General features: G+C 34.1%; 77 protein-coding genes, 2 tRNA genes and 3 pseudogenes. 37 read left to right on the top strand and 45 right to left on the bottom strand.

From position 1 onward, the window contains the following. Positions 1–368 precede the first annotated feature (368 nt). From rplM to tsf, 4 genes are all read left to right on the top strand, one after another. Positions 369–824, top strand: a complete 456-nt coding sequence (rplM, locus tag GMC_RS0116845) for a 50S ribosomal protein L13 (protein ID WP_010523258.1) — start codon at positions 369–371, stop codon at positions 822–824. Beyond that, complete coding sequence (gene rpsI, locus GMC_RS0116840) at positions 824–1,210, top strand: 30S ribosomal protein S9 (RefSeq protein ID WP_010177124.1); 387 nt, start codon at positions 824–826, stop codon at positions 1,208–1,210. Before rplM ends, rpsI begins: the two co-directional genes overlap by 1 nt. Positions 1,211–1,377: 167 nt before the next feature. Next, positions 1,378–2,160 (top strand): 30S ribosomal protein S2, encoded by a 783-nt coding sequence (gene rpsB, locus GMC_RS0116835; protein ID WP_010523257.1) that lies wholly within the window; start codon positions 1,378–1,380, stop codon positions 2,158–2,160. Between the two features lie 156 nt (positions 2,161–2,316). Continuing rightward, positions 2,317–3,285, top strand: coding sequence for a translation elongation factor Ts (tsf, locus tag GMC_RS0116830; protein WP_010523256.1), 969 nt, complete (start codon positions 2,317–2,319; stop codon positions 3,283–3,285). 411 nt (positions 3,286–3,696) lie between these two features. Here tsf and GMC_RS0116825 read toward each other — a convergent pair whose 3' ends face one another. The 5 genes from GMC_RS0116825 to GMC_RS0116805 all read right to left on the bottom strand — a co-directional run bounded on the left by GMC_RS0116825 (position 3,697) and on the right by GMC_RS0116805 (position 12,268). Beyond that, positions 3,697–5,895 (bottom strand): Ig-like domain-containing protein, encoded by a 2,199-nt coding sequence (locus GMC_RS0116825; RefSeq protein ID WP_010523255.1) that lies wholly within the window; start codon positions 5,893–5,895, stop codon positions 3,697–3,699. Between the two features lie 49 nt (positions 5,896–5,944). Then, positions 5,945–7,366, bottom strand: a complete 1,422-nt coding sequence (locus GMC_RS0116820; RefSeq protein ID WP_010523254.1) for a DUF1501 domain-containing protein — start codon at positions 7,364–7,366, stop codon at positions 5,945–5,947. 5 nt (positions 7,367–7,371) lie between these two features. After that, positions 7,372–9,162 carry a DUF1800 domain-containing protein gene (locus GMC_RS20215; RefSeq protein ID WP_010523253.1) on the bottom strand — a complete coding sequence of 597 codons (1,791 nt, stop codon included), beginning with the start codon at positions 9,160–9,162 and terminating at the stop codon, positions 7,372–7,374. 232 nt (positions 9,163–9,394) lie between these two features. Further along, positions 9,395–10,756, bottom strand: a complete 1,362-nt coding sequence (locus tag GMC_RS0116810; protein ID WP_010523252.1) for a beta-agarase — start codon at positions 10,754–10,756, stop codon at positions 9,395–9,397. A gap of 129 nt (positions 10,757–10,885) precedes the next feature. After that, positions 10,886–12,268 carry a family 16 glycosylhydrolase gene (locus tag GMC_RS0116805; protein WP_010523251.1) on the bottom strand — a complete coding sequence of 461 codons (1,383 nt, stop codon included), beginning with the start codon at positions 12,266–12,268 and terminating at the stop codon, positions 10,886–10,888. Positions 12,269–12,598: 330 nt separating this feature from the next. Here GMC_RS0116805 and pyrH point away from each other — a divergent pair, with 330 nt between their 5' ends. The 6 genes and pseudogenes from pyrH to rpoN all read left to right on the top strand — a co-directional run bounded on the left by pyrH (position 12,599) and on the right by rpoN (position 20,207). Then, positions 12,599–13,306, top strand: a complete 708-nt coding sequence (gene pyrH / locus GMC_RS0116800; RefSeq protein WP_010523250.1) for a UMP kinase — start codon at positions 12,599–12,601, stop codon at positions 13,304–13,306. Between the two features lie 78 nt (positions 13,307–13,384). Beyond that, positions 13,385–13,948 (top strand): ribosome recycling factor, encoded by a 564-nt coding sequence (frr, locus tag GMC_RS0116795; RefSeq protein WP_010523249.1) that lies wholly within the window; start codon positions 13,385–13,387, stop codon positions 13,946–13,948. Between the two features lie 80 nt (positions 13,949–14,028). Beyond that, positions 14,029–16,374 (top strand): annotated as a pseudogene (locus tag GMC_RS23265) (efflux RND transporter permease subunit). Between the two features lie 254 nt (positions 16,375–16,628). Continuing rightward, positions 16,629–18,071 (top strand): asparagine--tRNA ligase, encoded by a 1,443-nt coding sequence (gene asnS, locus GMC_RS0116785; protein ID WP_010523248.1) that lies wholly within the window; start codon positions 16,629–16,631, stop codon positions 18,069–18,071. A gap of 25 nt (positions 18,072–18,096) precedes the next feature. After that, complete coding sequence (locus tag GMC_RS20205) at positions 18,097–18,582, top strand: LOG family protein (protein ID WP_010523247.1); 486 nt, start codon at positions 18,097–18,099, stop codon at positions 18,580–18,582. Positions 18,583–18,746: 164 nt separating this feature from the next. After that, positions 18,747–20,207 (top strand): RNA polymerase factor sigma-54, encoded by a 1,461-nt coding sequence (gene rpoN, locus GMC_RS0116775; RefSeq protein WP_010523246.1) that lies wholly within the window; start codon positions 18,747–18,749, stop codon positions 20,205–20,207. A 352-nt stretch (positions 20,208–20,559) separates the two neighbouring features. Here rpoN and infB read toward each other — a convergent pair whose 3' ends face one another. From infB to rimP, 3 genes are read right to left on the bottom strand one after another with little or no spacing between them, the layout of a single operon-like run. Then, the gene (gene infB / locus GMC_RS0116770; protein ID WP_010523245.1) at positions 20,560–23,403 is read right to left on the bottom strand and encodes a translation initiation factor IF-2; all 2,844 of its coding nucleotides are present in this window, start codon (positions 23,401–23,403) and stop codon (positions 20,560–20,562) included. Positions 23,404–23,460: 57 nt separating this feature from the next. Beyond that, positions 23,461–24,693, bottom strand: coding sequence for a transcription termination factor NusA (nusA, locus tag GMC_RS0116765; RefSeq protein WP_010523244.1), 1,233 nt, complete (start codon positions 24,691–24,693; stop codon positions 23,461–23,463). 8 nt (positions 24,694–24,701) lie between these two features. After that, positions 24,702–25,166: a ribosome assembly cofactor RimP gene (gene rimP, locus GMC_RS0116760; RefSeq protein ID WP_010523243.1), complete on the bottom strand. Its 465-nt coding sequence runs from the start codon at positions 25,164–25,166 to the stop codon at positions 24,702–24,704. Positions 25,167–25,325: 159 nt separating this feature from the next. Between rimP and GMC_RS0116755 the strand changes: the two genes are divergently transcribed. Further along, positions 25,326–26,159, top strand: a complete 834-nt coding sequence (locus GMC_RS0116755) for a universal stress protein (RefSeq protein WP_010523242.1) — start codon at positions 25,326–25,328, stop codon at positions 26,157–26,159. 97 nt (positions 26,160–26,256) lie between these two features. On the opposite strand, the gene GMC_RS0116750 is transcribed toward GMC_RS0116755, so the two are convergent. Both GMC_RS0116750 and GMC_RS0116745 read right to left on the bottom strand, forming a co-directional pair. Beyond that, positions 26,257–26,329, bottom strand: a tRNA-Gln gene (locus GMC_RS0116750). Positions 26,330–26,481: 152 nt separating this feature from the next. After that, positions 26,482–27,228 (bottom strand): CDP-alcohol phosphatidyltransferase family protein, encoded by a 747-nt coding sequence (locus tag GMC_RS0116745; RefSeq protein WP_010523241.1) that lies wholly within the window; start codon positions 27,226–27,228, stop codon positions 26,482–26,484. Positions 27,229–27,335: 107 nt separating this feature from the next. On the opposite strand from GMC_RS0116745, the gene GMC_RS0116740 reads away from it, so the two are divergent. The 12 genes from GMC_RS0116740 to GMC_RS0116685 all read left to right on the top strand — a co-directional run bounded on the left by GMC_RS0116740 (position 27,336) and on the right by GMC_RS0116685 (position 42,618). After that, positions 27,336–28,436, top strand: coding sequence for a putative type IX sorting system protein PorV2 (locus tag GMC_RS0116740; RefSeq protein ID WP_010523240.1), 1,101 nt, complete (start codon positions 27,336–27,338; stop codon positions 28,434–28,436). 140 nt (positions 28,437–28,576) lie between these two features. Then, the gene (locus GMC_RS0116735; RefSeq protein WP_029489865.1) at positions 28,577–30,457 is read left to right on the top strand and encodes an ABC-F family ATP-binding cassette domain-containing protein; all 1,881 of its coding nucleotides are present in this window, start codon (positions 28,577–28,579) and stop codon (positions 30,455–30,457) included. A 60-nt stretch (positions 30,458–30,517) separates the two neighbouring features. Then, positions 30,518–31,012 (top strand): hypothetical protein, encoded by a 495-nt coding sequence (locus GMC_RS0116730; RefSeq protein ID WP_157998180.1) that lies wholly within the window; start codon positions 30,518–30,520, stop codon positions 31,010–31,012. A 66-nt stretch (positions 31,013–31,078) separates the two neighbouring features. Next, positions 31,079–31,636: a cob(I)yrinic acid a,c-diamide adenosyltransferase gene (locus GMC_RS0116725; RefSeq protein ID WP_010523237.1), complete on the top strand. Its 558-nt coding sequence runs from the start codon at positions 31,079–31,081 to the stop codon at positions 31,634–31,636. Positions 31,637–31,746: 110 nt separating this feature from the next. Further along, complete coding sequence (locus tag GMC_RS0116720) at positions 31,747–31,968, top strand: DUF2795 domain-containing protein (RefSeq protein ID WP_010177336.1); 222 nt, start codon at positions 31,747–31,749, stop codon at positions 31,966–31,968. Between the two features lie 169 nt (positions 31,969–32,137). After that, a complete protein-coding gene (secA, locus tag GMC_RS0116715) occupies positions 32,138–35,500 on the top strand; it encodes a preprotein translocase subunit SecA (RefSeq protein ID WP_010523236.1) in 3,363 nt (1,120 codons plus the stop codon). 408 nt (positions 35,501–35,908) lie between these two features. Then, positions 35,909–37,684: a T9SS type A sorting domain-containing protein gene (locus tag GMC_RS0116710; RefSeq protein ID WP_010523235.1), complete on the top strand. Its 1,776-nt coding sequence runs from the start codon at positions 35,909–35,911 to the stop codon at positions 37,682–37,684. Between the two features lie 297 nt (positions 37,685–37,981). Further along, positions 37,982–38,422 carry a hypothetical protein gene (locus GMC_RS0116705; RefSeq protein WP_010523234.1) on the top strand — a complete coding sequence of 147 codons (441 nt, stop codon included), beginning with the start codon at positions 37,982–37,984 and terminating at the stop codon, positions 38,420–38,422. A 449-nt stretch (positions 38,423–38,871) separates the two neighbouring features. Then, positions 38,872–39,585, top strand: a complete 714-nt coding sequence (locus GMC_RS0116700; RefSeq protein WP_010523233.1) for a glycosyltransferase — start codon at positions 38,872–38,874, stop codon at positions 39,583–39,585. After that, the gene (locus tag GMC_RS0116695) at positions 39,582–40,199 is read left to right on the top strand and encodes a lipid-A-disaccharide synthase N-terminal domain-containing protein (RefSeq protein WP_010523232.1); all 618 of its coding nucleotides are present in this window, start codon (positions 39,582–39,584) and stop codon (positions 40,197–40,199) included. The genes GMC_RS0116700 and GMC_RS0116695 overlap by 4 nt, the downstream gene beginning before the upstream one ends. Continuing rightward, positions 40,196–41,824 (top strand): ArnT family glycosyltransferase, encoded by a 1,629-nt coding sequence (locus tag GMC_RS0116690; RefSeq protein ID WP_010523231.1) that lies wholly within the window; start codon positions 40,196–40,198, stop codon positions 41,822–41,824. The genes GMC_RS0116695 and GMC_RS0116690 overlap by 4 nt, the downstream gene beginning before the upstream one ends. A 245-nt stretch (positions 41,825–42,069) precedes the next feature. Then, a complete protein-coding gene (locus GMC_RS0116685) occupies positions 42,070–42,618 on the top strand; it encodes a mechanosensitive ion channel domain-containing protein (RefSeq protein WP_010523230.1) in 549 nt (182 codons plus the stop codon). A 174-nt stretch (positions 42,619–42,792) separates the two neighbouring features. Here the strand turns inward: GMC_RS0116685 and GMC_RS0116680 are convergent, their stop codons facing one another. From GMC_RS0116680 to GMC_RS0116620, 11 genes and pseudogenes are all read right to left on the bottom strand, one after another. Continuing rightward, a complete protein-coding gene (locus GMC_RS0116680; protein ID WP_010523229.1) occupies positions 42,793–43,206 on the bottom strand; it encodes a DUF6691 family protein in 414 nt (137 codons plus the stop codon). Between the two features lies 1 nt (position 43,207). Beyond that, positions 43,208–43,762 (bottom strand): YeeE/YedE family protein, encoded by a 555-nt coding sequence (locus tag GMC_RS0116675; RefSeq protein WP_010523228.1) that lies wholly within the window; start codon positions 43,760–43,762, stop codon positions 43,208–43,210. Between the two features lie 202 nt (positions 43,763–43,964). Continuing rightward, complete coding sequence (locus GMC_RS0116670) at positions 43,965–44,174, bottom strand: YgaP family membrane protein (RefSeq protein ID WP_029489862.1); 210 nt, start codon at positions 44,172–44,174, stop codon at positions 43,965–43,967. A 300-nt stretch (positions 44,175–44,474) separates the two neighbouring features. Next, positions 44,475–45,107, bottom strand: a complete 633-nt coding sequence (locus GMC_RS0116665) for a Crp/Fnr family transcriptional regulator (RefSeq protein WP_010523226.1) — start codon at positions 45,105–45,107, stop codon at positions 44,475–44,477. An 81-nt stretch (positions 45,108–45,188) separates the two neighbouring features. Further along, entirely contained in the window at positions 45,189–46,598 is a 1,410-nt protein-coding gene (locus GMC_RS0116655) for an MBL fold metallo-hydrolase (protein WP_010523225.1), read from the bottom strand. A gap of 2 nt (positions 46,599–46,600) precedes the next feature. Then, on the bottom strand, positions 46,601–48,322 hold the full coding sequence (locus GMC_RS0116650; RefSeq protein WP_010523224.1) for a SulP family inorganic anion transporter: 1,722 nt from the start codon (positions 48,320–48,322) through the stop codon (positions 46,601–46,603). A gap of 69 nt (positions 48,323–48,391) precedes the next feature. Further along, a pseudogene (locus GMC_RS20200) lies at positions 48,392–49,025 on the bottom strand (Crp/Fnr family transcriptional regulator). After that, positions 49,025–49,405, bottom strand: a complete 381-nt coding sequence (locus tag GMC_RS0116640) for a DUF983 domain-containing protein (protein WP_010523221.1) — start codon at positions 49,403–49,405, stop codon at positions 49,025–49,027. Before GMC_RS0116640 ends, GMC_RS20200 begins: the two are co-directional and overlap by 1 nt. Positions 49,406–49,875: 470 nt before the next feature. Then, positions 49,876–50,526 (bottom strand): arsenate-mycothiol transferase ArsC, encoded by a 651-nt coding sequence (locus GMC_RS0116630; RefSeq protein ID WP_010523220.1) that lies wholly within the window; start codon positions 50,524–50,526, stop codon positions 49,876–49,878. Positions 50,527–50,545: 19 nt separating this feature from the next. After that, a complete protein-coding gene (locus GMC_RS0116625) occupies positions 50,546–51,019 on the bottom strand; it encodes a DUF6428 family protein (protein WP_010523219.1) in 474 nt (157 codons plus the stop codon). 48 nt (positions 51,020–51,067) lie between these two features. Beyond that, entirely contained in the window at positions 51,068–51,400 is a 333-nt protein-coding gene (locus GMC_RS0116620) for an ArsR/SmtB family transcription factor (RefSeq protein WP_010523218.1), read from the bottom strand. 112 nt (positions 51,401–51,512) lie between these two features. Here GMC_RS0116620 and GMC_RS0116615 point away from each other — a divergent pair, with 112 nt between their 5' ends. Further along, positions 51,513–51,776 (top strand): hypothetical protein, encoded by a 264-nt coding sequence (locus GMC_RS0116615; protein WP_010523217.1) that lies wholly within the window; start codon positions 51,513–51,515, stop codon positions 51,774–51,776. 186 nt (positions 51,777–51,962) lie between these two features. Here GMC_RS0116615 and GMC_RS0116610 read toward each other — a convergent pair. The 15 genes and pseudogenes from GMC_RS0116610 to mraZ form a co-directional block, all read right to left on the bottom strand. Continuing rightward, a tRNA-Arg gene (locus tag GMC_RS0116610) sits at positions 51,963–52,039 on the bottom strand. A gap of 141 nt (positions 52,040–52,180) precedes the next feature. Next, the gene (locus tag GMC_RS0116605) at positions 52,181–52,633 is read right to left on the bottom strand and encodes a GatB/YqeY domain-containing protein (protein WP_010523216.1); all 453 of its coding nucleotides are present in this window, start codon (positions 52,631–52,633) and stop codon (positions 52,181–52,183) included. Positions 52,634–52,732: 99 nt separating this feature from the next. Beyond that, positions 52,733–54,700, bottom strand: coding sequence for a cell division protein FtsZ (gene ftsZ, locus GMC_RS0116600; protein WP_010523215.1), 1,968 nt, complete (start codon positions 54,698–54,700; stop codon positions 52,733–52,735). Between the two features lie 114 nt (positions 54,701–54,814). Continuing rightward, positions 54,815–56,176, bottom strand: coding sequence for a cell division protein FtsA (gene ftsA / locus GMC_RS0116595; protein ID WP_010523214.1), 1,362 nt, complete (start codon positions 56,174–56,176; stop codon positions 54,815–54,817). 2 nt (positions 56,177–56,178) lie between these two features. Further along, on the bottom strand, positions 56,179–56,895 hold the full coding sequence (locus GMC_RS0116590) for a cell division protein FtsQ/DivIB (RefSeq protein WP_010523213.1): 717 nt from the start codon (positions 56,893–56,895) through the stop codon (positions 56,179–56,181). Beyond that, on the bottom strand, positions 56,892–58,235 hold the full coding sequence (murC, locus tag GMC_RS0116585) for a UDP-N-acetylmuramate--L-alanine ligase (RefSeq protein ID WP_010523212.1): 1,344 nt from the start codon (positions 58,233–58,235) through the stop codon (positions 56,892–56,894). The genes GMC_RS0116590 and murC overlap by 4 nt, the downstream gene beginning before the upstream one ends. Further along, entirely contained in the window at positions 58,236–59,327 is a 1,092-nt protein-coding gene (murG, locus tag GMC_RS0116580; RefSeq protein ID WP_010523211.1) for an undecaprenyldiphospho-muramoylpentapeptide beta-N-acetylglucosaminyltransferase, read from the bottom strand. It lies immediately after the preceding gene. Continuing rightward, a complete protein-coding gene (locus GMC_RS0116575; RefSeq protein ID WP_010523210.1) occupies positions 59,324–60,520 on the bottom strand; it encodes an FtsW/RodA/SpoVE family cell cycle protein in 1,197 nt (398 codons plus the stop codon). The genes murG and GMC_RS0116575 overlap by 4 nt, the downstream gene beginning before the upstream one ends. A 3-nt stretch (positions 60,521–60,523) precedes the next feature. Beyond that, the gene (gene murD / locus GMC_RS0116570) at positions 60,524–61,879 is read right to left on the bottom strand and encodes a UDP-N-acetylmuramoyl-L-alanine--D-glutamate ligase (RefSeq protein ID WP_010523209.1); all 1,356 of its coding nucleotides are present in this window, start codon (positions 61,877–61,879) and stop codon (positions 60,524–60,526) included. A gap of 12 nt (positions 61,880–61,891) precedes the next feature. Next, positions 61,892–63,122, bottom strand: a pseudogene (gene mraY / locus GMC_RS20195) (phospho-N-acetylmuramoyl-pentapeptide-transferase). Next, positions 63,122–64,582, bottom strand: coding sequence for a UDP-N-acetylmuramoyl-L-alanyl-D-glutamate--2,6-diaminopimelate ligase (locus GMC_RS0116560; protein WP_010523206.1), 1,461 nt, complete (start codon positions 64,580–64,582; stop codon positions 63,122–63,124). Before GMC_RS0116560 ends, mraY begins: the two are co-directional and overlap by 1 nt. Beyond that, positions 64,579–66,570 carry a PASTA domain-containing penicillin-binding protein gene (locus GMC_RS0116555; protein ID WP_010523205.1) on the bottom strand — a complete coding sequence of 664 codons (1,992 nt, stop codon included), beginning with the start codon at positions 66,568–66,570 and terminating at the stop codon, positions 64,579–64,581. The genes GMC_RS0116560 and GMC_RS0116555 overlap by 4 nt, the downstream gene beginning before the upstream one ends. A gap of 9 nt (positions 66,571–66,579) precedes the next feature. Continuing rightward, a complete protein-coding gene (locus GMC_RS0116550; protein ID WP_010523204.1) occupies positions 66,580–66,891 on the bottom strand; it encodes an FtsL-like putative cell division protein in 312 nt (103 codons plus the stop codon). Then, positions 66,891–67,799, bottom strand: a complete 909-nt coding sequence (rsmH, locus tag GMC_RS0116545; protein WP_010523203.1) for a 16S rRNA (cytosine(1402)-N(4))-methyltransferase RsmH — start codon at positions 67,797–67,799, stop codon at positions 66,891–66,893. The genes GMC_RS0116550 and rsmH overlap by 1 nt, the downstream gene beginning before the upstream one ends. Beyond that, entirely contained in the window at positions 67,792–68,256 is a 465-nt protein-coding gene (mraZ, locus tag GMC_RS0116540) for a division/cell wall cluster transcriptional repressor MraZ (RefSeq protein ID WP_010523202.1), read from the bottom strand. Before mraZ ends, rsmH begins: the two co-directional genes overlap by 8 nt. A gap of 268 nt (positions 68,257–68,524) precedes the next feature. On the opposite strand from mraZ, the gene GMC_RS0116535 reads away from it, so the two are divergent. From GMC_RS0116535 to GMC_RS0116510, 6 genes are all read left to right on the top strand, one after another. Next, positions 68,525–69,289, top strand: coding sequence for an alpha/beta fold hydrolase (locus tag GMC_RS0116535; RefSeq protein ID WP_010523201.1), 765 nt, complete (start codon positions 68,525–68,527; stop codon positions 69,287–69,289). Between the two features lie 11 nt (positions 69,290–69,300). Continuing rightward, positions 69,301–69,918 carry a ribosome biogenesis GTP-binding protein YihA/YsxC gene (gene yihA / locus GMC_RS0116530; protein WP_010523200.1) on the top strand — a complete coding sequence of 206 codons (618 nt, stop codon included), beginning with the start codon at positions 69,301–69,303 and terminating at the stop codon, positions 69,916–69,918. Between the two features lie 299 nt (positions 69,919–70,217). Beyond that, complete coding sequence (locus GMC_RS0116525) at positions 70,218–70,664, top strand: GNAT family N-acetyltransferase (RefSeq protein WP_029489860.1); 447 nt, start codon at positions 70,218–70,220, stop codon at positions 70,662–70,664. 497 nt (positions 70,665–71,161) lie between these two features. Further along, entirely contained in the window at positions 71,162–71,956 is a 795-nt protein-coding gene (locus tag GMC_RS0116520) for a type IV pili methyl-accepting chemotaxis transducer N-terminal domain-containing protein (protein WP_094766317.1), read from the top strand. 48 nt (positions 71,957–72,004) lie between these two features. Continuing rightward, complete coding sequence (locus tag GMC_RS0116515; protein ID WP_010523197.1) at positions 72,005–72,817, top strand: type IV pili methyl-accepting chemotaxis transducer N-terminal domain-containing protein; 813 nt, start codon at positions 72,005–72,007, stop codon at positions 72,815–72,817. Positions 72,818–73,233: 416 nt separating this feature from the next. After that, complete coding sequence (locus GMC_RS0116510; protein ID WP_010523196.1) at positions 73,234–74,295, top strand: mechanosensitive ion channel family protein; 1,062 nt, start codon at positions 73,234–73,236, stop codon at positions 74,293–74,295. A 383-nt stretch (positions 74,296–74,678) separates the two neighbouring features. On the opposite strand, the gene nqrF is transcribed toward GMC_RS0116510, so the two are convergent. The 6 genes from nqrF to GMC_RS0116480 are packed head-to-tail and all read right to left on the bottom strand — an operon-like array spanning position 74,679 to position 80,758. Continuing rightward, the gene (gene nqrF, locus GMC_RS0116505) at positions 74,679–75,986 is read right to left on the bottom strand and encodes an NADH:ubiquinone reductase (Na(+)-transporting) subunit F (protein WP_010523195.1); all 1,308 of its coding nucleotides are present in this window, start codon (positions 75,984–75,986) and stop codon (positions 74,679–74,681) included. A gap of 4 nt (positions 75,987–75,990) precedes the next feature. Continuing rightward, positions 75,991–76,704: an NADH:ubiquinone reductase (Na(+)-transporting) subunit E gene (nqrE, locus tag GMC_RS0116500; RefSeq protein ID WP_010523194.1), complete on the bottom strand. Its 714-nt coding sequence runs from the start codon at positions 76,702–76,704 to the stop codon at positions 75,991–75,993. A gap of 24 nt (positions 76,705–76,728) precedes the next feature. Continuing rightward, on the bottom strand, positions 76,729–77,409 hold the full coding sequence (locus tag GMC_RS0116495; protein WP_010523193.1) for an NADH:ubiquinone reductase (Na(+)-transporting) subunit D: 681 nt from the start codon (positions 77,407–77,409) through the stop codon (positions 76,729–76,731). Positions 77,410–77,411: 2 nt separating this feature from the next. Beyond that, positions 77,412–78,179 carry an NADH:ubiquinone reductase (Na(+)-transporting) subunit C gene (gene nqrC, locus GMC_RS0116490; RefSeq protein ID WP_010523192.1) on the bottom strand — a complete coding sequence of 256 codons (768 nt, stop codon included), beginning with the start codon at positions 78,177–78,179 and terminating at the stop codon, positions 77,412–77,414. 3 nt (positions 78,180–78,182) lie between these two features. Then, a complete protein-coding gene (locus GMC_RS0116485; protein WP_010523191.1) occupies positions 78,183–79,397 on the bottom strand; it encodes an NADH:ubiquinone reductase (Na(+)-transporting) subunit B in 1,215 nt (404 codons plus the stop codon). A gap of 11 nt (positions 79,398–79,408) precedes the next feature. Then, positions 79,409–80,758 carry a Na(+)-translocating NADH-quinone reductase subunit A gene (locus GMC_RS0116480; RefSeq protein WP_010523190.1) on the bottom strand — a complete coding sequence of 450 codons (1,350 nt, stop codon included), beginning with the start codon at positions 80,756–80,758 and terminating at the stop codon, positions 79,409–79,411. 221 nt (positions 80,759–80,979) lie between these two features. On the opposite strand from GMC_RS0116480, the gene GMC_RS0116475 reads away from it, so the two are divergent. From GMC_RS0116475 to GMC_RS0116465, 3 genes are all read left to right on the top strand, one after another. Beyond that, the gene (locus GMC_RS0116475) at positions 80,980–82,230 is read left to right on the top strand and encodes a type IX secretion system plug protein (RefSeq protein ID WP_010523189.1); all 1,251 of its coding nucleotides are present in this window, start codon (positions 80,980–80,982) and stop codon (positions 82,228–82,230) included. Between the two features lie 105 nt (positions 82,231–82,335). Continuing rightward, positions 82,336–82,722, top strand: a complete 387-nt coding sequence (apaG, locus tag GMC_RS0116470) for a Co2+/Mg2+ efflux facilitator ApaG/CorD (RefSeq protein ID WP_010523188.1) — start codon at positions 82,336–82,338, stop codon at positions 82,720–82,722. 563 nt (positions 82,723–83,285) lie between these two features. Further along, a complete protein-coding gene (locus GMC_RS0116465) occupies positions 83,286–85,424 on the top strand; it encodes a prolyl oligopeptidase family serine peptidase (protein ID WP_010523187.1) in 2,139 nt (712 codons plus the stop codon). A gap of 69 nt (positions 85,425–85,493) precedes the next feature. Here GMC_RS0116465 and GMC_RS0116460 read toward each other — a convergent pair whose 3' ends face one another. The 3 genes from GMC_RS0116460 to rsmG are packed head-to-tail and all read right to left on the bottom strand — an operon-like array spanning position 85,494 to position 87,888. Continuing rightward, positions 85,494–86,480: a DUF6695 family protein gene (locus GMC_RS0116460; RefSeq protein ID WP_010523186.1), complete on the bottom strand. Its 987-nt coding sequence runs from the start codon at positions 86,478–86,480 to the stop codon at positions 85,494–85,496. Between the two features lie 5 nt (positions 86,481–86,485). After that, positions 86,486–87,205, bottom strand: coding sequence for an NRDE family protein (locus GMC_RS0116455; protein ID WP_010523185.1), 720 nt, complete (start codon positions 87,203–87,205; stop codon positions 86,486–86,488). Between the two features lie 53 nt (positions 87,206–87,258). Next, the gene (gene rsmG / locus GMC_RS0116450; protein ID WP_010523184.1) at positions 87,259–87,888 is read right to left on the bottom strand and encodes a 16S rRNA (guanine(527)-N(7))-methyltransferase RsmG; all 630 of its coding nucleotides are present in this window, start codon (positions 87,886–87,888) and stop codon (positions 87,259–87,261) included. Between the two features lie 150 nt (positions 87,889–88,038). Between rsmG and GMC_RS0116445 the strand changes: the two genes are divergently transcribed. The 4 genes from GMC_RS0116445 (at position 88,039) to GMC_RS0116430 (ending at position 94,841) form a co-directional block, all read left to right on the top strand. Further along, positions 88,039–89,139 (top strand): fatty acid desaturase family protein, encoded by a 1,101-nt coding sequence (locus tag GMC_RS0116445; RefSeq protein WP_010523183.1) that lies wholly within the window; start codon positions 88,039–88,041, stop codon positions 89,137–89,139. An 18-nt stretch (positions 89,140–89,157) separates the two neighbouring features. After that, positions 89,158–90,348, top strand: a complete 1,191-nt coding sequence (locus tag GMC_RS0116440; protein ID WP_010523182.1) for a pyridoxal phosphate-dependent aminotransferase — start codon at positions 89,158–89,160, stop codon at positions 90,346–90,348. A 187-nt stretch (positions 90,349–90,535) separates the two neighbouring features. Further along, the gene (locus GMC_RS0116435; RefSeq protein WP_010523181.1) at positions 90,536–93,934 is read left to right on the top strand and encodes a TonB-dependent receptor; all 3,399 of its coding nucleotides are present in this window, start codon (positions 90,536–90,538) and stop codon (positions 93,932–93,934) included. An 82-nt stretch (positions 93,935–94,016) separates the two neighbouring features. Beyond that, positions 94,017–94,841, top strand: a complete 825-nt coding sequence (locus GMC_RS0116430) for a S1/P1 nuclease (RefSeq protein WP_040472598.1) — start codon at positions 94,017–94,019, stop codon at positions 94,839–94,841.

Genomic DNA, 94,841 nt, shown 5'->3' with positions numbered 1-94,841 from the left:
TAGTAATAAAAAAGATATATATGTATCCCTAACCAAGGATTATCACTTAAAACAATTATCAAACAAAACCTCTTGTCTGAAAATTTGATATTAGAAACAAAACATCAAAATTATTTAATGTTGACTAATTTAGTTTGAATTAAAAAAGTTATACTCGCTTTTGTTATTTTTACTAATCGTAGAATTCAATCAAAAAATGATTTTAATCAAAGTATAAACCCATTTATTTAATAGTTTATCAAATGATCACAAATAATAATTAACCAAAATACAAAACTAGCTTTGCTATCTGAAAATATAGTTATACATTTGCACCCCTGTTTTATACAGGAAAATGGAATGTTTAATAATCAGTAAAATTAATTAGTGTGGACACATTAAGTTACAAAACAGTATCTGCCAACAAAGCAACCGCTAACAAAACGTGGTTATTGGTAGACGCTGAAGGACAAACTTTAGGTCGCCTGTCTTCAAAAGTAGCTAAGCTATTAAGAGGAAAACACAAGCCTTGTTTTACACCGCATGCTGACTGTGGAGATAACGTAATAGTTATTAATGCAGAAAAAATTCAGCTTACGGGTAACAAATGGAGTGAGAAATCTTACATCCGTCACACAGGGTATCCAGGTGGACAAAGAAGCTTAACGGCTCAAGAATTATTCGGCAAAGGACCTGAACGCCTTGTTGAAAAAGCAGTAAAAGGAATGTTACCTAAAAACAAATTAGGTGCTGAACTTTTCAGAAATTTAAAAGTGGTTAACGGTGCTAGTCATAAATATGAAGCGCAACAGCCTAAAACTATTAACTTAAACGAATTTAAGTAATGGAAGTTATTCACAAAATTGGTCGTAGAAAGACCTCTGTTGCCCGCGTATATTTATCTGAAGGATCAGGTAAAGTAACCGTAAATAAGAAAGATTTAAGTGATTACTTAACTACAGCAACACTACAGTACAAAGTAAAACAGCCTTTCATTTTAACTGAAAATGAAGATAAATACGATGTAAAAGTAAATGTATACGGTGGTGGTATCACTGGACAAGCTGAAGCGATCCGTTTGGCAATTTCAAGAGCGTTATGCGAAATTGATGCTGAACACAGATTAGTGCTTAAACCAGAAGGTTTATTAACTAGAGATCCTCGTATGGTTGAACGTAAAAAATTCGGTCAAAAGAAAGCTCGAAAAAAATTCCAATTCTCGAAACGTTAAACACTTGGTGTTTTTACTATTTCGATTGGAAGTATTAAAAAATTTAAAAACATGTTGTCGTTACTTGTTACACTCTTTCAAGAGAAAACAAGATTTGGTTTAGCATCTAAACATCAAAAATTTGGTGTTGCTAATTTAAAGTAAACGGAACGTAAACTATTACAAAAATGGCAAACAACATTGAAGTAAAAGAATTACTAGACGCAGGTGTTCATTTTGGACATTTGACTAGAAGATGGGATCCAAACATGGCACCATATATTTATATGGAGCGCAATGGGATTCACATTATAAATTTATACAAAACAGCCGCAAAAATTGACGAAGCTTCTGAAGCTTTAAAAAAAATTGCTGCTTCAGGTAGAAAAATCCTTTTTGTTGCTACAAAAAAGCAAGCAAAAGAAATAGTAGCTGAAAAAGCTGCCAAAGCTAACCAGCCGTACATTACTGAAAGATGGCCTGGTGGAATGCTTACTAACTTTGTTACTATCCGTAAAGCTATTAAAAAAATGGCTACTATTGATAGAATGAAGAAGGATGGCACATTTAACACACTTTCTAAAAAAGAACGCTTACAAGTTGACCGTTTACGTGCTAAGTTGGAAAAAAACTTAGGATCAATTGTTGATATGACACGTTTACCAGGTGCGCTTTTTATTGTTGACATAACAAGAGAGCACATTGCGGTAAAAGAAGCTCAAAAATTAAACATTCCAATTTTTGCAATGGTAGATACCAACTCTGACCCACGTCAGGTTGATTATATTATTCCTGCAAATGATGATGCTTCTAAATCTATTGACAAAGTAATGGGATACGTAAGTGATGCCATTATTGAAGGTTTGAGTGAGCGTAAAGCTGCTAAAGAAAATAAAGCTGCCGATGCAAAAGCTGCTGCTCCAGCACCCGCTGCTGAAGCACCATCAACAGAAGAAGCAAAAGCTGAATAATTCAGTCCAAAGACTGTTTTTACAAAATTGAAACTTTCATGTTTCAGGTTAACTTTAGGTTAACATTACTAAAATAAGTCGTTTAGAAGGTTTCGTCGAATTCACTAAACGACTTATTTGTTTAAATTTAAACTCATAATTTAAAATACAATAGTTATGTCTAAAATAAGTGCTGCTGATGTAGGTAAGTTAAGAAAAACTACCGGAGCAGGTATGATGGATTGTAAAAAAGCCTTAGTTGAAGCTGAAGGCGATTTTGATAAAGCAATTGACATTTTACGTAAAAAAGGGCAAAAAATCGCTGAAAAAAGAGCGGATAGAGATTCTAGCGAAGGAGCAGTGGTTTCTAAAATTAACGCTGAATCGACAAGAGGCGTTGTACTTTCTTTGAACTGCGAAACTGATTTCGTTGCAAAAAATGACACTTACGTAACTATGGCTAATAAAATGGCTGACGTTGCCTTAGCCCATGACACAAAAGAATCTTTTTTGGCTGCAGAATATGACACAGGTATAACAGTTCAGGAAAAACTAATTGAACAGACAGGTGTTATTGGTGAAAAAATTGAAATAGGTGGTTACGAAATATTAGAAGCTCCTTTTGTTGGATCATACATCCATGGAAATAAAATTGGTGCTTTAGTAGGTTTGTCCACTCCTATTGAAGGAGCTGCCGAATTAGCTAAAAGTATATCAATGCAAGTAGCATCTATGGGTGCAACTACTTTATCTTACAAAGATTTTGACCCTGAATACGTTGCCTCTGAAACTGAAGCTCGTATTGCTGCTATTGAAAAAGATAATATTGAACTAGGTCGTTTAGGGAAAACTCTTAAAAATGTACCTTTATTTATCTCTCGCTCTCAATTAAATGATGAAATTTTAGCTAAAGCTGAAGAAACTATTAAAGAGGAATTGAAAGCAGAAGGTAAGCCGGAAAAAATATGGGATCGTATTTTACCTGGTAAATTAGAGCGTTTTATTTCAGATAACACGACTTTAGATCACGAAAAATGTCTTTTAGATCAACGTTTTATTATGGATGAATCTAAAAATGTTGCTGAATATGTTTCTACAAAAGGAGATGTTGAAGTAGTAAGTTTTAAAAGAATATCTTTAGTATAGTCAATTTTAAATTGATTTTATTGACATAAAAAATCCACTCAACCTGAGTGGATTTTTTTATATCTGTCTGTCAGACTTCCAATTGAGATTATACCTTTTCTGGAGTTAAATTTCTCATTTAAAATAGTTCTTCTTTTTTCGCTTTACACCTTAAAACAAAACTCCACTGTAGCTAAGGCTACATTTTAAGATTTCTTTCTTTCAAAAATAAAAAAACTTAATTTTTATTTGATTAATTTAAAATCAGAACTGGTATTTTACAATATTCAGCCAAAAATTTAGCTTATAATATGGTTTTTATTTCTAGCATTCTCCACGTTAAAAAAACATACTAACTTTATTGTTTTGCCCCTTGGCCAACAACAAAATAGAAATTAATTTATCCGTACTGAATTCATGCCAGTAAACGTATTATTTCTTAACAAATTTCTTTACAATAACATTATTATTTATTGTTGTTGCTATTAAAATATATAATCCCGACTCCATTTGAGCGACATTGATTGCTTTTTGCATTTCCTCTTCTTTATCAAGCAATAGCATTAATCTGCCATCAATATTATATATCGAAATTTGATTCACACTTACTTCATTTATTTTTAGTAATGAAAAAGAATCACCAACGGGATTTGGATCTATAGCCAAATCGATGACTGGTATACGAGTAATTGCTTCCTCTTTTTCATTAACTGTTATTGAAATTGACTTTTCTGTTACTACCTCGTTTACATCTGTAGCTACAATTTTTAAAACGTATGTGCCCGACTCTAAATTATCCAGCAACGGATCAATCCCTTCTTCCGCTCCCCACTCAAAAGGTGTTGCAGTTAATTGACGTATTAATTGATCATTCAAATACAAATCAACACTGGATAGTCCATCAACATCAGTTACTTCAGTAGCTACTTGTAAATTGGTTTCAAAATCAAAAGTATCCCCATCCGTTAAATTCAAAAAAGTTATTGTAGTTACCTCATCTTCCACAGGCACTTCTTCTTCCACTGGTTCTTCTTCAACCGGATCCTCCACTATAGGGGTTTCAGCAATTTTCACCACAATAGAAATAGACTTTTCACTAGTGTACCCTAAGGCATCAAGGCTAACTACTTTTAACTCATAATTACCAGCTTGCATATTTTGAAGTGGAAGATCATTACGATCCGCACCTCCCCATAGGTATGGAAAATCATCTTTACCAAGTAACACATCATTTAAAAATAATGAAACGCTTTCAAGCCCATTATCATCTTGCACAGTTACCCCAACTTCCAAGCTTACTCCAAAATCAAATTCTTGTCCATCAGTTATGGTATCAAACACAATATTAGTTTCACTATCAACTATTACTGGCTCATTTACCACAATTGTTATAGCTTCCTCTGCAATATTTCCTCTGTTGTCAGTGGCCACTATTTTTAAGGTATATGATCCAGCTAGCATGTTATTTAGTAAAGGCGCTTCATTTTCAGAAGTTCCCCATTGATAAGGAAATTCATCTACACCTAACAAAAAGTCATTCAAAAACAATTCCGCCGTAGCAATTCCATCTGTATCTAAAATAGTTGCATCAACCTGAATATCGACTCCTTCATCAAACTCATCACCATCTGTTAAATTGGTGAAATTAATAACCGTTGTATTCGTAATATTACAATCGTCATTTTCGGGCGCGCCTGCATCAATCCAAGCTTGAATTACCGCCATTTCAAAATCATCAATTGCGCCACCCACGCGTTCATTCATGCTAAGGCCTTGTATAGTTTCGCCACAGCCATCATAATTTGAAGTATTTATAATATTAGCAAGTGTTTTACCTGATAATATTTGATTCCCACATTTATTACCCCCTGATAAAAAACCTTGATACGTTTTTAAGTTTAAGCCACCAGCACCAGTTTCATTATGACATCCAGTACAATTATTTGTGGCTAAAATTTCACCAACTTGATCCCAACCACCAGTATCGCAATCATCATCATTATTTGAGACATAACCACTTGGTGCAGCTTCACAAACTTGAACGAATGTATTTTTATTACCCTTTCCATCGCCATCAGCATCAAGATAGAAAGTCAATTTTCCTGGACCATCACATACATCACATTCATCGACAACACCCTCGCAGGCATCCAAATCAACATTAAACTTAATTTCTGCAATAGAAACACAGTCCCCTCCATGGTTACTTTTTATTGTAAATAACACCTTTTTTACAAAGCCAAATTTCGTTAAATCAGGGCCTTCAAACCCTTCGTATTCTGATGACTCATCAGCTTTAGGCCATTCAAAAGGATCTTCATTTACTTGCTTCCATATAGTACCGTCCTTAGAAATATCAATAAAAACTTCTTTTGCCCCTTGAGTACTTTCGCCGTTTCTATTTGCATTCCAAATATGGATGTTTTCTATCCCAATAGGTTCTTCAAATTCATAAAGTATCCAATAAGAATCTTCTCGATCAGGATTAGGATTAGTTGTCATTCTGCAGGATTTCCAACTTTCCTTCCAGTAATTACCGCCATCATTACAGTCTTGGGCGTTAAGCGCATTTGAAGCACCTAAGAAACATCCCCAAATCAGTAATAATGAATATATTATTTTTCTTCTCATCAATTATTTTTTTAATATTGAGTGTCGATTTCGACTGTACTGTAAATGATCAGGATAAAAAGCCAAGTGGTGATCCACCAGATCTATAGTCCCAGAAATTTCCAATATTTGGCAAAATGTATTCCAAGTCAGAAGAAGAAGCCCCAAACCAAAGTGCTAATTCAGCAAAATACTCATCAGCAGATGTCGTTGGAATTAACCTTCCTCCACCCGTATCTAAAGGATTACCAACATATAATTCCGGATATTGTCCAAAAATATTTTTCCCTTTAACACTGCCACCAACTACTAATGAGTTTCCACCCCAAGCGTGATCAGTACCATCTCCGTTAGGCACCAATTTTCGTCCAAAATCTGACATTGTATATAGAGTCACACCGTTTGCAACGCCAATTTCTTCCAACGCTTTATAAAAAGCGCCTACAGCTTCATCGACATCTCCCATTTTTGATCCATGACTTTCTAAATTATCAGCATGACTATCAAATCCTCTTTCTGACACAAAAAAAGTTTGATTACGAACACTTAAAATATCCCTAGCTGCAATAGTCCTTGCCACCATTTGTAAATTTCGTCCCAATCTACTATCTGGAAATTCAGTGGTTATTGTTGTTCCTTTTACCAATGCCGCATCAAATTCAAAAGAATTATTTTTGGATCCTGACACCACGTCTGAATAAGCTTGCTTTAAAATATTTTGGTGTTTTACCTCCAAAATATCGTCCAAAGAAGCTCTTTTTAATTTTTCGTAAAAATTATCATTAGTTGCCCCTTTTATAAGTGTACTTCCGTTTTGAGTATTTTTAATAGCATAGGATTGCACCCTATTTCCCCTTTGAAAAGTATTTGTACCGCTTAAAGAAATACTCATGGACAAATTTTGATTACTGTTGTTTTGTTGCAACACATCAGCCATTCTTCCGCCCCAACCTACACTTTGATTAATCTCTCTTGGCAATGATGTTTGCCAACGATCTGCCTGATGCGAATGCGAAAATAAGCCAATAGGCAACTTTATTTTTCTTTTAAAATTATCAAGATCAGTTGGTTCTTGCAACACCCCGCAATTGGCTACAAAAGCCGCATTTCCATTTTCAAAAAGGCGTTGGATATTTTTTAATTGAGGATGTAGTCCAAACTTTTTACCATCAGTATTATTAGGGTTAATACCCAATAAATCAGCTTTTGGTATAGCCATATTTGTTCTAGCATCTTGATACTCCTTGTAAGGATCGTTATCCGTAGGCACTAGCATATTAAAACTATCGTTACCTCCAGCCAAATATACACAAACCAGCGCCTTGTAATCCATCATACTTGTTTTAGCAAATAATGATCTATTTGCTGCTGCTGCAGAACCCATTAGACCTAAGTTAGTAACTCCTGATAATAATGTTGTAGCACCCAAATGAGCACAACCTAAACCTAGGCTTTCGATAAAAGTTCTTCTCGAATGTTTTTTTTGTGTCATAAATGTTATAATTGAATCATATAATCAGGAGATATCATAATGTAATAAATGCAGTCATGCACCGCATCTACATCTGAATACCTGCTAATGTTGGTTTCGTTTTCTGTAATAGTTGTTTTTATTATTTCTCTCAGTTCTGGTGTTAGTTGCCCTCGGCACAATAATATATCTAAACGATCCAAAAGCTCATCAATACCAGAAGAATTATAAAGAGCTATTTCCTCCGAAAAATCAAGTATTGGCTTATCGCGATTATTTGGTTTTATAAATTTAGCTGCTCCTGTATAATTATTAAACGGCCTAACCTTTAAGGCATGCTCTATAGTATTAATATACGTTATTGAAGTAACGGTATTTAAAATTTGAAATTCAGGCGAAACTAAATTTTTAGGTCCTACACTCATTTCTTCAGCATAATCAAATTGAAAGAAGTTAAAGACAGATGGAGAGTCATTAAATCCTTGTAAAAAAGCTCCAGAATATTCTCTTCCATCATCTAAATAAAATTTCCCTGATGGTGTACTTACTTTAAAAGCTTTAAAAAGTGATATAAATCGCTCAAGTGGTTGTACTAATTTCCCATTGGTTGGTGTGTTAATGTAAGCACACTCTCTTGCTTCAGGATCTAATAATACTGCTTTTGTAACTGCTTCCAAATCGCCTCGTACTCCTTTTCCATTATTATTAAACACACGTGCTACTCTGGCGACATAAGGTTTTGACGGATTTGATTTAACAAGATGCTGAATTAATCTAATAGCTATAAAAGGACCTACATTTGGATGATTGAATAAAAAGTCAAGTGCTTGGTTAATATCTTGCATTCCTGTTTGCCCTGCTGGAATTGTTTTTCCTATAAACTTTTTTTCACCCTCAGAATGAAACTCATCAAACATTTTCATTGGGGCTGCCCAGTTTCTAAAAGGGAAACTTATATTAAAATTATCATTATTAGCTCCTGACAATTTCTTTGAACATGACAACCCTGTAAATACCTTTGCTAGCTCTGCCACATCATCAATATCATATGTAGGAATTGGCTTCCCCACACCATCTAATTTTGGCGTTCCATCAATATTCAATTCATTCACCCCAATGGTAAAAAGTTGCATAATCTCCCTTGCATAATTTTCATCAGGTAATGCGCCGGTTCTAGGATTAAATTTTCTATTTGTAAAATGACTCAAATAAGTACCCATAGCCATGCTCATGGTTACATTAAAAAGCATATCTCTGAAATTACCAAAAGCACCTTCATACAATAGATCATAGTACACCGCTTTGCTCCGGGTTCTGTTAAAAGAATTTTGCATAACATTCACCACAAATATTTGACTCCATGCAAAAGCCATACGCTGCCTTAACAAGTCGTTTTGTTTGAATGTCATTTCGTAAAATGTAAAATCAGTTATATTTCCAAAAAAACGCTTATCCTCTTGCAATTCATCAACGTCATTAGCGATATCGACATAGCGTTCCGACATGGTGATGTATGGAATTTTAATTTGATCGTCAATCCATTCTTCTGGTGTTTTTTCTTGCACAGCCAAAACATCTTCATAAACAATACCAAGTGATGCTTGTGCCAAAAACCGAGCTGATTCTTTTAATGTTAGCTTATCCAAAATACCTGACACGGTATTTTCAGCATCATTTTCAGGAGATGCTTCGTCATTTCCTGAGCTTGAAATAATGATCCCTTTGTTGTGACCTGCGCCATAAAAATCGTCATATAATTGAGCGAATCCCGTAAGTCCTGTAAATAAGGTTATTAAAAATGTAATAAACAATCTCATTGCTGAATTCTATAAAATTATGCTTTAAATAACATGTGAAAACACCTTAAAATTGCGAAATAACTGTTAAATATTGTTAAAAAGAGTATAATCCCACATTTGGATATCACATTTATCAAAATAGCGGTTGAATCGATTGATTTACCAGAAAAACGACACAAAAAAACCGCCTACAAAATAGACGGTTATTATTGATTTATAATTATTTATATTAATAATTTATACTGTTAATTTATTTTTCAATTAGTTCAAAATCATCAACTATTACACCTGAATTGTTTATCCCTTTTACAATAACGTAAATGAATTCTTTTTTCCCGCTATGAAACTTTAGTTTACTATAGGTCATTTCTCCGTTTGAAACCACTTTTTTCCCTATTGGATAGTTATAAATTTCAACCATAACACCAGCGCCATTTTCTCCTCCAATTTTCCAACTTAACTCATAAGTTTTACTTGGTGTCACACTAATTTTTTGTATTACCGTGGCTTCATTTTCTAATTTTAATGCGTAGACATCTCCTTCATTTTCTTCAATATTTGCACTAATAGTAGCACCTTTGGTCCAGTACCAATTCGTTAATGTGGGATCGTTAAACGAACCATTTTTAAGTAAGCCCGAATCTTCTTGTGCTGCAATAGGCCTATACGTTCTTACGTAGTCCACCAAATAATCTCTGGATGAATCTGCCAATTCACGATCAGTTGCAACATTACCTGCATTTGATCTCCAATCATGATCCTCTAAATCAATTATCATGTATGAATCACGATCCATACCTAAGCCTTCTGGGTCATTTATCCCTTCTTTACGCAACTCATGAACGATTTTCCCATCGTAATAAAAATCAATCGTAAAAGGATCTTTCCAATATGCTCCAAATCGGTGCCAATCTTCGCGCCACGGTTTTTCATTAGGAAGCGTATGGTGGTGTTGTTTATTCAAATCCTCAATAATCGCGTTTCCTTCTTCCTCGCGTACAAATACATGGTAATTTGTTGATGGTCTAGCGGCAAACCATCTATGATCGTCTCGATCACTACCATAAATTTCTAATACATCAATTTCCCTTTTATCATCGGGACTTAGAAACCAAAAATTAGATGAAAGTACATGATTAGCCACTTTAGCTCTAACCTCAGAATAAATAGGATATTTTATTTGTTTTTTGGAAGTAATTACACCACAATTTACTTTATTGGTTCCTGACTTTCGGGAAGCCATTACCTTTAAATTTCCATTTTTTACATTCGTATTTTTTGCCTCCCAGTAGGTTAATCCAGGACCTGTCCATGCATTAAAGTAAGTATCTTTCCATTTTTTTTTAAATTGCGCCCCCTTACCTGAATAATTAAATTCATCCGAATGCGTGGGCACAACTTCCCAATCCAAAGTCACTGGAGGATTCCCTACCGAGTTGGGCAATACGCAATTTCCATTTTTATAGGCCCCTGTTATAGGCGACGCAGCTCCACTTCGGGTTGTTTCATAGGTTTTTCCAATATCTTTACCCTTGGACTTGTTGACCTGCGCCAACACGCAACTTGTTAATAAAGACAAACATCCAAAAATTGATAATACTTTTTTATTCATAATTTATATGTTTAAACCACTCTATACGAATTACGAATAGAGCCCATAACTCACTTTACATTGCTGAATAATTACCTTTAACTCCATTCAAAAATTACTTTAATTTTCAAAAATTTACTAAAAGAATAATTATTTGATTTTTTTTAGTTTAAATGAATCAATTAAAATATTTGTTTTACTTATATTTTCAGCTGTAACGTAAATTACTTTATTATTCTCAGAATTAAACGAAAGGGTTTCATACGTCCACCCTTCGTTAGATTCTACCTTTTCTTCATCAATAGTATAAACCCCAACTAAAGCTTTTCCTCCTGCTCCTTTTACCTTGTATGAAAGTTTATATAATGTATTTTTTTCAACTTCAACTTCTTGAATAATTTTAGCCCCTGTGCCAGCTAAATTGACTGAAAAAACTTCACCTCCATTATCATTCAAATCAGCACTTATTTTCACTTTTTTATTCCAATACCATTGGTTTAAATCGGGTTCATCAAAAGAACCATTTTGAATCAAACCGCCTTGTGATCTAAAACTACGAGTTGGTCTGTAAGTTCTAACATAATCTACTAAATATTTATTTTTAGCAGGATTGCTTAACTCCTCATCCGTTGGAAAAAAACCTTGATTTGATCGCCAATCATGGTCTTCGAGATCTATAATCAAAAATGAATCTCTATCCATTCCTAAACCCTCAGGGTCATTTACTTTTTCCTTTCTCAATTTTCGTACCACTTTTCCATCATAATAAAAATCGACGGTAAAAGGATCTATCCAATGAGCTCCAAAACGATGCCAACCTTCGCGATAAGGCTCATCATTTGGTAACGTATGATGGTTTTGATCATTCAAATCTTCAAGAATATGATTTCCATTATCTCTTACAAAAACATGATAATTAGTCGAAGGTCGAGCGGCAAACCATTTATGATCCTCTCTATCACTACCATAAATCTCTAATACATCAATTTCTCTTTTATCATCAGGACTTAAAAACCAAAAATTAGAAGACAATACTTGATTCGCAACTTTAGCTTTTACTTCTGAATAAATAGGGTATTTAATTTGCTTTTTAGAAGAAATTACTCCGCAATACACTTTATCTGTATCTGTTTTTCTTGAAGCCTTTAGCTCCAAATTACCTCCTATAACATTCGTATTTTGAGGATTCCATTCTGTTAAACCAGGACCCAACCATTCATTAAAATAAGTATCATTCCATTTTTTATAAAACTCAGCATTCTTACCCGTGTAATTAAACTCATCAGTCAAATCATCTATTACCTCCCATGTTCCTTTAAAAGGCGGCACCCCTAAATATGAAGTGATCTTAAAACCTCCTTTAGTAAAATCATTAGTAATTGGAGAGCCTCCAACAATTAATAAACTTACACTTGCTTTTGTTTTACTTTCTGTTTTTTTCTTTTTTCCATCTTCAGTATTGGCATAACTAAAGTTGAAAACAAAAAAAGATCCCCAAATTGCTAATACACTTTTCTTTACAAATGATCTCATTAAACTCTTTTTTGTCTTTTTTATAGAAAATTAAACTTAAAATTTCATTTTATCAAAACTGTCTCCCTATTAAGGTAAAACTTTTGCACTTAACAAAAATACATTTTTGTGTAGGCCAATTTAATGTATCCGACTTATCAATGATATACCTTAAATAAAGAAGCAAATATAATATTTAACAAAGCACTAAATAAACACAAAACACAAAAAAACACTCTAACGATATTGGACCCAAAAAGGCTTTCCAAAAAATTAAAAATTAGACCCAAAAATTCACCCATATCAAATAGAGAATATGTTTATATTTGTACAACCTTTCTAAAATACAGCATGAAATATAAAAGAATACTACTAAAACTTTCGGGTGAAGCGCTAATGGGAAATTTACAATACGGTATTGATCCCGCCCGATTGGCAGAATACGCTAAACAAGTCAAAGAAATTACTGATAAAGGTGTTCAAGTTGCCATAGTAATTGGTGGTGGTAATATTTTTAGAGGTGTTGCTGGTGCTAGCAAAGGCATGGATCGCGTACAAGGTGATCATATGGGAATGCTTGCTACCGTTATTAATGGGCTTGCTTTACAAGGTGCTTTGGAAGACGAAGGCGTTGATACCCGTCTACAATCAGCTATTGAAATAAATGAAGTAGCCGAACCTTTTATAAGACGAAGAGCCATGCGTCACCTTGAAAAAGGACGTGTAGTAATTTTTGGTGGAGGCACAGGTAATCCTTACTTTACAACAGATTCAGCTGCCGTTTTACGCGCTATTGAAATTAAAGCTGATGTCATACTAAAAGGCACCCGTGTAGATGGTATTTATACCGCTGATCCTGAAAAAGATAAATCAGCTACCAAATATGATACTATTAGTTTTGAAGAGGTGCTAAAAAAAGGACTGAAAGTAATGGATACCACTGCTTTTACTTTAAGTCAGGAAAATGAATTGCCAATTATTGTATTTGACATGAATACAAAAGGAAATTTATTAAAATTAATTTCTGGAGAAAATGTTGGAACTACAGTAAACGTATAATCGTAAAAACAAATGACATTTGTGATTTGACTTATTCAACTCAATCACAAATAAAACATATAATAATCTGATTGTAAAATGACTGAAGAAATAAATTTTATATTAGACAGTACCAAAGAATCCATGGGCAATGCATTAAAGCATTTGGAAAAACAGTTTTCAAATATTAGAGCCGGAAAGGCATCCCCTGCCATGCTAGGTAGTGTAACTGTAGATTATTACGGATCGCAAACCCCTTTATCACAAGTAGGAAACGTAAATACGCCTGATGCGCGAACTATCACCATTCAGCCTTATGAAAAATCAATGATTCAAGAAATTGAAAAAGGAATCATGATGGCTAATTTGGGATTTAACCCCATGAATAATGGCGAAAGTGTTATCATTAGCGTTCCTCCCCTTACGGAAGAAAGAAGGCGCGAATTAGTAAAGCAAGCAAAAGCGGAAGCGGAAGATGCTAAAGTCGGCGTTCGAAATGATCGAAAAAGTGCGAACAACGAAATAAAAAAATTGGAAAAAGACGGCCTCTCCGAAGATGTTGCTAAAAATGCTGAAGTAGATGTTCAGGAGCTTACTAATAGTCATATCAGTAAAATTGACGATTTACTTTCCTTAAAGGAAAAAGAAATAATGACGGTTTAATTCCCCGTAATCATTATCAAAAAAGCAACGGACTAATCCGTTGCTTTTTTATATTATTTTAAATACCCCAAAAAAATTAAATGAGTGCTTTAAAAAAAAACATAAATTATTTTTGGAATGGTCTTGCTAAAGCCATTTTAAATAACCGAATTATTGTGGCACTCATCATTATTTTTGCCACTATTGGATTAATAAGTCAATGGGGAAATATTCAATTTTCGTTTACCGAAACAAATTTATTACCCGATGACCATCCAGTAAATATTGAATACAATAAATTCTTTGAAAAATTTGGCGAAGAAGGTGTGGTTATTGTAATGGCAGTGAAAGATTCCACCATTTTTGAAAAAAATAAATTCAATAGCTGGGTAAAACTTAACGAAAAACTACAAACGTATGATGAAGTTGATTTTGTTGTTTCCTTTTCGGAAATTAAAGAACTTACAAAAACGGAAGATCCCAAATCATTTACATTAACGCCCGTTTCAAATACTAAGGTTTTTACCGAAGCCGACATTGCCAAATACAGACAAAAACTTTTTAATGAGCTGCCTTTTTACGAAGGTTTAATTTACAGCAGCTCAAAAAAAAACCATACAATCTGCGCTATACATCAAACAAGATATTGTAAATACCAGAACACGAAGAGATTTTATACTAAAAAAACTTAATCCTGTATTAGAGCAATTTGAAAAAGATAATAATATTGATTTGAAAATTTCTGGTATGCCCTACATACGTACCATGAATTCTCAGAATATTTTTGAAGAAATGAAGCTATTCTTGGGAGCCGCATTACTAGTCACCTCCCTACTCTTCTTTTTCTTTTTTAGATCCGCAAGAGCCACTTTAATTTCCGTTATTACTGTAGTTATTGGTGTAATTTGGGCTTTTGGTTTTATTGGGCTATTTCACTTTCAAATTACCGTGTTAACCGCTATTATTCCTCCTTTAGTCATTGTCATTGGAATTCCAAATTGTATTTTTTAATTAATAAATACCAACAAGAAATTAAAAAAGAGGTCAATAAAAACGAAGCTTTAATTCAAATGATTAGTAAAGTGGGCTATGCCACTTTAATGACTAATGTTACTACAGCCGCTGGTTTTGCTACATTCATATTAACCTCTAGCGAGTTACTGGTTCAATTTGGAATGGTATCCTCTATTTGCATATTGGGGCTATTCATTTTATGCATTTTAGTAATTCCATTATTATATAGTATTATGTCGTTGCCAAATGACCGCCATTTAAAACACTTGGAAAAACGCTGGGTAGATGGTTTTGTCAATTGGATGGTAAACATTGTCACTTACAAAAGAAAGTATGTCTATCTCACTACACTCGTCATACTCATATTAAGCATTGTGGGCATGAATAAAATCAAAGTTTCAGGCAGTTTGTTGGAGGAAATGTCTCAAGAGCTTCAATTTTTTCATGATATCAAATTTTTTGAAAATGAATTTGATGGAATTATGCCACTAGAAATTCTTATCAACACAAAAAAACCTAAGGGCGTACTTAAATTAAGTACACTAAAACGTATTGAAAAACTAAATACTGAAATTGAAAAATTCCCAGAATTATCACCTACTAAATCCGTTGTTAATATTGTAAAATTTGCAAAACAAGCTTTTTACAACGGCGACCCCAAGTTTTACTCTTTACCGACAAGGCAAGAACGAAATTTTATGCTCCCCTACGCTAAATCGCTTGAAGAAAACAAGAGTATGCTTTCCTCCTATGTTGATTCAACTGGTCAATATGCGCGTGTTTCTACTTACATGAAGGACGTAGGCACCGAAAAGATGGAAGAAATTGAAGCTACCTTGCACCCTGTAATTGAAAAAATTTTCCCAAAGGATCATTACAACGTATCTTTTACTGGCAGGGCACTCATTTTTCAAAAAGGAACTGGTTATTTGGTAAATAATTTAGTACAATCGCTTTTAATAGCTATTGTACTAATTATTTTAATTATGGGCTACATGTTTGGATCCGTTCGTATGATTTTAATCTCACTTATCCCAAACTTATTACCATTACTCATTACGGGTGGACTTATGGGTTATTTTGGAGTACCCATAAAACCGTCAACTATATTAGTTTTTAGTATTGCATTTGGTATTTCAGTGGACGATACGATTCACTTTTTAGCCAAATACCGACAGGAATTACTCACTTCAAACCGAAATGCAACTGCAGCTACCTTTTCCGCCATACGCGAAACTGGCGTAAGTATGTTTTACACCTCTACCGTTTTATTTTTCGGCTTTGCCGTATTTTTAATTTCGAGTTTTGGTGGCACAAAGGCTTTAGGCGGACTCATTTCAGCTACCTTACTATTTGCAATGCTTTGTAATTTAGTATTATTACCAGCATTACTTTTGGGTTTAAATAGCAAAAAAACTAATACTAAAATTTAACATGACATTGTATTTTTTTTAGCGATTAATTATAAGCTTTAAATAGCAACTTGTAACTAAGTTTACGCAACTAATAATGCCATACGATAACTAAAAAAAATTAGGCATTATATTATAAATATTGCACACCTATACTTATATAATTCATTATTTACTTAAGGTTACCTCAGGTAATCTATGTATTTTTATTTAAATATTCCAATTGGTAATTCAAATTTGGAAATACTCTTTTTTAGATTACTAGCAAATTAATTATGAAGCATTTAAAAATAACAGCTGTTTTAAAAGAAGAAAAACTTTTGCAAGAAATATGCGTAAACGGATGGGTTCGTTCATTCAGAAATAATCGCTTTATTGCTCTTAATGATGGTTCAACACTAAATAATTTACAATGTGTTATTGAAGATAACACAATTGATACTGAAATTAGCAACCGAATTCACACTGGCGCATCACTAACAATAAAAGGAGTACTTAAAGAGAGTGAAGGCAGAGGGCAACGTGTTGAATTAATTGCCACCACTATAGATATTGAAGGTGACGCCAACCCCGAAGAGGTAAAAACAACCATACTATCTCCTAAAAAACATAGTCTGGAACTTTTACGGGAACAAGCGCATTTACGCATTCGTACCAATACTTTTGGTGCCATTATGCGTGTACGATCCAAACTTTCATTTGCGGTACATCAATATTTTCAGGAACGTGACTTTTTTTACGTACACACTCCAATAATTACATCTAGTGATGCTGAGGGTGCTGGAGAAACTTTTAAAGTAACCCATTTAAATTTGGACGATTTGCCTGTTGGCGAAGATGGAGCTACAGATTACAAAAAGGATTTTTTTGGCAAAGAAACCAACCTTACGGTTTCCGGTCAGTTAGAAGGGGAAACCTACGCTATGGGACTTGGTAATATTTACACATTTGGACCTACGTTTAGAGCCGAAAATTCAAATACTTCCAGGCATTTGGCTGAATTTTGGATGATTGAACCCGAAATGGCATTCTGTAATTTAGATCAAAATATGGATGTTGCCGAAGAATTCATAAAGTATGTAATTAAATACGTGTTGGACAACTGCGGTGATGATTTAGCTTTTCTGGAAAAACGTTTACTGGATGAAGAAAAACAAAAACCTTTGGAACAACGAAGTGAAATGCCCCTTCGCGAAAAGCTTAAATTTATTTTAAACAATAATTTTAAACGAGTAAGTTATAGTGAGGCTATAGAAATACTTAAAGATTCCAAACCAAATAAAAAGAAAAAGTTCAAGTTCCCTGTAAATGAATGGGGGGTTGATTTACAAAGTGAACATGAACGCTATTTGGTTGAAAAACACTTTAAATGCCCAGTCATCTTATTTAATTATCCTGCAAAAATTAAAGCGTTTTATATGCGTTTGAATGAAGATGGGAATACCGTAAGAGCTATGGATATTCTTTTCCCAGGCATTGGTGAAATTGTTGGCGGTTCGCAGCGAGAAGAACGCCTAGATGTTTTGAAAGAAAAAATGGATGAACTGGGTGTAAGTCAAGAAGAGTTGTACTGGTATTTAGATACCCGACGCTATGGTAGCTGTACCCACAGTGGTTTTGGGTTAGGGTTTGAACGTTTGGTTCTTTTTGTAACTGGAATGACTAATGTACGTGATGTAATTCCTTATCCGAGAACACCAATGAATGCAGAATTTTAATTTAGCACTTATCCTATTGAAGTAAATGAAAAAAATCGCTGTTTTTTGTGGCTCAAGTGAAGGCTCAGACACTATTTTTATGGAGCAAGCTAGTTTGCTGGGTCAAACTTTAGCATTAAAAGGAATTGGTCTAGTTTACGGAGGTGCAAATATTGGCCTTATGGGTGCAGTTGCCGATGGAGCATTATCTCAAAAAGGTAACGTAACTGGAGTACTACCCTATTTTCTAAAATCAAAAGAAATTGCTCACCAACACCTTAATCAGCTTATTTTAGTTGATAACATGCACGAAAGAAAAGCCAAAATGGCTACCTTGTCCGATGGTATAATTACGTTGCCTGGTGGTTTTGGAACTATGGAAGAATTATTTGAAATGCTCACTTGGGCGTCTCTTGGTCTTCATAACAAACCGATTGGTATATTAAACAGTAATGACTTTTACGACTCATTGATTAGTTTAATGAATACTATGGTTGACAAAAAGTTTTTAAAAGCCGAAATAATATCATAATTAGTAATTCAGTGGATGAGTTACTTCACAATATGCAGAAATTAAATAGTATTTATTCATAAATTTAAAACTAATTATTAAAAAAGCAAGGTCGCTATTTTTTATAAGTAAATAAAAAATTATCTTTAAAACATATATAAATTATTAGTAAGAAATCAATTTAAATGTTAAAGCAACAGTTCAATTTAAAATTATCACAAAAGCTTTCGCCACAACAAATTCAGTTAATGAAACTGATACAATTACCCACACAAGCTTTTGAACAACGCTTAAAACAAGAAATTGAAGAGAATCCAGCACTAGACACTGGTAAAGAAAAAACTGAAAATCCTGACGATGAATTTTCAAATGAAAATCAAGAGGAGGAATATGCTAATGATGATACCAATGATATTGAAATTAATATCGACGAGTATTTAAGTGATGATGAAATTCCGAATTACCGTTTACAAGCCAATAATTATAGCGCTGATGATGATGACAAATCTGTACCGTATGCAAGTGGCACCTCGTTTAATCAGCATTTAAAGTCACAACTAAATACGTACCGCTTAAGCGAAAATGACTATCAAATTGCCGTATTTTTAATTGGCAGTATAGATGAAAGTGGCTATATCCGTCGTTCATTAGATGATATTGCTGATGATTTAGCATTTACGCAAAACATCTACACCGATAAAACTCAGGTTGAAAAAGTATTAATGCTAGTCCACCAACTAGATCCTGCAGGAGTGGGTGCCCGAAATTTACAGGAGTGTTTACACATTCAGTTGCAGCGTAAAGGGTTGAATCCAACTATGGTTTTAGCGCAGCGGATTATTGAACATTCTTTTGAGCATTTTACCAAAAAACATTATAAAAAGTTACTTTCAAAATACAGCGTTTCCGAAGAACAACTTAAGGATGCTATTGAAGAAATTGAGCATCTAAACCCCAAACCAGGCGGTAGTTTTGCTGGGAACACCAGAATTGTGGAGCATGTAGTACCTGATTTCACCATTCGAATTGTTGAAGGTGAATTAGAACTTAGTTTAAACGGAAGAAATGCTCCTGAACTTCATGTTTCTGGTGCGTATAATGATATGCTTCGTGGGTATAAGGAAACTAAAAAGAAAACAAAATCACAAAAAGATGCTGTTCAGTTTATAAAGCAAAAGTTAGATGCCGCAAAATGGTTTATTGAAGCAGTAAAACAGCGTCAACAAACACTTATGATTACCATGAGTGCCATTATGCACTATCAAAAAGATTATTTTTTATCTGGCGATGAACGTCATTTGAAACCTATGATTTTAAAAGATATTGCCGATGAAATTGAAATGGATGTCAGTACTATTTCGCGCGTTGCAAACAGTAAATATGTTGACACACCTTATGGCACAAAATTGATTAAAGAATTCTTTTCTGAGTCCATGACTAACGATCAAGGAGAAGAAGTTTCCACAAGAGAAATCAAAAAAATTCTAGAAATTACAATAGAAAACGAAGACAAAAGAAAACCTTTAACAGACGAAAAATTAGCCGCGATTTTGAAAGAAAAAGGGTATCCTATTGCACGAAGAACCGTTGCCAAATACCGAGAACAGTTGGACATGCCAGTGGCCCGTTTAAGAAAAAAGATATAGTTTTCAAACACCTAGCTTTTTGTTGTTTTATTGTAGCGGCTATTGATTAAAGTAACTAGTTTTGTTGGTACTATTTTACTAAGCCTATAATGAATACTATTACTTATATGGATTCACCGAATTAAAACGCGCCTTCAGAAATTCTACATCAGCATAAAAAGAACCGTAACACATGTTATGCTTATTTTTTCTGATTTGTATAATTCCTAAACCCATCATTTTTCTTTAAAGTAAATTCAAACAGGAAATGATATAATTAAAGAAGCTTCTTCCTTGTGCTAATAAAAAAAAGCCGAAACTATGAATATATAGTTTCGGCTTTTTTGCTATTTAATATAAAGTAAGTAATTTACTACTTCAACTTCTTTTTTACTGCTACCTCTTGGAAGGCTTCGATAATATCACCTTCTTTAATATCATTATAGTTTTTAATTTGCATACCACAATCATATCCTTTTGCAACTTCTTTAACATCATCTTTAAAACGTTTCAAAGCAGCCAACTCTCCAGTGTAGATCACTACACTTTCTCGTATTAAGCGGATTTGATTATTTCTAAAGATTTTACCTGTAAGCACCATACAACCAGCAATAGTTCCAATTTTTGAAATCTTAAATGTCTGGCGGATTTCTGCAGTTCCCGTAATTTCTTCCTTCATTTCTGGCGAAAGCATTCCTTCCATAGCATCTTTCAAGTCATTGATTGCATCATAAATGATTGAGTACATTCTGATATCAATTTCTTCCTTATCTGCTACCATCCTGGCATTACCAGCAGGCCTCACATTAAATCCAATAATAATGGCATCAGATGCTGAAGCTAGTAATACATCACTTTCCGTAATTGCTCCAACCGCTTTATGTATGATATTTACATGAATTTCATCAGTAGATAATTTTTGGAACGAATCAGTTAATGCCTCAACAGATCCATCAACATCACCTTTAAGAATAATATTAAGCTCCTTAAAGTCCCCTAATGCTATACGACGTCCGATTTCATCTAGTGTAATATGACGTTGTGTACGTACAGATTGTTCACGGTGTAATTGCGCTCTTTTGGATGCTATATCTTTTGCTTCTCTTTCATCATCCATTACATTAAACTTGTCACCTGCTTGCGGTGCACCATCTAATCCTAACACAGATACTGGGGTTGAAGGACCTGCTTGCTCTACACGATTGCCGCGTTCATCCTGCATTGCCTTAACTTTACCGCTATTTTTACCTGCCAGGATATAATCTCCAACTTTTAACGTTCCCGACTGTACTAATACTGTAGATACATATCCGCGTCCTTTATCCAAAAAGGCCTCTACAACGGTACCCGTAGCTGTCCTATCAGGATTAGCTTTCAACTCTAATAATTCAGCTTCAAGTAATACTTTTTCTAACAATTCATTAACACCTAAACCTGTTTTAGCTGAAATATCATGAGACTGTATTTTACCTCCCCATTCTTCAACCAATAAATTCATGGCTGCTAGCTTTGTTTTAATATTATCTGGATTTGCAGTTTCCTTATCTACCTTATTAATTGCAAAAATAATTGGAACACCAGCCGCTTGTGCGTGGCTAATCGCTTCCTTGGTTTGTGGCATGATATCATCATCCGCCGCAATCACAATAATTGCAATATCCGTAACTTGCGCTCCACGTGCACGCATTGCCGTAAAGGCTTCGTGACCAGGAGTATCTAAAAAGGCTATTTTTTGACCACTTTCTAATTGCACGCCATAGGCTCCAATGTGTTGGGTAATACCTCCACTTTCACCTGCAATTACATTTTCCTTTCGGATGTAATCCAAAAGCGATGTTTTACCGTGATCCACATGTCCCATCACTGTAACTATTGGCGCTCTTTCCGTTAAATCTTCAGGTGCATCTACAACCTCTTCAATTGCTTGCTCAATATCAGCTGTTACAAAGTCAACTGTATATCCAAATTCATCCGCAACAATAGTTAAAGTTTCTGCATCTAAACGCTGATTCATCGTAACCATCATACCAAGGGACATACAGGCCGAAATAATTTGAGTAACACTCACATCCATCATGGTAGCCACCTCACTTGCAGTAACAAACTCAGTAACCTTAATTACTTTACTTTCAGCTGCTTGAGCCGCCTGATCTTCTTCAGTTTTTTGACGGTGTTGGTCACGCTTATCTCTACGATATTTGGCACCTTTACCTTTACCTGATTTCCCCTGAAGTTTTTCAAGAGTTTCACGCACTTGTTTTTGCACTTCTTCCTCGGTAGGCTCTGCTTTTACAATTGGAGCACGTTTCCCTCGGGGTTGAAATTTACCTCTGTTATTTCCTCGGTTTCCACCGCCACCTTGGTTTTGGTTTGGACCTTTACTTATCCGTTTACGTTTACGCTTGTTAGCATCATTTGATGCATTTTTATCATCCTTCTTCTTTTCAGGCTTTTTAAATTGAGATAAATCAATTTTTTGACCAGTAAAGTTAGGCCCATCAAGTTTTTTATACTGTGTTTTTACCTTTTCTGACGGAGCATCACCCACCTCAGCGTGCTTAGGTGCTTTTGCTGCTGGTGGAGTTTGTTTAGCAACAGGCGCTGCTTTTGCTTTAACCTCATCAATTTTATTTACCTTTGGCTTTGATGACTTTTCATTAGCTATTGGTGCCTGTCCTGTTATTTTTATCCCTTGTTTTTTAGGTCGATTCGAAACAACCTCAGGAGTATCTGGTGCTTTTTTTGCAGGCTCTTTTGGAGGAGTAGCTGGCACCTCTTCTTTTTTTACAACAGGAGCTGCCTCTTCTTTTGGCGCAACAGGTTCGGGCTTTGAACTTGTGTTTGCTGGCACTTCCTGTTTCGGCTTATTTAACTCAATTTTACCTACTTGCTTAGGTCCATCAAGTTTCGCTTTAGCTTTAACAACCTCGTTGGATTGCGCTTTTTTACGCCTTTCCTCCTGCTCCGTTTCAATTTGAATACGGATTGCCTCTTTTTCCTTACGCTTTTCCTCTCCCTTTTCCTTAGAGGCCACCTTTTTTGATTTATCCCCCTGAAATTCATCAGTAAGTAACTGATAAATTTCCGCAGAAATTTTGGTAGTAGGTCGCGCTTCAATTTCGTGACCTTTTGTACTTAAAAAGTCCACAGCCCTGTCTAACGAAATATTAAATTCGCGCAAAACCTTGTTTAATCTCATGTTGTTAACTCCAGCCATAAATGCCTATTCTATTCTGTATCTAATGTACTACTATTATAAGGTATTTTTTGTTATTTAATCGTCAAATTCCGACTTTAAAATACGCATTACCTCATTTACGGTTTCTTCTTCTAAATCTGTTCTTTTTACAAGATCAGCCACATCCTGTTCCAGAACACTTTTAGCAGTATCCAAACCTATTTTTGAAAATTCTTCAATAATCCATGCATCTATTTCATCTGAGAATTCAGTTAATTCTACATCTTCTTCAACACCTTCTCTAAACACATCTATTTCATAACCCGTAAGCATTCCTGCCAAACGGATATTATGCCCTCCACGTCCTATTGCTCTGGACACCTCTTCGGGCTTAAGCATTACCTCAGCTCGTTTTCCTTCTTCGTTAATTTTAACTGAAGTCACTTTTGCCGGACTCAATGCTCTTGTGATATACAACTGTACGTTATTTGTATAGTTAATCACATCAATATTTTCGTTTCCTAATTCCCGAACAATGCCATGAATACGTGACCCTTTGACACCAACACACGCCCCAACGGGATCAATACGATCATCGTAAGTATCTACGGCTACTTTTGCTTTTTCGCCTGGCGCACGCACTACGTTTTTAATAGTTATCAATCCATCAAAAACTTCTGGTATTTCCGATTCAAATAATTTTTCTAAAAATGCAGGTGCCGTTCTTGACATGATAATTGATGGCTTGTTTCCTTTAAGCTCTACTTTTTCAATTACTCCCCTTACATTTTCACCTTTGCGGAAAAAATCCGATGGTATTTGTTTTTCTTTGGGTAAAATTACTTCATTCCCATCATCATCTAATAAGATTACCGCTCTATGACGAATATGATGAACTTCCGCCGTATACATTTCGCCTTCCAACTCTTTAAATTGCTTGTAAAGATTGGTATTATCATGTTCATGAATTTTAGCAATCAAATTTTGACGTAACGCCAAAATTGAACGACGTCCTAAATCCAACAGCTTCACCTCTTCGGAAACATCCTCACCTACTTCAAAGTCTGGTTCAATTTTACGTGCTTCAGAAATTGAAATCTCCTGATTTTCATCTTCAACCTCTCCATCATCAACTACAATACGGTTACGCCAAATTTCCAAATCACCTTTATCTGGGTTTACAATGATATCAAAATTATCGTCGGACCCATATTTCTTCTTAAGGGCGCTTCTAAAAGTTTCCTCCAGAATTGACATTAACGTTACTCGGTCGATAGACTTATCGTCCTTAAACTCCGAAAACGAGTCTATTAGCGCAATGTTTTCCATACTCAGTATTAATTAAATTTTATGACTACATGTGCTTTTTTCACTTCTCCGAAAGGAATAACCTGCGTTTTTTGAACTGTTACTTTACCTTTACCTACTGGTTTTGGCTCTCTGGCTTTCCATTGAAGTGTAAAATCATCTGCTGTTGTAGCTATAAGTTCACCTTCTATTTCTTCTTTTTCTGTTGTCACTTTTAAAGTTCTACCCACATTTTTAGCGTATTGCCTTATATGAACCAAACCTTCTGTAACTCCTGCTGACATCACTTGAAGAGAAAAATCTTCTTCATCACGATCTAAATTATGTTCAATAGCTCTGCTTACATCAATACAATCTTCAACATTAATTCCATTATCCCCATCAAGTATTACCTGAATAATATTAGCTCCAGTAATTTGAAAACTAATTAGAAACAATTCTGGTTTATCAGCTAAAGCGTCGTCTAGCAAGCTCTTTACTTTTTGTTTGAACATTTTTTAGTATAAAAAGAGGGGACTTTCCGTCCCCTCACCCTTGTTATTTCATTTTCAACAGTGCAAATATAGCTAATTATATTCAATAAATAAAAAGCTTGAAAATTTGATTAATTTTTCTTAAATTGTTGAATACATTTAATTAAAAATCAAACAGTTATGAAAAATATTTTAGTACCCACTGATTTTTCACCAAATGCACATAATGCATTATCTGTTGCTGCGCAACTTGCCAGAAAAAACGATAGCACTATTCATTTACTTCATTTACTGGAACTTCCTTCACATATTGACGATCCCATTGTAGGCTCCAATGGCAACTTCCCCGAGGCTATTTTATTTATGAAAAGCATTCACTCTAAATTTAAGCAACTTATTGACTCACCATTACTTAAAGGCCTTAAAACCCATGAAGATGTCAATACCCAACCCATCCCTCAGGGAATTTTAAAAAGTTGTAATAATAACGAAATCGATTTCATTATTGTTGGCTCACATGGCAAAGAAGCTTTTTCTGATTTATTTGTAGGCTCAAATACTGAAAAAATTGTGAGAACATCAAGCACTCCTGTTTTGGTGGTCAAAGAACCTACTGACATTAGTACCGTAAAAAATATTGTATTTGCCTGCAATTTTAAAAATGAAGAAATACCCACTCTTAATGCATTACATAATTTTGCAGAAGAAATAAATGCTCAAATACATTTATTATACGTAAACACTCCCAGAAATTTTAAAACCACACATGCTATTGAAGAAGAAATGAAAGCCTTTTTAACCAAGTCTACATTTAAAAAAGACAGTTTGCATATTTATAACGACACTTCTGTAGAAAGAGGCGTACTAAATTTTAGTAATGACATTAAAGCTGATTTAATTTGTGTTGATGTACACGAACGTAAAGGGCTATCTCATTTTATTAATGGTAGCATTAGCGAGGATTTGATAAATCACACTCAAATTCCAATTCTTACTTACAAACTAAAAGCGTAAATAACACATGATTTAAAACTTACTCTAAAAAGTAGCACAAACAACCTCATTAAACACAAACTAAAAAGGAGCTTTCAATTATTTGAAAGCTCCTTTGTTGGTCTACTAGGGCTCGAACCTAGACTCTTCTGTACCAAAAACAGACGTGTTGCCAGTTACACCATAGACCAGTGTTTTTAACACGGGTGCAAATATAAAACTTATTTACCTTTTAGCAAATTTTGAGATCAAAAAAATTGTGTTTTTTTTATTTTTTTTCTGTTAGATTTTGATAATAGCTCAGCTTAAATGATAATCACACTTAATATCAACGCAATAGATGTTATTTACCAACAGCGTCTTCAGTTTTAAAAACGAGTGATAATAGGATATACATTAGAATAGTCAATGTTATTCCAAGGTATCTAAAAATAATAATCAGTAACACTGATGACAATAATAATAAATAACGCACCCAATTTTCTTTAAAAGTATATGTTTTAAACTTCAACGCAAAAAGCCTCACTTCTGCGTTAAGCAAATAACAACTTAGCAGTGTAACAGCAAATAATATCCATATATTTCCTAGTAAAGTTTGCACTACTGGAATAGATTGATACACATTGATTAAACTGATACTAATAATTAGTAAAGTATTAGCTGGTGTTGGCAAGCCAATAAAAGAACTTGTTTGTCGCGAATCAATATTGAAATTAGCTAATCGATAGCAAGAAGCTAAGGTGATTAAAAAACCTAAAAAAGGCACCCACTCAATAACATTCCAACCAATTGTTTCTATAGGAAAGGAATCATTTATTTCTTTAGATTGTAACATTAACTGAAACATAAACATACCAGGCACCACGCCACTAGTCACCATGTCTGCCAATGAATCTAACTGCAAACCCAACGCACTGTTTGCATTAAATAAACGTGCAAAAAAACCATCAAAAAAATCAAAAAAAATACCCAACGCAGTAAATAAGGCCGCTAATGGCAATCTATTTACACAAGCAAAGTACACCGCAAGGCAACCTGAAAATAAATTTAATAAGGTGATGATATTAGGAATCTGTTTTTTTAACGACATATAATTGAAGGGTATTTACCAGCGTATTACATTTCTAATACAATAAGGAATTGTAAATAAAGTTTAATATATTACAAAAATGTAACATCTTTGCAAAAAATCAGCTTTTGAGAAACATATTTTTTTTAATATTATTAATTGGTATGTTATTACCGGTTAAATCTCAAACTCGTAAATATTCTAACGAGTTTTTAAATATTGGTGTTGATGCTGCAGCATTTGGGAAATCAAATGCAGTTATAGCCTCAACAAATGATGTTAATTCTGGATATTGGAATCCTGCGGGACTTATACATATTAAAGACAAACAACTATCTTTAATGCACGCCTCTTACTTTGCTAATATTGCCAATTATGATTATGCAGCTTTTGCTACCCCAATTGATGACAAAAGTACTTTGGCTTTATCAATTATTCGATTTGGGGTTGATGACATTTTGGATACCAGAGCTTTAATTACCGCTGGTGGCGAAATTACACCTTTTGAAAATTTACCAAGATTTTCTACTGCTGACTACGCCTTTACGCTTTCGTACGCACGTAAACCTTTTAACAAAAATTTCAGTTATGGCGTTAATGCAAAAGTTATTCGCAGGGTGATCGGCGATTTTGCTACCGCTTGGGGATTTGGACTTGATGCTGGATTACAACTTATCAGTAAAAATAAGAAGTGGACATGGGGTATCATGATTCGTGATCTGACTACCACATACAATTCATGGCAAATTGAAGATGGTATTTTTGATAATGATTTAGGGGATGACCCTCAGGATAGTGGCTCAGTAAACGCTCTTAACCAACAAGAAGCTCCTGAAACTACCGAAATTACGTTACCAAGCGTACGTATTGGACTAAATAAAAACTTTACTATTACCAAAGACGTTTCGCTAGATTTTGAGGCAGATGGTAATTTTCGCTTCGCACAAACAAATGACGTAATTAGCAATAACTCCTTTAGCATCGCTCCTGCTTTTGGTTTTGAAGCCAATTTTAAAAAACTCATCTTTTTACGTGGAGGCGTTGGAAATTTTCAAAAAGTAAAACAGTTTGATAATACCAACGAATTAGGATTTCAACCTAATTTTGGGGTTGGTTTTCATTATAAAGGAGTTTCAGTAGACTATGCGCTTACAGATATTGGTGATCAAAGTGCTTCGCTTTATTCAAATGTGTTTTCTTTAAGAATTGATTGGAACCTTTTTAGGTAATTGGTTGATGGTTTGGATTTTTTTGGATTCTCCAAAAAAATCTTTAATTAAAATTTACTGTTCCTAATTTAAAATCGCACTATTAATAATTCCTAGTTTAACAATTAACGCTTAGTTTTACCAAAAAATTAGAGATTTTGATAAATTTTGTTTCTGTTGAAAATGTTTCCAAGGCATTTGGAGCGCGTGTACTGTTTGAAAATATTTCGTTTGGAATCAATGAAGGTCAAAAAATAGGCTTTGTTGCAAAAAATGGTACTGGAAAAACTTCTTTGCTGAATATTATTACCAAAAGTGACCCTTCGGATACTGGTCAAGTAGTATATCGTAAAGGTATTAAAGTGGCCTTTTTACCTCAAGAACCTAATTTGGATCCACTTTTAACCATTGAAGAAACTATTTTCACTGGAGATAACGACAGCCTAAAAGCTATTGAACAGTACGAAAAAGCCATGCTCTATCCTGAAGATGCTGAAGCTTTTCAAGCCGCTTTTGACCGAATGGATCAAGCACAGGCCTGGGATTTTGAAACACAATACAAACAAATACTTTCTAAACTTAAGTTAGAAAATTTATCCCTAAAAGTACAATCACTCTCTGGGGGACAACGCAAACGTTTGGCTCTTGCCAACGTATTATTAAGTAAGCCTGAATTGGTTTTTTTAGATGAGCCCACCAACCATTTGGATTTGGAAATGATTGAATGGCTGGAAGAGTACTTTGCTAAAGAAAAAATTACGCTTTTTATGATTACACATGATCGTTACTTTTTAGAAAATGTGTGTAATGAAATTGTTGAACTAGATCAAGGTAAATTGTATAGCTATAAAGGGAATTATGCTTATTATTTAGAAAAAAAGGAACAACGTTTGACTGCTGAGGCTACCGAACTCAGCAAAGCCAAACACTTATATAAAAAAGAATTGGATTGGATGCGACGCCAACCTAAAGCACGTACCACCAAATCCAAATCGCGAATTGATGATTTTTTTGAAATTAAGAAAAAGGCACACCAACGCCGAGCAGACCATCAAGTAACTCTTGAGATCAATATGGAGCGCTTAGGTAGTAAAATTATTGAATTTCATAAAGTTTCCAAAAGTTACGATGACCTGGTGATTACTGACAAGTTTGATTACGTATTTCAACGCGGTGAGCGTATTGGTATTATTGGAAAAAATGGTACTGGAAAATCCTCTTTTTTAAATTTACTTACAGGTACCGAGCTTCCGGACAGTGGAAAAGTGATTACTGGAGAAACTATTAAAATTGGCTATTACACCCAAAAAGGGATAAAAGTAAAAGAAGGGCAAAAGGTAATTGATGTTATTCGAGAATTTGGCGATTACATTCCCCTAAAAAAAGGAAGACAAATTTCCGCTGGACAATTATTGGAACAATTTCTGTTTGACAGAAAAAAACAACATGATTTTGTTGAAAAATTAAGCGGTGGAGAACGCAAACGCCTGTACCTATGTACCGTTTTAATCCAAAACCCTAACTTTTTAATACTGGATGAACCAACTAACGATTTGGATATTGTTACGCTAAATGTGCTGGAAAGTTTTCTTTTAGATTTCCCTGGTTGCTTGGCTGTAGTTTCTCACGATCGTTATTTTATGGATAAAATTGTCGACCACCTCTTTGTTTTTGAAGGAAAGGGGATCATTCAAGATTTCCCTGGCAACTATTCAGATTATCGTGCTTATGAAAGTAGCCCCAAAACTAAAAAGGAGCCTATTAAGGATGATACTCCCCTGAATAAGCAAGATAAAAATTCTTGGAAAAAAGAGCAAAAAAACACTTCATTATCATTTAATGAACAAAAAGAATACAATAAAATTGAACGTGAACTAAAAAAATTGGAACTACAAAAAAAAGAAATAGAACAACAGTTTGCCATCGAAAATTTTGAAGGCGAAGCATTAGTTGAAAAATCCAAAGAGCTAGGAAAAATAACCGATACTATTGAAGAAAAAGAAATGCGATGGATGGAATTGGCTGAAAAAATGGAAGAATAACGTTGTTGATTGATAATTTACAAAATGAGTGTTTTCTTTAAAAAGTCGTATTGGTCATTTTTGCTTAAATCAACAAATGCCCATGGAGTACACTCTCCCTTTGTTTATGACCTGGTAACCCGCTGTTTTTATAAAAAAAGAAGTAAAAAAAACTATCCAACAAATTTAATTAACAAGCTACCAAAAACGCTTCGCGCCAAGCATATTTACCTCCTTTATGATTTTATTGACTATTTTTCTCCCAATCAAATAACTACCAACTGCAAAGCCCCTCACCCATTATTATCAATTACTACTATTTTAAAAAAAGATCAAAACACTCAAGCTAATTCAGCAGATTTAATTTATATTTTTCAAACCAAAAATAAAATTGACCCCATCAAAAATTTAATGCCTAATGATGTTTTAATTGTAGAAGCTCCTTATAAAACACCTGCTATATGGGATATGATAAAAAAAGAAAACTTTGCGCAAGTAATTGTTGACACTTATTATTTTGGTTTTATTTTTAACAGAAAACAACAAGCCAAAGAAGAATTTTACATACGTTTGTGATATACTTAATAACTTCCAAAAAAGAGTAAAATACTTTAAAACATACAATTAGCTTAAAATATAATAATGAAAATATATACAAAAACAGGTGACGAAGGGTTTACTAGCTTATACGGAGGCAAACGAGTACCTAAAAACAATGATAGTATAGACGCTTATGGCACCATTGATGAATTGAATTCATTTATTGGATTACTTAGGGATCAGGACATCGCCGATATATACAAAAAATTTCTGACGCAAATTCAGATAGAGTTATTTTGCATTGGTTCCATTTTAGCCACGCCCAGCAAAAACGAAAAAAAGAACTTAAATGTTCAAAAAATAACCGCTGATGAAATTGAAGTTTTAGAGCATGAAATTGATCGTATGGATGCCACGTTAGAATCAATGACACATTTCATTTTACCCGGAGGACATCCAACCGTGTCATATTGTCACGTAGCAAGAGCTATTTGCAGGCGTGCAGAGCGTTTAGCGTATACGCTACATCATTTTGAACCGTTAGATAAAGAAGTTTTAATGTATTTAAACAGGCTTTCGGACTATCTTTTTGTACTGGCACGAAAGTTGACAAAAGAACTAGTAGTTGAGGAAATCAAATGGATTCCTAAAAAAAAATGAGAAGCTATATTGCTCAACAACAAGTTCTTATAAATTTTTAATTAAAAAAATAAGTTTTTACTTGCATTTGTTTCTTAAAAATTTATTTTTGCAAAAAAAATCACAGACACATGTATTGGACACTAGAACTAGCATCTTATTTAAGCGATGCTCCTTGGCCAGCAACTAAAGATGAGCTAATTGATTACGCCATTAGAACGGGAGCACCACTGGAAGTTGTAGAAAATCTACAGGCAATTGAAGATGAGGGTGATTCATACGATTCCATTGAAGAAATTTGGTCGGACTATCCAACTGATGAAGACTATCTCTGGAATGAGGATGAATACTAGTCTTTATCTTAAATAAAACAACATAAAAAGTCTCGATTGAGGCTTTTTTTTTGCGTAAATTACGCCATAAAAACAATATCAGTTTTCAACTTACGTTGGGACTAATCAAACTTATACTTTAATATCAATTTCAAAATATTTTAGGTAAGTTTCTTTTAATAAAATAAACATGGGAATTTTAGATTCTGTACTTAAAGTATTTGTCGGTGACAAATCAAAAAAGGACGTTAAGGCTATTCAGCCAATTGTAGATAAAATAAAAAAAGCTGAAGCTTCACTAACATCCATTACCAATGATGAACTTAGAGCAAAAACAGCTACTTTTAAAAAGATCATTACTGACGCAAAAGCCGATATCGTTGCCCAAATTGATGAATTAAAAGTCAAAGCCGATACCACTGCTGATATTGATGTAAGGGAAGATATTTACACTGAAATAGACTCGCTTGAAACCAAAGCTTTAGAAATTACCGATAAAACGCTTAACGAAATTTTACCTGATGCCTTTGCCGTTGTTAAGGAAACTGCGCGTCGTTTTACCGAAAATGAAAGTATTGCCGTAACAGCCTCAGCATACGACCGTGAATTATCTGCCACTAAAGAATATGTTACTTTAACTGATACTACTGCAAACTGGGCAACTAACTGGAACGCTGCTGGTACAGAAGTAACTTGGAACATGATTCATTATGATGTTCAATTAATTGGTGGAGTAGCATTACACAATGGAAATATTGCTGAAATGCAAACTGGTGAAGGTAAAACTCTTGTAGCCACCTTACCCGTTTACTTGAATGCGCTTACTGGTAATGGTGTACATTTGGTCACCGTAAATGATTACTTAGCGCGTCGAGATAGCGAGTGGATGGCTCCCTTATTTCAATTTCACGGATTGACTATTGATTGTATTGATAATCACAGACCAAATTCAGAAGCCCGAAGAAATGCTTACAATTCAGATATAGTTTACGGCACCAATAACGAGTTTGGTTTTGATTATTTAAGGGATAACATGTCTCATGCGCCTGAAGATTTGGTGCAACGCAAACACAATTATGCCATTGTGGATGAGGTAGATTCCGTTCTTATTGATGATGCGCGTACTCCATTAATTATATCGGGTCCTGTTCCAAAAGGCGATGTCCATGAATACGAAATGCTTAAACCACGTATCGCAAACGTGGTAAACATCCAGCAAAAGTTTTTAACGGGTGTATTGGCCGAAGCTAAAAAGCTGATTAAAGAAGGAAACACTAAAGATGGTGGCTTTAAATTACTGCAAGCCTACCGTGGTATTCCCAAAAACAAAGCATTAATTAAATATTTAAGTGAAGAAGGTGTAAAGCAATTACTTCAGAAAACCGAAAATCAATACATGCAGGATAATAATAGGGATATGCACCTTATTGATGCTGATTTGTATTACGTTATTGAAGAAAAAAACAACCAAATTGACCTTACCGATAAAGGCGTCACCCATATTTCAAAAGAAGAAGATGCTAACTTTTTTATTTTACCAGAAATTGCTGTTGAAATTTCAAAAATTGAAGAGCTAGGCTTAAACGCAGAAGAAGAAGCTGCTAAAAAAGAAGAACTTTTCCGCGATTACAGCGTTAAAAGTGAACGCATTCATACTATAACACAATTATTAAAAGCATACTCACTTTTTGAAAAAGATGTTGAGTACGTTGTTATGGACAACAAGGTTAAAATTGTGGACGAGCAAACGGGTCGTATTATGGACGGTCGCCGTTTTTCTGATGGATTACACCAAGCGCTTGAAGCTAAAGAAAATGTAAAAATTGAAGATGCCACGCAAACTTTAGCTACCGTAACGCTTCAAAATTATTTCCGTATGTACCACAAATTATCTGGTATGACGGGTACAGCAGTTACCGAAGCTGGGGAATTTTGGGAAATTTACAAATTGGATGTTATTGAAATTCCAACTAACAGGCCAATTGCTAGAGATGATAAACAAGATTTAATTTATAAAACGAAACGCGAAAAGTACAACGCCGTAATTGAAGATGTTGTAAAAATAGCTCAAGCAGGCCGACCAGTACTTATTGGTACTACTTCCGTAGAAATTTCGGAATTATTAAGTCGAATGCTTACCATGAGTAAAGTACAGCACAATGTATTGAATGCTAAATTACACCAAAAAGAAGCTGACATTGTTGCTGAAGCTGGTAAAGCTGGTATTGTAACCATTGCCACAAACATGGCGGGTCGTGGTACGGATATTAAGTTATCAAAAGAAGTTTTAGCCGCTGGTGGTTTGGCTATTATTGGTACAGAGCGTCATGATTCCAGACGTGTAGACCGACAATTGCGTGGTCGTGCTGGGCGTCAAGGAGACGTGGGTAGCTCCCAATTTTACGTTTCATTGGAAGATAATTTAATGCGTTTATTTGGTTCGGAAAGAATTGCCAAATTGATGGACAAAATGAATATTGAAGAAGGCGAAGTTTTACAAGCCAAAATGCTTTCTAATTCCATTGAACGTGCCCAGAAAAAAGTAGAGGAAAATAACTTTGGTACGCGTAAACACTTATTAGAGTATGATGATGTAATGAATGCGCAACGTGAAGTAGTTTATAAACGCAGGCGCCATGCTCTTTATGGTGAACGTTTAAAAGTGGATATTGCTAACATGCTTTATGAACTTTCCGAAACCGTAGCACAAGGTAATAGTATGTCGCAAGACTTTAAAAACTTTGAATTTGAATTGATTCGTTATTTTGCCATGCCTAGCCCTGTTACTGAGCAAGAGTTTGTTTCGCTTAACGCAGAAAAACTAACTGGAAAGGTATATCAAGCGGCATTAAAGCATTACGAAAGTAAAATGGAGCATACTTCTTCCGAAGTTTACCGAGTGATTAAACAGATTTACGAAGACCCTAATAATCAGTTTGAACGTATTGGCGTTCCTTTTTCTGACGGAAAAAAATCTTTAAACGTTGGTACCAATTTACAAAAGGCTTACGATAGCGAAGGCAAACAAATTATAGCTGACTTCGAAAAAAACATCACGCTAGCACTAATTGACGATGCCTGGAAAACGCATTTACGTAAAATGGACGAACTAAAGCAAAGTGTACGTTTGGCTGTACATGAGCAAAAAGATCCTTTATTGATTTATAAATTTGAAGCTTTTGAATTGTTTAAAGGAATGCTTCAGGGGTTAAACAAAGATGTGATTTCTTTCTTATTTAAAGCGGAATTACCTTCGGCCAATCCTGATCAAGTTCAGGCAGCGGAACAGCGCCAGCAGCAGGAAATGCATACGGAAAAAGAAGAAATTCAAAACCTTGAAGAACGTACCAATCAAAATAGAGCCATTGCCAATGCACGGCATCAACAGCAACAAGCCACCCCAGTTGAAACGGTAGTGAGAGAGGAACCAAAAATTGGACGTAATGATAAAATTATGATTAAAAATCCAATGACTGGCGAAACTAAAACATTAAAATTTAAACAAGCCATTCCATTATTGGAAAAAGGATGGACAGTGGTACAAAAAGCTTAAATTAAAATCTTGATTAATATCTTTCGTAGGTATACCTAAACAAGAAAAACAAGTTTTGATCTTTTAACTCACTGAGTTAATTGAATTAACAAAACAAAATTTTTTCGCTTAAAGGTTGAAATTACTTAAATGTAATTTCAACCTTTTTTTTATACTTTTTATCTTACTTTTTTTTAATCGCTTTTAGATTACAGAATGAAAATCAAATAATTGAAGAAACAGGTGTATTTAATTAATTATCCACTTTATACAAAATATTCAAAATTTAATATAAATTTTGAATATTTTGATAAAAATTATACTACTAAATTCACAAATGTTAAAATTTTGAATAAATTCCTACGAAAATGTTTTTTATATATATTTGTAATATTATTAGTATAACAATTCATTAAAAACGCTCACATTATGAAATTAAAATCACTATTATTCGCTCTCGCGATAAGTATCACCTCTACAATATTTTCTCAAAGAAATGATAGAGGATTAAATTTTGGTAACACACCTTTACCAAGTAATCTTAGGGGGTTTGCCTCATGGGATTTAATCACTGGCCTTTCAGATGATTTTAACCACAATAATAAAAACAGTGCAAAATTCAGAGACGTTTGGGCACAAAGCTATTTACCTGACCCAGGATTCAGAGGACCAGGATCAACCGTTTGGCAAGGAGGTAATTTAGTAGAAGTAAGAAACGGTAGAATGGAAGTTAGAGCACGCCCAGGTTCAGGAGGTTTGGTAAATTGCGGTATTGTAAGTTCAAAAAGAACAATACGGTATCCTGTTTATATGGAAGCACGTATAAAAGTTTCAAATATTCGAAATTCTTCAAACTTTTGGATGCTCAACAAGTGTGATAATGAAGAAATTGATGTATTAGAATGTTACGGTGGTGATCCAGATGAATTTTACTCCAAACAAATGTCTACCAACTTCCATTTATGGCACCGTAGAGGTGGACAATCTCATGGAGGCGCACAAACTACTACGAATTGTGGTGGTCGGGATTTGACTGACTTTACCTATCAAACATTTTTCCGCACCAGTAACAATGATTTTTGGAGAAACCAATTTCATACCTTTGGAGTATATTGGGCAAGCCCAACACAATTGGAATTTTATATAGATGGTGTACCTAGATTTGATGGTCAGCATTTTGTTTCTGGACGTGTAGCTAGTGGATTAAACGGTAGTTTTGCAAATGCTCGAATGCAATGTCCAAATGCTGCTGTTTTAAATTGTACTACTGAGGCACTATTAAGAAATGTACAAGGACAAAGCGGAGGTGGAGTTCCTTATCCAAACAGAGAATTTAATGATCCTACTCATATTATAATTGACACAGAGGCACATGCTGGTCGACCTGTTGAATCAGTTGGAAACTTGAACAATAACAATAAAAACGTTATGTTAGTTGACTGGGTTAGAGTATACAGACCAACTATTGGTGGTGGAGGTCCAACACCACCTCCACCACCACCAAACAATGGAGGTGGTAACGCTGGAGATGGAGCTCCAATAGGTAGTATTATTTCGTTAAGAAAAACTGGAGGTGATCGTAAATTTGTGTCCGCAGTAACTGAACTATCTAACGATTTGTATGCTAATCAAAATCGCGTTTTTGGTAATCGTCAAAAATTTAGAGTTGACAGACACCGCTCAGGAGTAGTAGCTTTATATTCATTATCGGCTCGTAAATATGTGCAATCAAATAGAAACAATCAAAATGTAATATTAAGAGCAAGAGGGAATAGCGACCGAAATTGGGAACGTTTTGAATGGAGGAATGTTGGTAATAACAGAGTTGCCTTCAGAAGCGTTCAGGCTAACAGATGGGTGCAAGCGGCTTGGAATCGAGATAATGCTCCTTTATTCCCTAAGGGTGCAGCTCCAAGAGGATGGGAAACATTTGAATGGAGAAGAGAAAGCGGAGCTAAAGTTTTAGATGATGCCTTAACTTCAGAAACAATAGCATATCCAAACCCCATACTTGGAGGTAACGACGTTATTATTGAAGGAATAAATCAAGGTGATACTATTATTTTGAGAAATAGTTCAGGAGCTGAAATTTCAACTACTACAGCGTCAGGAACTACTGAAAATATTAGTACTAATAATTTGGCTAGTGGAATTTATTTCATTCAAATTAATAACACCAAAACTTTAAAATTAATTGTAGATTAACGTCTGGAAATTTTAAATCTTAGTTTTAAAAAAAATCGCTTAGAAAGTTTTTTCTAAGCGATTTTTTTGTTTTATGAAAAATTGTTTAAGAGCAACTACATAGGATTAAAACCATCTGGGTAGTAGTTTTTTCATTTTTAACGTGATACGTTTTCCAAACAAAAACATACCATTCCGTTGCTCAAACAAAAAAGTTTTTTGCTCTAAAAGATTTATAGAGTATCAAAAACTTTATTTTAACAAGTATTTATAAATTTTTTATTGATTTAATAATAGATTTAAACAAAAATTACACAAATGGATGAGCTCACCACAGTTATAGTTACCTTAAAGCAATTATATATTGAAAATAGGCGTCAATTAAAATTTTATGAAATGTTGGGAGATCATTGTCAGCACATGAATCTTAAAACAATAATAAAAACAAATAGTGATCAAAAGTTAGACAATATAGAAGCTATTATTCATATGTTGAACGGATTCACTAAAACCAATTATAAAAATTTAGACGATTCTATTCATGTATCAATGGAATACACCAATAAGTTAAATTCAACTAATTTTTATTCTATCTTATTAATAATGATTGAACATGAACAAAATCTTATTAATGATTATTTATATGCTATTTCAATTTTAAATGACAAAGGAACGGTGTACAAAAGTTTACTGAATCAGTTGGAATCTATAAATAAAAATGTATACACTCTTCAAAACTTAATGATGCACAAACAGTAAGGTTTGCGATATTTTTTATCTGCTAATCCAAAATATTCAGAATGATTGCTTTAAACATTGTCAAGCATCAATACTTCAATTTCTGACAATAGTAAATAGTAACAGAAAACTTTGCTCTAATTTTAAATTATGTGCTTATAATATTAACTAATCTTTTTATTTGAGCATTTAAATATATTAGATTTTTATTCTATCGAATCAAAATTGAAAATAAATGGTATTTTTTGAATTAGCCTTATGCTTAATGCAGGCAACATAACCACAAGCGTTAATACTAATTTTTTTGAGTAGTTTTAGAAATAACAACAATTAAAAACTACCGACAAAATAGTCATTTGCATTTAATTAATTAAATTCGCAAAAATGTAGTTTAAGCGAATTTGGATTGTTTACAAAGTTTATATTCCAAAGGCATTTTTAGCTAAAAATTAAAATTAGACACCATTTACATGACCAAAGCATTAACTATTGTTATACCAGTGTATAATGAACAAGATAATTTAGTTCGGGTACACAAGGAATTACAGACTTACATTAATGTAGCAAAAGTACCTACGCAAGTACTTTTTGTAAATGATGGCTCAAAAGACAAAAGCCAACAGATGATAGAAGAAATTTGTGCTTCGTTTTCAAATTTCAATTATATTTTTTTTGATAAAAATTATGGATTAAGCGCAGCGTTAAAAGCTGGCTTTGATCATGTGCAAACCACATTAACAGGCTACATTGATGCCGATTTGCAAACAGACCCAAAAGAATTTGATTTGCTTTTGGAATATATTGACGCTAATGATCTTGTTACGGGGGTAAGAGCAGCCCGAAAGGATTCTATAGTAAAAAACACATCGTCAAAAATTGCAAACGGGATCCGTCGTGCCTTTACAAACGACGGTATGGACGACACGGGATGCCCCCTAAAAATTATAAAAACAGACTATGCAAAACGAATTCCTATGTTTAAGGGATTGCATCGTTTTTTACCTGCCATGATTTTGTTACAAAACGGAAAAGTAAAGCAAGTACCTGTGAGTCATTTTGAACGTATTGCAGGTACAGCAAATTTTGGAGTTTGGAACAGACTTTTAGGTCCCTTAATGGATTGCTTTGCTTATTTGTGGATGAAAAAAAAGTATATTAATTATACTGTGGCAAAAAAAGGATGAGTAACCAGCTAATAATACTCATAGGCTTTGTTGCGCAGCTTTTATTTTCTGGCCGCTCAGTGTTGCAATGGATTCTTTCCGAAAGGCATAAAAAAGTACTCACTCCCATTTTGTTTTGGAAGCTGAGTTTAATTGCCTCCTTTTTACTATTTATCTATGGATATTTACGCGATGATTTTGCCATTATGCTAGGTCAGTCTATTACCTATTTTATATACATACGCAATATTCAGCTACAAAAGCAGTGGCATTTAATTCCCAAAGTAATACAGTGGTTTCTTTATGCGTTTCCTGCAATCATTTTATTTATTGGTTACAACAATTCTGTTTATGACCGAGAATCTTTGTTTCAAAACGAAGACATTCCATTATGGCTGTTGTTGTTAGGAGTAATTGCACAAATAATATTTTCATTACGCTTTGTATACCAATGGTTTTATTCCGAAAGGAGAAAAAAATCCTCACTACCTATGGGTTTTTGGCTACTGAGTCTTTCTGGGTCACTATTGATTTTAATATATGGAATTTTTCGGAAAGATGTAGTACTACTCTTTGGTCATTCATTGGGAACAGTAATGTACGCTCGTAATATGTTAATTTTAAAAAAACAATGAAAATAGAGATAGAAAAATATCCATATCTTACAATAATACTATTTTGGTTAGGAATTTTTTGTATGCATTTGGGTGCGCTTGATCCTAACATTATGGAAGCACGAAATTTTGTAACTGCTAGAGAAATGCTCACTGATGGCAATTGGCTACTGACCACAATGGACGGGTTGCCTAGGTACGAAAAACCACCATTACCCACATGGATTGTTGCTTTTTTTGGGAAAATTTTTGGACTTGAAAATATTATATGGTTGCGCCTTCCTTCGGCATTAATTACTTTGATTGCAATGATTGTTTGTTTTGAATTTTCAAAAAAACTGACAAAACGCAAGACTTATTCATTAATTACCACACTTGTATTTGGTACATCATTTATGATAATTTTTGCAGGTCGTAATGGGACTTGGGATATTTTTGCACACAGTTTTATTCTTATAGCTGTATATTACTTGTTTCAGTTTTTCGAATCAAGCAATCAGTATTATAAATCAGCGTTAATGGCTGGCTTATTTATTGGTTTATCATTTATGAGTAAAGGACCCGTTTCACATTATTCTTTACTCCTCCCCTTTTTAATAGCCTACGGAATAGTATATAAATATAAAAATTTCGGTAAAAAATGGATGCCTTTAATTGCCATACTCCTATTGGGAGTTGTATTATCATCATGGTGGGCATATTACATTTATACTTACGACACTACGGATGCTACACGTATTGCTGAAAAAGAATCTGGCCGATGGGTTGGGTACGAAGTAAAACCTATTTACTATTACTGGAGCTTCTTTATGCAGTCCGGAGTATGGACAATTCTTGCCTTTGTATCGTTAATTTATCCCTATTTAAAAACCCGAGTATTCGATAAAAAAGTGTATAAACTAGTATTTTTATGGACCGTTGCTTCAGTAGTATTGCTGTCATTAATTCCTACTAAAAAATCTCGTTATCTATTACCAGTTTTGTTTCCATTGGCATTTACAGCAGGGTTTTACATCGAATATCTTTATCGCGCGTTTAATTCTAAAATTTCAAAGTGGGAAAAATTCCCTGTATACTTTAATTATGTATTAATCATTATTATAGGATTACTATTTCCTGCAGGAGCTTACTTGTTTTTTGGCGAAAAGCTTGAGGGATACTATTTTAATTACATACTAACTTCAGTACTATTATTTGGAACAAGTTGTTTTATTTGGTATTGCCTTTCAAAATATAACTTTCCAAAAGTATTTTATGCCACCATCGCCTTTATTTTTTTTATAATAAGTGCAGGATTTCCACTTGCAAATGCTATTATGGGAAATCCCAATTATAATTCAATTTCTAAAATTACAAACAGTTCAATTCCTGTTTACAGGTTAGAAGGGATCACTCCAGAAATGCTTTGGGATTATGGTAAGAAAACAAACCGTATTTCAGAGCAAGAATTACTTTCGATTGGCCCAAACCAGAAAATTGGTGTGCTTACTCATTTTTCTAACACAAAAGATAAGTTAAAATTTTTGGATGATGGATTTACTATTAAGTTTGTTGAAACTTTTGATCTAAATGCAGTAGACAGTACCAAACGAGGTTATAAATCTCGATTGAAAACAGATTTTTACACAGTAACCAAAGAACGATAAAATACCATCAGCGTTTTCAAGTGAGTCATAATCGATTGTATTTATCTTGATTTTTTATAAAAAGATTGCAGACTAATACCGTTTCCAACGTTAAATATTCCCCTTAAAATCATGATATGTACAACACTATCATTTTTAGTAATATTTATGGTTTTAAAACTAAAGCTACTGTAAGATATTTTTTAACTTGATTAAAATTACAGTTTTACCAACATTTAATAACGTTTATATTAATTTTTTAACTAGTGCATTTAACAGATTTTAAAAGCGAGCTACTTTACAGTATATTAATACTAATTTTTATAATAATCGCGCAAGTACTGACAAAGCGAGCTGTTAAGCAGTTCAGTTTTGTAAAAGCAATTGACGCCAACCGGAGAAAAATTGTGCTTACCCTTTCTTACTTCATATTTTATTTTTTTGCTGCTACACTACTTTCCTTAATCTGGGGTATTGAATTTAAACAACTTGCAGTATTTATTTCTTCAATTTTAGCAATTTTAGGAGTTGGTTTTTTTGCACAATGGTCCATATTATCAAATTTAACAGCCAGTGTTATTTTATTTTTCCATCATCCAGTCAGGATTGGAGATGATATACATATCATCGATAAAGACTATAACTGGAAAGGTAAGGTTAAGGACATTACAGGTTTTTATTTTTTTATCCAGTTGGAAAATGGTGATGATATCAGTTTACCAAATTCTTTAGTCATCCAAAAAGGAATACAAATTATAGAAAATAAAAAAGCAAATACCTCCAATTCCGAGTTATATGAAGAAAAAGCATTATGAGCTTTCATTAGCATTCCAAACAAGGGCTGCTGCACCTAAAATTACCAGATTTTAGTATACAAGTTCCGAAATTAACAATTTGACCCTTCCCTGTAAGCTCCGCTTTGAAAATAGAAAAGCAGAAAAATAATTTATATCTATACAAAGATATTTATCTAGCATAAAGCAAAACAATCAATGAGGCAATTTATCTCTTAAAATACCATATAAATAGGTACCAAGCAATGCGCCAACGATTACAATACCAATGCCTAAATAACCCGCCCCTAAAAGAGTAAACATAGGTCCTGGACAAGCTCCTGCTAGAGCCCATCCCAAACCAAAAATGATGCCTCCAAATAAATAGCGTTTAATTCCCTTTTGTTTATCTTCAATATAAATAGCGGATCCATCAAGCGTGTTTATATTTTTTTTCTTAATCCATTGTATCATTAAAATCCCTATAATCAAAGCAGAGCCAATGATCCCGTACATATGAAAAGCATCAAAACGAAACATTTCATAAACCCTAAACCAAGAAGCTGCCTCTGATTTAAACATGGTGATACCAAACAGGATACCAATTCCTAAGTAACTAAGTGTTTTCATACTAAAAAATTAAAGGGAACAACAAATGGGTCATAATTAAACCTCCAACAAAAAAACCCGCTACAGCGATTAAAGAAGCTAATTGAAGATTACTTAACCCCGATATAGCGTGCCCAGAGGTACATCCACCCGCATACCTAGCTCCAAAACCAACTAAAAGACCGCCTAGCAATAGTACTGCGAGTGATCTATAAGAAATGTCTGATAAATCGAATAATAGGTTTGGAACGTAAGTTTTTCCAGCATCAGAAAACCCAAGTGCCTGTAAACTATCTATAGTTTTTTCAGAAATATCTACACTTTGATCTGTAGTTAAAAAATTAGAAGCAATAGCTCCACCTATTATAGCACCGATCACTACAATCAAGTTCCATTTTTGAGTTTTCCAATCAAAATTAAAAAACGATGTGTTGTTTCCTGCCCCACATATAGTACAAAGCGTTCTCAGGTTAGAAGACATTCCAAAGGTTTTACCTACTTTTAACAAGAGAAACATCACTAAGGCTAGTATAGGCCCACTTACATACCATGCCCATGAGTTGTAAATCAAATCCATTTTATTTTTTTTCAAAGAAATATTTTTATGGTATTATTTCAAGTAACTTAGGTTACATAAGCTATATTTTAGGAAGAAATCCTCCTATATTTTTCATGTAATATTGATAATTTTCAAAAAAAGAAATCAGTCGTTTCTAAATAAATTTGAAGCTAAAAAAGGGTCTTTTTACAAACCCTTTTTTAGTATAAGAAATAGAGATTTAGGCTTCTTTTACTTTACATGTTTTAAGTCCAAAAATGGTATATAAAGGACAAAAGCTAATCAAACTTGTTAAAACAAATACTCCTGCTAAAATAATAAGTATTATTCCTAATGTTCCAGGTATAATTCCTTTCCAATATAAGCCTCCAATTATAGCTGCAATAATTATCCTAATTATTCGATCAGCATTACCCATGTTCTTTTTCATGATAAATAAATTTTAATATGTTTAAATTTTCTCAATTAACCATACTGCAAGTGTAATAATAGCTAAACAAGTAATGCATACTAACACAAGCTTTTGGTACATTTTCATATTTCAAATTTAAGCATGCCTTATAATCATTCATGTGACAAATGTTACAACTGATAAAAAATAAATAGTTTAATTAGATTTAGAAAGCTAAGTAAACTACCTCGGAGCAAGCCCACGAGGCATTCTTTTGAAACAAGCTTTCAATTTTGAGGCAAGCCTCGGGGTATTATACCCTTTGGCAGTGCCAATAAATCATAAAAGTTTGATACTACCCTGTTGCAGTCTTACTAAACCTTCATGCTCTAATTTTTTTAGTAATCTAGAAATAACTTCTCTTGATGAACCTAAATCATCGGCAATTTGTTGATGAGTGGCCTGAACTGAATTATTCCCTTTTATAGCTACTGCTTTTTTTAGATATTCCATAAGGCGTGTATCCTTATTAGAGAATGTTAATACTTTAATGACATTGATGAGCTCTAAAAATTTATGGCTGAATAATTCATATATAAACTCATTCCATTTAGGATATTTCTGAGCAATTTTTATGGCTTTATCTGTTGGAATCACTACAACTTTCGCATCTTCTTCGATAATAGCTTTTACATTACTAGCTTTGTTTCTGTTCATAAGAGTTACGGAAGTTATACAACTTTCGCCGGGCTTTATGTAATAAAGTAAGACTTCATGCCCATTTTCATCTTCTTTATAAACTTTAGCAAGGCCTTGAACTAATAGCGGTATCACCTTTACATAAGACCCTTCTTTTAAAAATACAGTACCTTTTTCTAGGTGTACAATAGAACTAATACTTGCTATTTCTTTTGTTAAGTCAGGCATCGTAGCCAATTGAGGAAAATTAGTTTGTATTGCTGTTTCTATCATTTTATTATTTTTTGATCTTTTCTCCAAGCATTGTGACCAATCTTTATTGTAAGTGCCCATACTAACTTTTTCATGTACAATTTATTTTGTGGTTGAAGGACATACATAATTTGTCGTTTCGATTTCAGATTCTTTGATTGCTTTAAATCCTCCTTTAACATCTACTAGATTATGAATGCCACGACTTTTTAAAATTGAAGCTGCGATCATACTTCGGTATCCACCAGCACAATGAATGTAAAACGTTTTCTCTTTAGGGAAATCTTCTAGAAAGTCATTAATTTGACTTAAAGGAGTATGTTTTGCTGATGGTATTCTTTCCGATAAAAACTCACCTTTTTTTCTAACATCAAAAATTGCAAGTTGGTTTGGCATTAAAGATTTTAACTGATCAGCACTACAGCCATATACTACATCATATCCTTTTCCACTTTGTTGCCAAGCAGAGAAACCTCCATCTAAATATCCTAACGTATTATCGAAACCTACACGCGATAATCTTGTTACCGCTTCTTCTTCTCGACCTTCGTCTGTTATTAGTAAAATCGGGTGTTGCACATCTCCAATAAGTGCTCCTGCCCAAGGTGCAAAACTACCATCGAGGCCAATAAATATTGAATTAGGAATATGTCCTTTAGCAAATTCATCTTGGTGTCTAACATCCAAAATTAGAGCTCCACTTTCATTAGCTAATTGTTCAAAAGCTTCAGGTGATAATGCTTTGGTACCTGTTTCTAATACTTCACTAATATCTTTATAGCCTTCTTTATTTAATTTTACATTGGCAGGAAAATAAACAGGTGGCGGTAATAGACCATCGGTAACTTCTTCTATGAATTCATCTTTAGTCATATCTGAACGTAAGGCATAATTGACTTCCTTTTGCTCACCGATGGTACCAACCGTTTCTTTACTTAAATTTTTACCACATGCAGATCCGGCCCCATGTGCTGGGTATACCAAAACATTATCATTTAAAGTCATTATTTTGTTACGCAAACTATCGTACAATATCCCCGCAAGCTCTTCTTGTGTTATATCTGCTCCTTTTTGTGCTAAGTCGGGTCTGCCAACATCTCCTAGAAACAAGGTATCTCCACTAAATAAAGCATGATCTTGCCCTTGAGCATCTTTTAAAAGGTAACAAGTACTTTCCATGGTATGCCCTGGAGTATGTATAGCAGTAATGCTTATGTCACCAAGTTGAAACTCTTGACCATCTTTTGCAATTATAGCATCAAAACTCGTCTCTGCATTTGGGCCGTAGATAATTGGTGCCCCTGTTTCCTTTGCTAGTGTAATATGGCCACTTACAAAGTCGGCATGAAAATGTGTTTCAAAAATATATTTTATACGTGCATTTCTTTCTTTCGCTTTTTCTAAATAAGGAATAACTTCCCTTAAAGGATCGATAATAGCAACTTCTCCTTTACTTTCGATATAGTATGCTCCTTGAGCTAAACATCCTGTATAAATTTGTTCTATTTTCATAATTAATTCTTTTTATTAGATTGCAAACTAATTTTACTTTGAAGATCTGTTTGTAATTTCTTTTTGGTTAAAAATTCATAGGCCGCAAGGGTATCAATGAATAAGTTATCACAGCCTATTTCATTTAATAACCCTGTTTTGTTGAATATATCTCTAATCGGACCTATAGCACTAGACACTACAAGCCTAACACCTTTGTTTTTCAGCTCTTTGATTAGACTTTTTAACATATATACCCCAGAGCTATCGATATAACTTATACTTTCAGCATTCAATACAATAGTATCAATTGTGTATTGTTGTTGTTCTAATGTTTTTAGAATTTGTTTTCTGAAAAAAGCAGCATTACCGAAATAAATTTGCGCATCGAAGCGTAAAATAAGTATCGAATTATGGGTGTCAATTTGTTCTGAAAATCGAGTTATATTTTTAAAATACGGTGTTCCTTTTACATTGCCTAAAACAGCAATATGAGGCTTAGAAGTTCTATAAACCATTAATAATAAAGAAAGAAGTACACCAAATAATAAGCCTTGTTTAATTCCCATAAAAAGGGAAAAAATAAAAGAGACTAACAATACTAGAAATTCATCTTTCCTATTTTTAAACAACTCTATGGCATAGTTAAAATTTAACAATCCTAGTACAGAAACAATAATAATCGCTCCTAGTATAGCCTTGGGCAAATAGTAAAAAAGAGGTGTTAGAAAAACAAGTACTATAGCGACTGTAAAAGCACTAATTAATGATGCTATTTTTGAATTCGCTCCTGAGTCATCATTTACAATAGTTCTTGATAAACCTCCTGTTACTGGATAGGATTGAAAGAAAGCGCCTATGATATTTAAAAAGCCAAGTGCTATTAACTCTTGATTAGGCTTAAGTTCATTTTCTTCGTGTTTGGCTTCAATAACTTTTGCTATTGAAATAGCTTCAGTATATGAAATTATAGCGAGGGTGATTGCTATTGGTATTAACTTTAAAACTAATTCATATGATAATTGAGGATATTGAAAAGAAGGTAAGCCACTAGGTATATGTCCTATAATTGAAATTCCCAACTCCTTAAGATTTAAAAAGTATGAAACTAGTAGTCCTAAAACCACTATAATTATGGGCGATGGGATGTTTTTATTCATTTTTTTAAATAAAACTAACAACAACAGCGTTCCGAAACCTAAAAGAAAGGTCGGCAAGTGGATTGATTCCCAAAAAGTATTAAAATTTAATAGCCTAAGATTATTACTATTATCTATACGATATGTGCCCAGAATATACTTTAGCTGACTGAATCCAATAGTAATAGCAGCTGCTAATGTAAAACCAGAAATCACTGGTTTTGATAAAAAATTGACTAAAAAACCTAATTTAAATATTCCAAGTAAAAAATGGATACTCCCTACGAGTAGCGCTAATAAAATGGCTGCTTGCACATACAAAGTTGTATCAAGATTTAGAGCGCCAAGACCAGCTGCTACTATCAAAGAATCCAAAGCTACAGGACCAACAGCTAATCGTTTTGAACTTCCCAAAAAGAAATATATAATTTGCGGAAATATGGCTGCATATAATCCATAAACTACAGGTAATCCTGCAATTATTGCATAAGCCATACCCTGCGGAATCAATAAAATTCCAACAGTAATACCTGCAACTATATCTCCTTTTAAATTTGACTTAGGATAGGTCGTTAACCAATTAAAATATGTTGTAAAAGATTTCACGATTAGTATTAAATAATAATCAAAACTAATATGAAGTTTCTTCTTTTACAGTAACATGAGTTACATAAGCTATTCCTTTAACAATTCAATACTATTTCTTGAAATCTTAATAGCATCTTCTTTTTCTAAAACCTTTAAAAGTCTAGAAATAACAACTCTGGAAGAGTGTAGATCAAAAGCTATCTCTTGATGAGTTGCTTGTAAAGTTGTATTTCCTGTAACTTTAGCTTTTTCTTTTAAGTAATCTAACAAACGTTCGTCCATTTTTTTTGAAGGCAACAGCATCTATGGCTGTTAGCATTTCCATTAGCCTCCCGTGATAGCTATTCAGTACAAAATTACGCCAACTTTTATATCTCACTAACCACTGTTCCATTTTTTCTACAGGGATCATAATGAGTTTTGTAGGTGTTTCTGTGACCGCTTTTATTTCACTTTTTGTATCTCTCAAACAACAATTAAGTGTCATAGCACAAGTATCTCCTTTTTCTAAAAAGTAAAGCAAAAGTTCTTCCCCGTCCTCATCGTTTCTCAGTATCTTTATAACTCCATTTAAAAGTAGCGGCATTGATTTGATATACTGACCCACTCGCATCAACTCAACCCCTTCTGAAACTTCTTTTATTACTCCAATTTTTGAAATTTCTATAAGAAGCTCCTTTTCTAAAAGGTAATCATATTGTTGCTCTAATTCTGGTATAATCATTTTGAGGTGTTTGATTTTTTATAAGATACAAAGAAATTTATCCAAATTATTTTTGATAAAGAATACAATAATGGATAAAATAAAATTACGGATAGCACAATAGCCAAAAATAATGTCATTGGAGAAGCATCAGGCAAAAATAGAAGTTGTAATACCCAAACAGATATTCCTAAAGCAACACCTAGTGCATAAGAAACATACATAGCACCATAGAAAAATCCTGTTTCTATTTCATATTTTAAATTACAATGAGAGCATTTTTTTTTGACCTTTCCCATTTTAGAGAATTGGTAAACCTTGCCTTCTAAAAAATCTCCTTCGTGACATCGAGGACATTTGAATTTTAATATGCTATATAATTTCTTTAAAAATGTCATCTTTTTTATTTCAAATGTACTTTTAGAAATAATAACATTCTGTAACTCTAGTTACATAAAAAAGAAAAGAGTGGCCTAAAAGACCACTCTTTATAAAAGTAGAAAAAAAACCTAGATTAATTATTTTCAGTAACACATCGTACACCTGCGTTACCAGGCTCCATCATTATCATTTCTCCTGGAGCATTAGAATTTTCTGTGAATACCCAAACAGCATCATTTGTAGACATTAGCGCACAATTATTATTGATAACCTGAGTTCAATTATTAAAAACATGATTTAAAGCATGTTAAAGACTCCTACAAGGTTTTGAAACCTTGTAGGCTTTTAAATTATCTAAATTTTATATCTACAAGGTCCTAAAGACCTTGCGGAATACAATAATTAATTTTAAAACAAATAATAATCAGTGCTTTATGATAAAAATATTAATCGAACTCAGGTTAAAAGTAAATTGTAAACCAGTTGGTTACTTATACTTTTTTTTTAAAGAATTTATTTGAGAAAAAACGTAGAACAGTTCAGTAGCAATTTGCAGACTTCTTTCATTGTATTTTTCTGCTTGTTGCGGTGTATTATCAAATGCTTTTGGGTCTTCAAAGGTTATTGGAATACGTTTTTCTGCACCTGCAATGAAAGGACAACCACCATCAGCCTGTGAGCAAGTCATAATAGCTGCAAATTCAGATTTTGGGTTAAAATCGTCATCTAACTTTTTTGAAAACCCGATGACTGGATGTTCATTGTCAGCATATTTAATGCTGTAAATTGGGTTTTCGTTTTTTGAAATGGGTTTTATTTGAAAACCTGAGTTCTTCAAAGTTTCTACAACCATAGGGAAAAGTGCTGTTGCCTCTGTTCCTCCTGAATAACAAAACACGTTTTTAATATTAAAGTAATTAGCCATAGTTTGAGCCCAAACTTGCGATAAATGACTTCTTCGTGAATTGTGAGTACAAATGAAATTGATACGGATTTCTTTGTTTTCAGAAACTTTTGACTGAATAAAATCCACTAGCGGTTGTAAAACTTCTTTACGCTCGCTTGTAATTGTTTGAGGATTTAATCCTTTAATTACATTTTCTATTTCTGAAAACAGAATTGGTTTTGTTGTTATCATTTTTATAAGATTTATTCATTTAGCAACATCCAGAACCTGGTGCACAACTCTTTGTTGATTGTGTTTGTAATTCAGCTATTTTCACTTTTTGTTTTTCTTGTGGAATGCCACATTGGTCTTTAGCCAAACAGTCGGTTTGTTTGTTGGTTAGCAAGAAATGATGCCCGTCAAAATCAAGTCCGAACTTTCCAATGGTATCTGCTTGATATTCTACTTCGATTTCTAAATTGTCAATTCCCAAAACCTTTTCAGAAAGCTCGATGATGCTCAACAGTTTTTCTGGGTGCAGTCTGTGGTCATAGTCGTCTGCATTCCAAAGCTGAAAGTTTACAACTTCTTCGTTTCTTACCGTTCCACCACAATCAATAAAATGTTTGGTGATTTTACCGACCTCTGTAACGTGAAAATGGCTTGGTACCAATTCTCCGTTTGGTAACTGAAAACCTATAGTTTTTAATTTCGCTAATTCTGATTTTACTTGTGATAATTTCATAATTATATTTGTTTATTGCGATTATACGATTAATGGATTCAAATTTTTTTAACAATAATCTTCTGTATTAGCGCTATCTTGATTTAAAAATTGAAACATAACATCTTTCATCTTTGCCCAATTTTCGGTGTCAATACAATAGCACACGCTTGTTCCTTCAACATTACCTTTAATTAGTCCTAAGTTTCGTAACTCTTTTAAATGCTGAGAGATTGTAGGTTGTGCCAAACCAATTTCATCTACCAAATTACCACAGTAACAGGAATCCATCTTAAATAATTGCTCTAATATGGCTACTCGCGCCGGATGCGCAAACACTTTGGCAAATAGGGCAACTTCGTTTTGAATATCTGTAAAAATTTCTGATTTGGTTAACCCCATTACTTACTATATTAATTCATTGCAATTTTACGATTAATATGTTACTATTCCAAAAAAATAGCTGTACTTAATTGCAGTAAACTTAACAATCATCTACAAAACATTTGTAGATATGAATAAAGAGCGAATCAGAGAAAATGAAATTGCCGTAAAAGCAATTAAAGAGATTGATAAAAAACTAGACCGATTAGAAGAAAGATTCGTTTTTGAAGAAATTAATAGTGACCAATACAAAAGATTCAAAGGTAGACTCGAATCTGAAAAGGTCGAAAAAGAAAATTTATTATCATCTTCTGAGTTTAATAGTTCGAACCTTAAAAAAGCAATAGAAAGAGCTTTAAAAATAGCTCTTAACCTACCTAAAAGTAGAGTTTAGGAGATATTGAAACCAAAAGAAAAATTCATTATATGCTATTTCCTGAAGGTTTGGGGTATGACTTCGAAAACGACCGAGTTCGAACTTTTCGAGTAAACTCAATTTTCAACGTAATCAGCAGTATTTCAGACAAAAAAAGAGTCAAAAAAAAGCGAAATCAACACTATAAAAGTGAAGATTCCGCTTTGGTGACCGCGGAGGGATTCGAACCCCCAACCCTCAGAGCCGAAATCTGATATTCTATCCAGTTGAACTACGCAGCCTTTGTTAGTTACCAGTTACCAGTTACCAGTTACCAGTTACCAGTTACCAGTTAAATAAAAACAGACTCTTGACTTCTTTATTGTTTCTTTACTTATATTTTTTAATAACTACTTACTCAAAACCGACAACTCAAAAACAAACTACGATGATAATTTCGCTTTTACTATAGTCGAAATGGTTTTTCCATCGGCTTTACCTGCCAATTTACCTGAAACTTGACCCATTACTTTACCCATATCCTTCATGCCTTCTGCTCCAGTAGCGGCTATTACTTCTTCTACTACTTTTGCTACTTCTTCTTCGCTTAATTGTGCAGGTAAAAATTTAGAGATCACTTCGGCTTGTGCTAATTCAAGTTCCGCTAAGTCTTCACGGCCTTGTTCTGTAAAAATAACAGCGCTATCCTTACGTTGTTTTACTAACTTCTGTAAAATTTTTAGCTCCTGATCTTCAGTTAATTCTTCCTTTGACCCCGTTTCTGTTTGTGCTAATAATATAGCGGATTTTACTGCACGTAATGATGCTAAAGCATTTTGGTCTTTAGCCTTCATTGCTTCTTTCATGGCAGTCATGATATCTTTAGATAAACTCATATTCTTTTAAGTATTAAGTAGTCAAGTACAAAGTACTCAGACTTTTCTTTGTATTATTTTATTGAAACCATTGGCTACAAAACTCACTGTAATGGAGGTTTAATCTACATTGTCATGAAGAAATGAATTGTTTCTTCGCAATTGCAAATCATCATTACTATCTGTGCTTAAGGTAGTACGTGATATAACTCCTGAATCTTTCTTTTTATCTAAGTCCAAACCCGCTCTTTTGTAAGCTGGCTGCTTTTCAATATCATCAATATTTGAAGCATTTGACCTAAATTTATAGTTAAAATCCTTCATGTGCGCACGTCTTTCCGATGCTCTTGAGCGTAACACTTCTGAAATTGGTTGATCCAACGGGTCACCTCCTGATCCTACCTCTTTTGTGGCTATTTCAGGAGCTGATGAACCAACTGTTTTCTTTTCAAAAGTAACACCTTGATCATCTTCATCAGCAACGGCTACCTCTTCAGGCTCTTCCTCCAATTGGTAACGCACCACAGGGCTATCTATACTAGTTTCTGTTGCCACCACCTGACCAGCAACTGTTTCCTCATTAATTTCTGCTGACTTAATTTCTATTTCATCATTTACTTCGATGTCTTTGGTAGCCTCCGGTGTAGTTAAATCAAACGTGAACGTCATTTGCTCACTTTCTTCTTCATTTACAGGATCAACCACTTCAATATCTTTTACCTCAATTTCATTAATGATCTGTTGGGTATTAATAATTACAAAATCATCATTTGCCACTTTTTCCGTAAAACCACTTACTTCCTCAGGAGTTACTACATTTATGTTTTTTATGTATTCCGTTGTCGGCATCAATAAACTCTCTTTTATAGGAGTTTCCTCTACAGCCTCAAACAAATCATGCACTATAATTTCAGGCTTTTCTTCCTCTTTAGGTACCTCTACTACTCTTGGTTTTTTGGGAGTAGCGAGTTCAGGTGCTGTTTTTTTCGAAGGTAATTCAGCGGCACTCGTATTTACTGATGATAATTGCTGTTCTGCTTTCTGGTCTTCGCTAAGCGAATGAATAATTTTTCTGGTTTCCGTATTTACAATATCGTCTTGCTGTTCGGCATCAAAACCCGTAGCTATTACCGTAACTGAAATTGAATCATCCAAGGTTTCGTCATCTCCTACCCCCATAATAATATTAGCGCCATAGCCTGCTTCACTTTGGATATGATCATTAATTTCGCCAATTTCATCAATAGTAATTTCTTCTTTCCCAGAAACAATTAATAACAATACATTTTTAGCTCCTGTAATTTTATTATCGTTTAATAGTGGAGAATCTAAAGCTTTTACAATAGCATCATTTGCACGCTGCGCACCAGAAGCATTTGCCGAACCCATAATTGCCGTTCCACTGTTGCTCAATACTGTTTTCGCATCGCGCAAGTCAATATTTTGAGTGTAGTGGTGTGTAATTACCTCAGCAATTCCTCTTGAAGCTGTTGCCAACACCTCATCAGCTTTAGAGAATCCTGCTTTAAACCCTAAATTTCCGTATACTTCACGAAGTTTGTTATTATTAATAACTATAAGAGAATCTACTTCGCTACGTAATTTTTCAACACCTGCCTGGGCTTGTTGATTACGCATACGGCCTTCAAACTGAAAGGGAACAGTTACAATACCAACCGTAAGAATATTAAGTTCGCGCGCCATTTTAGCAATAATTGGTGCCGCACCCGTACCCGTACCGCCCCCCATACCTGCTGTAATAAATACCATTTTGGTATTTACACCTAACATGCTCACTATATCCTCGTAGCTTTCTAAGGCTGCCTGCTCACCAATTTCAGGATTAGCACCTGCGCCTAAACCTTCGGTTAAGGAAACCCCTAACTGAATTTTATTTGGAATACTACTATTCTCCAAAGCTTGAGAATCAGTATTACAAATAACAAAGTCTACCCCTTTAATTCCTTGTTGAAACATATGATTGATAGCATTGCTACCTCCACCACCTACACCAATCACTTTAATTACATTGGATTGGTTTTTAGGCATGTCAAAAGAAATGTTTGCTAACCCGTCTTGAGTACTCATATTTTTTCTTCTTGTGTTGTAATCAGTATTGAAAAAAATCAACTCTGATTGTTATCTATCCCTTTAATTCTCTTACTATTTCGTTTCTCCTTTCAGCTTTGGACAAGTCTCAGTTTATTCAGCGTTATCCAAAAACTCTTTAAATTTGTCTGCCCAACGCTCAAGCATTCCTTTTTTAGGTGCTGATATTGGTCTTGATGGCGCTTGCGGTTCTTCTATTTCATTTTCATCAGCAATTTCAGATGCTTTGGCAGTTTCTTTTTCCAGTGATTGTTCCACCTCATCATCCACTTTTGTTTCTTCTTCCAATCGCTTTTTAGCTTCCAAATTATCCATGACCAAACCTACAGCCGTTGCATATAATGGACTAGTAGTTTCAGGATCGCTATCACCAGCCAAATGCTCATTTGGATAACCAATACGCGTATCCATACCCGTAATGTATTCCACCAATTGCTTTAAATGCTTTAGCTGCGCTCCACCTCCAGTTAATACTATCCCTGCAATAAGCTGTTTTTTGGTACTTTCGTGCCCGTAATTTTTAACTTCTTGAAAAACTAATTCAATAATTTCTACTACGCGCGCATGAATTATTTTGGATAAGTTTTTTAGTGAAATTTCCTTAGGTTCGCGTCCACGCAATCCTGGAATACTTACTATTTCATTATCCTTATTTTCACCAGGCCACGCAGATCCAAATTTTACTTTTAATAATTCCGCTTGCTTTTCAATAATGGAACACCCTTCCTTGATATCCTCAGTAACTACATTCCCACCAAAAGGAATTACTGCGGTATGACGAATAATACCATCTTTAAAAATGGCCAGATCAGTAGTTCCACCACCAATATCAATTAATGCAACACCTGCTTCCTTTTCCTCCTGACTCAAAACGGCATTTGCTGAAGCTAAAGGCTCCAGTGTTATACCTGATAATTGCAAGCCTGAACTTTTTACGCAACGTCCAATATTTCGAATGGAAGTTATTTGCCCCACCACTACATGAAAATTAGCTTCCAATCGACCGCCATACATCCCAATCGGTTCATTTATTTCGGCCTGACCGTCAACTTTATATTCTTGCGGCAGTACGTGTAAAATCTCTTCGCCAGGAAGCATCACTAGTTTGTGCACCTGATTGCATAAATTTTCAATATCAGCGCCATCAATTACCTCTTCCGAATCATTGCGGACTATATAATCACTATGTTGCAAACTACGAATATGCTGCCCAGCTATACCCACAGTAACATCTTCAATTTTAATTCCGGCAGCACTCTCAGATTCTTGTATGGCTTGTTGTATGGACTGTATTGTTTGCGTAATATTGTTAACTACACCTCGGTGCACCCCCAAACTTTTGGACTTGCCAATACCTAACACCTCCATTTTCCCATACTCATTGTAACGACCAACCATAGCAACTATTTTGGTTGTTCCAATGTCTAAGCCTACTGCAATATTCTGCTGTTCCATTATTAAATTTTTGTACAAATTACTTGGTTAGTAATGCCTAGATCAACTAATGCATACATTTCAAACAATTTATCTTTTTGAGCCTTTGCATAAAAGGCTTTAAGGTTTTTAAATTTTAAATCTAAATTTGAAATATCTCCAATACGTACTGAAAAATCATGATTTCTCACACGTAAGCTGTAGTTATTATCTGACAAGCAATTAATTCCTACCACTGATTTTTCTAAAAAATAATCTTCCTTAATTTTTTCAAGAAGCACTAATAAATCATTTTTATGCTTTGGCGCAAAATAATATACCAAAGGTACCCTCACAGAGTTATTTTGTGACAGCGGCATCAATTTACCGCTGGTGTCAATATATTTTGGTTCAGAACCATAAATTCTTGCCACAGGCACTCGCTGCGCCACCTGAGCGCTAATACGTCCATTTACAGCAACATAAACCTCCGCATTATCAACATAAATTTCATTTTCAATTAATTGTTCTCGTTCATTCAAAACTAAAACTTCTTTTGTAGGAATGCTATCGTTTTTTGCTTTTTGTATCAACAGTTTATTAACGAAATCTTCCGACAAAAAAAGTCGTTGATCCCCAATAAATTCCACTTTATCTTGTACTAATTTTCTTTGATAATTCCTTTCTTTAGCAAACACAAACAATCCGACTAAAACGATTAATGCCACTACAATTCCGATGGGATACTTAATTTTTTTCATGACAATAATGCTGTTTTAAGTTTAAAAACTTCGGCACCAATATCTCCTGCCCCTATGGTTACAATGACATCTGCATCACTTTCTTTAACCTCATTTGCCAATGCTTCTTTTTTTACTAATTTTTTATTCTCATTAGCCACCAAGGACAATAACCATTCCGAAGTAATCCCTTCCATAGGCAACTCCCGTGCAGGATAAATGTCCATAAGTAAAAGCGCATCAAATTGACTTAAACTTCGTCCAAACTCATTAGCAAAATCTTTTGTTCTACTAAATAAATGAGGCTGAAAAATGGCTAACACCTTTTTGTTCGGATGCATTTGCCTTACTGCTTGATGCAAAGCATCAATTTCTGTTGGGTGATGCGCATAATCATCAATAAAAACCAAATCTGGTGTTTTTATTTGGTAACTAAAACGACGTTGCACCCCTTTGAAAGATTGTAAAGCCTTTGCTAAGTTATCGGTCGGGGAACCAAATTTTAAAGCCATAGCAAAGGCTGTTATTGCATTAGTCAAGTTATGAAAACCTGGTAGGCTTACATGCAAATTTTTAATAGTTTGTGTTGGGGTTTTTAAATCAAACACATAACTCCCATTGTCTATTTTTATATTTTGAGCCGCATAATCAGCATCATTATTAATACCAACGGTTACCCCTTCCATTGGCAAGCCTTTTACTACTAGTAACTCATTTTTGGTTAGTGACGCAAATTCTTTAAATGAATCCGTAAGTGCTTCATGTGCCCCATAAATATCCAAATGATCTGCATCCATTGATGTAATTGCCGAAATGTTTGGAAATAACTGCAAAAAAGAACGATCAAATTCATCTGCCTCTACCACAACCACCTCATTACCGCTACTAATATAATTTGACTGGTAATTTTCGCTTATTCCACCTAAAAAAGCGGTTACTTTTTCACCCGATGCATATAATAAATGTGCTAAAATTGTTGATGTAGTTGTTTTTCCATGTGTTCCAGCTACTGCTAACGTAAACGTATCTTTGGTTATAAAACCAAGCACTTTAGCCCGCTTATGTACTTGAAATTCGTTATTTTGAAAGTACACCAACTGCTCATGTTTCGCTGGTACTGCCGGTGTGTACACAATTAAAGTGGACGAACATTCTAAAAAACAGTCAGCCACTTCACTAACTGACTCATTAAATGTAACATCAACCCCCAAATCAATTAAAGCAGTGGTTATTTCAGTAGGTGTTTTATCATACCCTCCAACTTTTTTGCCAATGCTCACAAAATAACGCGCAATAGCACTCATACCGATACCACCAATACCAATAAAATAAACGTTCTTTATGTTTTCTAACCCTTTCAACTAGTCCTTAATTAATTCTTCAATTTCAGCAACAATATCTTTTGTAGCCTCTGGTTTTGCTAAACTTTTAAAGTTTACACTTAGCTTTTCAATAAGTTTGCTATCATTCAAAAGCATTACTATCGTGTTTTCAAATTCTGTTGCTAATACGTCCTGCTTTAGCATAAATGCAGCCTCAGCATTTACAATAGCCTGAGCATTTTTGGTTTGATGATCTTCTGCCACATAAGGCGAAGGAATAAATAATACTGGCTTACCAACTACCGCTAGCTCAGAAACTGAACTTGCTCCTGCTCTTGAAATTATACAATTAGCCAAGCTATACGCCAAATCCATCCGATCAATATAGGCTACAACTTTTAAAGTATCAGTAGCCAAATGTTTAAAGCGCTCAAAATACAACTCACCACACTGCCACAGTACCTGTACATTATTCGCTTTAAAAAAGTCAACTTTTGCAGCTATTAACTCATTAATTGCCTTTGCTCCTAAACTCCCTCCCAATACTAATATGGTTTTTGTAGCTTCTTTCAATCCAAAATAGTGTGCCGCTTCCGCAGAAGAAATACGTTCATTTAAAATATCCCTACGTATAGGGTTTCCGGTTAACACTACTTTTTCTTTCGAAAAAAATCGTTCAAGACCAGGATAGGCTACACATATTTTTTTGGCATTACCTGCCAATAACTTATTTGTAATTCCAGGGAACGAATTTTGTTCCTGAATTAAGGTTGGCACATTCATCCAACCTGCCATTTTTAATAATGCCGCACTGGCAAATCCTCCCGTGCCAATAGCAATTGTCGGTTGTTGTTTTTTTATAATACGAAAAGACCTCCATAAGCTGCTCAACAATTTAAATGGGAGCAACAAATTTTTAAGCGACAATTTTCTTTGAATTCCACTAATCCACAATCCTTCTATAGCATAACCTGCTTTAGGCACTTTTTGCATTTCCATACGATCACTAGCACCTACAAACAAAAAATTGGCATCAGGATATTTCTCTTTTAACGCATCCGCAATAGCGATTGCCGGATAAATATGCCCGCCAGTTCCACCTCCTGATATTACAAATGATTTTTTATTCATAGTGTTTCACTCAATATATCTAAAGGGTTTTCTTCGCCCATTTCCTTTTCCTCAATGGGTGCAGATTTAACGCTTACACTAATTACAATACCTAGCGCTAAACACGTCATCCAAATAGAGGTTCCTCCGCTACTCACTAATGGTAATGTTTGTCCGGTTACAGGAAATAATTCTACTGCAACCGCCATATTAATTAATGCCTGAAAAACAATTGGCAATCCAACACCTAGCACTAATAATTTTCCAAAAATGTCCTGACATTTATGAGATATAATGATTAAACGTGCCAACACCAGTAAATAAGCAAACATAATCCCTACTGCACCAACAATCCCAAACTCTTCCACCACAATAGCATAAATAAAGTCGGATGAAGATTGGGGTAAAAAGTTCTTTTGAACGCTTTTCCCCGGACCTTTACCTACTAACCCTCCTGTAGCTATAGCAATTTTAGCACGCTCAATTTGGTAATTATCTTTACTATTTTCGCTGTCATCCATAAAGTTTTCAATACGACTCTTCCACGTATCTACTCTATTTGAAAAAGCACCAGGAAACGCCTTAGCTGCCAACACAAACAAAGTCAAAAACAATAATCCTGTAGCAAAAATAATTGACAGATACTTTAAGGGATATCCTCCAATAAATACTAACATAATCACCATTGAAAAAATAATTGCCGCTGTTGAAAAGTTTGCAGGTAAAATACAGGCCACCACCAACAAAACAGGCAACCAAAGTGGTAATATCGTTGCTTTAAAAGTATACGTTTTAGACGCAATTTTTGCTAAATATCGTGCTACAAAACTCAACAAAACTACCGATGCCAGTGTACTGGTTTGAAATGTGACTCCAACCACCGGAATGCGAATCCACCTACTTGCATTTGCCCCTCCAATAGTAGTTCCCTGCGCAATAGTTACAATTAATAAAATGATAGCAATAGGCAACATTATTATGGAAAGCCCTTTAAAGTAATTGTATGGTATTTTGTGTACACCATAAACTATTAAAAAGCCTAAGCCTAAATGCACCGCATGCTTAATTAAATACTTAAACGTATCTCCATTTCCATATAAATAAGCTAAATTACTACTGGCACTATATACAGGCATAAATGAAAATAATGCTAACAGACCTGCCAAAGCCCAAAGCACCTTATCTCCTTGTATGTTTAATAAAGCCTGTTTCATTTTTTATAATTTATGTACTGCTGCTTTAAATTGATTACCACGGTCTTCGTAATTTTTAAACAAATCAAAACTTGCACAGCATGGTGATAACAATACCGTATCGTTTCGATCCGCTAAAGCATGTGAAATTTTAACCGCTTCTTGCATTGACTGTGTTTCAACTATAGTATCCACACAATTTCCAAAAGAGCCTACGATACGACTGTTATCCACTCCAAGGCAAACAATCGCTTTTACCTTTTCGTTAACAAGTTTGTATAATTCGCTGTAATCATTTCCTTTATCCACTCCTCCAACTATCCAAACTACTGGCGTTTTTACTGCCTCTAAAGCAAAATAAGCAGCATTAACATTTGTTGCTTTGGAATCATTTATGTATTGCACATTATTCACTTTCAACACCGTTTCTAAACGGTGAGAAACTCCTTGAAAATTTGTTAAGCTTTCGCGAATAGTTTGCTTTCTGATACCTACTAGTCTCGCTGACATGGCCGCTGCCATAGCGTTTTTGGTATTATGTTTACCTTTTAAAGAAAGACTACTTTCTGAAACTATAATTTCCTGCTCGTTGTTCATATTTATTACTATATGCTTGTTTTTTATAAAAGCACCATTTTCCAATTCTTTTTCCATCGAGAAAGGAAAACATTGTGCTTTAGGCTTATTATTTTTTATATAATTTTTAATTTCTTTATCGTCCGCATCGTAAATGAAATAATCCGTATCCGTTTGATTTTTTATCAATCGAAATTTTGATGCTATGTACTTGCTGTAGTCATAGTTATAGCGATCTAAATGATCTGGTGATAAATTAAGTAGTACTGCTATATGCGGAGTAAACTCATTGATCCCATCCAGTTGAAAGCTACTTAACTCCAACACAAAAGTTTCAGTAACATCTTCCAAAACTGCTTTAGCAAAGCTATCGCCAATATTTCCTGCCATGGTTACTCCCTTACTTCCTGAAGAAAGTACGTGTCCCGTAAGCATCGTGGTGGTGGTTTTTCCATTACTTCCTGTAATACCGATTACGTTAGCATTTGTGTATTTTGCAGCAAATTCAATTTCAGATATAACCGGAATTCCTTTTAATTTTATTTTTTTTACAATAGCAGCATCATCATGAATCCCTGGACTCTTAACAACTACATCAGCTCCTAAAATTAAAATTTCAGTATGTTTTTCAGCCTCAAAGGCCAATCCGCCTTTTTTTAAAGCTTCCACATATTTAGCTGCTATTTTCCCAAAATCAGACACAAAAACAGCATAGCCCTTAGCTTTAGCTAAAAGTGCCGCACCTACACCACTCTCGCCTGCCCCAAGAACCACTAGTTTTTTCATGCCAATTTGGTTAATCATAACTATTAATTTTTACCTCAGTTTTAAAGTAACTATGGTTAGGATTGCTAATAATATTCCAACAATCCAAAAACGAGCTACAATTTTACTTTCGTGAATTCCTTTCTTTTGATAATGATGGTGTAAAGGTGACATGAGAAACACCCGCCTTCCTTGTCCAAACTTCTTTCTAGTATATTTAAAATAAGATACTTGGATAATTACCGAAAGTGTTTCTACAAAGAACACACCGCACAACAAAGGGATTAATAATTCCTTACGCACTGCAATGGCAATTACTGCTATAATTCCACCGATGGTTAAACTACCAGTATCCCCCATAAATACCTGTGCTGGATAAGTATTGTACCACAAAAAGCCCACCAATGCGCCTGCAAAGGCTGCAATAAAAATGGTCATTTCACCAGTATGGGGTATGTACATTACATTTAAATAATCTGAAAAAATGATATTTCCTGAAATCCATGCAAACACTCCCAAAACAACAACCATTATTGCCGATGAACCTGCCGCTAGACCGTCAATTCCGTCAGTTAAGTTTGCTCCGTTTGAAACCGCAGTTACAATTACAATAACCACGGGTATAAAAAATAACCACGCATATTTTTTTAGTCCTGGGCTGATCCAAGCCAATACCTGAGCGTACTCAAATTCATTATTTTTAAGAAAAGGAATGGTCGTTTTTGTGGATTTTATTTCTGGCTGAAACTCAGAAACACCATTCCCTGAAGCTCTTATTTGCGCTATAACCTCTGGTGCTTTTTCTTCTTTTATGGTTACATCCTTGTGAAAATACATTACTAAACCAACAAAAATTCCTAATCCAACCTGTCCGATAACCTTAAACTTACCTGCTAAACCATCTTTATTTTCTTTTTATTTTTAGATAATCATCAGTGAAACCAATTGCCCCCATCCACACTGTAGTTACTATAAGTAAAATGATATAAATATTGCCTAGTTTGGCGAACAGTAGCACAGGGATTAAGGTGGCTAAAATGATAATAACACCTCCCATAGTTGGTGTTCCTGCTTTTTCACTTTGACCTTCAAGACCCAAATCCCGAATACTTTCGCCCATTTGCTTTTTTTGCAAAAAACTAATAATGCGCTTCCCGTAAGTGACAGAAACCAATAATGAAAGTAGTACTGCCATAGCAGCTCTAAAGGTTAAAAAACCAAATAGACTGGCTCCAGGAAACTGGAAATTTTGCTCTAAATAATCAAATAAATAGTATAACATTAGCCCATTAGTTTTAAATAGTGACCCACCAATTCCATATCATTGAATGGTGTTTTTTTACCTTTTATATCTTGATAATTTTCATGCCCTTTACCTGCAATCAGGATAATATCGTTTGGACTTGCCATACTTACCGCTGTTTTGATAGCCTGTTCCCTGTTTTGAATGGTTAGGGTTTTTTTAAAATCTTGAGGCTCTACACCTTCTGTCATTTGTTCCAATATCTCCTGAGGATCTTCAAAACGCGGATTATCATCAGTAAAAATGACTTTATCACTCAATTGTGCCGCAATTGACCCCATTAAAGGCCGCTTTAATTTGTCTCGATCGCCTCCGCAACCCACTACAGTTATTAAAGTTTCATTCCGTGTTCTTATGGAATTAATTGTTAGCAATACATTTTTAAGTGCATCTGGCGTATGCGCAAAATCAACAATTGCTGTAATTTTAGTATCAGAAATAACATATTCGAACCTTCCATTTACACTTTCTAAATTGCTTAAAAGTTGTAAAATTTCTAAAGATTCCAACCCAAGCATTTCTGCGCAAGCGTACACCGCTACTAAATTATATGCATTGAAATCCCCTATCAATTTGCTCCAAAATTCCTTATCATTTATTTTTAAAAGCAATCCTTGAAAACTACTTTCAAGCACGTTACCCCGATAGTCTGCAAAAGATTTTAAAGCGTAAGTGTATTTTTTTGCTTTTGTATTTTGAAGCATCACTGCTCCATTTTTATCATCGTTATTTGTTAATGCAAATGCATTTTTAGGTAATTGGTCAAAAAAAGATTTTTTGACATCACGATATTCCTTGAATGTTTTGTGGTAATCTAAGTGATCGTGAGATAAATTGGTGAAAATACCGCCAGCAAATTCCAATCCTAAAGTTCTTTTTTGATGAATACCATGGGAACTTACTTCCATAAAGCAATACGTAACACCTTGGGATACCATATCAGCCAGGTGTTTTTGTAATTGCAAAGCATCTGGTGTGGTATGGGTAGCTGGAATTTCTTTAGAATGAATACATACTTTTACCGTAGAAAGTAACCCTACTTTGTACCCTGCATTTTTAAACAACTTAAATAACAAACTGGTTACGGTAGTTTTGCCATTTGTACCAGTTACTCCTACTAATTGAAGTTTTGAAGATGGCGTTTCGTAATAATTACTTGCCATAATAGCCAATGCTTCTTGCGAATCTGACACTTTTATGTAAGTAACTCCATTGATAATTTGCTCAGGAAAAGCTTCACAAACCACCACTAACGCCCCTTGATTAATTGCTTTTTTTATAAACTGATGGCCATCAACTTGCCCTCCTTTAATAGCAAAAAAGACATCATTTAAGGCTACCAAACGAGAATCAAACTGCAATGTATTTACGCTTACATGCGTATTTCCAAGTACAGCTTCAATAGCTACTTTGTACAATATGTTTGTTAAACTACTCAAGATAAAATGATACTTATTTGTTTACGATTCCCTATTTTTTCTCCTTCGGGAATGGATTGTTTTTTAATTTTTCCTTCGCCTGACACTTTTACATTGAGCCCCAAATTTTCCAGTAATGGTAATGCATCCATTAAGCGCATCCCTTTTACGTTAGGCATTATTGTTTTGTACTTCTGCGAAAGCGTATAAAAATTAGTATACCCTGCGTCGCCTTTTTCAATAGATTCCAAGCTTACCAGATCAACAATCGGGGTTGCCCTGTAAATTTTTTCAGCGATTTTTTTAAAAACAGGTGCTGCAACAATATTTCCATAAAATCCTATTTCTTTTTTTGGTTCATGCACCACAACTATACACGAGTATTTTGGCTTGTCAGCAGGAAAATAACCTACAAATGATGAGATATACTGCAAATGCTTTTTACCTTTTCCGTAATTTTTTTGACACGTTCCTGTTTTTCCTGCAAAAGGCATATAAGCTGATTTAATATTTTTAGCCGTTCCGCGCTCCACCACTTTTTCCATCATATCCTTTACTACAGCTACCGTTTGCTGGGAGCACAATACTGGGTTAATTACCTCCTTACCAAATTGTTCCTCAACAGCATCCCAAGCGCGGACTTGTTTTATAAATTGTGGTTTTACCATTTCTCCATTATTGGCAATAGCATTATAAAATGTGAGTGTTTGTAAAGGGGTTAATGAAATTCCGTACCCAAAAGCCATCCAAGGCAGCGTTGTTCCGTACCAGTTTTTATCACCAGGGTAAGGAAACATTGGTTTCCCTTCCCCTTTTATAGGTAAGCCCAGTGTTTTATTTAATCCCATGTTGTAAAAACGATTCAACAATTTTTTTGGGCTTTTTTTATAGTGGTTGTTTACAATTTTGGCAAAAGCAGTATTTGATGATAATTCAAACGCCTTTGCTGCAGAAATTTTACCGTATCCTCCCCAGTGGGAATCGTACACCGTGCGATCATAAAATTTAACGCGTCCATTTTCCGTATCCACCACGTAACTGGAATCAATAGCTTTATCCTCCAACAATGCGACCATGGACATCAGCTTAAATGTTGATCCAGGTTCATGCGATTCCCCAACTGCGTAATTTAGACGCTCGTAATATTTACCTTTTAAGGTACGTGCTAGGTTTGAAATGGCTTTAATTTCACCCGTTTTAGTCTCCATTACCACAACACAACCATGGTGTGCCTTAAATTTTTCCAATTGTTCCAATAATGCATGGTGTGCAATATCCTGAACATTTACATCAATAGTTGACACCACATCGTACCCATCCTGAGGTTCCACTTCATTATTATCGGAAACAGGTTTCCATTGCCCTTTTGATATTTTTTGTTTTAAACGCTTTCCTGCTTTACCACGCAAATAAGGACCGTAAGCACCTTCAAGCCCAACTCGTGTGTAATATCCATTTTCGTCCTGGCGTTCATAACCGACCGTGCGTTCAGCAATTTTACCAATAGGATGCTCCCTTATGGTGCGCTGTTCAATAATTAATCCTCCTTTGTTAGCTCCTAATTTTAAAATTGGAAATTTTTTGACCCGCATGTAACGTGAGTACCCTACGTTGCGACAAAGAAGCAAATACCTATTTTTATTTGCACGGGCTTTATTTAATTTTTTTGAGTAATAAGCAGTAGACTTACCAAACTCTTTAGACATGGCTTTTGCCAGGTTTTGAATTTCTTTTTGAAAGGTTTCCTGTTTTACCGTTACTGCATCAAAACGGATATCATATTTAGGTACTGAAGTTGCTAATAAATTATAATTAGCATCATAAAGGTTTCCGCGGTTAGCAGGAATTACAAAATCTTTAAAAACTCGCTTGCGTGCAATTTCACGGTACTTTTCGCCTTCAATTACTTGGATTTTAAACAAATTAAACAATACAAAACCAGCAAAAAGCAACATACAACCTGCCACTAAATATGATCTGTTCGATATGTTTTTGATTGTTGTTTCCAAATTTTTAGCTTACTCTTTAACTATTAATTTTATGGGTGGTTCTTTTTTTAAGTTGACTCCTATTTCCTGAAGTTTTTTTTTAATTTGCGATTCCATTTTTAATTTCATTAATCGCGATCTTCCATCTACAAACCGAGTCCGATATTCCTTTACCTCGCTGTTTTTTTGAGCTATTTGATGAATTTTTCGCTCTGCACTGTGTGAACTGGCGATCATAATTAAAGCCAATAGCGACAAAAACAAGAGCATTACCCAGTTTTTTGCTGAATCGTCAGACAATAAAAGCCGTCCTTTTAATATATCATAAAGCTTATCCTTCATTAATCTTCGATCCGTTCAGCTATTCTTAATTTAGCGCTACGCGCTCTGTTATTTTTAGCAATTTCATTAGCATCTGGCACTATTAAACCTCCAACCTTTTTAAATGGTACGGACATTTTTCCAAACAAATCCTTTTCAGGTTCTCCTTCAAACAAGCCGTTTCTTATAAATCGTTTTACTAAGCGATCTTCTAATGAATGATAGGATATTAAACTCAACCTACCTCCTGGAGCCAACAACTCTTTAGTTTGTCCCAAAAATTCCTTAAGCACAGCAATTTCCTGATTTACTTCAATTCGAATTGCTTGATATACCTGCGCCAAAATTTTATGTTCCTTTCTTTTAATCATGCATGGCGCTAAAACTGCCTTTAGTTGCTCACTTGTTTTTACAGAACCAGTTCCTCTTGCCTCAACAATCAAACGTGCCATTTTAGCCGCATTCCTCAATTCGCCATATTCAGACAATACTTGCTTCAATGCCAACTCTTCATAATTATTAATCACCTCATTGGCTGAAAGAGTTGCCGTTTGATCCATACGCATATCTAACTCCGCCTCAAAACGCGTTGAAAAACCGCGATCTGCTACATCAAACTGATGTGAAGACACCCCAAAATCTCCCAAAATACCGTCCACTTTTTTTACACCATAAAACCGTAAAAAGCGTTTGATAAACCTAAAATTATGCGGCACAAGTTGAAATCTTTCATCATCCAAAGCGTTTTTATGCGCATCCTGATCTTGATCAAAACCAAATAATTTTCCATCAGTACCCAAACGAGAAAGTATTTCTTTTGAATGCCCTCCTCCGCCAAACGTAACGTCCACATAAACTCCATTGGGTTTAATTACCAAACCATCAACAGTTGCATTTAACAATACGGGTATGTGATACTTATTATCCATCTATTTCTTCATCAAATCCCATTACTTCTTCCGCTAAATCAGCAAAATCATCTGCTGTTTCGTCAATAGCTTTTTCGTAACGTGTTTTATCCCAAATTTCAATTATGTTAATTGCCGATGACAACACTAACTCTTTTTTTATCCCCGCAAAAGCGACCAAATCCTTAGGAATTAAAATTCGCCCAGTGGCATCCACCTCAATTTCCTTTACGCCTGCTGTAAACCGGCGAATAAAATCATTATTCTTCTTTTTAAATCTATTTAACTTATTCAACTTTTGCATAAGCACATCCCATTCCTTTTTAGGATATAACTCCACACAGGGTTGAAACACTGATCTTTTTAGCACAAACCCATCTGATAACACACTATCCAACTGCTTTTTGAATGCAGATGGTAGCATTAAACGGCCTTTAGCATCCGCCTTACATTCGTATGTACCAATTAAGTTTACCACTATTTACCTAGAATTAGTCAAAGATATTGAAAATAATACCACATTTTACCACAATATACCACATTGTTGATAAGTTTTTCCTATTTTAGAAGAAAATCAAATACTGCTATTTACAAATCTTGAGCTAGCCATTTCAAATTACTAGTAATAACATTATCAAAAAAAAGTAGCCGAAAAACAAAAAAAAGTAGGAAAAGAGTTCTCTAAAAAAATTCTTTTTCTGTTTGTTAAAATATTATATTTGCGTTTTAGTCACGCCAAAGCATTAATGAACGAAAACTTAATAAAAGAAGGAAAATTTATATACGCGAGTTCTGGAGAAGGAACACCTATAGTTGTCCTCCACGGGCTTATGGGAGGTTTAAGTAATTTTGAAGGAATGTTCTCTCACTTCCCTAAACATGGTTACCGTGTGATTATACCCGAACTTCCTATTTATAAACTTCCACTGATTAAGACTAGTGTGGGCAACCTAGCTAAGTTTTTGAAGGAATTTTTGGACTACCTAGGATATTCTAAAGTTACGCTGGTAGGAAATTCACTTGGTGGTCATATTGCGCTGGTATTTCAAAAAATGTACCCGGAGTTGGTAGAAGGTATTGTGTTAACTGGAAGCTCAGGTTTGTATGAAAGCGGTATGGGTGAGAGTTATCCAAAGCGTGGAGACTACGAATATATAAAACAAAAGGCTCAGGATGTTTTTTACAAACCTGAAACAGCTACTAAAGAAATGGTGGATGAAGTATACAATACCGTAAATGACCGTTATAAACTTGTAAGAACAATAGCCATTGCAAAAAGTGCTATTAGACATAATATGGCTAAAGATTTGCCAAAAATAAAAGTTCCTGCATGTATTATTTGGGGCAAAAATGATGTCGTTACTCCTCCGGATGTAGCTGAAGACTTTAATAGACTTATTCCTAATTCCACACTTTACTGGATTGATGAATGTGGTCATGCTGCCATGATGGAACATCCTGAAACATTTAATAAATACCTCCACGAGTGGCTTATTAAAGAAAACATTTAAAACACTTTAGTGTGAAAATTTCAAGTGCAGATTTTGTAATTAGCAATAGTGATGTTGCCAAATGCCCTGGTGACACCTTACCCGAATATGCGTTTATAGGACGTTCAAATGTGGGAAAATCTTCGCTAATCAATGCCCTAATGGGGAGAAAAAGTTTAGCTAAAACTTCTGGAAGACCAGGAAAAACACAGCTTATTAATCATTTTTTAGTCAACAAAAATTGGTTTTTAGTAGATTTACCTGGATATGGATACGCCAGAACTTCAAAAAGCACAAAAAAAACATTTCAAAAGTTTATCACTAATTATTTTAAAGAACGGAAACAATTAGTAAGTGCATTTGTATTGGTGGACTGCCGGCACGAGCCTCAAAAAATTGATTTGGCTTTTATGGAATGGCTTGCTAACAACCAAGTTCCTTTTTTTATAATTTTTACCAAAGCAGATAAACTTACCATAAATACTTTACCTAAACATATTGAAAATTACAAAAGTAAAATGCTAGAGTTTTGGGAAGAAATGCCTCCATATTTTATAACTTCTTCAACATCCAAACAAGGTTGTGAAGAAGTATTGACTCATATAGATCAATTAAATCAAGATTTTTTTAAGGAAACAAGCTTAAAATAATGTATCAAAAAACAGCCAGTACAATTTGCATAATTTGTCACTTACGTTTGCTGAAATACAATACTCGTTTCATTTTCCACCCTTTGTAGTATTCCTCACAATAAACCAACTTTAAAATTAAAATAGTTTACCCTACCAATGTCTTAAAATACCACTCTCGCGTATTTAGGAATTGTTTTCCCTTAATTAAAATTTTATCTTTCTCCTAGTAAAAATGCCTCTTTTAGGTACATAATACATGTTTGATTTATGATTTAAACAACCCAAGATTAAACAGCAATTTTTCAACTGAATATCAAATGAAAGACATACGATTACAAGGAGACGAATTCCATATTTCTACTGATAAATCTAAATTAGACATTGATGCTATTCATGAGTTTTTATCTACTCAAGCTTATTGGTGTTTAAATATTCCTAAAAATAAAGTAAAAATTTCCATAGAAAATTCCTTGTGTTTTGGTCTTTACAACAAGGATAAACAAATTGGTTTTGCAAGAATCATCACAGATTTTTCGACAATAGCGTATTTAGGTGATGTTTATATTTTAAAGGAATATAGAGGAAAAGGGCTATCAAAATGGCTTTTAGAAACCATAATAAATTTCCCAAAACTTCAAGGATTAAGACGTTGGATTTTACTTACTGGGGATGCTCATGAATTATATCGAAAATATGGCTGGACTGACTTAGCCGATTCAAATAATTGGATGGAACTCCATAATAAAAATATTTATTCAAAATAGCAGCTGAATTATATAATAGTTTTTCAAAACGCCCGCCTAATCATTAAGCAAACGATAAAATGTTATTAACTGACCTTGGGCTAGTTATGTGAAAGCAAATTAAAAGGTAACTGCTATCGTTAAAAGCATTCCCTTTTATGTATTTTCTTGACAGAAGAACAGCTTTATGTATAATTATAGTATGATGTAATATCACTCAAAAGTGACACCCTAGTATTTTGTACTACAAAAACCACACATTAGCACTAAAGCTACCTAGGTAATAAAAAGTAACTTTTTAATAGCAAAAACTCAATGATTATGAATTACAATAATTTAATGAAAAAAATATCATTTTAATAACTAAATTCTTAGATAAACCAAATTCTTTTCATCGCAAAAAAATGTATTTTATCGTTTAAAAATGCATTTAATCTAGCAGGTATAGATTTTTCTTATACAATTTGCTATTCGTAGTAGCTTTATAAATATCATTGCATCAGTTAAATACGACCATTATGAAAAAAATATTACTCGCAGTACTATGTTTACTTTCTCTTTCTTTGATACAGGCGCAAGAGATGAACCCGAATCAAATGATAAACATTGCAGGAAAACAACGAATGTTATCACAAAAAATGGCAAAAGCTTATTTGATGTACGCCATGGGCTATAACAATGCCGGAGTTAAAAAAGATTTATCTATTTCCAAAATTATTTTCCAACGAAATATTGAAACACTGGCTACTAATTCTGCAACTGTCTTCGATTCAAAAGTAAAAAGTTTTGTCAATAATGAAATAAGCAATTGGATGAAATTTAAAAAACTGCTTGATCTACCAATTAACAAGGACAATGCTAAAAAGGTATTGGAAAGCGCAAATAAATTATTGGCATCTGCACAAGCTGTAGTTAGCAGTATGCAGGAGGGTACTATTAATGTAGCTAAATATTCTAGCTCAAAAGAAACTCTAGCTACAATAAACTTGTCTGGAAAACAACGGATGCTTTCGCAAAGAGCTTGTATGTATTACGTAGCTGCCAAACTTTTTGATGATAAAAAAAATTATCAAATGTTAAGTGCTTTATTTTATAATATTGATGATGCGCTAATAAAATTACTTAACAGCGAATTAAACACTCCTGATATTGACGAAGCTATTGGTGAAGCACTCTTGACCTTCGAATTTTTAAGAGCTAAAAGGGAGCACTTTTTAAATGGAAAGGTATCTCCTGAACTAGTGTTTGAAGCCACAAACAAATTAACTAAACAATTTGATAAAGTAACCCACAGCTATAGTGAGTTAAATTAATTATTCCCTTTAAAATTGTTTGCGCTGCAGGTTTAAACTAAAATATTTATGAAGAAAAACTACCTTTTTATTGCCTTGTTATTTGTCAGTACTCTTATGGTATCTGCCAATATCACTCCTAATCAGATGATTAATATAGCTGGAAAGCAACGTATGCTTTCACAAAAATTAGCTAAAGTATATCTGATGAAGGCTTATGGGGCTAACTTACCTGAATTAAATAAAGAATTAAAAATTGGTAAAATTATTTTTGAAAATAATATAAAAACACTAAGCATTAATGCTCAAAAAATGTTTTCTGATCAAGTACGTTCAAAAATAAATAAGGAAATTGTTACTTGGGAAAATTTTAAAATTTATTTAGAAAAACCTGTTAACGAAGTTTTCATTACTAAAATATTAGAATTATCAAATAAATTACTTACCGATACGGATGAAGTTGTTAAATCCCTGCAAAACGAATCTTTTATGCTCAGTGATTTCAAAATTTCAGATGAAGTATTACAAACTATTGATCTTTCAGGCAAACAACGAATGCTGTCTCAGCGCTTATGCGTCTATTTTATAGCCAAAAAGCTATTTTTAAAACGTAAGGAATACAATGAAACCGTTGAAAATTATTTGAAATCAATATTTAATGAACTGGACGAAACTCTAGTTACCTTGTTGAGTAAAGAAATAAATAATAATAAAATTGATGAAGCTATTGGCTCTACTTTAATAGCATTTGAAAAAATACGGGAGCAACGACACCAATTTTTGACTGGAACAGCTTCCATGAATATGGTATATGACACCACAAATGAATTGACTAATTTGTACGACGGCTTAACCTCAATTTACGCTGAATTGGACAAATAATATTGACAAGCTTACATGTATTTAGTGCGCCTATTAAAACAAATTAAAAGTATTAAAAATTAATACAATAGTTACTGCCATTTGACCTACTAAATATGTAATAGAACCTACTACTTAGGACTGCCTTGCTAGGCAGTCTTTTTTATTAACAAATCTTACTAAATTATATTGCCTTACCTAATATGAGTTTATTCTAATAAGAAATACTTATATCAACTTCCTAAACATTCATAAACAGTTCTCAATACATTTCTATATAGCCGATGCTGCATGAAACACTAACCAATAAGGTATCGCTACAATACATAATTATAAAAAATAACGTTGTAGATAATATTAACTATTAAAAGGATTAAACACAGTTACATTACAACAACAAGACTCCTTTAATTTATACCATTTTGCAAAAAAAATACATGGAGTTCAGTCAAGCAGCAATTGAAAGTTTAAAAATTATTGGAATAGGGTTGGTAATAAGCATTATTCTTTATCACACCATACTTTACACCCTCAAACTAATTGGTAAAAATCCAAAATATGTATTGCCATTAAATTTTCAAAAAAGAATAAAAGCCCCTTTACTCCTTTTATTTTTTTTCCTATTTGCCTTGTATACCAAAATTTATGGCATCGATTTAAATGACAAGCAAAATGAAATTTTAAGTAAAATCATAAGAGTAGGATTTATTATATCAACCACTTGGATTGTTTTAAACAGCTTCAAATTCATAATTCGAAAAATAATATCAAAGTACGATACCGATGCCGAAGATAATTTGAAAGCACGTAAAATATACACCCAATTTAAAATTTTAGAACGTGTAATAAGCTTTGTCGTCATTTTACTAGCAATCGGCATACTTCTAATGAGCTTTGAAAATATTAGACAAATTGGAATAAGCTTATTAACATCGGCTGGTATTGCAGGAATTATAATTGGTTTTGCGGCTCAAAAGGCCCTATCCACACTATTAGCAGGAATACAAATTGCATTTACACAACCTATTCGTATGGACGATGTGGTGATTGTTGAAAACGAATGGGGTGTTATTGAAGAAATTAATTTGACTTATGTGGTGGTAAAAATATGGGATAAGCGTAGACTTGTGGTTCCTACAACTTATTTTATTGAAAAACCATTTCAAAACTGGACTCGCAACTCAGCGGATATACTTGGTACCATATTTATTTATACGGATTACAAAGTACCTACAGCTGCTTTGCGCAAAGCACAAACTGAAATTTTAAACAATACATCATTATGGGATAAGCAAGTCGATATAATTCAGGTAACAAATGCGCAGAAAGATATTATAGAACTAAGATCACTAGTAAGCGCTAAAGATTCGCCAACAGCATGGGATTTAAGGGTTCACGTCAGGGAAAAATTAATCGATTTTTTACAACAAAATTACCCAGAAAGTTTACCACATAGCAGTATTAAAATTAAAGAAAATACAATTAAAACAGAAGTGTAACACTTCATGCTATTCTTAAATTTAACAGTATGATTTACTTTTTTTGAAAGAGAAAGAAAATAAAATTGTAATCCAATTTAATCCAAAACATAAAGTAGAAAAGTGAACATTGTATACTAAATCCGATTTTTAAAAAACTCTCCATTATAAATTGGAAATTTTATATATAAAACCTTAAATAAAATAGTTAAAACGAGATCAACTCGAAAAATTGTAGAATGACAATTTAAACGCCTTAGCCACGATATCATTTTGCAATGAGCTATCTGGCAAAAAAAATTTAAAAGAAAAATTTGATATCGAGAACAACATAAATAAACCAAAAAAGCTACTTCAAACTGAAGTAGCTTTTTTGGTTTATTTATGCTTGAAGAATTAAATTACTATCCTCCAAAATCATCAAATCGTACATTTTCTTTTGGTACACCAAAATCATCCGCCATTTTTTCTACGGCTTTATTCATCAGTGGTGGTCCACAAAAATAGAATTCAATATCTTCAGGTGCATCATGCTTCGATAAATAATTATCAATAACAACTTGGTGCACAAAGCCTACAAATCCATCACCTTCACCATCTAAACCATCTTTTACTTTCCAATTATCTTCTTCCATTGGCTCAGACAATGCAATATAAAATTTAAAATTTGGAAAATCTTTTTCTAAAGCTCTAAAATGCTCCGTGTAAAACAATTCACGTTTGGAACGCCCTCCATACCAATAAGAAACTTTACGGCCTGTTTTTAAGGTACGGAATAAATGGTATAAATGCGAACGCATTGGTGCCATACCTGCTCCACCACCAACATAAATCATCTCAGCATCGCTGTGATTGATAAAAAATTCACCATAAGGACCAGAAATTACACATTTATCTCCTTTTTTCAATGAAAACACGTATGACGATGCCACTCCAGGATTAACATCAGCCCAACCTCCTTTTTGTCTGTCAAATGGAGGCGTTGCAATACGTACATTTAACATAATTTCTCTACCTTCTGCTGGGAAAGAAGCCATAGAATACGCACGCTCAACCATCTCTGGATTAGTCATTTTCAAATCCCAAAGTTTAAATTTATCCCATTCTAACTGGAATTTATCTGGAGTTTCATGCTCCTCTGGGTGTGCAGTAATATCAATATCTTTGAAATCAACCTTACAAGCTGGTACTTCAATTTGAATATATCCGCCTGCTTCATAGTCCATTTCTTCAGGAATTTCAACTACAAATTCCTTAATAAATGAAGCAACGTTGTAGTTACGTACTACAGTAGCTTCCCATTTTTTTATTCCAAAAACCTCTTCTGGTACTTTAATTACCATATCAGATTTTACTTTAACCTGACAACCTAAGCGCCAACCTTCAGCGGCTTCCTTACGTGTAAAGTGAGGTTCCTCGGTTGGTAGTAAATCACCACCACCTTCAAGCACTTGGCATTTACATTGTATACAAGTACCACCACCACCACAAGCCGATGGTAAAAAAATCTTATTATTACCTAAAGTTCCTAATAAAGTACCTCCTGAGGATACTTCTACTTCATCACCTCCATTAATTGTAAGCTTAACTGGCCCTGATGGAGATAGTTTTTCTTTTGCAAATAAAAGGATACCAACTAAAACCAACGTAAGTACCAAAAAAGCGGCAACAGTAGCTACTACTGTTCCTCCTATACTAGCTGCTAATATCATATTGTTATTTGTTTGTATTTAACACCATTTCTTTTGATTCATCCAAAAGCTCTTCAGCTTCAGCCTGAACCTCCTCTTTTACTGGCTTTTTATTTCCTTCGTCACCAGTTAACATTCCTCCAAAACTCATAAATCCGATTGCCATAAGTCCTGTTAAAATGAAAGTAATTCCTAAACCTCTTAACGGAGCTGGCACATTTGAGTATCTGATTTTTTCACGAATAGCCGCAATAGCTAAAATTGCCAAAAACCATCCTATCCCTGAACTTACTCCATAATTTAACGCCATACCTAATGTAGGAATTTCACGAGACTGCATAAATAATGAACCTCCCAAAATTGCACAGTTCACGGCTATTAAGGGCAAAAAGATCCCTAATGAATTGTATAGTGAAGGTGAAAACTTTTCTACAACAATTTCAACTAATTGTACCATAGTTGCAATAGTGGCAATAAATAAAATAAAGGATAAAAAGCTCAAATCATAACTTGCATACTCCTCTCCTAACCAAACTAGTGCACCTTCTTTTAGCACATAAGTATCCAATAACCAGTTTACGGGAACTGTAATTGCCATTACAAAAATAACTGCCGCTCCCAATCCCACTGCTGTAGAAACTTTTTTAGATACTGCAAGGTATGAACACATCCCTAGGAAGGTTGCAAATACCATATTATCTATAAATATCGACTTAAAAAATAATTCTAAATGTTCCATTATATCGTTTAATTTTTAGAACTACTAGTTCTCGATTAATGATTTATTTCTACTACGTTGTATCCAAATAATGATACCTACTGTAATCAGAGCCATGGGCGCTAATAACATAAATCCATTATTTTCATATCCTAAGGCATATAGTCCAGTTTTTTCTATTGGATTCCCAAGCACTGGAAAACCTAATAAGGTTCCTGATCCTAACAATTCACGAAAAAAACCAACTATAATAAGTATCAAACCGTAACCTGCTGCATTTCCAATTCCGTCAAGAAAAGATTTCCAAGGCCCATTACCTAAAGCAAATGCCTCAAAACGTCCCATGATAATACAGTTTGTAATAATTAACCCAACAAATACAGAAAGTTGTTTACTCAATTCGTAAGCAAAAGCTTTTAAAACCAAGTCTACTATAATTACCAATGTGGCAACAACAACCAACTGTACTATAATTCTAATTTTTGATGGAATGATATTACGCATTAATGAAATTACCACGTTACCCATTGCCAGTACAAACGTTACTGCTAAAGCCATTACAATTGATGCCTTTAATTGGGCAGTAATTGCTAATGCGGAACAAATACCCAATACTTGAATAGTAATTGGATTATTATCAAACAGCGGATCTGTCATTAACCCTTTATTCTGCTTCGAGAATAACGGCTCTTTTGCTTTTACTTGTTTTTCTGCTACTTCAGCCATAATTAGTTTGGTTTTACAGTTTCAAAATAAGGCACGTACATTTTAATATCAGCTTTAATCATTGCTGTTACTCCATCACCTGTAATGGTAGCCCCTGCAATAGCATCAACTTTGTTGTCATCCTTTCTTTGGTTAGTTGGATCGTTGTTTCCTTTTGCTACAGTGATTCCTTTAAATTCAGCACCACTATAAATACTTTCTCCTTTAAAATCTGAATAAAAGAACTTTTCTTTAATATTAGCACCTAAACCAGGCGTTTCACCCTTATGGTCAAAAAAAGCACCCTTAACAGTTTTCAAATCTTCTTCTAAAGCCACATAACCCCAAATAGCATCCCATAACCCTTTACCATATAAAGGAACAACGTATGACTTTTTACCATTGACACTACCTATAAATAAAGGCAACTTACGTACATAACCATCTTTTTTTGCTAATTGACCCTGTTTTTTCACGTCGATATCAAAGGCTTTATTGGTTTTTGTTGCTTTAATACCTTCAATTATAAACTGGTTATCACCAACATATTCCTCAAAAATTTTATCTGCTTCGCTTGCATCAACAGGTAAATCAGCATCATCCTGATTTTTACTTATTGTTGCTTTGGTAATGCCCATAGCAAATAAAATATTTTGCTTTTTTTCCTTCTTTTGGTTTTCTTTAATTTGACCATTTAGCGATCCGAAAAGACCTGCTAAAACAGAACCCACAACTACCACCATCAAAACGGCGAATAGAAGCGTGTATGAATTTTTTTCAGTGTTTGCCATTTTCTATGCTGTTTTAACTTTTAAACGTTTCATTCTTTTATTTATGTTGCCTTGCACTACATAATGATCAATTGTTGGTGCAAAAACATTCATCAATAAAATAGCTAACATAATTCCTTCAGGATATGCTGGATTAAATACGCGAATCATAACTGCAAAAAAGCCTATCAATAATCCGTACCAAATTTTACCCTTATTAGTTTGCGCACCCGATACTGGGTCTGTAGCCATAAATACGATTCCAAAAGCAAAACCTCCGATAACTAAATGTTGCCAGAATGGCAAATTCATTAGATCATAAAATTTACTACCTTCAGTAATCCATCCTTGCGCTATAACACCGTTAAATATTAATCCCATCAATAATGCTCCAACAACACCACTTGCTATAATTCGCCAGCTAGCGATTTTACTAAAAATCAAAATTGCCGCTCCAACAAGTACTAATAAGGTTGAAGTTTCACCAACAGAACCTGGAATAAAACCAAAAAAAGCTTCGTCAATACCGTAATCCAATGGTTTCTTCTGCGCAAGCATCCCCAACATTGTTTCTCCAGAAATAGCATCTGCCGTACCAGCTCTTTCAACCGCTTCATGCACCCATACTTTATCACCACTCATCCAAGTTGGATAAGCAAAAAATAAAAATGCTCTAATAGTTAGTGCAGGGTTTAAAATATTCATCCCTGTACCTCCAAAAACTTCTTTACCTATAACTACTCCAAAAGCTACTGCAATAGCTAACATCCAAAGCGGAGTATCTACTGGCACAATTAACGGCACTAACATACCTGTTACTAAATATCCCTCTTCAACTTCGTGCTTTTTGATTACTGCAAACAAAAATTCGATAGCTAAACCAACCATATAAGAAACAATTACTAAAGGAAGTACTTTTTTTGCTCCAATTAATAAGTTATCTAAAGTGAAGAAATATTTTAAGTGATCAAAAAATGAAACAAACTCTGGTGCACCACCTGCAATTGCAGAATAATGTTGGTAACCAGCATTGAACATTCCCCAAATTAAACATGGCACCATGGCTAAAATAACCATGTTCATTGTTCTTTTTAAATCATCTGCTCCGCGCACATGGGCTCCGCCGTGTGTCGTTTCATTAGGCAAATACAAAAACGTATGGATTGCATTAAATGCAGGCGCCATTTTAGTGCCTTTGTATTGCTCTTTTAAATTATGTAATTTATTTTTTAAGCTCATCTTTCCGTCTTTTAACCAATTTCTTTATACATCACATCCAAACCTTTACGCACTATATCCTGGTGGTTTTGTTTGGAAACGCACACGAATTCAGTTAACGCAAAATCTTCAGGAGCAATTTCATAAGCTCCCAATTTTTCCATCTCATCAAGGTCATTATAAGTAAATGCCTTAAGTAATTGCAATGGATATATATCTAATGGAAACACATCCTCGTAATTACCTGTAACTACAAACGCTCGGTGCTCCCCGTTAGTATTCGTATCTAAATCGTATTTCTTTTTTGGAAATAACCATGAAAAAGTTAATGCTCTTGAATAACTTATTTTATCAAAAACAGGCTTGTTCCATCCAAAAAATTCGTAGTCATTTCCTTCTGGTATTACCGTAAAAGTATCTACAGTAGATGCTAAATGACCATCGGGATTAACCGTAGTACCCGTAAGTACATTTCCATTAATCATACGCACATTGTCATTATTGACTCCTGCATCATAAATAAAGGTTGAAACCTCAGCTCCTATTTTAGTCTCGTAATACTTAGGTGATTTAACCGAAGATCCTGCCACAGCAATTTTACGAGTGGCATTATATTTTCCAGTAAGTAACAATTCACCTATAACAACTAAATCTTGAGCTGAAACTACCCAAACAATTTCGCCTTTATTAATAGGATCTACTTTTGCAATTTGCGTACTTACATTACCAATAGGATGCGGTCCACTTATGTTATGAATTTCGGCATTATTCACTTTTGCAAGTGGCGAAGCCTGACTATTCACAGATATATGAACTTTTCCAGTGGTTAACTTTGACAAAGCTGTAATTGCAGCGTCCAGTTCATTTTCTTTTCCTGACAAAATAAAATCCAAATCTGCTGCTAATGGTGCACTATTATATCCTGAAACAAAAATCGCTTTTGGAGCCACTTCTGGGTTAGCCATAATATCGTACGGTCGTTGCTTAATAAACGGCCAGCATCCAGCTTGTAATAAGTGTGACTTTACATCATCACCACTCATTGAAGCTACATTTTTAGCACCAAAATCCTCATATTGTTGTTCCTTATCCGCTAATACTTTAAAGAAAAGAATTTTTCTTTTAGCACCACGCACAATTTCAACAACCTCACCACTTACGGGTGAATTGAAAAGAATTTGATCATTTGATTTGGAATAAAAAAGCGGAGAACCAGCTTTTACTTCTGTACCAACCTTTGCAATAATTTTGGGAATGACCCCATGAAAATCATCTGGGTTGATGGCATAGGTATTACTTCGTATTGCCTGAGCCATTTGCTTTTCAGCAGCTCCTTGCAAATTAATATCTAAGCCCTTCTTAATACGAATGTCTTTTGACATATTTGTAGTCTGTATATTTAACTTAAAACCGCACAAATTTAGTGATAATTTCAAGCTCCGTAAAACAACTATACCTACTTATTATTATTTAGAAAAACTCTAAATAAAAGAAATCCTCACAACTAATTTCATACGCAAGCGTTCCAAAAGAGAATTTGATAAAAATACTCATACTTTTAGGCATTAAATTTGATTATATTTAGTGCATCAAACTGACAACTATGCGCCCAATATACGTATCCTTTTTTTTTAGTGTATTTACTATTTTTTCCATGCTTTCGCAAGAAGCTATAGAAATACCACCCCCAGAGTACATAAAAACTATTCAATTTAGGCAAAATGGCGAAAACAAAAACGGAGTTCCTTTAATTGAATTTGGGACACGTTTTGAAGTAAATTTTGATGATATTATAGGTGACGAAGCTTTTTATTATTACAAAATAAACTATTACAATTTTGATTGGACACCAACCATTCTATCAAAAAATGAATACATCGAAGGCTTGGACAATATTTTAATTCAGGATACTGAAAATTCACTAAATAGCCTTCAAATTTACACCCATTTTAAGGTTCAAATTCCTAATCAAAATACGCAAGCGCTTAAAAAGACCGGTAATTATGTTTTTGAACTCTATAATGATAATGAAGAATTAGTCTTTTCAAAAAAGTTTATTGTTTTCAAAAAAGGGGCTACCATTCAAACTGAAATTGAAAGAACCAGAGACTTTAATTTCCTTAACAAAAAACAAATTGTTCAATTTTCAGTAGATTCAAACGAACTACTCATTAACCCAAAAAAGAATTTAAAGGTTCTGGTAATGCAAAATAACAGCTTAAAAACAGCGATCACCGATTTGAAATCGCAATACACCATTGGCAATAAGTTTATTTATAGATACGACAAAGAAGCTAGTTTTTGGGGTGGAAATGAATATTGGAATTTTGACAATAAAGATGTCAGAAACGCAACCGTTAACATTAACCGCATTGAACTTAAAGATATTTACCACAACTATTTGTTTGGAAGACCAAGTAGAGTGAAGCAGATTTACACATTTTTCCCAGATATTAATGGAAATTTTGCTGTTCGCAACATCGATGCACGAAACAGCGATATTGAAGCCGAATATGTATGGCTACATTTTAAATTGAACGTTCCACGTATGAATGACAAAGAAGTACATATTTTTGGGAATTTTAATAATTTTTCATTAGACAACAGCACCTTGCTTGCTTACGATACACAACAACGAGCCTATGTTGGAAAACGACTTTTTAAACAAGGCTTTTATAACTATAAATTTGTTACAAAAGACAAAAATGGAATTGTTGATGAAAATGCTATTTGCGGTAATTTTGACAAGACTGAAAACGAATATGTAGTGATTGCTTATTACCGCGCTCCAAATAGCCGAAACGATAGCATTATTGGAATTGGCAGTGCTAACTCCGTCAATATCACTAACTAAATGTTAAGTGTTAAGTTTGCAGCATATTGATTTGATTTTAATGCCATTTTTTTTACAAAATTCACTATATTGTATGCTCAAATTAATGGTTAGGTAATTTGGGTTATGGTACAACAAGTTACAAGCGGAATAAAAATATCAGTCGAAACTAATTTCGAAGGCACGTTCTACAAGAACTACAAGATTCATTTTGCCTTTGGTTACCGTGTTACCATTGAAAATCAAAGTAAAGATTCTGTTCAACTTACCTCAAGATTTTGGAAAATTAAAGATGCCTTAAATAGCACAGAAATTGTTGAGGGAGAAGGTGTTGTAGGGAAAAAACCTGTATTGCGCCCAGGAGAATCTCATACTTATTCTAGTGGTTGTTTATTATCATCACCCTTTGGTTCCATGGATGGATATTACAATATGATTAATTTTACATCAACCAAAAAATTTAAAGTAATCATCCCTTCTTTTAAATTAAGCGCTCCGTTTGCCATTAATTAATCATATCATTAAGTTTTTCAAAAACTTACTTTCTTATAAATTTAAAACTTAATTTCTTTTTTATTTAAGATAATACTACTATAATTAATTTTTTAATGTTAATTTTTTTTAAAAAGGTGTTTTTCGCTTAACACTTCAAAATTAAATACCTCCCAGTTAAAGTTCCGCTCATATTTTCTTTCTCATCCTAAGCAAAAAAAACTTGTGCTTTTTATTTAAGCAACTAATGCCATTACCTATATGAATTTACCGAATTAAAATGCGCCTTTAGAAATTTTACGTCAACATAAAAAAGAACCGTAACACATGCTATGCTTTTTTGCTGATTTGTATAATTCCTAAACCCATCATTATTCCTCAAAATGAACCCAAATAAGAAATGGTATAATGAACAGATGTAGTACACAAAACAAATGTTTACAAGCTTACTTATATTGTCATATTCACTTCACAAGCACCATAATTTAATAATTTCACAAAAACCTACTTTGTTTTAACTTATGATTGCTTTATCTGATTGATTTAAGTATTTTTAGTTACAATCCAACTAAATTAATTTACACATGAATCAATTTAAATTAGCGCTATACACCACTCTAGTAGCACTACCTTTTATTACTACTACCAAAGCACAAACACAGAAAAATAAATTAATAACCGTGGAGTATCCAATTACTAAAAAAATTGACACCATTGACACCTATTTTGACACCAAAATAAAGGATCCCTATCGATGGTTGGAAGATGACCGTAGTACAGAAACTGAGCAATGGGTAGCCGCTCAAAATAAAGTAACTTTTGATTACTTAAAAAAAATTCCTTATCGAGAAACTTTAAGAAAAAGACTAGAAAAGCTATGGAATTACGAAAAAGTTTCCGCCCCTTTTAAGGAAGGCAATTATACTTATTACTACAAAAATAATGGCCTACAAAATCAATATGTACTTTACCGAAAAGATAACGATGGCAATGATCAAGTTTTTTTAGATCCAAATACCTTTGCTAAGGATGGTACTACTTCATTAGCCTCCTTAAAATTTTCTAAAGACGGTAGTTTGGCGGCTTATTCTATTTCGGAAGGCGGAAGCGACTGGAGAAAAGTAATTACTATTGATACGGAAACTAAAAAAGTAATTGAAGACACGATAATAAATGTAAAGTTTAGTCGTATTCGTTGGAAAGGAAATGAAGGGTTTTATTATTCGAGCTACGACAAACCCGATGGTAGCCAACTATCTGCAAAAACTGATCAACACAAATTATATTACCACAAATTAGGTACAGCACAACAAACAGACCAAGTTGTTTTTGGAGCTTCTGAAGCCGAAAAACATCGTTATGTAGGTGCTTATTTAACTGAGGATGAAAAATATTTGATCGTTACTGCCTCAAAATCAACATCAGGTAACAAATTATTTTTTAAAGACCTTTCTGTTCCAAACAGCAAATTAACTCCTATAATAAATGATTTTGATTCTGACAGTTACGTTATGGATAATGTAGGATCAACATTATATATTGTTACTAACAAAAATGCCCCGAATAAAAAAATCATTACTGTTGATGCCTCTAACCCAAGCCCTGAAAATTGGAAAGATTTAATCCCAGAAACTAAGAACGTATTATCCGCTAGTACTGGTGGAGGATCTATATTTACCAAATATACAGTAGATGCCGTTTCCAAAGTACTGCAATATGATTTTGACGGAAAATTAATTCGTGAAATTGAACTCCCTGGAATAGGAAGCACCAGTGGTTTTAGCGCCAAAAAGGAGGACCGCACTTTGTATTTTAATTTTGCAAATTACAGCACACCACAGTCCACTTACAAATACACTATTGAATCAGGGAAATATGAACTTTACTGGAAACCAGAAATAGATTTTAATGCCGATAACTACGAATCTAAACAAGTTTTTTACTCCTCCAAGGACGGTACCAAAATACCCATGATTATCACTTACAAAAAAGGAATTAAACTGAATGGTAAAAACCCAACTATTCTATATGGGTACGGCGGATTTAATATTAGTCTTACCCCTAGTTTTAGCACACCCAATTCCGTTTGGCTGGAACAAGGTGGCATTTTAGCTGTAGCAAACTTAAGGGGCGGTGGCGAGTATGGAAAAAAATGGCATGTCGCTGGAACTAAATTGAATAAGCAAAATGTTTTTGATGATTTTATAGCTGCTGCAGAATTTTTAACCACTAACAAATATACATCATCCGATTATTTAGCCATACGTGGTGGCAGTAATGGCGGATTATTAGTTGGGGCTACCCTAACACAAAGGCCAAAACTAGCTAAGGTTGCTATTTGTCAAGTTGGTGTTTTAGATATGTTACGCTACCATACCTTTACTGCTGGAGCAGGTTGGGCATATGATTACGGAACTGCGGAGGATGACAGAGAAATGTTTAGTTACCTTAAAAAATACTCTCCGTTACATAACGTGAAAGAAGGTATTGAATATCCCGCTACTCTTGTAACTACAGGTGACCATGACGATCGTGTAGTCCCCGCACATAGCTTTAAGTTTACAGCAACCCTGCAAGAATTTCAAAAAGGCAGTAACCCAACTTTAATAAGAATTGAAACAAATGCTGGACACGGAGCTGGTACGCCAATTAGTAAAACAATTGAGCTATATGCTGATATTTTTGCCTTTTGTTATTACAACATGGGGATACGCTCACTCTAATGCTAAGGGTAAATAAAAGATGAAATAATGTATGGTATGCTACCAATTTATAATCATAAATATTAATGATTACGAATAAGTAACCTCAATTAAGTCAAACCGATACACCTTATCATTTTGTTTAATATGACAAAAACTACAATTGGAGTCATAAACAAAATGGTAAGGTTTTTTTATGGTAAAACCAGACTGATCAATAGTGAATTCACCTTCAAAATCTTTTTCAAATTTAGGGGTGTACCTTTTAATCACGTATTTGTTCACACAATCTGTAGCTTGCAATTCAAAGTAAGCGCTAGCACCAATGCCTGATAATAATTGAGCCTCTCCCCTTTTGTTACTCAATTTATTTTCAACAATTTTCGGAATACGTGGATCAAAGTAATTGGTCAAATTTTCTTTTAGCATATGACCATCGTACTCCCCTATTTTACCATCTAGTACTTGATATATTTTTCCGCCGCTTGCTCCGTATTTTACATTTCCCAAGGGACTTGGAGTAAAGGAACTATTACGTTTTAATACTTTTATGATTTTAGCATCATTTGAGGAATAAATCAGCGTATCTGCAACTAATCGAGAACAATTACTCCCTACATTTCCAAAAGTTAAATACGGGATACTACCCTGATCTTGCAAATTCGTTAAAAAATGGATCGCCTTTTTATAATCAACATCATGACAAATGGAAGCTACCAAACGCCTACTCCCATGCGTTTTCTCTGGGTGCGCATCAAGCCAAAGTAAAATTTTATCAATATTTTCAATATGCCCCGAACTGTTAATTTCGGCTTTAATTGGAATATGAAGTTCAACATCGGTTTTAGCGCTTCGTACCCTTCCCTTACCTAAAGGAGTTATATACCGTCCAAAATCAAAATATTGAATGTTCCCTGTTTTATTTTCAACAAGTAATAAAATAGCGTGTCCTGCTTTAATATATTTTTTTCGTCCCAGACCCACAAAAGGAAAAAAATAATTCAATATTTTTTCTTCCGAGTAACGAACAAAAGTATCAGGGAATGCAATAGGGATAATTTTACCTGTAGTGTTCAAGGATTTTAGATATTTACGGTTTCAAAGGTTTTTTGAAAAACCTCATTAATTACCAAATCCTCATAACGCATTTGTATATCAAGGCCATTCACAGTTACTTGAGTAATGCTTCGCGTTTGAAGATCGCCTCTTTTTATTTGCAAGTCATAAAATTCATTTCCTATACCTCCGGTTTTATGAAAACGAATTAATGAATCTTTATCTATCTTATTATTCAATTTAAAATCAGCTAACCAATCTTTACGCATTTGTTTCATTTCATTGGTATACAACGTTGATGATGACCAAATGTGCATATGAGATGTCTCTAACTTTTGCGTATGCTTTTGCTTACCGTCCCAAACCAGTTCAAAAAACTGTAATTCATTGTTCCAATCTACACCTACTAAAGTAAACGGCTCCAAATCCTGACAGTTATAGTTTTGCATCGCTTTCCATAAATTATCTTCGGAAAGAATATCAGTAACAACCACACCACGACTATGCCTGTAATTATGTGTTTTAACATGATTCTCATAGCCTCCATTTAATAAACAAATCATGCTTTGTTCATCACTAGCTGCTATCCAGGTTCCCCCTGCAACTTCATCTTTAGGGTAAAGAAGTCTTTTACCACCTTGTTCATAACTAGCAATCGGCAACGTTTTACGACCAATAGCCTCGTCTCGATTTGAAGTTAAAATAAAACTATTTTTATTTAAAGAAACTAAAGTAACTGTACACATATAAAATTATCAGTCAATGCAATCTATAACAACTTACAAAAAAAACCTAATTACTACCCCTTATATTTCATAGGCAAATGAACAACTTTTTTAGTTTCAAAAAAGTCTTCCTCAAAATAATTAGACAAAGCATATTCTTTAACTGTTGAAAAAACGCTTAATTCCTCAGTTAAATCGCCGCCTTTTAAATACAATATACCATTTTTAAGCACATGATTGGATTTCTTTTTTACATTCCCTCTTACCCATTTTGCAAAATCTGGCATTCGGGTAACCGCTCTACTTACAATAAAATCGAATTGAGTATCAAAAGTTCCGGCCCGCTTTTGTTCGGCTTTTACATTTTTCAATTCCAATGATGCTGCAACAGCATTCACTACTTTTATTTTTTTCGCAATAACATCACACAGGTAAAAATGAGTATCTGGGTAAAGTATAGCTAAAGGGATACCAGGAAAACCACCTCCTGTACCAACGTCTAACACATCAGCACCAGGTAAAAAATTTTGAACTTTTGCAATTCCTAATGAATGTAACACGTGCCTTTCGTACAGCAAGTCGATATCTTTCCTTGATACTACATTAATTTTAGCATTCCAGTCCGTATATAATTCTTTTAATTTTAAAAATTGATCGATTTGCTCCTGCTTTAAATCTGGAAAATATTTTGATATAATTTGCATAGGAATTGTAAATAAGCCACAAAAATAAGTTTTAGATTGCTATTTTTAGAAAATTGAGGGGAGTAAAAAATATAAATACCTATTTTTGTACATCAAATAGGAATTCTAGCTTTAACATAAAAAACAATATAGTTCCTCAAATCAGTTTATATGAAAGGAGCCCAAATACGTTTTAATCGAGTAAACTCCCCTGCTTTTTTTAAAACGCTTAACAAAAGAGTCAACACATATTTTAAAGAACACAATATAAAAAAAACTGGAAACTGGAAACTACACCTCAAAACAATGGTGATGTTCTTACTGTTCCTTGCACCATATTTTTTAATACTTTTTGCCAATATGCCGCAATGGTTCATGTTAATTTCATGCATAGTTATGGGAATAGGTATGGCTGGCATTGGCATGAACGTGATGCATGACGGAAACCACGGATCGTATTCCTCCAAAAAATGGATCAATAAAATTATGGGAGGGAGCATGTATTTTTTAGCTGGTAATGTTTACAATTGGCAAGTGCAGCACAATGTGCTTCATCATACCTATACCAACATACATGGGCACGATGAAGATTTGGATGCTGGGCGTATTATTCGATTTAGCAGACATTCGGATTGGAAATACTTTCATAAATTTCAACATATTTACTCTATTTTTCTTTACGGACTGTTAACTATTAATTGGGTAACAACTGTTGATTTTAAACAAACAGCTCGTTACTTAAAGCGTAAATTATCGTATGAAAAATTACCAAATGCATTTAGCCAGTGGACCACAGTAGTGGTAAGTAAAATTTTATACTTTACTGTTTGGATAGTAATCCCTATGGTTTTTCTTGACGTTGCCTGGTATTTTATTCTATTAGGTTTTTTTGTTATGCACTATGTCGCAGGATTAATACTAAGTACCGTATTTCAATTAGCACATATTATTGAAGAAACCGAAACGCCATTACCTAGTAATGAAGGAACCATGAAAAACACATGGGCAATACATCAACTTTTTACAACCACTAATTTTGGCACAAACAACAAATTTTTAAGTTGGTTTACGGGAGGATTAAATCATCAGGTTGAACACCATATTTTTCCGAATATTAGCCACGTACATTACCCTAAAATTTCAAAAATTATTAAAGAAACAGCTAAAGAATTCAACCTTCCTTACCATGAGTACAGAAGCATGGGAAGTGCGTTAGCCGCACATTTTAGACATTTAAAACACTTGGGCATGAATCCCAATTTAACTTCATAAAGCAATAATTAAATAGCAATGAGTAATCAATTATCTGAAAGAATTAATAGTTTAGCACCATCTGCCACACTTGAAATGGCTGCTAAAGCACGTGAATTAAGAGCTGCTGGAAAAGACATTATTGGTCTTAGCTTGGGAGAGCCAGATTTTAACACACCTGATTACATAAAAGACGCAGCTATTCAAGCTGTAAATGACGATTATAACTCATATACCCCTGTTGATGGATATGGTGAGTTAAAAGATGCCATTATTACTAAATTTAAACGAGATAATAATTTAAGTTTTGAAGCGCCACAAATTGTAGTTTCAACTGGAGCTAAACAGGCACTTTACAATGTAGCACAAGTTTGCCTTAATAAAGGAGATGAAGTTATTTTACCATGCCCTTACTGGGTAAGTTACAGCGATATAGTAAAATTAGCTGATGGTGTACCCGTTGAAGTAACCACTTCAATTGACAATGATTTTAAAATGACTCCTGAGCAATTAGAAGCTGCCATTACCCCTAAAACCAAAATGCTTTGGTACAGTTCCCCTTGTAATCCAAGCGGATCAATATACAGTAAAAAAGAACTTAGGGCTTTGGCTGATGTTTTAAAAAATCACCCACAGATTGTTGTAGTTAGTGATGAAATTTATGAGCATATCAATTATGGTGTTACTGCTCATGCTTCTATGGCTGAATTTGAGGATATGTATGACAGAACTGTTACCGTAAATGGTGTAGCAAAAGCTTTTGCTATGACTGGTTGGAGAATTGGTTACATTGGAGCTCCTGCTTATATTGCCCGAGCTTGTAACAAATTACAAGGACAAGTAACTAGTGGTGCTAACTGTATTGCGCAACGTGCAGTAATTACGGCTCTGGCTGAACCGGTAAGCCGTATACAATATATGGTTGACAAATTTAAAGAACGTAGAAAATTAATTTTAAGTTTATTAAATGACATTGAAGGATTTAAATGTAATGAGCCCGAAGGTGCTTTTTATGTGTATCCTGATGTAACTGCATTTTTTGGAAAAACCCTTGACGGGAAGAAAATTAACAATGCATCGGAATTTGCCATCTATTTGCTAGAAGCTGCAAACGTAGCTACAGTAACTGGTGATGCTTTCGGAAACGGAAACTGTATTCGTATTTCATACGCTGCAAGCGAAGCACAAATCATTGAAGCCATTAAAAGAATTAAAGAAGCAGTGAGCTAAACTCTTTTTTTAATCACCAAATAAAAAAGACCATCATTAAGATGGTCTTTTTTGTTTAAATAGCAACTCAAACATTTTAGAAGTAATTATTTAACATTAGGTTTTCATTTTATTCATATTCAAAAACAATAACAGCTACATCATACCAGTAAATTTGCAAAAGATTAAATTAATATCGAAAATAATTATGAAAAAAAACCAACTCTTACTACTATTATCACTATTAATTTCAGTAGCTGGTATGGCTCAAGGGGTTACACGATCTGCTGTTTCAGGAAAAATAACAGACAACACTAACACCCCTGTATTAGGAGCACAAGTAGTTATGGTCGATGTAAACTCTGGGAGTTTATATGGCGCAGTAACCGATGAAGATGGGTACTACAGAATTTCAAATGTAAAGCCAGGTGGGCCTTACAAATTTTCTGCTATTTACGTTGGTTTTACCGATTACGTAGTTGAAAATGTGTATTTACAACTAGGAGAAACCAAAAACATTGACGGGCAACTATCCGAAGATGTAAGCCAGTTAGACGAAGTAGTTATTACCACCTCAAAAAGTGGAGTGTTCAGCTCAAAAAGAACGGGAGCAGCTACAGCAATTACCCAAAGTGACATCAACAAAATACCACAAGCATCACGCTCGGTGGCTGATTTTGTCCGTTTAACGCCACAAGCACAAATTACCGAAGGAGATGATGGTTTTTCTATTTCAATTGGTGGACAAAATAATCGATTCAACTCTATTTATATTGATGGAGCGGTTAGTAATGATGTTTTTGGATTGGCTGGATCCGGAACCAATGGAGGACAAACTGGGGTAAATCCATTTTCTGTAGATGCTATTGAGTCTTATTCAGTACAGGTAGCTCCATTTGATGTGCGTGTTTCTGGTTTTGCAGGAGGTGCTATTAGTGCCATTACGCGTTCAGGATCCAATAATTGGGAAGGTTCTGTTTATAGTTTTATTCGAAACGAAGATTTAGCCGGAAAAACCCCTGTATCATTAGCAGAAGATGAACCCCGAGAAAGACTAGGCGATTTTTCAACACTAACAAGTGGTATACGTATAGGTGGACCAATTATCAAAGATAAACTTTTCTTTTTTGTAAACTATGAAAGAGGCGAAAGTAATATACCTCAACCCTTCAATATTAGTAACTATAATGGAAACGCTACTAATGATGATATTAACCGCCTAAGAAATTTTATTTCTAATCAATTCAACTATGATATTGGAAACTTTGAAACCCCAAGTACTCTTGAAAGCCATAATTTCACAGCAAAAATAGACGCCAATATTAATAAAAACAATACATTTTCGTTCAAGTATAACCTCATTTCTGCTGATAATTTAGAAGGAAGAAGTTCTTCAAGAAATCAACTAGGTTTTGGTAATGGATCCGAATTATTTAACTCGACAACTAATACACTTAGTGCGGAATTAAACTCTTCCTTTGGTAATAAATTTGCCAACAGTCTTATTTTAGGATACACTAACGTTAGAGACGATAGAGATCCTAGTGGTCCAGATTTCCCTTCTGTCCGAATAAGAGATGGACTTGATGGTAGGTTTGACGGTATTAGCTTTGGTGCAGAACCTTTTTCAACTGCTAACCTTTTAGATCAAGATGTTTTTACGTTAACTGATAACTTCGAAATATTTTTAGGAAAACATGCATTAACTATTGGAACACATCATGAATTTTACAAAGTAAAGAATTTATTTTTTGCATTTAATTACGGAAACTACACTTACAATACAACAGATGACTTTGTTAATCAAGTGAAACCCGATTTTATCCGATTCTTTTCACTTAATGACTTAAATGTTGGGGATGAATCTTCTGGAGCAGCAGAGTTTAAAAATAGCCAACATGGCATATATTTTCAAGATGAATTTAGAATAACTGACAATTTTAGAGTAACTGGAGGAGTTAGAATTGATGTCCCTGTTTGGGAAAATGGTCCTAGTAATAGTGACTTCAATGAAGATTTACAATTATTTGATGAAGATGGCTCTCCTGATGGTGTACAATTATCTGCTGCGAACGAGCTAGAAGCAAATGGAAAAAACCTTAGAGGCGCTAGAGTAGGTAAAAAAATAAAATCAAAAGTACATTTTTCTCCTCGTTTTGGGTTTAACTGGGATGTTTCTGGCAACAGAACTACACAAATTAGAGGTGGTGCGGGTATTTTTACTTCCAGAATCCCTTTGGTTTGGCCTGCTGCTAGTTATAATAATAATGGAGTAACACAAGGAGGAACCTTCTTTTTACCTGATGGAGAAAATTTTAATCCAAATATTAATGAGCAATTTATCCCAGCAGATATTAAAGATAAAATAGAAAAAGGGGAACAAGTGTTTAATGGTAATATTGATTTATTTGTTCCAGATTTAAAACTACCTCAAGTGGCAAAATACAATATTGCCATTGATCAAAAAATTCCTGTTTTAGGTGGCCTAATTTTGAGCACTGATTTTATTTACAACAATACTATTAATGGAATTAGATTTGAAAATTTAAATATTAGAGGACAGCTAGGAGAAGATTCTAGAATTTTTAATGGAGGAGGTATAGACAGAAGACCCCTTTTTAGCCGAGATAGAGTTATTAGTCAATACGGAGCTATTATTTTAGGAAGTAACACAAATAAAGGGGAATCTTGGAATGCATCAGTAACGATTCAAAAACCTTTCCAAAATGGTTTCACTGGGCAATTAGGCTATTCTTATGGAGATTCAAGAAGTGTTTTTGATGGAAATAGCTCACGAAATATCACAAACTGGGAGCGAAGCGTTACTATAAACGGTAAAAATAATACCAGAATAGGACGATCCGAATTTGCTCAAGGGCATAGAGTTTTTGCTAATGTTTCATATCAATTTGATTGGGCAAAAAATTTCAAAACTACGGTGAGTTTATTCTATGATGGTACTCAAGGACAACCAACATCTTATATTTATAGACAAGGGAGAGATGAAAATAATAGAGATATTACCTTATTAGGGGATACGAGTGATGATGATAATGCGTTATTATTTGTACCTGCCTCTAGAGATCAAATCAATTTAGTTCCTTTTGAGAGAGATGGACGTACTGTATCTGCTGATGAACAATATGCCGACCTAGAAGAGTTTATTAATGGAAATGATTACTTAAAAACTCGCAAAGGTAAATTTGCAGAACGTAACGGTGATTTCGGTCCTTGGAGCCATGTGATAGACCTTAGAATACTACAAGACTTTAACTTGAAACTTGGTAATAAAAAACATACCTTTCAGTTATCTGCTGATATTTTTAACTTCACTAACCTGTTAAACAAAAAATGGGGTGAACGCAATAGATTTGTTCGAAACACAACTTCTGTTATTACAGTTGCTAAAAATGAACGAATAACTCCTGATATGCCAGTTAGCAACCCTGCTAACCCATCAGGCCCAGCCTTAACTAATGGATCGATTCCAGAATTTAACTTTGATAAAACTCGAGTAAGTAATGATCGAATTGAAGGAGTTGATGATGCTGGCATCCAATCTTCACGCTGGCAAATGCAAGTTGGTTTACGTTATATTTTTAAATAGCCAAAACGTTTAAATTAATTGTAATTTTAAAATCCATTCATGTCATTGCATGAATGGATTTTTTATAACACCGCTACTTATTATGAAAAAGATACTTTTTATATATGCAATTTTAATTACTTTCAATAGCCTAAATGCTAAAGAGTACTTCCCTAATTGGGGAAAAACGGGGCACCGTACGGTAGGCGCCATTGCCGAAAATTACCTTTCGTGCAAAACAAAAAAAAAGATTGCCAAACTTTTAAACGGCGAATCCCTTGCTTACGGTTCAATTTATGCCGATGAAATACGCAGCAATCCTAAATACAATGAATTTGCCCCTTGGCACTATGTTAATTTTGATTCTGGAAAAAAATATGGCGAAACTCCTGTAAATCCCAAAGGGGATATTATTCAAGGTATTAAAACCTGTATTTTAAAAATTAGAAAAAGCGAAACATCTATTGCTGACAAACAATTTTACCTTAAGTTTTTAGTGCATCTAATTGGCGACTTACACCAACCCTTGCACGTTGGTAATGCTGCTGATAAAGGTGGTAACACTATTGCGGTTGAATGGTTTAACACACCTTCTAACCTACACCGTGTTTGGGATTCTGAAATGATTGATTCCTATAAAATGAGTTATTCGGAACTGACTAAAAACACTAAAAAACTTTCCAAAACAGAACTAGCTACCATACAATCCGGATCATTGTTAGATTGGGTATATGAATCAAAAGCATTGGCGGATAAAGTATACGCTTCCGCTAAAAAAGAAGATCACCTTAAGTACAAATACATGTATGATTTTTTCCCTGTTGTAGAAAAAAGACTGCATAAAAGTGGCATTCGGCTAGCTTACCTCCTCGAGCATGTTTTCTCAAAAAAAACAGCTTGGATGGAATCGTTTTTTAAGGGAATCTAG

The sequence above is a fragment of the Aquimarina agarivorans genome, assembly GCF_000218485.1.
Lineage (GTDB): Bacteria > Bacteroidota > Bacteroidia > Flavobacteriales > Flavobacteriaceae > Aquimarina > Aquimarina agarivorans.
The sequence above is the reverse complement of the archived record's forward strand: the minus strand, read 5'-3'. Positions and strand labels throughout refer to the sequence as shown.

Coding starts and splice junctions, on each gene's coding strand:
- GMC_RS0116435 (WP_010523181.1), top strand. CDS start 90,536: ATGAAAAAAAACCAACTCTTACTACTATTATCACTATTAATTTCAGTA.
- rpsI (WP_010177124.1), top strand. CDS start 824: ATGGAAGTTATTCACAAAATTGGTCGTAGAAAGACCTCTGTTGCCCGC.
- secA (WP_010523236.1), top strand. CDS start 32,138: ATGGGAATTTTAGATTCTGTACTTAAAGTATTTGTCGGTGACAAATCA.
- GMC_RS0116485 (WP_010523191.1), bottom strand. CDS start 79,397: ATGAGCTTAAAAAATAAATTACATAATTTAAAAGAGCAATACAAAGGC.
- GMC_RS0116625 (WP_010523219.1), bottom strand. CDS start 51,019: ATGAAATTATCACAAGTAAAATCAGAATTAGCGAAATTAAAAACTATA.
- GMC_RS0116630 (WP_010523220.1), bottom strand. CDS start 50,526: ATGATAACAACAAAACCAATTCTGTTTTCAGAAATAGAAAATGTAATT.
- rpoN (WP_010523246.1), top strand. CDS start 18,747: ATGTTAAAGCAACAGTTCAATTTAAAATTATCACAAAAGCTTTCGCCA.
- GMC_RS0116475 (WP_010523189.1), top strand. CDS start 80,980: ATGCGCCCAATATACGTATCCTTTTTTTTTAGTGTATTTACTATTTTT.
- GMC_RS0116695 (WP_010523232.1), top strand. CDS start 39,582: ATGAGTAACCAGCTAATAATACTCATAGGCTTTGTTGCGCAGCTTTTA.
- GMC_RS0116725 (WP_010523237.1), top strand. CDS start 31,079: ATGAAAATATATACAAAAACAGGTGACGAAGGGTTTACTAGCTTATAC.
- GMC_RS0116520 (WP_094766317.1), top strand. CDS start 71,162: ATGAAAAAAATATTACTCGCAGTACTATGTTTACTTTCTCTTTCTTTG.
- GMC_RS20205 (WP_010523247.1), top strand. CDS start 18,097: ATGAAAAAAATCGCTGTTTTTTGTGGCTCAAGTGAAGGCTCAGACACT.
- GMC_RS0116805 (WP_010523251.1), bottom strand. CDS start 12,268: ATGAGATCATTTGTAAAGAAAAGTGTATTAGCAATTTGGGGATCTTTT.
- GMC_RS0116445 (WP_010523183.1), top strand. CDS start 88,039: ATGAAAGGAGCCCAAATACGTTTTAATCGAGTAAACTCCCCTGCTTTT.
- ftsA (WP_010523214.1), bottom strand. CDS start 56,176: ATGGAACAGCAGAATATTGCAGTAGGCTTAGACATTGGAACAACCAAA.
- GMC_RS0116755 (WP_010523242.1), top strand. CDS start 25,326: ATGAAAAATATTTTAGTACCCACTGATTTTTCACCAAATGCACATAAT.
- GMC_RS0116605 (WP_010523216.1), bottom strand. CDS start 52,633: ATGAGTTTATCTAAAGATATCATGACTGCCATGAAAGAAGCAATGAAG.
- GMC_RS0116745 (WP_010523241.1), bottom strand. CDS start 27,228: ATGTCGTTAAAAAAACAGATTCCTAATATCATCACCTTATTAAATTTA.
- asnS (WP_010523248.1), top strand. CDS start 16,629: ATGAAGCATTTAAAAATAACAGCTGTTTTAAAAGAAGAAAAACTTTTG.
- GMC_RS0116515 (WP_010523197.1), top strand. CDS start 72,005: ATGAAGAAAAACTACCTTTTTATTGCCTTGTTATTTGTCAGTACTCTT.
- tsf (WP_010523256.1), top strand. CDS start 2,317: ATGTCTAAAATAAGTGCTGCTGATGTAGGTAAGTTAAGAAAAACTACC.
- GMC_RS0116710 (WP_010523235.1), top strand. CDS start 35,909: ATGAAATTAAAATCACTATTATTCGCTCTCGCGATAAGTATCACCTCT.
- apaG (WP_010523188.1), top strand. CDS start 82,336: ATGGTACAACAAGTTACAAGCGGAATAAAAATATCAGTCGAAACTAAT.
- GMC_RS0116820 (WP_010523254.1), bottom strand. CDS start 7,366: ATGACACAAAAAAAACATTCGAGAAGAACTTTTATCGAAAGCCTAGGT.
- GMC_RS20215 (WP_010523253.1), bottom strand. CDS start 9,162: ATGAGATTGTTTATTACATTTTTAATAACCTTATTTACAGGACTTACG.
- GMC_RS0116670 (WP_029489862.1), bottom strand. CDS start 44,174: ATGAAAAAGAACATGGGTAATGCTGATCGAATAATTAGGATAATTATT.
- rpsB (WP_010523257.1), top strand. CDS start 1,378: ATGGCAAACAACATTGAAGTAAAAGAATTACTAGACGCAGGTGTTCAT.
- frr (WP_010523249.1), top strand. CDS start 13,385: ATGACTGAAGAAATAAATTTTATATTAGACAGTACCAAAGAATCCATG.
- GMC_RS0116620 (WP_010523218.1), bottom strand. CDS start 51,400: ATGGGGTTAACCAAATCAGAAATTTTTACAGATATTCAAAACGAAGTT.
- infB (WP_010523245.1), bottom strand. CDS start 23,403: ATGGCTGGAGTTAACAACATGAGATTAAACAAGGTTTTGCGCGAATTT.
- GMC_RS0116525 (WP_029489860.1), top strand. CDS start 70,218: ATGAAAGACATACGATTACAAGGAGACGAATTCCATATTTCTACTGAT.
- pyrH (WP_010523250.1), top strand. CDS start 12,599: ATGAAATATAAAAGAATACTACTAAAACTTTCGGGTGAAGCGCTAATG.
- nqrE (WP_010523194.1), bottom strand. CDS start 76,704: ATGGAACATTTAGAATTATTTTTTAAGTCGATATTTATAGATAATATG.
- rsmG (WP_010523184.1), bottom strand. CDS start 87,888: ATGCAAATTATATCAAAATATTTTCCAGATTTAAAGCAGGAGCAAATC.
- GMC_RS0116430 (WP_040472598.1), top strand. CDS start 94,017: ATGAAAAAGATACTTTTTATATATGCAATTTTAATTACTTTCAATAGC.
- GMC_RS0116705 (WP_010523234.1), top strand. CDS start 37,982: ATGGATGAGCTCACCACAGTTATAGTTACCTTAAAGCAATTATATATT.
- GMC_RS0116550 (WP_010523204.1), bottom strand. CDS start 66,891: ATGAAGGATAAGCTTTATGATATATTAAAAGGACGGCTTTTATTGTCT.
- GMC_RS0116455 (WP_010523185.1), bottom strand. CDS start 87,205: ATGTGTACAGTTACTTTAGTTTCTTTAAATAAAAATAGTTTTATTTTA.
- rimP (WP_010523243.1), bottom strand. CDS start 25,166: ATGTTCAAACAAAAAGTAAAGAGCTTGCTAGACGACGCTTTAGCTGAT.
- GMC_RS0116615 (WP_010523217.1), top strand. CDS start 51,513: ATGAATAAAGAGCGAATCAGAGAAAATGAAATTGCCGTAAAAGCAATT.
- GMC_RS0116680 (WP_010523229.1), bottom strand. CDS start 43,206: ATGAAAACACTTAGTTACTTAGGAATTGGTATCCTGTTTGGTATCACC.
- GMC_RS0116810 (WP_010523252.1), bottom strand. CDS start 10,756: ATGAATAAAAAAGTATTATCAATTTTTGGATGTTTGTCTTTATTAACA.
- nqrF (WP_010523195.1), bottom strand. CDS start 75,986: ATGATATTAGCAGCTAGTATAGGAGGAACAGTAGTAGCTACTGTTGCC.
- GMC_RS0116575 (WP_010523210.1), bottom strand. CDS start 60,520: ATGAAACAGGCTTTATTAAACATACAAGGAGATAAGGTGCTTTGGGCT.
- GMC_RS0116440 (WP_010523182.1), top strand. CDS start 89,158: ATGAGTAATCAATTATCTGAAAGAATTAATAGTTTAGCACCATCTGCC.
- murD (WP_010523209.1), bottom strand. CDS start 61,879: ATGATTAACCAAATTGGCATGAAAAAACTAGTGGTTCTTGGGGCAGGC.
- ftsZ (WP_010523215.1), bottom strand. CDS start 54,700: ATGAGTACTCAAGACGGGTTAGCAAACATTTCTTTTGACATGCCTAAA.
- GMC_RS0116640 (WP_010523221.1), bottom strand. CDS start 49,405: ATGACATTTTTAAAGAAATTATATAGCATATTAAAATTCAAATGTCCT.
- nqrC (WP_010523192.1), bottom strand. CDS start 78,179: ATGGCAAACACTGAAAAAAATTCATACACGCTTCTATTCGCCGTTTTG.
- GMC_RS0116655 (WP_010523225.1), bottom strand. CDS start 46,598: ATGAAAATAGAACAAATTTATACAGGATGTTTAGCTCAAGGAGCATAC.
- GMC_RS0116480 (WP_010523190.1), bottom strand. CDS start 80,758: ATGTCAAAAGACATTCGTATTAAGAAGGGCTTAGATATTAATTTGCAA.
- GMC_RS0116510 (WP_010523196.1), top strand. CDS start 73,234: ATGGAGTTCAGTCAAGCAGCAATTGAAAGTTTAAAAATTATTGGAATA.
- GMC_RS0116665 (WP_010523226.1), bottom strand. CDS start 45,107: ATGATAGAAACAGCAATACAAACTAATTTTCCTCAATTGGCTACGATG.
- GMC_RS0116675 (WP_010523228.1), bottom strand. CDS start 43,762: ATGGATTTGATTTACAACTCATGGGCATGGTATGTAAGTGGGCCTATA.
- GMC_RS0116465 (WP_010523187.1), top strand. CDS start 83,286: ATGAATCAATTTAAATTAGCGCTATACACCACTCTAGTAGCACTACCT.
- GMC_RS0116720 (WP_010177336.1), top strand. CDS start 31,747: ATGTATTGGACACTAGAACTAGCATCTTATTTAAGCGATGCTCCTTGG.
- murG (WP_010523211.1), bottom strand. CDS start 59,327: ATGAATAAAAAATCATTTGTAATATCAGGAGGTGGAACTGGCGGGCAT.
- GMC_RS0116590 (WP_010523213.1), bottom strand. CDS start 56,895: ATGAAAAAAATTAAGTATCCCATCGGAATTGTAGTGGCATTAATCGTT.
- GMC_RS0116700 (WP_010523233.1), top strand. CDS start 38,872: ATGACCAAAGCATTAACTATTGTTATACCAGTGTATAATGAACAAGAT.
- GMC_RS0116825 (WP_010523255.1), bottom strand. CDS start 5,895: ATGAGAAGAAAAATAATATATTCATTATTACTGATTTGGGGATGTTTC.
- nusA (WP_010523244.1), bottom strand. CDS start 24,693: ATGGAAAACATTGCGCTAATAGACTCGTTTTCGGAGTTTAAGGACGAT.
- rsmH (WP_010523203.1), bottom strand. CDS start 67,799: ATGGATAATAAGTATCACATACCCGTATTGTTAAATGCAACTGTTGAT.
- GMC_RS0116495 (WP_010523193.1), bottom strand. CDS start 77,409: ATGGCTGAAGTAGCAGAAAAACAAGTAAAAGCAAAAGAGCCGTTATTC.
- GMC_RS0116690 (WP_010523231.1), top strand. CDS start 40,196: ATGAAAATAGAGATAGAAAAATATCCATATCTTACAATAATACTATTT.
- GMC_RS0116535 (WP_010523201.1), top strand. CDS start 68,525: ATGAACGAAAACTTAATAAAAGAAGGAAAATTTATATACGCGAGTTCT.